Below are 114,669 nucleotides of genomic sequence, written 5' to 3' on the forward strand. Positions count from 1 at the left end.
CCGCCAGAGCGAGGGCATGGCGCCGCATCAGTATATCCTGACGCGGCGCTTGGCGCGGGCGGAAGAGATGCTGCGTCAGGGTGTGCTGCCGATAACCGAGATTGCGCTGATTTGCGGATTCAGCTCCGCCAGCCACTTTAGCCATCGCTTTAAAAGCGAGCGTGGAATGACGCCTTCCGCGCTACGCCGGACGCTACTGCGCTGAGGCGTCGCCGGCGGCCAGCAGGCACAGGTTCAGCGCCACCTGGTACGATTTTACAAACGACGGGATAGGCAGGAACTCGAATCGCGAATGGAAATTGTGCGCGCCGGTAAAGAAATTCGGCGTCAGAAGGCCTTTCGCGGAGAGCGCGGCGCCGTCCGTGCCGCCGCGCATGGGGGTGACTTTCGGCTGGATCGCCAGCTTATCCAGCGCGGCGAACAGCAGATCGATGGCGCGGCGATCGCCGGTAATGGCGTTACTGATGTTGCCGTAGGTATCGCTGAGGGTAAATGTCACTTTGCCGCTGGGATACTGGCGGCCGATTTTCTCCGCGGTATCGGCGATCTGCCGCTTGCGTCGTGCAAACTCCGCCAGATCGAAATCCCGAATGGACGCTTTCAGCCTCGCTTCGTTGGCGTTCGCCGTCAGCTCATTAAACCAGACGTAGCCCTGACGCCCGTCGGTGTGCTCCGGCGTCTGCCGGCGGTCGAAATGGCTGATAAAGTCGTGCGCCATCAGCAGCGGGTTGACCAGCACGCCTTTCGCCGACATCGGGTGTGCGCTCACGCCGGTAAAACGGATTTCGGCGGCGGCGGCATTGAAGTTCTCATACACCACTTCCCCCAGCTCGCAGCAGTCAATGGTGTAGGCGAAATCGACGGCAAAGCGTTTAAGATCCAGCGCCTTCGCGCCGCGCAGGCCGATCTCTTCGTCCGGCACAAACGCCACCGCGATATCGCCGTGCGGCGTCTCATCGGCGAGGTTTTCCAGCAGCGTCATGACCACCGTGACGGCGGCTTTGTTGTCGGCGCCGAGCACGCTGGTGCCGTCGCTGAAAATAATATCCTGGCCGACATACGCCATAATTTCCGGGTGCTCCGCGGTGCGCAGCCAAATGTCCCGCTCGCGGTTCAGGCAGAGATCCTCACCGGTAAAACGCAGGGTCTGCGGGTGAATATGGGGCGACAAACCGACATCGACGGTATCAATATGCGTAATAAAGCCGATACGCGGCGCGCCGGGACGGTTGCCCGGCTTGAGCGCGGTGACGGTGGCGTGCTCATCGATAACGATATTTTTCAGCCCGAGCTTATGCAGCTCTTCCGCCAGCATTTTCGCCATGTCGTGCTGCCCGGGCGTGCTGGGTAAAAGCGAAGAGGCGGCGTCGCTTTGGCTGCTCACGGCGAGATAGCGATAAAAGCGCCGGCTTAGCTGACCGGCCAGGTTGTGGGTCATAGCGCATCCTTTATTCTTCATTTCGCGGGAGTTTTATATCGTAGCCTAATTATGTTATTTGTTAATCACCTATGTCCATTTGATGATGCCGTATGCCGGTCTGTATCTGGCGATGGTGTTGCTTCATCGGGGTCGTGAGTCGATAACAAGAGAGGGTTGGGATGAAAAGTTTGGCGATGCGGTTAACGCTGTCGGCACTGACGTTAGCGGCGGCTTCGGCCGCTTCGGCTAACACACTGGTCTTTTGTTCGGAAGGTTCGCCGGAGAACTTTAATCCGCAGCTGTATACCTCGGGCACCAGCGTAGACGCCAGCGCCGTGCCGGTTTATAACCGGCTGGTCGATTTCAAAGTGGGCACCACGGAGCTAATTCCCAGCCTGGCGGAGCGTTGGGATATCAGCGAAGACGGCACGGTTTATACTTTTCATCTACGTAAAGGGGTGAAGTTTCAAAGTAATAAATATTTCAAACCCACGCGTGATTTCGACGCCGATGACGTTATCTTCTCGTTTATGAGGCAGAAAGATCCTCAGCATCCGTATCACAACGTCTCGAAAGGTACCTACTCCAATTTTGCAAGCCTGGAATTCGGTTCGCTGATTAAAAACATCGAAAAGCTCGATGATCATACGGTGCGTTTTACCCTGGCTCACGCCGAAGCGCCTTTCCTGGCGGATTTAGCCTGGTATTTCGCCTCGATACTGTCTGCGGAATACGCGGACGCGATGCTGAAAGCGGGAACGCCGGAGCGCGTCGATATGACGCCGATCGGCACCGGGCCGTTTGAGCTGGCGCAGTATCAGAAGGATTCGCGCATTCTGTATAAAGCGTTTCCTGAATACTGGCAGGGCAAGGCCAAGCTGGATCGCCTGATTTTTTCCATTACGCCGGACGCTTCCGTGCGCTATGCCAAGCTGGAGAAGAATGAGTGTCAGGCGATGCCGTTCCCCAATCCGGCCGATCTGCCGCGCATGAGGGAAAACCCGGATATCGCCCTGATGCAGAAATCCGGGCTGAATACCGGCTTTCTGGCCTTCAATACCCAGAAGGCGCCGTTGGATAACGTCAAAGTGCGTCAGGCGCTGACGATGGCGATCAATAAATCGGCGATTATCGACGCCGTGTTCCAGGGCACCGGCACGGCGGCGAAAAATCTGCTGCCGCCGGGCGTATGGAGCGCCGACGAGGATCTGAAAGATTACGACTACGATCCGCAAAAGGCCAAAGCCCTGCTGAAGGAGGCCGGTTTGCCCGAAGGCTCGACCATCGATCTGTGGGCGATGCCGGTTCAGCGCCCGTACAACCCGAACGCGCGCCGTATGGCGGAGATGATTCAGGCGGACTGGGCGAAAGTCGGCGTAAGCGCCAAAATCGTCAGCTTCGAGTGGGGGGAATACCTGAAGCGGGTGAAAGACGGCGAACATCAGGCGGCGCTGATGGGCTGGACCACCGCGACCGGCGATCCGGACAACTTCTTCGGGCCGCTGTTTAGCTGCACTTCCGCCAACGGCGGCTCCAACTCGGCGAAATGGTGCTACGCCCCGTTTGATCGGGTGATTACCGAAGCCCGTACTTCCCAGGATCATAATAAACGCATCGAACTGTACAAACAGGCGCAGCGCATCATGCACGAGCAGGCGCCGGCGGTGATGATCGCCCACTCCACGATTTTTGAGCCGGTGCGTAAAGAGGTGACCGGATACGAGATCGATCCCTTCGGCAAACATATCTTCTATCAGGTCGATGTGAAAAAGTAAGGTAAGCCGCCGCGCGCTTACGCTGAAAAGCCGAAAAGGCGGGTCGACCGCGGGGATGGGGAATTCGCCTCATCCCCATCTCTTTTCCGTTGCGTATCCCCTACATTGAACAGTACCATTGCCGACTGCTGGTCACTTAAGCCGATTTTTAGGGGAAACACCGGGGGAGGTTCCCGTAGGGACGCCTCACCCCGGTGGTCGCCCCGTGTATCTCGATGCTTAAACGAGCGGCATTAGTACCATTGCCTGCTTTTTACTGGCCTGTTTTGCTGACCGAGTAGCGTTATGCGTGTTCTGCTTGCCCCGATGGAAGGGGTTCTCGACTCACTGGTGCGGGAGCTTCTGACCGAAGTCAACGATTACGATCTGTGCATCACCGAATTTTTGCGGGTGGTCGATCGGCGCCTGCCGGTTAAATCCTTCTACCGCTTATGCCCGGAATTACGCCATGCCAGCCGAACGCCGTCCGGCACGCCGGTGCGCGTCCAACTGCTGGGGCAATATCCGCAATGGCTGGCCGAAAACGCCTATCGGGCGGTTGAGCTGGGATCCTACGGCGTCGATCTGAACTGCGGCTGTCCGTCTAAGCTGGTCAACGGCAGCGGCGGCGGGGCGACATTGCTCAAAGATCCCGAACTGATTTATCAGGGCGCCAAAGCGATGCGCGAGGCGGTGCCGGCGCATCTGCCGGTGACGGTCAAAGTGCGTCTCGGCTGGGATTCGCCGGCCCGTCAGTTTGAGATCGCCGATGCCGCGCAGCAGGCGGGGGCGACGGAGTTAACGGTACACGGGCGCACCAAGGAGGACGGCTACCGGGCGGAGCGCATTAACTGGCTGGCCATCGGCGAAATTCGCCGCCGTTTGGCTATTCCGGTGATCGCCAACGGCGAGATCTGGGACTGGCAAAGCGCGCAGGCGTGTCTGGCGGCCACCGGCTGCGACGCCATCATGATCGGGCGCGGGGCGCTTAACGTGCCGAACCTGAGCCGGGTGATAAAGTATCATGAGCCGCGTATGCCGTGGGCGGAGGTGGCGGCGCTGCTGCGAAAATACGTCCGGCTGGAAAAACAGGGCGATACCGGTCTGTACCATGTCGCCCGTATCAAACAGTGGCTGGGCTATCTGCGTAAGGAGTATCGCGAGGCCGCGTCGCTGTTTAGCGAGATTCGCGCGCTGAAAACCTCGGCCGATATCGCCCGCGCGATCGGCAACATCCGGGATTAACCGCGCTATCGCCGGTCGTTCCTCTCGGTTTAGATTCCGGCTAATCAGCGCCTTTGCCCGGCGGCGTCTTTGCTTTTCGGATGATTTAGCGGTATAACGCTCCATCGGTCTGGAAGTTTAGACGTCTATAATAGGCAAGGGGTAGGATGGAACATCGCAAAGCCGGCTCGACAGGACAATTCAAGCGGACGATGAAAGCGCGTCATCTGGTTATGCTTTCACTCGGCGGCGTTATCGGCACCGGGCTCTTTTTCAATACCGGTTATATCATTTCCACCACCGGCGCGGCGGGTACGCTATTGGCCTACCTGATTGGCGCGCTGGTGGTGTATCTGGTGATGCTGAGTCTCGGTGAGCTGTCGGTCGCCATGCCGGAAACCGGCGCTTTCCATGTTTATGCCGCGCGCTACCTCGGCCCGGCCACCGGCTATGCCGTCGCCTGGCTCTACTGGCTGACCTGGACGGTGGCGCTGGGATCCAGCCTTACCGCAGCCGGTTTTTGCATGCAATACTGGTTCCCGCAGGTGCCGGTCTGGATCTGGTGTCTGTTGTTCTGCGCGCTGATATTCTTGCTGAATGTCATCTCTTCGCGCTTTTTCGCCGAGGGCGAGTTTTGGTTTTCGCTGATCAAAGTGGTCACCATTCTGGCGTTTATCATTCTGGGCGCGGGCGCGATGTTCGGTTTTATTCCGCTGACGGACGGTTCGCCGGCGCCTTTTTTTAGCAATATCACCGTCTCGGGGTGGTTCCCGCACGGCGGCCTGCCGATATTGATGACCATGGTGGCGGTTAACTTCGCGTTTTCCGGCACGGAGCTGATCGGCATCGCCGCCGGGGAAACGGAAAATCCGCAAAAAGTCATCCCCATGGCGATCCGCACCACGGTGGCGCGGCTGGTGATTTTCTTTATCGGCACCGTGGTGGTGCTGGCGGCGATGCTGCCGATGGAGCAGGCGGGCATTATCAAAAGCCCGTTTGTGATGGTGTTCGAGAAAATCGGTATTCCCTATGCGGCGGACATCTTTAACTTCGTGATTCTTACCGCCATCCTCTCCGCCGCCAATTCCGGGCTCTATGCGTCGGGCCGCATGCTGTGGTCGTTATCGAACGAACGGACGCTGCCGGCCTGTTTTGCGCGCCTGACGCGCCGCGGTATTCCGCTGTTCGCCATTTCCGTCAGCATGCTCGGCGGGCTGCTGGCGCTGTTTTCCAGCGTGGTGGCGCCGGATACGGTGTATGTGGCGCTGTCGGCCATTTCCGGGTTCGCCGTGGTGGCGGTGTGGCTGAGTATCTGCGCGTCTCACTACGCCTTCCGGCGCCGTTATCTGCGCGACGGGCTGCCGCTCGCGGATCTGCAGTACCGCGCGCCCTGGTTCCCGTTCACGCCGCTTCTCGGCTTCGCGCTTTGCCTGTTGGCCTGTATCGGGCTGGCTTTTGATCCGGAACAGAGAATTGCGCTGTGGTGCGGAATACCGTTTGTCGCTTTATGTTACGGCGCTTATTATTTCACTAAACGGGTGCAACAACGTGAATTCTCTAAAGGAGCGGAAGATGGCGCGTAGCAATCCTGTGGCTGAAATGCTGGCGACGGCGTCGACGATTGTGCTGGATGGCGCACTGGCTACGGAGCTGGAAGCGCGGGGGTGCGATCTGACCGATCCGCTCTGGTCGGCGAAGGTGTTGATTGAAAACCCCTCGCTGATTTACCAGGTGCACCTCGACTATTTTAATGCCGGCGCGCAGTGCGCCATTACCGCCAGCTACCAGGCGACCCCGCAGGGGTTTAAAGCCCGCGGGCTCGACGAACGGCAGTCGCTGGCGCTGATTGAAAAAAGCGTGCGGCTGGCGGCCCAGGCGCGCGACGAGTACCGTCGCAGCCACCCGCAGGCCGGAACGCTGCTGATCGCCGGATCGGTGGGGCCGTACGGCGCCTATCTGGCGGACGGTTCGGAATACCGCGGCGATTACGCGCTGCCGCAGGCGGAGATGATGGCTTTCCACCGTCCGCGCATCGCGGCGCTGCTCGACGCCGGCGTGGATATTCTGGCCTGTGAGACGCTGCCGTCGTTCGCTGAAATCAAGGCGCTGGTCGAACTGCTGCAGGAATTTCCGCAGGCGTTCGCCTGGTTCTCCTTTACGCTGCGCGATAGCGGCCATTTGAGCGACGGCACGCCGTTGAAAGCGGTTTTGCGCGTGCTGAACCGCTGTCCGCAGGTCGCCGCCGTCGGCGTCAACTGCATCGCGCTGGAGAGCGTGACCGAGGCGTTAACCCAGCTGTCCGCCGAGACCTCGCTGCCGCTGGTGGCGTATCCGAACTCGGGCGAGCACTACGATGCGCTCAGCAAAACCTGGGACAGCCCGGCCTCCGACGCCTGCTCCCTGGCGGCGCATTTACCGCAATGGCGGGCGGCCGGCGCCAAATTGATCGGCGGCTGCTGCCGGACAACGCCGGCGGACATCGCCGGTATCGCCCGCGGCTGCCGGCCGGCGTGAAGCAAGGGGAAGAGATGACGGATATCGATGCCGACGCGCGCCGGCAGTATGAACAGCTACGGCGGCAAATCGAGCAGGGCGCGCCCGCGACGCTGCTGTCCATCGGCGCACGGCAAACCACCGTGGTCTGCGGAACGGGCGCGGCGCCGCAGGCCGTTCTCCATCTGCCGCTGGGCCGCCAAAAGACGGCGGAAACCTTTTTCAAACACCTTCCCCCCACGCCGGATGAAATGGAACTGGCGATTATGCGCGTTGAAGATGAGGTGATGGCGGTCCGCCGCGATCTTCCGCCGGCCTCAGCGCTGTTTTCTTTCGATCCGGCGCTGGCGGCCATCGCCCGGCTTTCCGGCGGCCAGGAAACGCCCGACGGCTGGCTGCTGCCGCTGGATAATATGGAACAGACCTTTAAACGCCTGGAACGGGTGATGCTGGGCAGCCCCGCCGCCTGGGAAGGCATTCCGCTGGACAGCGATTTTTGCGCCGGTTTGCTGATCCTGCGTGAATTTATGCATCATCACGGTTTTGATGACGCGCGGATATTCGCGACGGCCTGACGAAAGGTGAAGCGCGGCGCTTAATTCGCATGCCGCGAACCGAACCGTTCCTGATACTGTCCTGGCGTGCAGTCGGCGTATTTTCTAAAGATGGCGATAAAATATTTGTAATCCTTAAAACCAACGTCGGAAGCGATAAGGTAGATTTTGCGATCGCCGCGTTTCAGCAGATCCATCGCCCGGCCGATGCGGTAGCGGTTCAGAAAATCATTGAACGTATAGGTGGTTTCGTTTTTGAATTTACGGTTCAGGTAGGCCGCGCTGATGCTAAGCCGCGTCACCAGATCGTTAATGGAGATTTTCGCCGCGTAGTTTTCCTGGATGTACTCAATCGCCTTCGCCACATAATGCGAGGTGTGATGCGGCAGTTTCATTAATGAAGTCTGGATATCTTCATCGCCGGACGACGCGGCATTCAGCATTGCGGCATAGCGCTGTTTGATTTCTATCTGCCGTTTTGCCCGTTCCAACGCGTCGGCGAGCTGTTCCTGATCGAGCGGTTTAAGCAAATATTCCGTGACTCCGAGGCGGATCGCCTGTTTCGCCAGACCGAACTCGTCATAGCCGGACAGGATGATGTAGCTGCAAACGGCGGCGTTCTGCTCGCTGCGTTCGATCATCGAAATGCCATTCATCAACGGCATATTGATATCCACCACCACGATATCCGGTTGCAGCGTGCGGATGTAATGCAGCCCGGACTCGCCGTTTTCCGCTTCGCCCACCACGATACAGCCCGCCGCCAGCCAGTCGAAGGTATAGCGTAGACCTTTACGGATCATTTCCTCGTCTTCAACCAGCAGCACTTTAAACATGCGAGCTCTCCTTTCCGCGGGGAAGGGTGATTCTGACGGTCGTGCTTTCCCCGGCGCGGCTGTCGATGCTAAGGCCGTAACGATCGCCGTAGATTAGCGTCAGGCGGCGGTGCAGGTTGTACAGGCCGATATGCGGGGTCTGATTACTCGCCTCCGACAGCGTGCGTCGCACGGCGCGCAGCCGTGCTTCACTCATGCCGCCGCCATTGTCCGTGACTTCAATCAGCACGTCGGTTCCCACCATATCACCGTTAACGGCGATATAAAGCGTCTCTTTTTGCTGGTAGCCGTATTTAATCGAATTCTCGATAACCGCCTGTAACATCAGCCGCGGCACGCGGGCATTCATCGCCTCTTTACCGACGTTAATCGTGTAGCCCAGGCGATCGCGAAAACGCATATGCTGCAGTTTTAAGTAGTCCTCAACGTAATTCAGATCGTCTTTTAGGATAACCGTGTCGCTTTCCGTGCTGATGCTGTAGCGCAGCAGTCTGGACATCAGCAACACCATTTGCTGCGCCAGATCGCGATCGATGACGATGGCATAACGCAGCGTTTCCAGCACGTTGAAGATAAAGTGCGGGTGGAACTGAGACTGAAGATGCTTCACTTCCGTCATGCTGCGTAGTTTGGACAGCTCCTCGTTGCGCGTCAGCAAGTCGTTGAGCCGGGTGAGCATGGCGTTGTACTGGTCGGCTAGCAGTTCAAACTCGTCGCCGGTATTGAGATGAACATAAGCGCGCATATTGCCGGCCTGCAATTCGCCGACCGCATAAATGAGTTTATCGATAGCCTGGGTGTGGCGCGCCGCAATCGCCCGCGCCAGAAATTGGATCAGCAACAGTAGCAGCAGGCTGGCGACGGTGAAAAATATGATTAGCGACAGATAGGTGGAATTCATCAACTGGACGGCATTCAGCGTATAGATATGCCAGTCCGCCGACGGGACCACGGTTTCGCTGCTGCGATAGCGTCCGTTATTGATGACGATTTCGCCGTTTTCCCGCTCCAGCGTCAGCTTATTGAGCGGCCCCCGCACGATGTTATTGGTGGTTGCGATAATGGTGTTATGCCGATCGGCGACAATCGCGATTTCATTGTTGCGGACGAAAATCTGTTTCTGCATATCCGCTTCGTACAGTTGGTAGAGCAAATAGCCGATGACCTGCCCATTTTCACGGATATCGTGGGCCAGGGTGTATACGGTGTAGCGGTCATGGGAAAAGCGAATATGGTTGGTTTCGGTGAGCGCCGATTGCCGGTTTCTGAACATGCGTTGCGCGATGGCTTTCAGCGCATTGTCCGCCGATTCGGGGCTAAGATTGGCGGAAGAGGCGAGAATATCGCCCTGGGCGTTCAACAGATGCATAACGCTCTTGATCGTCTGGCGGTTGTTGAAATTGTAGAACTGCTCGAATACGCGCGGGCCGTCGCGCCGGGAGCGGGTAAATTCGATCACCTCGGGAAGCGCGCTCATCCGCGCCATCTCCCATTCATAGGCCCGATACGCGTCGTCCAGGGCGGCGCGGATCGAACGGGCTGCCTCCCGCGTTTGCTGGCTTAATGTGACGCGCGCATTCACCACGGTAAAAGCTAAAAAAAGAATAAACAACAGTAAGATAGGAACAAAAGCATACAGCAGGAACATCCGCCGAATCGAATCTTTGAAATTATGCCTGGGGGATATCGCCACCGTTTCGTCTCCTTTATGCCGTGCGTCATTGTACACCATGATCGGGCGGCAATCCGGCCAGCGCGCGGCGCCGGCCGGACGCGCGGCCTACATCGTGATCTCTTTTTTACCCGTCAGCCGGAAAAAGATCAGCAGCGATATGACGGTGGTCGCCGTCAGCAGCGTCGATAGCGCCGCCGCCACGCCGTAATTGCCGCGCACAACTTCAGTGTAGATCGCCACGGTCATGGTTTTCGTCTCGCCGGTATAGAGAATAATCGAGGTGCTTAACTCGGTAATGATGCTGATCCAGCTCAAAATGGCGCCGGCGATCACTCCCGACATCATCATCGGCACCGTAATGCGAAAGAACGTTTTCATCGTGGATGCGCCGAGGCTGATGGCCGCTTCTTCTATGCTGTCATTGACCTGATGCAGTACCGCCGCGCTGGAGCGAATGGTATACGGCAGACGCCGAATCACAAATGCCGCGATCATGATGGCGGCGGTGCCGCTGAGCAACAGCGGGGGCTGATTGAAAGTCGACAGCAGGGCGATACCCAAAATAGAACCCGGCACGATGTAAGGCATCATGGTGAAGGTATCCAGCAGGTTCGCCACCATCCCTTTGCGTTTGACCGTGGCGTAGGCGATCAGGACGGCGATGAGCGTAATCAGGATAATGGCCGCCATCGCCAGTAAAAACGTATTGGCGATCGCGTCGCCCACCCGGGTGAAGGCGAGGCGGTAGCTGTCCAGCGAATAGCCATCGACGAAAATCTTGCCCGAGGTTTTCAAAAACGACGTATAGGCGACATAGAGCTGCGGCATCATCGCCACCGCCGTAAACAAATAGACATAGAGATGCGCGGCGATATTGCCCAATCCGCGCTTATCCGCGGGGACGATGGGGTTGAGCGCGCTCATGCTATACGATTTGCGGTTAGCGATATATTTCTGCAACAGAAACACCGCCATGGTGAACAGCACCACCACGACGCTGATGGCCGCGGCAAAACCGTCATCTCCGCCGACTTCGCTGATAAACTCATTAAAGATCAGAACCGGCACGGTTCGGTAACCTTCGCCGATCAGCATCGGCGTGCCGAAATCGGCAAAAGCGCGCATAAACACCAGCAGCCCGCCCGCCAGCAGGGTCGGCGTTATCAGCGGCATCAGTACGATCCACATTTTGCGCAGGCCCGTGCAATTCATGCTTTCCGCCGCTTCCAGCAGTGAATGGTCGACGTTTTTTAGCGCGCCCGCGACATACATGAATATCAACGGCGATAGTTGCAGGGTGAGCACCAGCAAAATACCGGAAAAACCGTAAATATCCGGCAGTTCGACGCCCAGATGCCGCTGAAAAAAACGGGTGACGACGCCGCTTCTGCCCAGCAACAGGATCCACGCATAGGCGCCGATAAAGGGCGCGGACATGGACGAGATTAAAATCAGAACCTGAATCGCGCCGCGGCCTTTGATGTTAATCGTGGACATGATCCAGGCCAGCGGGCCGGCCGCCAGAATAGACAGCAGCGTGACGCAGACCGTCACCTTCAGGCTGTTCCACACGGCATTCATATAATAGGCTTTGCCGAAGAATTTGCTGAAATAGGCCAGCGAGAATTCACCGCTGTCGCTGGCGAAAAAACTTTTAACCAAAATGGTAAACAGCGGCAGGGCAAGGAAAATAATGTAGCCGAGAAAAATAAGCAAGGTGATGTAAGTCCAGATATCCCGGCGCTGCGTATTCGCACTCATAAGCGTGTTTCCCTGGTGTAATTTATTTCACCGGCGGCATCGTAGATATTCATCGCCGCGGTATTCACTTTCAGACGCACCTTTTCTCCCGGCGCCATATCGCCGTTGCCGCCGGACTGTTGAATAATCTCGACCCGTCGGCCGTTTTCCAGCTCGATATTCAGATGGGTGTTCAAGCCAAGAAAAATAGCGCTCACCACCGTGCCGCTTAATCCGCTTTCGTCAGTTGAGAAGATAAACTCTTCCGGGCGTACGGACAGTTTGACCTCGGCGCGGCAATTCGGCGCTATGTTCAGGCGCGGCGCGGCAATGCGTTCGGCATAATCGCCGATGCGCAGCAGCGCGTCGCCGTTTTCCCCGACGTTCAGCGTCGCCTCGACAATATTGGTGCGTCCGATAAAGGTGGCGACGAACAGGTTCGCGGGGCGCCGATAAATCTCGCGCGGCGAACCTACCTGTTGAATCACGCCGGATTTCATAACCGCGATGCGATCGGACACCGCCATCGCTTCTTCCTGATCGTGGGTGACATAGACCGTAGTGATCCCCACCTCATGCTGAATGGCCTTGATGGCGTTGCGCATATCGACGCGCAGTTGCGCATCCAGATTGGATAAGGGCTCATCCATCAACAGCACGTCCGGGCGAATCACGATGGCGCGCGCCAGCGCCACGCGCTGCTGCTGCCCGCCGGACAGGTTTTTCGGCATGCGCTCTCTGAAGGATTCGATTTGCACGACTTTCAGTATTTCCCGCACACGATGCTCTCTTTCCGCTTTATCCACCTGTCGGTTGCGCAAGCCGAATTCCACATTTTGCGCCACATTCAGATGGGGAAATATCGCGTAATTCTGGAATACCATCCCGATATTACGTTTACCCGGCGCGACTTGATTCATAACGCGCTCATTAAACGCCAGCTGGCCATCTTCGATGCTATTAAATCCGGCAATCATGCGCAGCAACGTGGTCTTGCCGCAGCCCGACGGCCCTAATAAAGTAAAAAACTCGCCTTCTTTAATATTGAGAGATAATTGGGGAATAATCGTCGTATCGCCATATTTTTTTACGATATTACGGAAAGAGATTGCAACGCTCATATAAATACCCGCTTTACAGATTATACGCGTCATATTTCAAGTTGCATGCATCCTGGCCGAATTTCTGCAACCTGAATATATTTATCGTATATTTAAATGTCGGAGAATATTCCCGACTTGCCGGTGCGATTATTTCCAACCGGCGAGTCGGGTTATTTCATTAATAATGTCTGACTACCGGGTAATACTGGTGAATAATTCGGTATATTTTTCGATAATTTCTTTCTTATGTGCGCTGACATAAGAGATATCTTCTTCAATGGTTTTTATTTCCGTCATCGGCGTCATATATTTTCCGGGCCGTACATCGGCGCGCAGCGGTCGATTGGTCGTTTGCGAGCCAAGCGCTTCCTGGGCTTCTTTGGAGATGATGAAATCGATAAATTTCCTGGCGTTCTCCTCATGCCGGGCGCCTTTGACTATTCCCGCCACGCCATCCAGGAAGACTGCGCCCTCGGTCGGGTAAACCACGCGAACCGGCGCGCCGTCCTTCACGTAGCTGACCGCCGGATCCTCATAGGTCAGCGCGACGGTATACTCGCCGTCGGCTACGCTTTTATGCGCTTTGCTGGAGCTGCCGGCGATTTTACCGTCCAGGTTTTTGATCAAGCCGCCCACATAGTTCCAGCCGGCATCGGAGGTATAATCGTTGCCTTTGGCTTTCAGCATGTTGGTCAACTGATGGAAAGCGGAACTGGAATTGGCAGGGTCCGCCATCGCAATTTTGCCTTTGAGTTGCGGGTTGAGCAGATCCTGATAACTGTCGATTTTAATATCGCCCGCCAGATTGGTATTCACCAGCATAACGCTGCCGTCAGAGACATAGGCGGTCATAATGCCGCTGGCGTTGCGATGGCCAGCGAACAGATATTGATCGTTGGGAGAAACATACTTCTCGAATAGATCGGCATTGGCGGTGAACAGTTCGAAAGCGCCGCCGAACATCACATCCGCGTAGGGTTTGCCTTTCTCTGAACGGATGCGTTTCACCAGTTCGCCGCTGCCGGCTGAAACCAGTTCGACCGTAATACCGGTTTGTTTTTCAAATAACGGAACCAGCGCATTAATCATTGATTCGCTGTTAGGGGTATAGACCACCAGTTTATTCGACCCTTTCGTCGCGTTCTTATCGGAATTTTCGTCTCCGCAGCCAACCAGCACACCGACTAATAACGAGACAATGACCGACCATCTTAACCATTTCATCATTTAATTTTCCCCCTGCCTATTTGGATGACAATTCGATTCTATCAGCCGGGCATTCTTTTAATATCCTAAAATCCGATAACATCGTCCAAAATACGCAACCTATTTCATCATTAACCATAATATCGACTTATATTACCGTGGGAGGCCGCCTTTTATACCGTTGGGGCGTATAAGGGAAATGGCATTCAGATGAACTTTTTCGGCTTGATTAAATTATTTTCAATCTGACTGGCGGGTAATATAATAAATTCCTATGAAATTATCCGCCAACGGTGGTGTTTACACCTTCGGAAGAGAGCGTTATTAAATAGCGTCGCTGCCGGTTATGGGGAACCGATATTTATCGTCAGTATTGGGCTTTCCCTTCTGATAGCGTTTCGCCGCTCGCTGATAGCGCTCCTTGCTCCCTCTCGGTTACTATTGCATCGGTATGGCGCGCCGCAGGCTGAAAGGCATTGCCGCACCGCCCAGGCGCGACGGCGCACGGCATCTTATCCCGGCGTGCGGCGATCTGAGCGGGTGGCGAGCGATGTCGCCGGCGAGATTCATCCCGGAGGTGGCTGGTGCGGGCGACTGCTTTTACGCGCTTACATCTTTCGGACAAAGCGTGTTGATATGTTGGGGCGAGCGTCCCATAGTGCTTACAGATAGTCCTGTAAGGAGAAAAAAGCATGATTGAACATTTCATAGGGAAATATGAGGTCGAACTAAAATTTCGTATCCAGGATATCGCAATATTTCGCGATATCCTCTTTGAGCATCATCCTGAAGCCTTTATTTTCGAAAACAAAGAGCATGACGTTTATTACGACGATGTGAACGGCGGCTTGCAAACACAGGGTATCAGTATGGTGTTGCGGCGGATGGAGCCGTCGGGGATTAAGCTGTGGATCGTCAAGGGGCCGGGGGCGGATCGCTGCGAGGCGGTGAATGTCGAGTCGTTCGAGAAGAGCGACAGCATGCTGCATACGCTGGGCTATAAGGCGATTTATGAGGTTGATAAAACGCGCAGCGTCTATTTTCTGGATATTTTCCATATCACGCTGGATTGTATCGAGTCGCTGGGCCACTTTGTTGAAATATCCGTAATGACGAATGATAAAACGCAATTGAATCTTCTGCGCGAGCAATGCATCGAATGTGCGCTGCGTCTCGGATTGGCAATGGATAATATTGAAACGCATTCCTATCGACAATTGCTGGGTTTTTAATCGCCGGGCTTATCCATTAGCTTTAAGATGCGGGCGTGTCGATGGCTTACATTTCCGCATCTTAAATATCTACCGGTATATACCCGTCATACTTCAAGCCGCCCGCGCGTCGTCATTGTTACTCGCCCCATCCGTTGGGGCCGCCGCCAGCGGCGTTCAACTCTGCTCCCGGCAGATTTGTCCGTCGCTCCAATTACTGACTTAAGTAAGCCCATCGGGATTGATGAGAGACATTTCGTCTCTCACCCCAGGCCGGTCACATTCGTTCCCGACGCATTGATCCTTCTCTTGCCGCATGATTCTGCCTGATGTCCTCGCCTCTTCAAGGCCAGCGCAAGCGCTGTGCAAAAAACGCTTTCGGCGTTTTTATCCGGCGACGCAAATTATTTTAGGGGGATAAATATATTTACTTTGTGTTTTTTATGTTTTTTTAATGTTAAATTTAAATCCCGCGCAACGCTTTTTTAGCTTATTTTTATCACCCGTTTATCTTTATATTCCGCCGGCGGTAATCTTGACTAAACGTGCGCCTCCTTATTCCGCAAGAGATGAATAAACGCGGTTAAATATATAATTCAAAAAAAATTCTAAATATATGATCAAGTTAAAATTTTCGCATGAAAATGAGAGTAGGATTTAGGGCGATACGGTTTGTTCGCGATCGCAGAATGATTAATTTTCTGTAAGTATCAGACCGTATCTGACAAAGATTGAATTCTGTAATAGGCACGATCGTTTGGAATTCCGCGGGGTAAGAATTCTTTTTGTCAATGAGTATATCCGTCGTTACATGACATCAGGAAGATTCGCGATATTTTCTGCGGTAAAAAGAGAATGAAACTTATTCCCTTAATGGGATTTCGTATTGGAAATAACAAAATATAGGTTCTATATCATGAAGAAAAAAGTCCTGCTATTGAGCGCGCTGGCGTTAGTTCTCTCCTCAGCAGTTCGCGGTGAAACTACTGATTTAGTCATTATTGGCGCGGGCGGGGCCGGGATGTCGGCCGCCATTGAAGCGCATAATCAGGGCGCCAAAGTGATATTGCTGGAAAAAATGCCTTTTGCCGGCGGCAACACCGCCCGCGCGGAGTCCGGATTGAACGCGGCGGGTACGGATCTGCAAAAAGCCAGAGGCATTAAGGATAGTCCCGAGATGTTCTATGAAGACACCATGAAAGGCGGGAAAAATATTAATAATCCGGAAGTGGTAAGAACGCTGACGGAGCATGCGAAAGACTCCGTCGTCTTCCTGAAAGAGAACGGCGCCGACCTGGCGGATCTGACGCGTACCGGCGGTTCGCGCGTTGACCGTACTCACCGTCCCGCCGGCGGGGTGCCCGCAGGCAGCTTTATCGCCACCGCATTGATCAAAAAAGTGAAAGCGCTGGATATCGATCTCCGCACCAATACTCCGGTGATCGAAATCATCCAAAATGACAAGGGCGCGGTCACGGGCGTTAAGGCCAAAGGAAAAGACGGCAAAGAGTACACCATCGACGCCAAGAAAGTGATGATCGCGTCGGGCGGCTTTGGCGCCAACTTCGACATGATTAAACAATACGATCCGAAGCTGGAAGGCTTTAAAACCACCAACGCGCCGGGCACCCAGGGCGACGGCATCAAGATGGCCACCAAGCTGAACGCCAAACTGGTGGATATGAAATATATCCAGATTCACCCTTCAACCGTTCCCGGCAAAGGCATCCTGATCGGTGAAGCGGTGCGCGGCGACGGCGCGATTATGGTCAATGAAAACGGCAAGCGTTTTGTCAACGAACTGCAAACCCGCGATGTGGTTTCACAAAGCATCCTCAAACAGCCCGGTTCGCACGCCTATCTGATTTTCAATGACGATCTGGTTAAGCAAAACCAGGCAATCCAATCCTACGCTAAACAGAAACTGGTCTCTGAAGGCAATACGCTTGACGATCTGGCCAAAATCATCAAGGTTGACGGCAAACAGCTGACGCAGACGGTCAGCGACTACGGCAGCGCGGTCAAGGCCAAGAAAGACGATGAGTTCAGCCGCGAAAGCAGGAAGCTGGCTCTGGATAGCGGCAAGTATTACGCCATTGAAATCACGCCAAGTATTCACTACACCATGGGCGGGATCGCCATCAACAACAAGGCTCAGGTCGTGGACGTCAATGGCAAGGTGATTCCTAACCTGTTCGCAGCCGGAGGCACCGTCGGCGGCGTGCATGGCGCTAACCGTCTGGGCGGCAACTCGCTGGCTGATATCGTTACCTACGGCCGCATCGGCGCCGATGAAGCGGTGAAAGAGATAAAAGCGGGTCAATAACCGGCGATAACGCTCGATGTAAGGGGGATAATACGGCAATGAGGTTCCGCAGAGAACCGACGCCATGAGGGTTTTGCGTCTCTTTATCTGTAAGACGGTATGAGATAAATGGGCGGGAGGCTTATCTCCTTAGTAGTTCGAGCGGCAGGTTGGCGGCTTTGCCGCAAGGCCCACGGATGGGCCGAGCCGCACAGTCGACGCGCCTGCGGCTGGAAGTATGACGGAAGAGCTACCCGATAGTGATAATAACCGGCAGCGCTTTTTACGCGGTTACAGAACAGTGAGCGTTCTGGATGTATTAATGCGGCGTCCAATATATTCGTCATATTGAAGTATGGCGGCTATAGAGTCATTTATTATGAAAAAACAAATTTTATTATTAAGCGCGTTGGCATTGGCCTTTTCCTCCGCTGTTCGCAGTGAAACCACCGATTTGGTGATTATCGGCGCGGGGGGAGGTGGGATGTCGGCGGCTATTGAAGCGCACAACCAGGGTGCCAAAGTGATATTGCTGGAAAAAATGTCTTTTGCCGGGGGCAATACGGCCCGGGCGGAAGGGGGGCTGAATGCCGCGGGTACGGAGTATCAGAAAGCCAAGGGCATTAAGGATAGCCCGGAGCTTTTCTACCAGGACACCATGAAAGGCGGCAAGCAGAAAAACAATCCTGAACTGGTGAAAACGTTATCCGAACAGGCGAAGAATTCGATCCTGTTTCTGAAGGAAAACGGCGCGGAACTGGCGGAGGTCAGCCGCGCGGGGGGCGCCAGCGTTGACCGTATTCACCGTCCGGTGGGCGGCCAACCGGCCGGCAGCTTTATTGCCGTCGCGCTGCTAAAAAAAATTAAGGCGTTAGATATCGATCTGCGCACCAATACGTCCGCAACGGAAATTCTGCAAAACGATAAAGGCGCGGTAACCGGGGTGAAGGCCAAGGGCAAAGACGGCAAGGAATTCACCATCGACGCCAAGAAGGTGATGATTACCGCCGGCGGTTTCGGCGCCAATTTCGCCATGATCAAGGAGTACGATCCGAGACTGGTGGACTTTAAAACCACCAACGCGCCCGGCGCTCAGGGGGAAGGGATCAAAATGGCGCAGAAGCTGAACGCCAAGCTGGTCGACATGGAATATATTCAAATCCATCCCACCACGGTTCCCGGTCAAGGGATCCTGATTTCCGAAGGCGTGCGCGGGGACGGCGCTATTTTGGTCAATGAACAGGGGAAACGCTTCACCAACGAGCTATTAACCCGCGACGTCGTTTCGCAAAACATTCTGAAACAGCCGGGCAAGCACGCATTCGTGATTTTTAACGATGCCCTGGTTAAACAGAACCACACGGTTGAAACCTACTTTAAACAGAAGCTGGTCGCCGAAGGCAATACGGTCGAGGAGTTGGCTAAAGCGATAAATATTGACGGAAAACAACTGGCGCAGACCGTTAGCGCCTATAGTGGCTACGTCAAAGATAAAAAAGACGCTGAGTTTGGCCGTGAAAGCCTGAAGCTGTCTCTGGATAGCGGCAAGTATTATGCCATTGAAGTAACGCCGGGCATCCATCATACGATGGGCGGCATTGCGATTAACACCAAGGCTCAGGTGCTGGACGTGAACGGCAAGGTGATCCCGAATCTGTTCGCCGCCGGCGAAGTCGCAGGCGGGGTGCATGGCGCCAACCGCTTAGGGGGCAACTCGCTGGCCGATATCGTCACCTATGGCCGCATCGGCGCCGATGAGGCGGTAAAAGAGATAAAAGCGGGCAAATAAATCAGAGGGCTTGATCTCAAAATCCATCCTGGCTCGTTGTTCAGGATGGATGAGTGGCTATATTGGTTCCAGCAACAAATTTACTGCTTGTCGTGATTTTTGATGAGCGTTTCATGTGTAATTAACTTATGGGAAAGTTATGAAAAAATTCATTCCGGCCGTACTGGCCACGTTGGCTCTGTCGTTTTCTTTTGCCGCCGCCGCCGAGTATAAAGATGGCACCTATACGGGCAAAGCGCCGGGCAAAGAAGGGGAAGTGGAAGTTTCCGTCACGGTCGAAGGCGGGAAAATTACTAATGCCGAAGTCGTTAAGCATGAAGACACTGAAGCGCTGATGATGGGCGTTATTGACAACGTGGTGCCGGAGCTGATCGAAACTCAGGATCCTGACCAGGTGGATGCGGTAACGGGAGCCACAATGTCGAGTCATGGGGTGATTAACGCCGTTAAACAGGCGCTTGAACAGGCAAAAAAATAATCGGTTATACCCTAAACAATTCGAGTCGCAGGACAAAAACGCCCAAAGCGTTTCTTGAACAGCGCTTGCGCTGACCCCAACGGGGCGGGCTCTATGGATGGCGCGGACACGCAGGCGGCTTGAAGTATGACGGGAGAGCATCAGCTGCTCGTCGCGCCGGTCTGCGATGGCCTATTAATCGCAGACCGGCTATTCCCCTTTCTCATACCGTAATACTAGCGTCCGGCCATCTCCATCAGCCAGCGGCGGAATGCCGCGACAGGCGGCTGTTCCAGCGCGATCGCCGGATAAACCAGGTAATAAGCCAGCGCGCTCTCCACGCCCTGTGCAAAGAGCGCAACCAATTCCCCTTCCTCTATCGCCGGGAGCGCGAACGCCCGCCTGACCAGCGCGACGCCCAATCCCGCTTTCGCCGCATCGACCGCGCCATTGCTGTCGGTAAATACCGGACCGGCCTGGCTTATTGACGGGTCCGCGCCTGCGGCCTCCAGCCATAATCGCCAGTCATGGCGATGTTCATCATGCAGCAGCGTGCAGCGGCGTAAATCCGCCGGCGTGGCGAACGGTCCCGCCTTTTTTATCAGCCGGGGATGACAAACGGGGATCAGCGCATCGTCAATCAATCGCTCGCTGAGTAAACCGGGGTAATCGCCCAGGCCGTGACGCACGGCCAAATCAATACCGTCGCGCGCGAAGTCCCGGGTGAGGTTGGACGGGCTCAAGCGAACGTCGATGCGCGGGTGGCACCGTTCAAAATCGCTCAGCCGGGGGATCAGCCACTGGACGGCGAACGTCGGCGTACAACTGAGGGTCAACACCGGACTCTGTGCGTGCGTCTTCAGCTTCAGCGTCGCTTCGCGGATGAGTCGGAACGCGTCGCGCAGGCTTGAAAAATAGGCTTCCCCCTGCGGCGTCAGCGCCAGGGCGCGTGTTTTACGGATGAAAAGCGCGACGCCCAACGTCTCTTCAAGCTCGCGGATTTGCAAACTTACGGCGCCGGGCGTCACGTTCAGCTCATCCGCCGCCGCGGTCATGCTCAGGTGGCGGGCGGCGGACTCGAACATCTGGAGCCCGCGCAATGAAGGAAATGCTGCGCTCATGGTTTAGAAAACCTCAATAAAACGGTGAAAAACTCTCGTTTGTCCGCACTTAAACGCCGCGTAATTATAGGCATCGTCAAGCGAAGTTATCACGATACCCAAAATAGTTCGAGCTGCGGAGAGGCGGCGGAGCAGGGAATTGCCAAGCGCTTAAATAACTAACTGACTGGGATAAAAGATAAACCTTCCTGGTCGGATTTGAACGCCGCTTGCGACGCCCCGCAGGCGCGAGGCGCGGATGGGCCGAGTCGCCAAGCCAACGCCGATGTGACTTGAAGGGTGACGGGGATAAACGGTTTAGTTCATCTAATGGTAAAACAAAGAGGGAAGATGATGAATACGGTAAAATCCATGGGAATGGCGCAATGGGGGCAGCTTGTCGCGCTGTCGCTGCTGTGGGGCGGCTCGTTCTTTTTTACCGGCGTGGCGGTCAAGCAGCTTCCGCCGTTCACGCTGGTTAATCTGCGCGTCCTGCTGGCGGCGCTGATACTGCTGCTGATCCTGCGCATCAGCCGTCAATCCTTGCCCGGCGACTGGCGTCTGTGGATGGCGTTATGTGGCATGGGGCTGCTGAACAATGCCGTTCCATTTTCGCTGATTGTCTGGGGGCAGACGCATATCGCCAGCGGCATGGCCGCCATACTGAACGCCACTACGCCGTTTTTTACGCTGCTGGCGGCGCACTGGATGACCGCGGATGAAAAGCTGAACCGCCGCAAGCTGGCGGGCGTACTTATCGGCTTCGCCGGCGTGGTGGTGATGATGGGCGGCGTTAACCACGCGCCGGCGTCGCTGACCGGACAGCTGGCCATCCTACTGGCGGCGCTCTGTTATGCCTTTGCCGGGCTGTACGGACGCCGTTTCGCCCGGATGGGGATGAGTCCGCTGGCGACGGCGACGGGGCAGGTATGCGCATCGGCGGTGATGCTAGCGCCGCTGACGCTATACGTCGATCGTCCCTGGCGCCTTCCTTTTCCCGATATCCCGGTTTGGGGCGCGACGCTGGGGCTGGCGATGCTGTCCACCGCGCTGGCCTACGTCATTTTCTTTCGCCTGCTGGCGCGCGTCGGGGCGCTGAATCTTATGCTGGTGACCTTCCTTATTCCAGTTAGCGCTATCTTGCTCGGCGCGCTCTTTTTGCAGGAGAGGATAACGTCGTCGATGCTGGCGGGGATGGCGGCTATTTTTATCGGGCTGATCGCGGTTGACGGCCGTTTGCTGGCCCGCCTGCGGAAGTAGGGCTATGGCGCGGTTTCTCTTGCGCCTGGCCGGCCGCGGTTTAATGATTTCGGTCGGTAGATGGCGCAGTCCTGATTGTGCGCGCAGGCGGCGGGGAGTAACATCCCAGGCGATGTTTCAACGTAGAGTCTATGAATATTATGGAAAATTATCTGATTACCGTGCGCCATACGCCCTCCTGGGTATGGATTTTATTGGCTTACCTGATTTATGCCGGCATAAAAGCCCTTCAGCCAAGACGGCAATCGCTGCGGCGTCTGCTGGTGCTGCCGATCGTTTTTCTCTGCTGGGGCGCGTCCTCGATATTACATACGCTGGCGCTGCGCGAGATCGCCGTCGCCGGCTTTTTGCTGGCATTGATCGTTGGGCTGTGCCTGGGGTGGATGCTGGGGAAAAACGCGGGCGTTTACCGGGCCGATACCCGGAGCTTCGAGCGTACCGGCTCGTCGGTGCCGCTGGTGTTAATGCTGTTGACCTTCTGCCTGCGCTTCTACTTTACCGCCCGGCTGGCATGGTTTCCCGAGCTGGCCGACGACGCTATTTTCTGCGCGCTGTCTGGCGCCGTTGGCGGCATTACCGGCGGGATATTCAGCGGTATCGCCCTTCGTCTGTTGAGTCTGATGCGCGCTCCCCATACCGCCTCCCGCTAATCGCGACGCCGCGCCTGTTAAACTTTGTCACAAAGCTTTTTCCGTTATGCGAGTGCGCGGCGATAGCCGGTAAATTATAATGCGCCTGCCTATTTATTTCATTTAACAGAATACTGTTTAATTTATTGAATAATGATTAAAAAAAATAAAATCTCTTTACTTGGTATGCTGTTGCTGTCGACCAATATGTTGGCGACTCCGCCGGTTATGGGGAAAACTCCCGTCGTATCAACGGCCGCCGCGCATCAGGAGATCGCCTCCGGCAGTGCGATGGTGGTGGATTTGCGCGACGATCGCACGCTTTATTCCAGCAATCCGGATGTGGTCGTGCCCATTGCCTCCGTGACCAAGCTAATGACGGCGTTGGTTGTGCTGGACGCCAATCTGCCGCTGGACGAGGTTATCTCCGTCGACATCAGTCATACGCAGGAAATGAAAGGGGTTTATTCGCGCGTGCGGCTCAATAGCGAGATCAGCCGCCGCGATATGCTGTTGCTGGCGCTGATGTCATCGGAAAACCGCGCCGCCGCCAGTCTTGCCCACCATTATCCCGGCGGTTATCAGGCATTTATCGCCGCCATGAACGCCAAGGCCCGCGCGCTGGGAATGACGCATACACGCTATGTCGAGCCGACCGGACTCTCTATCAATAACGTGTCGACGGCGCGCGATCTCACGAAGTTGCTCATTGCCAGCAAGCACTACCCTTTGCTCAGCCAACTGAGCACCACGCAGGAGAAAACGGTAACCTTTTCCCATCCGACCTATAGCCTGCCGTTTCGTAACACCAACCATCTGATCGGCAAGTCGGATTGGAATATTCAATTGACCAAAACAGGGTTTACCAATCAGGCCGGCCATTGTCTGGTGATGCGCACCGTGATTAATCAGCGCCCGGTGGCGCTGGTGGTGCTGGACGCCTTTGGCAAATACACGCATTTCGCCGATGCCAACCGCCTGAGAAAATGGCTTGAAACCGGTAAAATCAGCGACGTGCCCGCCGTGGCGTTAAGCTATAAAAAACAGAAGGCGCTGGCTTCGCGTCAGCCGCAATCCCTGGCGAGCGCGCAGACGGAGTAGTCAATGGCTGCCCCGCGGGCTATACGGCTCCGATTGCTCCCCGGCTTTCCGCCATCCGCCGCATAGCCGGGCCGGCATTCGGGGCGCGCGGGGCGGCGGCATAACGGGCGCCGGAGGCGAACAGCGTCCGTTATGGCCTAAGCGCGAACGCGTAAATCCTCAATCACCTCACCGGCTGCAAACACATCCTTTTCGTGCTCGCTATCGATCCAGGGTTCCGCCAGCGCCTGTTCCAGCCAGCTTTGCATGGCCGGCTGCGACAGCATATGCCGGCAGTAGGCGGCCGCCTCCGGCGCGACGGGCAATTGGTAGGTTCGGATACGGAACACCACCGGCGCAAAGAACGCATCCGCCGCGGAAAACGCGCCGCCGGCGAGAAACGGGCCGCCGAAACGGGTTAACCCGTCGCGCCACAGCGCGTTGATGCGCGTTAAATCGTTATTCAAGGACGGGGAGATCTCTTTTATATCGACCTTCACGCCGCAGCTCATCGGACACTGGCTGCGCAGGGCGTTAAAGCCGGAGTGCATCTCCGCCGCGGCGCAGCGCGCCCAGGCGCGCGTTTTGCCGTCGGCGGGCCATACCGCCGGATGCCGTTCTCCGAGGTATTCGGTTATCGCCAACGAGTCCCATACGGTGGTGTCGCCATCAATCAGGCAAGGCACTTTCGCGGAAGGCGAAAACGCCTTAAACGCCGGATTGGCGCCGGAGGAGGTGAAGGTCACCAGTTTTTCCTCAAACGGAATGGCGAGCGTTTTTAGCAAAATCCATGGGCGCAGCGACCAGGATGAGTAGTTTTTATTGGCGATATACAGTTGATACATATCTTATGATCCCTATGTCGACGAGATATGATCATTAGCACGAAAAATACCGTAGATCACCCTTATAGACGGAATTTCCGCGGCCGCCGTTCGGCGTCATCCTGAAGCCTGCGGAGCCCGGGCGGGAAGAATGTCTGTTCTGCGCAATGCGTCGCACTATTTTTGCAGTTTTTATTAAATGAATCGTAAACAAATACACTATTATTACGCGCTGCGTATACCCAAAATAATTCGAGTTGCAGGACAAAAACGCCAAGGCGTTTTTGAACGCCGCTTGCGGCGGCCCCAACGGGGCGAGCTCCATGGAGGGAGCGAGTAACAAAGCCAACGCACCTGCAGCTTGAAGTATGAAGGGGATATTCGAGTATGTTGGCGCTGTAGGTGAATGGTTTTTCACCATGCCGGTTTTCATGGCGCATTGGCTGACTTATTTTTTCAAACCTGTCTTGTGCCTCAGCGATCTCTCCTGATGCCGGGATTGATAGGGTCTGTATAAAAGAATGAAATGGCTTACTTCACTGACTATCGCAATGGGACTTGCCTGTAATCCGCTATTTGCCCAGGAAATCACGTCCGCCCCCGCTTCCGTTACGCTGTCACACCAACAGCGAGATGCGTTTGTCTCTGATTTAATGAGAAAAATGACGCTCAATGAAAAAATCGGCCAGCTCAGGTTAATCAGCGTCGGAGCGGACAATCCGAAAGAGGCCATTCGCGAAATGATCCGCAATGGTCAGGTCGGGGCGATCTTTAATACGGTCACGCGGCCGGATATCCGCGCGATGCAGGATCAGGTTATGCAGCTTAGCCGCCTGAAAATTCCCCTGTTTTTCGCTTACGACGTGGTGCACGGCCAGCGTACGATTTTCCCTATCGCGCTGGGGCTGGCCTCCAGTTGGGATCTGGACGCCATCGCGCTGAGCGGACGCATTTCCGCCTACGAGGCCACGGAAGACGGCTTAAACATGACCTGGGCGCCGATGGTCGATATCACCCGCGATCCCCGCTGGGGACGGGTGTCGGAAGGCTTTGGGGAGGATACCTGGCTAACCAGTAAAATAGCCGGCGTGATGGTCAAGGCGTTTCAGGGCGATGACGCGACGGCGCGCCATTCATTGATGACCAGCGTCAAGCACTACGCGCTGTATGGCGCGGTCGAAGGCGGCCGGGATTACAACACGGTGGATATGAGCCCTCAGCGTATGTTTCAGGACTATTTGCCGCCGTATAAAGCGGCTATTGACGCCGGCAGCGGTGGCGTGATGGTGGCGCTGAACTCCATCAACGGCACGCCGGCCACCGCCGACAGCTGGCTGCTGAAGGATATTCTGCGCGAGCGCTGGAAATTTTCCGGCATCACCATTACCGATCACGGCGCGATTAAAGAGCTGATTAAACACGGCGTGGCGAGCGATCCGCGCGACGCCTCGCGTTTGGCGTTGAAATCCGGCATCGCCATGAGCATGAGCGATGAGTATTTCATGCGCTATTTGCCCGATCTGGTCAAAAGCGGCGCGGTCGGCGAGCAGGATATTGATGAAGCCTGCCGTCAGGTGCTGAACGTTAAATACGAGATGGGGCTGTTTCAGGATCCCTATCGCCATCTGGGGCCGGCGGGCTCCGACCCCGCCGATACCAATGCGGAAAGCCGTTTGCATCGCCTGGAAGCGCGCGACGTGGCGCGCAAAAGCCTGGTGCTGCTGAAAAACCGGCTGCAAACGCTGCCCTTGAAGAAACAGGGGACGATCGCCGTTGTCGGGCCGCTGGCCGACAGCAAACGCGATACCATGGGGAGTTGGTCCGCGGCGGGCGTCGTCGGGCAGACGATTACGGTTTATCAGGGCATTAAAAATGCGGCGGGCGGCAAAGCCAATATTCTGTACGCCAAAGGCGCCAACGTCAGCAACCATCAGGGCATTATCGATTTCCTGAATCTGTATGAGAATGCGGTGCAGGTGGATAAGCGCGCGCCGCAGGTGATGATTGACGAAGCGGTACGGGCGGCGAAACAGGCCGACGTCGTCGTAGCGGTGGTGGGCGAGGCGGCGGGAATGGCGCACGAAGCCTCCAGCCGCGCCAATATCGACCTGCCGCAAAGCCAAAAGGCGCTGATCGCCGCGCTGAAGGCCACCGGCAAACCGCTGGTACTGGTGTTGATGAACGGCCGCCCCCTGGCGCTGGTACGGGAGGATCAACAGGCGGACGCTCTGCTGGAGACCTGGTTCAGCGGAACCGAAGGCGGCAATGCGATCGCCGACGTTCTGTTCGGCGACTATAATCCGTCGGGCAAACTGCCGATGTCTTTCCCGCGCTCCGTTGGGCAGATTCCTATTTATTACAACCATTTGCCGTCAGGACGACCCTATACGCCGGAGAATCCGGGCAAATACACCTCGCACTACTACGATGAGGCGAACGGCCCGCTCTATCCGTTCGGTTATGGCCTGAGCTATACCACCTTCAGCGTATCGGATGTGCGTTTGTCCAGCCGGACGATGAAGCGCAACGGCGCCGTAACGGCCAGTGTAACGGTGAAAAATACCGGCGAACGGGCGGGCGAAACCGTGGTGCAGCTCTATCTGCACGACGTGGTGGCGTCTATCAGCCGTCCGGTGAAGGAGCTGCGCGGCTTCCAGAAAGTGATGCTGCAGCCTGGCGAATCGCGTACCCTCAGCTTCCTTATCGAACAGGATGCGTTGAAGTTCTACAACGCCCGTATGCAGCAGGTGGTGGAGCCCGGCGAGTACCAGGTGTTTATCGGTCTGGATTCGCAGCGTGTCAAAAGCCAAAGCTTCACTTTGTTATAGGCGCCGTTATAGGCGCCGTCTTCGCGCGCGTTGGTTTCCCTCATGGCCGGCCCTGCGGGGCCGTTGCCCGTGACGCGCCGGCGCGCGCCGATGTCCCCATAACCAAAGGAGATGCCGTGACTGACGTGATTCTGGTTGATGAAAACGACAGGCCGACGGGCACTATGGAAAAGCTGGCGGCGCACGAGAAAGGCGTATTGCACCGCGCCGTCACCGTGTATATCTTCAACTCCCGGCGGCAACTGCTGCTGCAGCAGCGCGCCGAGGGGAAATACCACTGCGGGGGGTTATGGAGCAACACCTGCTGCGGCCATCCGCTTCCCGGAGAGGAGACGCCTGAGGCCGCGCGCCGCCGTTTGTATCAGGAGATGGGGCTGCGCTGTCCGCTGACGCCGATGTTTACCCTGACCTACCGCCTGCCGCTGGAAAATGGCTTAATCGAGCATGAAGTGGGGCATGTCTATTTCGGTCTTACCGACGATCAGCCTCAGGCCGATCCTGAAGAGGCCGCCGGGTTTCAATATCTGTCGCTGCAGCAGATCGGCCGGCGGATAGCCGCGGCGCCGCAGGCGTTCACCCCCTGGTTCCGCCTGACGTTTGCGCGCATTCCCGCTTACTGGTCGCAATTTTATGCCCGGCGGCGCAGAGGCGGATAAAGATTAGCCGCCGCGCACGATGATGATGTATCCCACCAGCATGACGCCGCCGATCCCGCCAAGCGCACACAGGGCGAACAGGGCGATCATTCCCGCTTTTCCTAAGTTCATCAGGTATCCTTTTGTTGGTTCTCGCGGATGATATCCGCCAAATAATTCGAGCCGCAGGACAAAAACGTCTGGAACGTTTTTGCACAGCGCTTGCGCTGGCCCGTTAGGGCGAGTCTCAGGGATGAGACGAGTATTCCGTCACCGGTGGCCCGAACAGCGGGCGCGTGCGCTGATAACCAAATGATTTAACAATGGTTATCACGCACGAAACCTTCGCGGTACTGACAGAAATTCTTCCCCGAATTTGTGTGGACGCCTCCGTCCGCAGGGAAGAACGCCAAAGCCGACGCGCGTGCAACTTGCGGCACGACGAGTATAAAGCCTTCAGCGCTGAAACAGGAGGAGTAAACCAAACAATATCAATACGGCGCCGGCGGCGCGTTCGATCGGGTTCAGGTAGCGCTGAAGCCGCCGCTGTATGCGCGGCAGCGCGATCAGCGTCGCCATCAGCAGATCCCAGACGAGAACCATGGAAAACATCCAAACGCCGCTGGCGGCCTGCTGAACGACGGTGACATGCTGACCGAGAATACCGGCCATCAGGCTGATATAAAACAGTATGTTTTTGGGATTCAGCAGGGCGGAACCCAGCCCGAGCAGAATCTGCCGGATAACGCCGGGGCGGGCGTCCGCCTGACGCGCGGGCGTTAGCGTATGGGCGGCGCGGCTGTTCAGCAGCTGATAGCCGATCCACAGCAGATAACAGGCGCCGCTTATTTCAATCAGGGTAAAGAGCCGCGGCGCATGCTGGATGCCGGCCCAGCCGACGATCGCCAGGAGAATATAGACGCCGTTTCCCAGGGCGATGCCCAGGCAAATTCCGGCGCTGCCCCGCAGGCGGTAGCGAACCGCATAGGCGGCGAGCAGGAAAAAATCCGGACCGGGACTCAGTAAGGCGACGAAGTGAGCCAACGCCAGCGCGGGGAAATTATCGGGAAAAAGGGAACTGATATGCATCATGCCGGGCCTCGAAGAGTGATCGAGGCCAGTCTAGTCATTCGATATCGCTATTTATTGTCAAATATTGATCGCGCCTGGCGATATTGTCCCGGCGTCGCCGCCGTATATTGCACGAAGATTTTATGGAAGTGGCTCTGATCGCAAAAACCGCTTTGATAGCCCGCATCGGCCAGCGGCACGCCTGTTTTCAGTAAGGATTTGGCGTATTCCACTCGCGCGTTATTGAGAAACGCCATCGGGGTAATGCCGGTATGGCGCCGAAAATGCCGCACGATGGTTTCTCGCCGCAGGTTTAGCTCTTCGGCCAGCGTTTCCAGCGACGGCGCCGCCTGCAGGTGGGCCAGCAAGCGCTGGCGGACATGGCGCGCGGTTAACTGCGCCAGCGCCTTTGATTCCGGCGGCCGGTCGGCTGGCCGAAGCGGAACGCAGTATTGCAGCAGTATCGGCGTTATCAGGTCGTTCAGCGCTTGCCGGGCGGCGGCGATATCGCCCTGATGCAACAGCGTCATCAGACGCCGATAGGCGGCAAACAGCGCCGGGCTGCGCAGCGTGACGCGGCGACAGCGCAGCGCGGCGACGGGATAGCCGCATAGCGCGGAGAGTTTTTGCAAGCACCAGTCGGTATCCAAGTACAGCATATGGTAGCTGCGGGTCTGTCCGGGAAAGGGATTACAGCTGTGGGGCTGCTGCGGATCGATAAAAACCAGATCGCCCGCCTGCAACCGATGTTTTTCCCCACGGTAGCGGCAGAGCGTTGAGCCCTGCTCGATGGCGCCGATGGAGAACTGCGCATGGCTATGCGTTTTGTAGCCCTGGGCGCTATGCCAGGTCGAGCGGCTTTCAAGGTAGGGAAGCTGCGGGGAAAACCAGTAAGATTGTTTGACCGTATGCACGGATGACATATTCTCTTTTCATCTCTCAGATTGCGGCTGTCGCGGCGGCATGAAACGCCCGGCGGCGGACGAAAAACAGACTTACCCTAACCGGCGGCTGCGCTTTTGTCGAGCGCGGCGTGGCGGCGATAGCGGCTGACGTCGCCGCCGGTCTGTGGGACAATGGCCGTCAGATTGACTGAATACAGAGAATGCATGACGCTGTCCCCCGCAATAAAGCAGCAGATCGGCCGATGGTATAAGGCTCTGCAACAACAGATCCCGGATTTTATTCCTCGCATACCGCAGCGGCAGATGATCGCCGAAGTGGCGAAAACGCTGGCGGGCGATTATCCGCGCCACTTAGCCATAGAAGCGCCTACCGGCGTGGGAAAAACGCTCTCCTATCTGATCCCCGGCATCGCGGTTGGGCGGGCGGAAGAGAAAACGCTGGTTGTCAGCACGGCCAACGTGGCGCTGCAGGATCAGATTTTCAACAAGGATTTACCGCTGCTGCGGGCGTTTATTCCCGAACTGACATTCACCGCCGCGTTTGGCCGCGGGCGTTATGTCTGCCCGCGTAACCTGGCGCTGCTGGCGACGGACGCCGATGCGCAGGGGGATTTGCCCCTGTTTCTGGGCGATGAGCTGGCTCCCTCCAGCCGGGAGGAGCAGAAAAAATGCGCGCAGATCGAAAAGGCTTTACAAAGCCACGCCTGGGACGGCCTGCGCGATCGCTATCAGGAGTCCATTGACGATAGCCTGTGGCGCAAGCTCAGCACCGATAAAGCCAACTGCCTGGGGCATAATTGCCGCTATTTCCGCGAATGCCCGTTCTTCGTCGCCCGGCGGGAAATTGAACATGCCGACGTGGTGGTCACCAATCACGCTCTGGTGATGGCGGCGATGGAAAATGAATCGGTATTGCCCAACCCTAAAGATCTGCTGCTGGTGCTGGACGAAGGCCACCACATTCCCGATGTCGCCCGCGACACCCTGGAAATGTCCGGCGACATTACGCCTGATGCGATAAGTTCGCAGTTGGAACAGGTGGTGCAGCAAATCGGGCTGTGCATGTCCCAGTTCGCGCCGAAATCGCCGCCGCGCCTGGCGCACGGCGAACGCTTAACCCGCCACTGCGAAGAGATGCGGGAGCTGGCGCTGTCGTTCGCGCAGCGCTGCGCATGTTTTTTACCGCCAGACGGCGGTGACGCCGAGTACCGTTTCCCGATGGGGAAAATGCCGGACGACATGCGCGAAAGCTGTGTCCGGCTCTTCAAGCTGACCGACGGTTTGCGCGCGCTGACGGAGTTTATGCTCAACGATCTCGGCGAGAAAACGGGCAAACACGATGTGGCGCGTTTACACCACGCGCTGCTGAAAATGAGCCGGCTTCTGGGGTATCTGGAGGCGTTGAGCAAACTGTGGCGGCTGGCGGCGATGGAGAAATCGTCCAATGCGCCGGTGTCCAAATGGCTGACCCGCGATGTCCGCGAGGGGCAGGCGCGTCTCTTTTTTCACTGCGCCGGCATCCGGGTGTGCGATCAACTGGAAAAGTTATTGTGGAATAATGTGTCGCATGTGGTGGTGACGTCGGCGACGCTGCGCTCGCTGAACAGTTTTTCGCGTTTGCAGGAGCTCTCCGGTCTGACTGAGAGCGCCGGGGATCGCTTCCTGGCGCTGAGTTCGCCGTTTAACCACCGCGAGCAGGGGCGTCTGGTGATCCCGAAAATGCGTTATGAGCCGTTGATGGAAAACGAGGCGCGGCATATTGCCGAGATGGCGCGTTTTTTCCGCGCGGAGCTGCGGCAGGGGAAGCATCGCGGCCTGCTGATGCTGTTCGCCAGCCAGCGGGCGATGCAGCTTTTTCTGACGCAGGTCGCCGATCTGCGGCTGATGCTGCTGGTGCAGGGCGACAAACCGCGCTATCGGCTGGTGGAGCTGCACCGCGAGCGGGTGCGTCAGGGGCAGACCAGCGTACTGATCGGTCTGCAATCCTTTGCCGAAGGGCTGGATTTGAAAGGGGATTTGCTGTCCCAGGTGCATATCCATAAAATCGCCTTCCCGCCGATTGACAGCCCGGTCATCCTGACGGAAAGCGAGTGGTTGAAAAGCCTTAAGCGTCATCCGTTTGTGGTGCAGAGCCTGCCCAGCGCGTCGTTTAATCTCATTCAGCAGGTCGGCCGTCTGATTCGCAGCCACGACTGTTTCGGCGAAATCATTATTTACGATCGCCGCCTGTTGACCAAGGGCTATGGCGCCCGGCTGCTCGCCGCCTTGCCGGTTTTCCCGATTGAAGAACGGGTGATGCCGCAGGGTGAGTAACGCCCTGCCGTTATCGGTGCTTTCGCGCCGTCGCTGCTATCTTGACATTACCGTTTTTACGTTACTGCGCCGCGGGAAAAACATGTTATTTTCGCAGACTGTGCTATCAATGATCCCCGGGACGTTTCACCGGTATCGTCCGGGCATATCGCGGTTAATGAGGGCCAGCATGGATTACAGCAAAATAATTAAAGAAGTCGGACGCGGTAAGAATCATGCCCGCGACCTGGATCAGGAAACCGCTTATCAACTGTATCGCCTGATGCTGAATGGCGACGTGCCGGATCTTGAACTGGGGGGAGTGCTGATAGCCCTGCGCATCAAGGGCGAAGCCGAGCCGGAAATGCGCGGTTTTTATCAGGCGATGGATGAGCGGGTTCTGCGCCTGCGGCCGCCGTCCCAGGGGCCGATGCCGATAGTGATCCCCAGCTATAACGGCGCCAGGAAACAGGCCAATTTGACGCCGCTGTTAGCGCTGCTGCTGGCGAAGCTGGGGTTCCCGGTGGTGGTTCACGGCGTGACGGAGGATCCGACCCGCGTCACCAGCGCTGAAATATTGCGTCATCTCGGGATTGCTCCGGCGCAGAGCGCCGCTCAGGCCCAGGCGCGGCTCGACGCCGTCGAGCCGGTTTTTATTCCCGTATCGCTGCTGTGTCCGGCCATCGACGCGCAGCTGCAGCTGCGCTGGCGCATGGGCGTGCGCAACAGCAGCCATACCCTGGCCAAGATCGCCACGCCGTTTCCCGCGGACGATGCGCTGAGGATCGCCAGCGTCTCCCATCCGGAATACATTGCTCGCGTCGGCGCTTTTTTCAAGGATATCAACGGGCGGGCATTGCTGATGCACGGCACCGAGGGCGAAGTGTATGCCAATCCTCAACGCTGTCCGGAAATCCACTTTATCCATCGGCAGGAGGCGCGGATTTTGCAACTGCGCCAGGATGTCGCGGTTGCCCCCGATAGCCTGCCGATAGCGAAAGACGCCGCAACGACGGCGCGCTGGATAGCGCAGTGTCTGGCGGGGGAAATTGCATTGCCGCATGCGATTCGACAACAGCTGGCGTGCTGCCTGGTCGCGACGGGCGAAGCGCCGACGATGGAGCAGGCCGTGGCGACGCTCGGCAAACGGCTGGGCCGATAGCCGAGCGGAAAAGATTGGCGGCCCGGTCGCCTAATGCCGATCGTTTAAGCATTGAGATACCCGGGGCGACCACCGGGGTGAGGCGTCCTTACGGGAACCTTCCCCGGTGTTTCCCCTAAAAACCGGCTTAAGTGACCGGCATTCGCCGGGCCGCCTGAAACGATGAGAGTAGGGAAGGAAGATGATGCAACAGAGTGTGGACTATTTTAATGCGCTGAACCGCGACTATCTTGCCGTTCACCAGGCCAAAGAAGATCTGTTCTGGCAGCTTTATATGGGAACGGGAGGCGATGATGTCGCCGCGCGGTTTGCGCACGCGGAAAATGCCTATAAGCGTTTTATTTCCCAGCCGCAGCGGCTGGTTGAGCTGCGGCGTCACATCGCCGCGCTGGAAAAGCAGCCGGCCGACGACGGGCGTCAGGCATTGCTGCACGGCCTGCGGGGCTGGTACCGGTTTTTTGACTGCAACGTTATCGAAGATCCTGAAGCGCAGGCGTTGATGGCGGAGATTATCGCCTCGGAAAGCGCGCTGTTTGAGCAGCGTAAAGCCTATGAAATGACGCACCTGGATGCCGAAGGCCGGCGGGTAAGCGCGTCGCTGGGCGAACTGCTCACCAATCAGGCGACCAATGATACGGAGGCCTACCGGCAGAGTTCGCAACAGGCGTTGCGCGATCTGGAGCAGTGGCTGCTGCATAACGGCTTTCCCGAGTTGGTCAGCCTGCGCAATCGCTTCGCCCGCCAGATGGGATATCGCAACTATTTCGACTATAAGGTGAATAAAACCGAGCGGATGACGCCTGAGCAGCTTTTCGCCATTCTTGATCCTTTTGAAGCGCAAACGCGGGAAGCCAACGCGCGCAGTCTGCAACAGCTGGCGGCGGAAAAAGGCGAGCAGGCGCTGGCGCCGTGGAATATTCGTTACGCCAGCGCCGGCGACGTTACGCGCCAGCTCGATCCCTATTTTCCTTTTGCCGCCTCGCTGGAGCGCTGGATCAACAGTTTCAAACGCCTGCATATCGCTTTTAACGGCGCGGCAATGCAGCTCGACCTGCTGGTGCGCAAGGGTAAGTATGAGAATGGCTTTATGCACGGCCCGGTTCCGCCATTTCTCCAGCAGGGCGAGTGGATCCCGGCGCGCATCAATTTCACCAGCCTGGCGAAGCCCGATCAGGTCGGCAGCGGCGCTACGGGCATCAATACGCTGTTCCACGAAGGCGGGCATGCCGCGCACTTTGCCAATATTCGCCAGAATGCCCCCTGTTTTTCCCAGGAGTTTCCCCCGACCTCCATGGCCTATGCGGAAACGCAATCCATGTTCTGCGACAGCCTGCTGTCGGACGCCGATTGGCTGAAGCGTTACGCGAAAAACGCGCAGGGCGAGGCGATCCCCGACGCGCTGATCCAGGCCGCCATCCGCGCGCGCCAGCCGATGCGGGCGTTTAACGAACGGCATATTCTGCTGGTGCCTTACTTTGAATGGCAACTTTATTCATGGGATGAGGAGCGCTGTACGCCGGAGGCGATAACCAAACTGGCGCGTGATATCGAACGGCGTATTCTGGGCATCAGCGGCAGTCCCCGGCCGACGATGGCGATCCCGCATCTATTATCAATGGAATCCGCCTGCTCTTATCAGGGCTACCTGCTGGCGCTAATGGCGGTGGAGCAGACCCGGCATTTCTTTCTACGGCGCGATGGCTATTTGACGGATAATGCGGCGATCGGTCCCGACCTGGCGCGACACTATTGGTCGCCGGGCAATAGCGTCAGCCATGACGATACGTTGCGCAGTCTGACGGGGGAGGGATTTAATCCCGCCTACCTGGCGCAGGCATGCAATCTGACGGTGGATGAAGCCTGGGAGCAGGCCAGGGCGTCGATGGCTCAGGCGCGGCAGCGTCCTCAGCCCGCGGCCGATTTTGATTTGTCCGCGCGGATACGCGTGGTCGATGGCGAGCGCGTGCTGGCCGATAACCAACAGGGCGATGACGCGATGTGCCGGGACTTCGCCGCGTTTATCGAACGCGAATATCCCCGTTAATCGATACGTAAAAGGGGGCTTGCGCCCCCGTTAAAATTATTGCTATGGCTGCCGTTAGCCCGGCCGCAATTATTCGATATTGGATTCGATGAACCACAGGAATTTATCCAGATCGCGCGATGCGGCGGTCAGGATATCGGCGCTGTCTTCATCTTCCACGGTGGTAATGCCTTTACGGGTTTCGTTAGCCACGACGGCGTAACGATCCGCCAGCGCTTTCAAATGATCCTGGACGCTGTGGATATCCACCGGATAGCTTTTTAGCGAGGTGGCTGCATTGACGGTCTGTACCGTGCCCAGCGCCACGCCGCCTAGCTGAACGATACGTTCCGCAATGGTGTCCTGGTGCTCGTTGATCGCGGTACGAAAACCATCCAGCATTTCATGTACGGCGATAAAGTTGGCGCCGCGCATATTCCAGTGCGCTTGTTTCGTGAGCAGCGATAAATCGATGTAATCGGCTACCAGTTGATTTAGCAGCTTAATGGTAGAGGTTTTTACCTCTTCCTCTACATTGTTGCGAGTATAGATAAGCTCGGAAGACGCGGTTTTTACCAATTTAGCGGTACGCATAATAATGTCCTCTTTATTTAATATTTCATCGTCATACTGTTCAACGGGATTAATTATAGCAGCAACGAAGCAAAATACCGGAAAGAATCACCTATCAAATGTATAGGTATAGAGTATGTGTAAAGTAACCTCTTATAATTCTTCGCTTTTCTAATTATTCGCTTTTTATCGGTTTAATTTGACTTTAGAAAAGGTCATCAGCCCCGGGCGCCGGGCGACCGATCGGCTATCATTTTGTCGTCCAAATATAAATACCCGGGCTATTCATCCGCGTCAACACCGTTGTGAATGATAATTATTCTACGTATGAAATAGGCTATCTAAAATAAATCGAATTACGGCAATTGCTCTAAATAATTTGCGTTGCAGGACAAAAACGGCAAAGCGTTTTTGAACAGTGCTTGCTGCGGCCCCAACGATGGGGCGAGTAGCCAAGCCAACGCGCAGGCAACTTGAAGTATGACGGGGATAGGCCGAACGGCGATTATTCTTTCTGACTGGCGGCGGCGGGCATTACGGTGAGCGTCGCGCCGACGGAAGCCGTAATAATAAAAATAAGCGCTATCCATTGAGTAAAAGATAAGCGTTCACTGAGAAACAGCATGCCGGAAACGGCCGCGATGACGGGTTCCATACTCATCAAGGTGCTGAATGTTCTGGCCGGCAGGTGCGTTAAGGCGATCATCTCAAGCGAATAAGGAAGCGCGGTGGAAAGAATGGCGACGGCCATTCCAATGGGTAATATCGTCAGAGAGAATAGCGTCGCGTCGGAATAAATAACGCCGATCGGACAAAATATCACGCCGGCGATAAGGGAGCCGATGGCGACCGTTCCCGCGCCGTGGTTTGCCCCCGCCTTTTTGCCGAACAGAATATATAGCGCCCAGCACGCGCCTGCTCCCAGCGCGCACAGCGCGCCTGCCGCGTCGACATTGCCGATATTATGTCCGAGCGGCAATAATAGCCACAGGCCGAGAATGGCCAGAATAATCCACAAAAAATCGATTATCCTGCGGGATGACAACATGGCCACCGCCAAGGGGCCGACGAACTCCAGCGCAACGGCGATACCGAGCGGGACCGTACGCAGCGCCAGATAGAATAAAAAATTCATGCCCCCCAACGTGATGCCGTAAATCAGCAGCGGCAGCCGATTCCCGCCGAGCGGCATGCGCCACGGTTTGAAGATAATGCCAAGGATCAGCGCCCCGATGCTCAGGCGCAAAGCCGTCACTCCGGGCGCGCCGATCAGCGGAAACAGGGTCTTGGCCAGCGCCGCGCCGCTTTGGATTGACGCCATTGATACGATAATGAGAGAAACGGAAAATAGCGCTGACAAACGTGGAGAAGATAAGGTCATTATTTCGGCCTTAATAATTTGTAAAGAACACCCGAGATCAAAAAAAAACGGTGTCGCCAGATTAACCAATTGTAAATGATTTCCTCCGGCAAAGCTTACGTTTTTTGACTTTTATTTACGCTATACTTAATTGATTTATTTTTGTAAATCAGGCGGTGTAAAAATCGAGCAAAAGATTAAGAATTTTCCGTTTTAACTATTTCATTTTAATTAAACTCTATTCGCCATGTCGTCAAATAAAATTCAATATAATTAATGTGATAGGTTTTTCTGAAAATATTAGTTACATCTAATGCATAATTGAAAAATATTTCTCAGGCGGTAAGACTATCCTTTTTTTGTTATATTTAAAGCGTTAGGTATTTTCTCATTAAGTTGAATTCGAGGCTGTATAATGAAAAAGATCGTGTGTCTTTCAGCAGTGGCTTGCTTATTAGGTATTAGTGCAGGTTCGGTATTCGCCGGCCAAAGCACGGTTTCCGCCGGTTATGCTCAGGGCGACGCTCAGGGCGTGGTCAACAAGGCTAAAGGTTTCAACCTGAAATATCGTTACGAATGGGATAACAGCCCGTTGGGCGCGATTGGCTCTTTCACTTATCTGGAAGATAGCGGCTCAAGCGCCAGCGGCTACTATAACAAAGGCCAATATATGGGGTTCACCGGCGGCCCGGCCTATCGGTTGAATGACTGGGCGAGCATCTATGGCGTAGTTGGCTTCAGCCACGGTAAATATACCTATAACGCTCCCAACGGAACCGACAACAACAGTAATGACGATTACGGCTTTACCTACGGCGCCGGTCTGCAATTTAACCCGATTCAGGACGTCGCGCTGGATGTCGGTTATGAACAAAGCCGTATCCGCAGCGTTGATGTCGGCACCTGGGCCGTGGGCGTAGGCTACCGCTTCTAATCAGATCTGAGGGACTTTCCTCTTCATTCTGATTGTGCTCTGTTGATAAATCCGCCCGCCAAGCCGCGGGCGGATTTTTTTATGCTTGTTTATACCGCCACAGCCAACGTCCGCTGACCATCCGGCGGTAAAAAAGCGCGCCGCGGATAATCCAGTCGAAGAACATGCCCATCCACACGCCGATTACGCCGAGTCCAAGCATGACGCCAAGAATATACCCGGCGATGATACGACATCCCCACATGCCGGCCACGGCGACCCACATGGTATAGCTGGCGTCTTTGGCGCCTTTTAATCCGGCTGGCAGTACCCATGACGCCGCCCAGAAAGGGGTGAATAGGGCGTTGAGCCAGATGAGCTGTTTCGCTACTTCAATGACTTCCGGCTCATCGGTATAAAACGATGACAGAAATTTCGCGCTGGGAATGGAGAGTATGGCCAGCAGACACAGGCCGATATTGGAAAGCCAGAAAATATAGTTCAACTGCCGGGTCGCCTGCATAATCTGCCCTTTGCCCAGGCGCATGCCGACAATAATGGTTGAGGCCGAAGCCAGGGAGTTACCGGGCAGGTTAATCAACGCGACGATAGAAAAGGCGATGAAGTTTCCGGCGATGACCTCGGTTCCCATACCGGCGACAAAACGTTGGGTTATCAGTTTGCCGACATTAAACATGACTGACTCAACGCTGGCGGGGATACCAATACTGAGAACCTCATATAAAATCGTTGAGGTAAAGGGCGCGAAATAGGATCTGAAAGGGATGCGCAGCGCGCCCTTAAAACCGTGCATCAGGGTCAAAATCACGAACAGGGCGCCGATATAACGGGACACGGTAATCCCGATGCCGGCGCCGATAAAGCCTAATCCATCCCAGAGGTAAACGCCGTAAATCAGCAGGCTGCTGATGACAATATTGAGAATATTCATTCCGATGTTAATCACCATCGGCAGCTTGGTATTTCCCGCGCCGCGCAGAGCCCCGCATCCTACCAGGGCGACGGCCAGTGCCGGATAACCCCATACCGTCCATCGCAGGAAGGTTAGCGCCAGGCTTTTGACCTGGGCGTCGGCCTGTCCGGCAATCAGATCTATGATCGCGGAACCGGCGAATTCGACCAGTATCACCAGCAGAAATGAAACCAGAAGCAGTAACGATATGGATTGGCGAGAAGCGGCCCTGGCCTGTTTTCTGTTTCTTTGACCCAGACTAAACGCCACGACGACGGCGGTGCCCAGTGCGACAGCGGTAAAGAAAGCGATAATCAGCATATTGAAGCTGTCGGCCAGACCAACAGCCGCCATCGCCTCTTTACCCAGCCAGCTCACTAGAAAGGTACTGAATACGCCCATCAGAACGACGCACAGGCCTTCGATAAATATGGGAAACGCAAGGGGTGAAATTTCTCGCCAAAATAACACGCGGTTTGAATATCGCTTCTTATACCAATCCGTGTCTTTTAACCTTTTCATTAAACGATCGTGATGTACCAAAGTTTTCCCGCCGATATTTTATGATGGCAAAAACAGGCCGGCGCCATTCCGCAGATGGCGTCATTTATGCTATGGGTAATCTTGCAGAGCGGGTCGCCAAAAGGCGATCCAAACCTAATGCAGCATGGGGCGTGCCGTGACCGGTGTGAGCCCCGGGCCGTATCTGAGCGGATACGGCGGCTTTCTCCGAGCGCGCCATGTAATGTTTTTGAAAAAGTTCGGTATTTGTTCAACAGATTAGCAGCAGCCGGATTGATGCTCCAGCATAGTTTTGCGCGCCAGTGATGAAAATATTCATCCTCACGATAGAGCGCTTTTATCTTTGTGGCGCAAGATAAGTTGGACTTATTTTTCGCTAAGATGATTAATATTGATTCGCTAAATGACCGGCTCTCTTTGGCGCCTCATAAGAGGAGAGGCCGTCGTGATTGGCCGTTTGGGTTTGCGCGCCGGCGAGGATCGCCGATCGCCATGCCGGTGATACGGGACGGTAAACGGCGAATAACAGGCAACAAAAAAACCGCAAACTCAGGGGGCTTGTGGGGTTTCTATTTCCATGTTTCACCGTTGGTGTTACCAACGGGAGCGCCTGCGCCAGTACGTTTCCCACCCCAGCCGGACGATCTTGATTGTTGGTTATGTTTTTTGTTGTTTTTCATGGCGCGTGGTGATTAGTCGGTGGATGTACGTTCGTCAAAATCCAGAAAGGCAGTTGTTCACCATTTTGAGGGTAAACGCCTGTGCGTATGAAAGATGCGTAGAATCTGGAGCAGATTATCTTTCACGCGATAGGGAATGATGTAGGGATAGTGCGTTAACACCAGTTCACGCGTTCCTGGCACCCGGCCCGGCCTTCCCATTGCCGGCTGTTGCGGTAGTAATTCGGTTACCCTTTGAACTTCATCTACAAACTGGCTGGCAGCCAGTGGATCGTCTTGCGCGATATAGTTGTACTCGGCTTCCAAATTGGCCGCGGCTTTACGCAGCCATTTAATTTCCATGTTTTGCCGTACCTAACTTTTTAAACAGATTGTTCATCTCATCTGATGAAACAAAATCGCCCGCATCGGCTTCTTTAATGGCTTGCTCGATCTCTGCAATCTGCCAGGCTTCCCGCGCAAGATAGTCTTCAATAGCTTGTCCAGCCAGAAAAGAGCGGGTACGTCCCGTGGCTTTAGCCAGTGCATCAAGCTGCGCGGTTATTTCATCATTCAATCGAACGGACATGACGCCCATGTTAATACCTCACCACATTGTATATTTTGTATACATTGTAGTTACTCGGGAGCGGGGAGACAAGCGGTTACTCAATGCTACCTGGAATGTCGTTCTTTATGCCGGTGCGGATTAGTTCTATTAAGAGCGAAGTCCTGAAATTGTACTGTGTTAATCTACAGGGAGCAGGTCACCGGGGGCATGTAACCTTTTTAGCGGTATTTGAATATTTCCATAAAAAACCTATCGTGCTAAATAACTTCGCATATTTATGCTCCACTTCTCATCATATGGGGCCAGTGCTGGTGGGATGTCATGTCCTGCAAGTGTAGCGCTATTACGCGAAGCTATTTAGTCGCGGCTTTATTCGGCTTCTACCGGTTTCCGCCGGTACAGCATGGCATCGTATCGACATCGCGGGGATATGGGAAGCCCTACACTGTAATTTTATCCACCACTCCCCAACTACCCGTAGCCCGCGCGCCCCTTCGGATGCCAGCACCTTCCCGGCGGCGGTTTCGACGAACTCGCCCCACCAGCGCATCATTGCCCGGCGTTGTTCTAAGTACGTGCTGCGGTTATAGGCGCGGCGCACTTCGTTGGTGTCAACGTGGGCTAGGGCGGCTTCGATTACGTCCGGCGGGAAGCCTTCTTCGTTGGCGGCAGTGCTGAATATGGCACGTAAGCCGTGGGACACTAGCACGCCTTTGTAACCCATACGGCGCAGTGCGGCGTTAGCGGTCTGGCTGTTCATCGGTTGCTTGGGATCTTTACTGGAAGGAAATAGGTATTCCCTGTGTCCGCTGATTGGTTTCATGGCGTCCAGAATGGCTAACGCCTGCGGGGGCAGGGGAATAACATGCTCACGGCGCATCTTCATGCGGCCTGCGGGGATCGTCCAGGTTTTCTCTGTGAGGTTTATTTCGCTCCAGCGGGTTTCTGCGGCTTCGGCGGGGCGGGTAACAGTCAGTAGCTGCCATTCAATCAATAAACGGGTCTGTAACTCGATGCTGGCGACCGATAGCGTTTTCATCAAGCCAGGTAATGCCTCTGGCCGGATGGTCGGCATATGGGTTTTAACCGGTGTCTGAAACGCTTTGCGGATCTTGGCCGCGGGGTTAGCGGGAATCAGCCCGGAGTTAACCGCGTAATCCATTACTTCGTTAATTCGCTGGCTTACCCGTTTGACGGTTTCCAGTTTGCCGCTGGCCTGTATCGGCTCCAGCGCGGTGATGAATTGCCGGGCGGTAAGCTGGGTGATCGGTAGGCTTCCGATGAACGGGAACACGTATTTTTCCAGCGAACGCCAAATATCTTTAATGGTGTTCTCGGCCAGCGGTTGAGATTTTTCACTTCGTACCAGTCGGCGGAAACTTTGGCGAACGTGTTCTGGTTGGTGGCTTGCTCCTGCTCACGTTGACGTTGCTGGTGGGCCTGCGGGTCTATGCCTTTGCTGATTAGTGCTTTCGCAGCTTCACGCATCTGTCGCGCTTCTGCCAGTGATACGGAAGGGAAGGCGCCGAAGCTGATCAAAGCGCGTTTCTTGTTGTCTGGACGGTAATAATTGAAGCGCCAAATCCTGGATCCATTCGGTTTTATCAGCAGGTAGAGGCCGCCGCCATCTTGCAGGGTGTAATCTTTGGCCGCCGGCTTGGCGGCTTTGATCTCGGTATTGGTAAGCTGCGTGGTTATACGGGCCATTTTAGTTATACGCTTTTGTAGTTATATGGGGCGGTATAACTAAGCGTATAACTAAACTTTCCGTCTGTAAACGGGGTATCCCGATAGATAACAGGCAACAAAAAACCCGCAACCTCAGTGAGAATGCGGGTTTCTGTGGGGTTTCCGGTAGTAAACGATACTTACCGAATATGTATTTGGTCGGCACGAGAGGATTTGAACCTCCGACCCCCGACACCCCATGACGGTGCGCTACCAGGCTGCGCTACGTGCCGATGCTATGGGCGCTTATACTACCTCTTATTGTTATGATTGCAATAGCTAAACTGAACGACTGCTTTAGATTTAGGCAGTTAGTTGGCAATAAAGCGTCTTTCATTTGTTAGAACCTGTAAAAGCAGGGCAAGCTGCGGTTTTTCATCACTTAACCGACGGCCGTTCCGGTCGTAGGCGCGATAGTTCCCGTTGCTTTCCAACAGAATGATATTCTCTGGCGTGGTAATCATTAAGTCCCCGCCGTTTCCATTCGCCAGCCAGTTATGGCGTCGCTGAGCCGAAAACAGATCTTCTCCCTGAGAGTAATCTTCTGGCGTATTCTTAACGTGCAGCAGCCGCTGCATCAATGTGGTCATGACGTCTTTGTTGTCCGTCATTTTAGTAATTATCTGCGCCGGCGTATCCGGCCAGTGGATAATAAGCGGCGCTTGCCACAGCGAACGGCGAAAAACCTGCGCCTGCCCGCTGGTTCGGACGCTTTTGGGGATGGAGGTAATTACCACGACGGTTTTATCCAATACGCTCTTTTCCCGTAGCGTACTGATGATTCGATTAATCTGCCGATCGACATTCTGGATATTCGCGTTGTCGCGCGGTACGGCGTGTTTCTCCGCCGAGGAGCCGTTCAGCTCTATGTAAGAGAACCACGGCGCAGTATTGCCGTCGTTGTCCAGCCATTGCCGCCATTGCGAGGTAATCGCCTCGTCACTTTGCGTCTGCGGCGCGGGGAGTGAGATATCAGACAGCAGAGCCTGCCGATAAAGCGAATTATCAAAACCATTGGTGGAGAACAGCCCGAACTGATAGCCCTGCTGACCCAGCGCGGTTATCAGCGCCGACGGTTTGCGAGCGCTCAGAATGCCATCCATATAGGTTGTTGAGATGCCGTAGAAAAGATTAAACAGTCCGGCATTGGGCTGCGTGCCTGAGTCGTAGTGCGCGTTAAAACGGATGTTTTGATCGGCAAAACCCATCAGGTTAGGCATATTGCTCTGAATACCGTCGAGCGGGGCATCGTTAATGACCACCACCAACAGATTATATCCGCTGCCGCTATCGTGGAATGCAATGTCATTCAGCGGATATTCCACCGTCATCGCTTCAGGATTGCCCTGTTGTTCCAGGCGGCGCTGATACTCTTGCGCATCAAGCAGGCCGTGTTTTTCCAGGAAACGGCGAGCCGTCATCGGGTAAGACAGAGGCAGATTGGCGCGCTGCATGGTAATCGGCCGGTAGAAATTGGCGTCCGCCCAGATATACATCAGATGCGAGGCAACGAACGCCGAAATAAAAACGCCGGCCAGCGGCTTGCCAAATCGACGGCGATTCAGGCTGCGCAGTTTTTGCCAGCACCAGGTGCCGAACAGCATTTCCACCATGAAAATCAGCGGAATGCCGATAAACATAAGCTGCCAATCACGCGCGAGTTCGCTTTGGTCAGGGTTGACCACCAGCTCCCAGACGGTGGTGTTGAGGTGGAGATGAAAACGGGTGAAAACTTCAATATCAACCAGTAGCAGCGTCAGCCCGGCCGTCGCCAGCGCGGCGGAAAGAAAGCGCAGCAGACGCTGCGACATCACGATAAACGTCAGCGGGAAAACGATCAGCAAATAGAGGGCAAACCCGATGAAGCTGAAATGTCCGAGCCAGCTGACCAGCGCATAAATGCGGCCGAATAGCGAAGCAGGCCAGTCGACGACAAACAGGTAACGGCTGCCCAGCCCCAGACTGAGCAAAATGTTAAACAATGCGAACCAGTGTCCCCAGCTAATCATCTGGGAAACTTTTTCACGGTAGCGCTGGCTGTTGGTTACCATAAAGTTGGTCAAAAAATTAGTGAGCTTTATCTGCTTTTTTAATTGAAGCCTGTAATGCTTCGGCAAAAGAATGCGCCAGAATCTGACGTTGAGCAGGCGCGACGCTGGTGTTAATCAGGTTAGTCACCATATTGCCTAGCACCATTAAAGCAAGGTCGGTTGGGGCATGATGCTTTTCCAAAACATTGACCAGATCGGCTAGCAGTAGTTCAACGTGTTCGTCACTGTAACGGGATGATTGTGGCATAAAATGGCGTTTCTCAAGCTGTTAAAGTCAGATATCTTACCGTATAGGCTTTTTCTTTTCCGCACTTTTATTCTATCGAGACGCACGACGCGGACGGGCGATGAAGCGCGGCTTTGGCTTTTGGGTTGCAGCTCCATCTGTTCGGTGTTTGAATACGCTCCTTGCTAAAAGGAGAGTTTATCATGAGCCTGGATATCGACCAGATTGCCCTGCACCAGCTAATTAAGCGTGACGAGCAAACGCTGGAAATGGTATTGCGCGATTCATTGTTGTCAACCAACGCAACGGTGGAAGAGATGATGGCGGAGTTGCATCGCATTTACAGCGCAAAGAGTAAAGCTTACGGTCTGTTTAATGAGCAAAGTGAGCTGGCGGATGCGCTCCGGGCCTGCCGTAAAGGCGATGAGGGCTTTCTTGAGTTCACGCGCGCGGCCACCGGACGACTGCGCGATGAGCTTGCCAAATACCCGTTTGCCGAAGGCGGCATCGTCCTGTTTTGTCAGTATCGCTATCTGGCGGTTGAGTATTTACTGGTTGCGGTGCTCAATAGCTGCAACAGTATGCGGGTTAATGAGCAGCTTGATATCAGCAGCACGCACTATCTGGATATCAATCATGCCGACATCGTCGCGAGAATCGATCTGACCGAGTGGGAAACCAATCCTGAGTCAACCCGCTACCTGACCTTTTTGAAAGGGCGCGTGGGGCGTAAGGTCTCTGATTTTTTCATGGATTTTTTGGCCGCTTCGGAAGGATTGGATACCAAGGCGCAAAACCGCGGCCTGCTGAAAGCCGTTGACGAGTATTGTGATGACGCGCAACTGGACAAAAATGAGCGCCAGAATTACCGTCAGCAGGTCTACAGCTATTGCAACGAACAGCTGCAATCAGGCGAGGAAATTGAGCTGGCGGCATTATCGCAGGAGTTGCCGCCGTTGGGCGAGAAGACATTCCAGCAATTTTCAACGGAACAAGGCTATGAGCTGGAAGAGAGTTTTCCCGCCGATCGCGGTACGCTGCGGCAGTTAACCAAATTTTCCGGCAGCGGCGGCGGCATTAGCCTTAATTTCGACGCGCTGCTGCTGGGCGAGCGTATCTTTTGGGATCCGACGACCGATACGTTGACCATTAAAGGCACGCCGCCGAATCTTCGCGACCAACTGCAGCGCCGTCTAACGGGCGGCAAACAGTAATACGACCGCCGCTGGCGGTCCAAAACGGCGTTCCTGCCGTTTTGTCGGACCCTGGCGAGGTTTTTCAGCCGTCCATCACGAATAAAAGAAAAGGGCCTTAGCGAAAGCTAAGGCCCTTTTCTTTTTATATGGCGGTGAGGGAGGGATTCGAACCCTCGATACGTTTTCACGTATACACACTTTCCAGGCGTGCTCCTTCAGCCTCTCGGACACCTCACCGGGGGTTGCCGCATCAGTGACAACGGGGCGCTACTATAGGCAGTCGCCGCATATCGGTCAAGCAGTATTTAATGGTTTCGGCGCGTCTGGTTAAGCATTGAACGCTAATGAGGTAACACCGCCAGATATAAAAGATATTCCCGTAATCCTTCACGTCGCAGACGCATTATCGCTCCATCCGGCAACCCGCCTTTAGCCGCGCGTTATGCGACGTTGAAACCGGCTCCGTGCGCATAAGGGGACGGCGCTTTAATCTTATGTTAAGCCAACAGACTTTTAATATAACGGCTTAACGCTTCATCTTTGCTGTTGGCGAAAAAGTATTCCTGGAATTTAGGGCCGCTGATTGCGCCTTTTAGCAACGCCTGATCGATACCTTGTAAAATGGTGAGCAAATCTTTGTAGGCGACCGCTTTAACCGCATCGAGAATTTTCTTGTTACGCTGCTCTGGAATCACGCGATCGCGCGGGTAACCCTGGCCGCCTTCACATTCAAACAACTTTTCGAATATATATTGCAGATTTAACTCCGCGCCCCAGCCAAAGCCTTTAGCGAACGGCAGAGAGATGGCATTGCCGTCGTTAATCTGGGCGAACATATAGCCATCGGCGGGGTCGATGGCCAGACCGCAGATGACGCCTGGGAAAGAGTTGCAGGCCAGCATCGCGCCCGCGCCGGTGCCGCAGCCGGTGACGACGTAATCCGCGGCGCCGGAATTGAGCAGAATCGCCGCCAGAATGCCGTTCTGCACATAGGTTAGCGGCGCGCTGTCTTCAGCGGAATACTGACCGTAGTTGAAAACCGTATGACCCATGGGCTCAACCACTTTGGTTAAGGTCGCGGCAATAAGTTCATTTTTAGCCGCCTGGCTATTTTCGTTAATCAGAGCAATTTTCATGGTCGTTCCTTTTTTAACGGATATTTTTAAAACGGCTTTTCAATTTATTAGGTTCAGTATACCGATTTTATAATAAAGCGCAAACCGTCATAGTAAAGAACGCGGCGCAAGGCTTGAAACGTAGTGAAACGCGTCTTTTAGACTTTTCATTGATATACATAACCTGACAAAAAAACGCCTCCCAGGTCTTACTATGGGGAAGTATCAAACGCTATTTCCTTGAGGTGAAAAATGAATAACTGGCTACAACAGATTCAGGGGCTATTGAGCTCTGGCAAACCTGGGCAGGGTAAGCATCAAGGCGGCAGTAACGGTAATTTGGGGGATATGCTGAAACCGGCGGCGCTCGGCGGTCTCGCTGGCGTGCTGTTGTCGAATAAATCCGCTAGAAAAATCGTGGGATCGCTGGGCAAGAATGCATTGATTATCGGCGGGAGCGCGGCTGCCGGCGTTGTGCTGTGGAACCAATATAAAAAACGCGTGCGCGATACGCATCAGGACGATCCGCAGTTTGGCGCGCAATCCTCCTCCGACCAGACCCGCGCGCGGCGTCTGATCCAGGCGCTGGTATTCGCCGCCAAAAGCGATGGTCATATCGATGCGTCGGAGAAGCAGCGGATCGATGAAAATATTCGACAGTTGCAGTTAGGCGATGAGGCCCAACGTTGGGTACAGGACGCCATTGCGCAACCTCTGGACCCGGAGCTGCTGGCCAGGGACGTGAAAAATGAGGAGGAGGCGCTGGAAGTTTACTTCCTGAGCTGTGCGGTAATTGACGTCGATCACTTTATGGAAAAAAGTTATCTGGATGCGTTAGCCACATCGCTGAAGATCCCGCAGGACGTACGTCAGTCGATAGCGAACGAGATGAATAATCAGAAGTAAGCCGCTGTCGGTAAGAAGGGCGTCGTGGTTACCGCGGGCGAAAGCCGTCAGGTTTTCGCCCGCCGATGAATAAAATCAGAAGGTGCTTGTGTCTTTGAATAAGCCGACTTTCAGCTCATTTGCGGTATAGATTAAGTGTCCGTCCACCAACACTTCGCCATCAGCGATACCCATGACCAAACGGCGGTTGATTACGCGTTTGAAGTGGATGCGATAGGTGACTTTTTTGGCGGTGGGCAAAACCTGTCCGGTAAATTTTACTTCACCCACGCCCAGCGCGCGGCCTTTACCTTCGCCGCCTAGCCAGCCCAGATAGAATCCGACCAACTGCCACATGGCATCCAGACCCAGGCAGCCCGGCATGACGGGATCGCCGATAAAATGGCAGCCAAAGAACCATAGGTCGGCGTTGATATCCAGCTCCGCTTCCACATATCCTTTTCCATGACTACCGCCGTCTTCGGTCATTTTCACGACCCGGTCCATCATCAGCATATTGGGCGCGGGCAGCTGTGGTCCCTGCGGGCCGAACAGTTCACCGCGGCTGGAGGCAAGAAGGTCTTCTTTCGTATAGGATTCGCGTTTATCTACCATGTTCTCTGTAAGCCTTGTTTTAGTGAAGCACGCAGGTTAGCGTACAGATGTACGCTGAGCAAGCCCGTTACATCTGGTTAAACCAGTTTGATTAACGGAAAAACCAGGGAAAGCGCCGGCGCTCCTGCGGGATTAATTGTCCGATTCGTTCACGAATCGCCGCCAGCAGATTAGGCTGATGAGCATCGTTGTAAGCCAGATTCGTCAGCAGAGATATCGCCTCCGGGGCAGTCTCCACGGGGAAAATATGGAATTGGCCTTCGCGGACGGCGGCAATCACCTCTTCATTCAGACAGAGGTGGCGAAGGTTGGCCGCTGGCAGCACCACGCCCTGTTGACCCGTCAGCCCCCGACGTTGGCATACCTCAAAGAAACCCTCGATTTTCTCATTTACCCCGCCGATAGGCTGAACATTGCCGAATTGATCGACGGAACCGGTTACCGCAATCTGCTGATTAATGGGCTGTAGGGCGAGGGCGCTAATCAAGGCGCTTAGCTCAGCCAATGACGCGCTGTCCCCATCCACCTCGCCGTAAGATTGTTCAAACACGATTGAGGCGGAGAACGGAAGCTGTTGATCAAGTTCCAACTCTGAAATCAGGAACGCCTGCATAATCATCATGCCTTTGGCATGCAGATTTCCGCCAAGTTCCGCCTTACGCTCAACATCGGTAAATTCGCCGTCGCCGGGATGAACGACGCAGCTGATGCGCGTGGGCTCCCCAAATATAATCGGGTAGCCGGGATACTCCAGCACCGAGAGGCCGTTGACCTGCCCGATGACATAACCATCGGTTTCAATCAATATTTGGCCCAGTTCGATTTCATCCTGCATCCGTTCGCGCAGGTAGCCCTCCCGCCAGCGGCGGGCCGCGGCGGCGTCAATCAATGTCTGCGCGGCGATCTCCTGGCTCTGCGCATATAGCGCGGCGTACTTAATTTGGTGGATCAGCCACAGCGGGCACAGCGGCAGACAGCCTTGATCGCCGCTGTAACGCACCGCCTGCTTGAAAAATTCAGGCCAGGCATCGGTAGCCAGGCGCGGCAGATGATTTTCCTGACACAGCGCATTGATATAGGCGCACCAGCGCTCCATATCTCCGGCATCAATAAGCTGTAGCTGCGTTTCGAATTCACCATATATGGAGCGTTCGCTCAACTCCGGCTCTATATCGTGAATATCCCCTAAACTTTCCCGATCCCCGATGATGATTAAGCGGACATCTAGCGGCATCGGTGGGATATCAATGGGTAAAGGTTTGCGCTCGTCGGGAGATAGCCAGCGATATACCCCCTCCGTAACGATCTGCTTTAGACGTAGCCACATAAGTGGTTGAGCCAATAACGTTCTGGCGGTAAGAATCAGCGTTCCGCCATTGACCTTATGGATTAATCCAGGCGTGAGCGCGACCTCGCCCTGAAAATAACGCACGCATCCAAAGAGCTGCTCCGGTTCAATCCACTCCTGATGAAGGCAGACGCCCTGTGAGGCAAAATTGTCAGCAGACTGCGTTGCCGGTTGGATGCGTACCACGGAACTCTCGACGCGATATTGGCTGCCGAACAGCGCGTTTGTTTTCGGTCTTATGGTGTTTACGGCGCGCTCGATCAGCGCCATGTATTCGCCATCTTCCAACGCTTTCAGCAGCATAAAGCGTGAGGGGGAGCGAGGATGGCAGAAAAGCGTCAGGCTGTCGGATAAACGCGGCTGAATAACAGAAAACTCAGCGGGAGAAAGCTGTGCAGCCTGGGCGAATAGGGTTTGGTAAGGCGTATGGTCGGGCAGTAGGTGCTGCCACGCAAGTCGGTTACTGGTCAAAGTATCAAATGTAGTCGTCTAAAGGAAAAGCGTGATTATACAAGAATAATGCCGGCTGCACATGAGGAGTGTCATATGCTAGAAAAGGGATGACTTTAATCAGCTTGTTTTGTGCAAAAAATAGTCATAAAAATAAGCGGAGAACAGTGAAAATCGGGGAAAAGCTGTTATTCTAAGATCAACGTTACGCGGTCACTGAAGAATTAGTATGAAATATCAACAATTAGAAAATCTTGAGTGCGGATGGAAATGGAAATATCTGGTGAAAAAACACCGTGAGGGCGAGTCCATCACTCGATTCTTAGAGTTGAGTGCGGCAGAAGAAGCGGTTAATGCGCTGCTGCAAATGGAAAACCAGCCGGTGAAGGTTTTGGAATGGATTGACCAATGTATGAATCCCGCATTGGAAAACCGCATGAAGCAAACTATTCGCGCGCGGCGCAAGCGTCATTTTAACGCAGAGCAGCAGCATACCCGGAAGAAATCCATCGACCTGGAATTTCTTGTCTGGCAGCGTTTGGCCGCATTGGCGCAGCGACGTGGAAGCACGCTATCGGACACTATCGTGCAGTTGATTGAAGATGCGGAGCATAAAGAGAAATATGCCAGCCAGATGTCACTGCTCAAACAGGATCTTAAAGCGATTCTGAATAAAGAAAGCGGTAGTTAAGGCGTCGCCGAATCGACGGTGGGATGATTGGTCGATATCAATAAAAAAACCTCGCCGAAGCGAGGTTTTTCTCTATGGTTAAAACTTAAGCCTGAGGCTGAGTTACCACGTCTTTGATGCCTTTAACTTCGATCTCTACGCGACGATCCGGTGCCAGGCAGTTGATCAGTGCAGCGCGCGGCTTCACGTTGTCACAGGTGGAACCGGTAACCGGGTTGGATTTACCCTGGCCGCGAGCAGAAATCTTGTCTGCCGGGATACCTTTGGAGATCAGGTAATCAACAACGGTCTGAGCGCGTTTTTCAGACAGCGCCTGGTTGTATTGTTCGGAACCTAAACGGTCCGTGAAGCCCAGAACAACCACTGAACCGTCTTTCGGATCCAGAGAGCTCAGCTGAGTATACAGCTGATCCAGAGATTGCTGGCCTTCTGCTTTCAGCGTGGATTTGTTGAAGTTGAACAGGACGTCAGACTTCAGGGTGAAACGTTTAGTTTCAACAACCGGAGCCGGGGCCGGAGCCGGAGCAACCGGAGCTACGTAGTCATCCTGACCGAAACGGTAAGACAGACCAACGCTCATCAGCATGTTATCAGGACGGGCGCCGACGGTAGACGCGTCACCGATATTGCTAACCCACTGGTAGTCTACACGGGTAGCCCAGTTTTTGTTGATGGCGTATTCAACGCCAAGAGCCGCCAGAGGGGAAACGCCGGTGTCATCGTTGTCCAGGTTGCGAGTGCCGCCAGCATTGCTGTCCGCACGCCATACCATGCCGCCTAAACGCGTGTAGACGTCCAGGTCAGGCAGCACTGGGTAGCTGAGTTTGGCAGCAAGCTGAACGCCCTGAGCCTTGAAGCTGGCGCCGTCGGTGTTCGACCGTGATGAGCCTGCGTATTTAATGCGGCCCAACCAGTCGTAACCCAGTTCAAAACCCAGATAAGGGTTAGCCTGATAGCCCAGGAACGCGCCTGCGCCTAACTTGCTTTTGATTGGGTTGTTGTTGATGCCTTCATAACCGTTTCCGTAGAAACCGGTGTCATGAAATTGAGATACGCCCAGTTTACCACCGACGTACCAGGTATCATCTTTAGGTGCGGCTTGAGCTACGGTAGCGAAGCCAGCCAGTGCCACTGCAATTGCGATAGCTGTTTTTTTCATTTTACGCCTCATTATCATCCAAATCGGCAATTAACGCGGAAGGTTAATAGACCTTTGGTTAAAATCCTTTAACAGGAGACTTTGCTCTTATTTATTACCCACTACCAACTATATTGGCGTTATAAAAGAGCAACTCCAGCGAGTCAAAGTCTACAACGTGATTAGAAAGTTACAAGTATGATGTGATTCGTATCATAGATAAATTAACGATCCATACATACTTACTAACAAATAGTAGATGCTTTTGACAGATATCACAGGTTTTCTTCCGTGAAAAACGCGTCAGGAAGGCTTGATAAAGCCTGAGCCGCCGGGAAATGTTCTGGTTATCCCGCCAATCGGATGAGATAATTCTGAATTTACTCAATGATACAAAGTTGAGTGAATTTTTAGGCTAGAAAACAGTCTATGGACGCCGATATCCGCATTTTCTGGCCGCATGATAAAACCATAGGTGTTTCCTGACTGAGCCGCCCGGCGTAATCTGACCTTTTCCTCTTCCGTCAACTCTTCCGTTAACCAGCACAGTACCGCGCTATAGTTACCGGACAGTAGCGCTTTTTCCATGGCATCTACCGTGAAAAGGGGGTTGATATGATTTAGCTGAACGCTTTTATCGAGCGGTAGACCGGATTGCTGCAACCAGGGGCGGCTGAGTTTCTGCTGGGGTGACAACCAAAGCAGCCAGCGCGACTGTGCTCCCAGCTGTTGTAACAGCGGAAGCAGCAAATGCGCAACGATGGGCTGGTCCGCGCTGTAAACGATCTCGCTGATAACCCCGCCACAGGAGGCGGAAGAGGCCGTCGCCAATTGGTTACCGGAAAACGCTTTCTGCTGAGCGGTGTAAAAACGTTGTGGCTGAGTGCGCATAGTGAGTTCTCCCCCATAAACATACTGTATGTATTTACAGTATATCTGACGCGGATAAAAATCAACCTGATTTTTTCAAAGCGCTTCGCATATTCGGCATGCAACGCTTAACAAGATCATTTTGTGTTTGAAGACGCTTTTGCCCTGTGATTAATTACTTGTTCCTGTTATGGATATTCCTGCCTGGCAGGAACCGCTTATTTCAATACTAAGGGTCACAGTAATGAAACATTTATGCGAAAAAAGGATTTTGCAGTCTAAGCGTCGCTTTGCGTCTTTAGGGGAGATTACGTCGCGTTCCCAATTTGGTGGTTACAGTATCGCAGCAAATAAAATTATTTTTGCTCTGGTTTCGGGCGGCGAGCTCTACCTGCGAGCCAGTAAGCAAGATGAACGTCACTTTCATAACCGCAATATGTCTCGCCTTATTTACACCAAGCGGGGAATGCCGGTTCCGTTAAATTATTACCTTGTCGACGAGTCGTTATGGGAAGACCATGGGCAGCTGCTGCATTTCGCCAGAATGTCGCTGTCTGGCGCGCGGCAGGATAAGGAGGCCAAGAGCGAGGGGGGGCGCTTAAAGGATTTACCTAACCTTAATCACGATCTGGAGCGTTTGTTATGGAAGGTCGGCATTAAGAATATTGATGAGCTTCAGCAGTATGGCGCAAAAAACAGCTATTTGAAATTGCGGGCCATTAGCGCAAATCTGAGCGTTAATATATTATTGGCGCTGGCCGGCGCGATATGCGGCATGCACCAGGCGGCATTGCCGAATGGTATTCGCAGGGAGTTGCTGGAATGGTATGAAAGCAATGCCGTGTCCTCTTTTAAAAGACACAAGCATTGATTCGGGGGCCGCTTTATTCTCTGACTATTTCCAATAGCTTAATCAATACTGTTTTTTAACTGGGTCAGTTCGGGCAATAGCTCGATAAGCAGGCCTATCTGCTGGAGAACCAAGAGTTCTTTGCTATCCGGTTCCGCTGACAGGGATTGAATGCGGCTGGTGATTGCGTTCAATTCCTGACTTATTTTCACATCCTCTTTCCCATACTGATGCAGCGCCTCTTCAACATAGCGAACCACATCGTCCAGCAATTGCAGGGTTTGCGGCGATGAGATTTTTTCGCGATGAGCGCCTAATGTGGAGATGTAACTCAGCAAGGTATGATTGAGGCACATCAGGCGGAAGGCCGTCTCCATCTTATTGCGAATGCCGTGGGGCTCTGACGACATATTAGACACCACGGACGCTAGCTCCGCATCGCAGTTGTGTGCGTCGCGACGGGCGATACGGTAGGTCAGGCTATTGTCTTTTCCCTGATGGTATTGCGTCATAATCGCATTCAGATAGCGGCAGTTCGCACTCAGCGTTTTCTCGATGACGGCCGGCAGCCCGCGGAAACGCCAGTCCGGCCAGATAAAACTCACCGCCGCCCAGGCGATGGCGCAGCCGAGTAACGTATCGATTACCCGCGGGGCCGCGACTTCAAAGCCTTCTCCCAGCAGGTTGAAGCATAATAGAACCAATAACGTAATGAACATCGTGGCGTGCGCGTACTGTACGTGACGAAAAGCGAAAAACAGCACGCCGCTAATCACAATGAGCGTCAGCTGTCCTTCCGTCGACGGCACGAAATACAAAATGGGCAACCCCAGCAGAATCCCCGTCAATGTACCGATGATGCGCAGGGCCAGACGGCGCCGGGTGGCGTTATAGTTCGGCTGGCAGACAAATAGGCTGGTTAACAATATCCAATATCCATGATGCATGCCCGTCAGTTGGATAATGGCATAACCGCTGCACAGCAATACCGACATGCGAACGGCATGGCGAAACAGCGCGGATTGCGGCGTCAGATGGCGGCTGATTCGCAGACGGATATCGCTCCAGCCGGTGATTTTGTCATCGGCCAGCGTATTTTCCGGATTGTTTTCCTGTTCGATGGTCTGTTCCGACTCAATGGTCGAGAGCTGAGCGTCGATCGCCCGTAGATTGTTCAGTAAATATTGTAACGGTTTGATTTGCGACGCGGTGACGCTATGGCTTTCAGCAACGCGCGTAATGGCCCGTTCAAGGTGGACGAACGCATATTCAATGCGGCTATCATGCTGATATTTTTGATGAAATAAAATGGATTGCGCGAGCTGCTGGCAAGCTCGAGCCTGCATTGAGAGCAGGCGCTGAAAACGAAACAGCACGTCGCTATAGCGGAATTTTTCCCGTAGCTGGGCGTAATTCATATGGGAGGAGCTGGCTCGCTCATGGATATCCTGCGCGACGAAGTAGTAATGCAGCGTTCGGCGCGTGCTTCTCTGACCGCGATCGCCTCGCAGACGGGTCAGTAACGACGATTTCGCCTGATTCAGGGTCGCCACCAACTGACTGTTGACCATCGTGACTTCGATCAATGGCTGGTTCGAGTTCTCTTCAAGATCGGGATCGAAGAGATTGGCTTTGGCATCAAGATAGCGGGCAAGCTGCTGATAACACTGCGCCAGATTGTCCTGCAGCGGGCGGATGGGGAAGATCAGATGCCCGAGCAGAGTGAGCAGGTTGTACCATAGCGCGCCGATCAGCAGCATGGCGGGCTGCTGATACCAGGTATCGTAAAGCGAGACCCCCAACATGGTGTAGACCGCGATTAGCAGCGCGCCGAAGGCGATGGTGGCGTAACGCTGTCCCAGCGCGCCGAGCAGGATAAATCCCCAGGTAGATAGCGCCAGTCCGATGCCGAATAACCAGGGATAGGGGAATAGCAGCTCGATCGAAACGGAGGCGATAAGAAAGCAGAGCAGGGTGATGAACAGGTTACGCAAACGCCCGGTCAGCCGATCGTCAAGGTCGGTTAATGCGGCGGCGACGACGCCGAGCGTAAGCGGAATGGTCGACGTCGGCTGGCCCAGCCACAGGGGAACGGCGGCCGCCCCGGCAAGCGCGATAAAAATGCGAATATTGTACAGCCAACTGCTGTTATAAATATAACGACGGATCCCGGGGGTGAATGCGAACAACGCGATTTCCTCTGACTCGATTAACGATGATAGTTGCGGCGGGCGTTTTCTTCTCTGGCCACACGCGCCGTTTCCACCGATACCACGCGGCGGCCGACCGGCCACAGCGCGATGGCCGCGATTTTAAAATTGGCGATGCCCACGGGAATGCCGATGATGGTGATGCACTGCGCAATGCCGGTAACGATATGCGACAGACAGAGCCACCAGCCAAAGAAGATAAACCAGAATATATTCAGCAGCGCGCCGCCGGCGTTTAAGATGGCGTTTCTTCCATCCGGACGCAGCTCATCAACGTGAATGGCTTCGTTGCCATAAGGAAGCAAGGATAATTTGGTGATTTCCCAACATGACCGAGTCAGCGGCAGAGTGAATATCAGCAGGGCGCTCACCACCGTGGCGAGCAGCCAGGATAGGGTGGTGAAAAATCCCCCCAGCACGAAATTAAGGATATTCAATACGGTGCGCATAATTTCTCCAGTGTTTTCAGTACGACCAAACTCTATGATGATAAACGAATTATTACATTAACTATACCCAAAATAGTGCCAGCCGCGGCAAAGCCGATGCACTTGCGGCTTGAAGTATTAAGGGGATATCGAGATATCCTAACCTGTTTTTAAGGCTAGGGCGTGAATGCCGACAACAGGTAAACTACGATAATGACGATGCGGACCTCACAATATTTATGGCGCGAATATGATGGAGCTTAAATCAACATCTTTAGGTAAGCATTTGGCGCAGCATCCGTATAACCGGGTGAGGCTGCTTAACGCTGGCGTCGAAGTGAGCGGCGATAAGCACGAATATATTATCCCGTTCAATCAACTTTTGAATATTCAGTGCAAAAGGGGGCTGGTGTGGGGCGAACTGGAGTTCGAACTGCCGGCTGGCAAAGTTGTGCGTTTACACGGAACCGAGTGGCAGCAGACCCAGGCGTTTTACCGTTATTTATGCCAGTCCTGGCAATCATGGAGCGAGGAGATGAGCCAGGTGAGCGCGGAGGTGCTGCAAAAGCAGGCGGATGAAATTCATCATCTGGAACAGCAGGACGGCTGGTTCGACCGCAAAGCGCTGGCGCGCCTGGAAGAGAATATCGGCAACACGCTGACGTCGCTGCCGCTGCCGGTGGCCCGGCTTGATGAATTTGAGATCTGCCGGGATAACTACCGGCTTTGCAGTCAGTGGCTCGAGCGCGGCGCTGAGCTGCGGGTGGCGTGCAATCAGGGGTGGATGGCGCGCACTCTGGTGGCGGAGCAGGATTTTTTTCAGTCGGTAGAGACGACGGCGCTGAATGTCGCGCAGTGCAAAGCGGTGATGAATGGCGAAGATGCGGTGCTGGTGCTGGCGGGGGCCGGCAGCGGCAAGACATCGGTGCTGGTGGCCCGCGCCGCCTGGTTAATGCACCGCGGGGAGGCCATCCCGGAACAGATTCTGCTGCTGGCGTTTGGGCGTAAGGCCGCGGAAGAAATGAATGAACGCATCCAGGCCCGGCTGCACACGCCAGACATTCAGGCAAAAACGTTTCATGCGCTGGCATTGCATATTATTGAGCAGTCAAGCCGTAAAACGCCGATGATCAGCCAGTTGGAGAGCGACGGAAAAAAACGGCGTGAATTGCTGATACGAAATTGGCAGCAACAATGCTCGGAGAAAAAAACGCAGGCTAAAGGGTGGCGCCAATGGTTGAGCGATGAACTGGCGTGGTCCCTTCCAGAGGGCGATTTTTGGCAAGATAAGGCGCTGGCCGAGCGTCTGGCGGGGCGGCTGGAGCGCTGGGTCGGCCTGATGCGGATGCACGGCGGCAGCCAGAGCGAAATGATTGAGCAGGCTCCGGAGGAGATTCGCCCGTTATTTCAGCAGCGGATCCGGCTGATGGCGCCGTTGCTGAAAGCCTGGAAAAAAGCCCTGAAAGAGGAGAACGCGGTGGATTTCTCCGGCCTGATTCATCAGGCGGTGAATATATTGGATAAAGGGCGTTTTATCAGTCCGTGGAAGCATATTTTGGTCGATGAATTTCAGGACATTTCGCCCCAGCGCGCGGCGCTGCTGTCTGCGTTGCGCAGGCAAAACAGCAGAACATGTCTATTTGCGGTCGGCGATGACTGGCAGGCCATCTATCGCTTCAGCGGGGCGGAGTTGTCTCTGACGACGGCTTTCGAACAAAACTTCGGGGTGAGCGAACAGTGCGCGTTGGATACCACCTATCGGTTTAATCAGCGTATAGGCGAGGTCGCCAACCAATTTATTCAGCAGAATCCTTATCAATTGAAAAAACCGCTTAATAGCCTGAGTAAAGGGGATAAGAAAGCGGTAACCATCCTTCCTCAGGAGCAATTGGAGCCTTTGCTGGATAAGCTGAGCGGCTTCGTTAAGCCGGATGAGCGGATCCTGATTCTCTCCCGCTACCACCATATGCGCCCTCATGTATTGCAGAAAGCGGGGACGAGATGGCCGAAGCTGCATATCGATTTTATGACGGTTCACGCCAGCAAAGGCCAGCAGGCCGAATATGTGATTATCGTCGGGCTGCATGATGGCAAGGATGGTTTTCCCGCGCCGGCGCGCGAATCCATACTTGAACAGGCGCTGTTACCTGAGCCTGAAGATTTTCCCGATGCGGAAGAGCGGCGTTTGCTGTATGTCGCATTGACCAGAGCCAAGCAGAGAGTGTGGCTATTGCAGGACGCTAAAAATCCGTCTGTCTTTATCGAACAGCTGCGCAAACTGGGCGTGCCGGCGCAGCGCAAACCGTGAAAAAGCCGACGGCATCGCGTCGGCCTGTTCGGATAACTATGCGGCCGGAGGTTACTTTAAGCGATCTTGCAGATAACGCTGATAATCGGGGATCACGATGTCGACGGGCTGTCTGAACAGCGCCGAGTTGACCAGAAAGTCCGCGGTTGAGCGGTTGGTCGCCACCGGAATATTCCACACTGTGGCCAACCGCAGCAGCGCCTTGACGTCCGGGTCATGGGGAACGGCGTTGAGCGGATCCCAGAAGAAAATCATCAAATCTATTTTTCCTTCGGAGATCAATGCGCCGACCTGCTGGTCTCCGCCCATCGGGCCGCTCATCATGCTCTTGACTGGAAGCCCGGTGTTCAGCTGAATCAGATTCCCCGTCGTACCCGTGGCGTAAAGTTTATGTTCGGCGAGCAGCGTTTTATTGGTCCCGACCCAATCCAACAGGGATTGTTTGCAGTGATCGTGCGCGACCAGGGCGATATGTTTATGAGCGGCGACGGTGCGGGTGGTGTACTCCATGGTTACGTCCTTCATCGGTGTGGTGGAGCTATCGGTGTGAGGAAGACAGATTACGGAAACCCGGTTTCACTGCAAAGAGATAAAAAGAAAAAATGAGAGCATCCGCCGGAAATCTGGCGTAACCGCGCGTAAAATAGACGCTTTAGACTCAATGGGTATCTTTTTCCTGTACCCAGCGCAGGAAACGTTGTTGGGTGTCCTTATCCGCCTTTTGGAACCAATACTGCATTATTGAAAACAGCGTGCTGGAGGCGTTTGGCGCGTCGATTGCGTCTGCCGCCGGCCCACTTTCCAACCGATCTCTCTTCGCCGACGTAATGACTCCGGTGAATTGCGCAACGGAGGCGCGATGTTGCGCCGAATTATATTCGGACATCCTTTTCTCTATTCCGTGAGTTAATTCATCATCGGTTACGTTCAAAATATCGACGCGGGCGGGGATGATTTGCTGTCTTTCATCGATCAACTGGTAATTGGCCTGTTGATCAAACTTTTTGCGTTGTTGACCGGTTTCCAGCGCGGGTAATTTAAATGAAACGGACGTCAGGTTCTGGGTATTGAAGGTCGCAATCAAGGCGGGAGAGGTATAAGTCGTCGGCAAACGGTTCGGCGTAGGGATCGTTTTTACCACTTTAAAAAGCAGCTGGTGCTGCCCGTTGTCAAGCTCAAGGCTATCTGCGCCTTTCAAAATCGAACTGGATACTTTTTGCCCATCCACCACGATAAGATCAATATTCTGATCCAGTTTTAGCGTGACGGCGATGGCCGGCGCGCTTATAACCGAGATGAAAAAGCATGCGGTGACAATGCCTGATTTCATTAAAATCCCCAATAAATCCAACGATCGGATTATTGTTAAGCAATTGTCGGAATGTGTCAAAGATTTCAATTTGCAACATGGCGTTATTATTTATGATGTTGGCGATGTGATAATTTCCGGTTTTATGTTTATTCAACGGCTATGCAGGATTTTTTAAATCGACACGCCGATGTCTCTCCGTTGAAGATGTACGATACTGTGTAAGACATATCATAAAAGGTACTCTCAGCATGATGAATGACGGTGATATTGAATCTGTGCTTAAAACGGTAAAAACCATTGCTCTTGTCGGCGCGAGCGATAAAACGACGCGGCCAAGCTACGGCGTAATGGCCTATCTGCTGGACCAGGGCTATGAGGTAATTCCCGTAAGCCCGAAATTGGCGGGGCAAACGCTACAGGGGCGAAAGGTTTACGCCAGCTTGGATAAAATTCCCCAACATGTTGATATGGTTGATGTGTTCCGACAGCCGGAGGCCGCTTATGAGATCGCTCAGGAAGCCATTGATATCGGCGCCAGCGTACTTTGGCTACAGCTTGGGGTTATTAATGAGCAGGCGGCCAGGCTGGCGAGCGATTCGGGATTGCGCGTGGTGATGGATCGCTGCCCTAAAATTGAAATTCCGCGTCTGGGGCTGGAAAAATAGCGTTCTAAGCGCATTTACCGGTGCGATGCACAACCGGTAAATGTCCCTTGGTCAGCATAGCCGCTATCAATGGAGCAACTGCGGCGCACGGCGCTGAATGACTTTAGCCAGCTCCGCTAAGGAGGCGGGCGCGTCCCCCTGGTAAGAGTCCTCTTTTATTAGCTGGGCTTCAGCCAGATAGGTATGAATGGGCTGCCCTTCGTCATTTTCCATGACGACATGATACCAAGGCGCGGTTCGCAGCGTATCATTCGCGTCTAACTCTTCCCATTTGGGCGCTTCTAATGAATATTCCGGGTCGATGTCAATAACGACGCCGGGATATCCCAGAAGTTTATGACGAATCTGCTGCCCGATTCCAAATTTACAGATGATCATATAATCTCCTGATAAATCTATAACACTTTCTAAATGGGGGAGACCTTGAGCTTTTCAAGTAGAGCAAACAGTTTTTAAGCCTATTTTTTGCACAAAATTCTTCGGCTGAATACTATTATATTCGCATGATGCATTTTTCGGCGGATGCCGCCGGATCGATGAAAAGCGGTTCCACATTGATGGCGACAGGAGGGAGAAGCGTGTCAATCGTATCTACGGCTGCTTATGTTTATGGGATGGTGCAGGGCGTCGGCTTTCGTTACGCTACTTTGCGCCAGGCCGCACAGCTTGGTCTGAACGGCTATGTGCGCAACAGTGACGACGGTAGCGTTGAAGTTATCGCCTGTGGCGAGCGTCAGGCGGTTGAGCAATTAGTCGAATGGCTGAAACAAGGCGGCCCGCGTAGCGCCCGGGTTGAAAAAGTCCTTACGGAGCCGCATGGCAAAACGGATTATAAAGATTTCAAAATTCGCTATTAGCGCTATATGCACTTGACCGGCTTGGGCAAGCCGGCGATTTTGGTCGCTTGCTTTGCCGGCCCTTTGGGGAACAAGCGGTATAGATAGCGGCTATTGCCTTTTTCTTCGCCGTATTTTTTGGCCATTGCCTTAACCAGCATGCGAATGGCGGGAGAGGTGTTGAATTCCAAATAGAATGCCCGAACAAAGCGGACGACCTCCCAGTGAGCCTCGGTTAGTGAAATGCCTTCCTGCTCGGCTAATATCAACGCTAAAGCCTCGTTCCAGTCCGCGCTGTCCATTAGGTAGCCCTGCGCATCCGTTGCAATGATTCGGCCTTCAAACTCCAACATACTTCCTCTGGCGTAAGATGAGATTACGGTAGTTTAACAAAAATTTCTTTGCGCCAAAAACAAAAGCCCCACCTGAGTGGGGAACTGACAGTTGACAAACCTATCGTTTTTTATCAAACGGTAATAACGGAATGGAAGAGTAAAGCGTCCGCGCCAGGGACAAAGGCGTAGGGAACGCCTTTGAACGTCGCTTGCGACGGCCCTGAAAGGGGAAATCTCAGGGATGAGATTCCTATTCGCGCGGCTCGAGCTTACAGGGACGTACTTGCAGCGTCTTTACGATCCATCCATTATCGCCGCTCACCGGATTTTGCCAGCAAACTCAGCCTCACTTTAATGGGGCATGGCATCGGGTCGCGGCGGGAGATAATCAATCGTTGCGCATAATGCCCAAAATGCTTAACAGGCTGACGAACAGATTGTATATCGAAACATAGAGGCTGACGGTAGCCCGGATGTAGTTGGTTTCGCCGCCGTGAATGATGTTGCTGGTTTCCCAGAGAATCGCACCGGCGGAGAAGAGAATAAATAGCGCGCTGATGGCCAGATGCAGGGCCGGAATTTGCAGAAACAGGTTGGCGATGATGGCAACTACCAGCACAACAAAGCCCGCCATCATCATCCCGGACAGGAAAGACATATCTTTCCGAGTTGTCAGCACGTAGGCGGAACAGCAGAAGAACACCAACGCGGTACCGCCCAATGCCAGCATAATAATGTCGCCTGAGCCGGCGGATATCAGCGTGCTTAATAACGGGCCCAGCGTGTAACCCATGAATCCCGTCAGCGCAAAGGCGGCCAGAATGCCGGCCGGGCTGTTTGCCAATCGGTAAGTCAGAAACATCAGACCATAAAAACCAACCAGCATTAATATTAAGCCGGGCGCGGGCAGGTTGAAAACCGTGCTGGCGGTCGCCGTGACAGCGGAAAAGCCTAATGTCAGCGATAGCAGAAAATAGGTATTACGCAATACCTTATGGGTGCTAAGCAACGAGCTTTCGCGGGTTGATGAAGCAACAATACGATCCATATTAACGACTCTCTCTTTCAGGGGGCCATATCTAGTGTTAAAGAGTAAATAGTTGCCGAATGTTATTAAAGCCGTTTTACCCTTCTTTACGCTGAAAATTGATATGTTTATGAACTCCCTGGCGATTTTGCGTCCAATTAAGCCGCAAAAGACTATTTTTCAGGCAATTAAACGCAGCGATGCTTTACAAGGTCCGGCTCTCTGTTTATAGTGCGCGTCATTGCGGAGGAGTGGCCGAGTGGTTGAAGGCACCGGTCTTGAAAACCGGCGACGCGAAAGCGTTCTAGAGTTCGAATCTCTACTCCTCCGCCAACAAATTCAACGGGTTAGCTTAGGCTAGCCCGTTTTCTTTTTGGGCTGATAGAAGATTCTTAGAATATTTTTCTTATTGGTGGTCGATCTAGCGTCGGCGATACCTTTGTTTTCCGCTCATAAATTAACACCTGGCTTTCTGTTTTGCGCCCGCTGAAAAGCTGCTTGTCCCTGCTGTTCCCTTCGTAATCGGAAAATGGTAAGTATTCCCGATATCATCAATCCAACTATTGAGGACGGATGGCGCCGGAAGCGTGGAATTATACTCGCATTCCATATTGCTAAACGTTTCCTGCCGATTTTTCCCTTTTATATTTTTATAAAAATTGATTTCATCATTCCGTTTCCCAATGGGATATGTTAAATGTTATCATGTTGTTTTTATAAGCTTTGATGCTCTTATGAAAATCATATTAGTACGACATGGTAAGCCTGATATTAATATATCGGGAAAGTTGTCTTCAAATGAGATGAAGTTATGGATAGAAAATTATGATAAAAGTGAAGTGAGTGAAGATCCTCCTTCATACTTTTTTACGAACAGTTCTGTGCGTAACAGTTTTGTAGCCGCCAGTCCTTTACCAAGGGCGTTAACTTCATTAAATATGATTAGTATTAAACCTGATATGGTTGACCCAATATTTTGTGAGGCTCAGCTACCTTTATCTAACCGTTCATGGTTGAATTTACCACCTATGGCGTATGCTTTTTTACTTCGTGTTCTATGGTTTATAGGGTCTTCGAAAAATGTCGAATCATATTGTTCAGCTAAGATTCGTTCTAAATCGGCTGCGGCAAAGCTGATAAATCTTGCCCAAAAGGAATCGACCATTCTTCTAATGGGGCATGGCATCATGAATCGTATGATTGGCTCTCAGCTTAAAAAGCAAGGTTTTAGAAAGGAGAAAATAATCGGTAAAAGTTACTGGCAGGTAACTGTTTACGAGAAATGATGGCGGGAAAGTTATCGTTTTGATAATGTGCTATTAATTCTATCATCTGTCAATCGTTTGGCTTTTAGCCTGCGGAAGGCAACCGTCGGTAGATCCCAGACGCATTTTCTTTGTCTGGTTTGATGAATTAATTATTAACGTGACAATAATTGATAATAAGTTATACAGGGAAATCTAAGGTTAGCCCAACACCAACTTCTTTAATTTTAACATAGTTGGAAAGATGTATTTTGGCTGCAAGATCGGTGCAATGGCAAGGATAAAGAGTATCCGTTGAAAGGGAATTAAGATATTTACTTGTTTCATGTAATATTTCTTCATCTGCATTTAGGAGATGAAAACCACCGATAACAGAAGTAATATTGTTCTCTCCGGTGACCAATTTTGCATGTTCTATGATATTACAAATTCCCGCATGTGAGCATCCTGTGATGATTACCAGGCCTTGTTTTGTTTTTATAGCTAAAGCAGAGTCATCAAGCACGTAATCGTCGGTTAATTTCCCATCGCTATCATGTATCTGACCGACCGGTTTTTTAGCCTCAAAGCTGTTAGTCCGAGGAATCTGACCTAGGAAAATAACATGCTCAGATAGCTTTAATGGTTCTTTTGTGCAAGTTTTTTCAAAGAAAAAATCATTTTCGTCCTGACGGATATTCATGCCGATAGGCTTATTGTCATAATATTTAGGCGCTAATGCCGCGGGATGAGAGATCAGGCTTATTTTCTTTTCAGGCGGTTTGATGGCTCTATCATAATATTGAATTAAATGATTTAAACCCCAGCTATGATCGTTATGCCCATGAGATATAACGATATCGTCAATATTAGTTAAATCTATTTGAAGCGTTTGCGCGTTTTTTAAAAAAACGTCAGAGTAGCCGACATCAAAAAGGATTTTTTTTCCGTCGCATTCGATAAAGTATGAAACACCCGGTTCTCCAGTTAAGTATTTATCGATAAAGGTATTGTTATCAACCAAAATTGTTAGTTTCACGGTTATCCTCACAGCCGCTAAGCATGGAAAAATATATTAATACCAGTTCATCCTTTCTAAAAAGGAAGATGTCTCCCTACAGGCGAAACGTCCAACACCACCTGCTAATCTGTTAACTATAAACTTCAGATGGTATAAAATCAATAGAACCCTATAAGGTATAATATCACATAAATAATCTGCTTGGCGGAACGTTGTTATTTATATGTCAGAACAAGAGAGCATGTGAGGAAATCATTGGATATTAACATTTGTTTAATCCGCGATATTTTTATGGATCAGGCAATCCTAGCATCGCGCCGGAGGCGCTTTTCTTACTCATTGCGAACACAGTGGATATTTTTCCAGTCAAAGCGTAAGCAGCGTTAAGTCTTTAACATCGGCATCAGGGTTGGCTGATTTTACCGCCGACAAGAAACCGGCAAAATTCCGATTGAAAAAGGAGAAATTATGGACGAATGCGATCTCTTTCTCTAGGCCGTGAACCAGATACCGTACGGCCCATACGCTTCTGTTGTTTATTTTAATTGCTTTAGGTTTAACGCTGATAATATCAGAAAGCGGTATTTTATGGTTTTTTCCTTCTCGGACCTGATAGAAATAAAAATAATCGTAATAATAATCTTCCCGTGAGGCACCGAATAGCCGCAGGAAAAATGAATTCACGGATATTTTTTTCATTGATCCGTCATTGGCATCGCCAGGTTCTTTTTTGTCACGCAGGCGATAAAAAAGCCGCCTTATCAACAAAATGAAAAGTATTGGCGGTAAGATATATAAAAGCAATGAGTAGATTTCCTGCATGAAAGTTTACCTTCGTGCCCTTGGGCGGCGTTAGCGTTTGCAGGGCGTATGCTGAATCGCCGGAACGATGAGAATAATGTTAACTTGCTGAAACTATAGATATTCTATAGTTATTTTTCAAGCTGTGAACCCGCGTTATTTCAAGCGTTGAACGGGATGTCCTTAGGCTAGCGAAGCGCGTTCATAAACCGACTTACGGTCGCCTTTAAATATCGGCGGATTACCGCGCCGGCGGCGTTTTCTTATCCGGTTTCGCCACTGCCGCTTGAACGACATCCGTGAACGTCGAATAAAGGTGAACAGGATCATGGTAGTTAATGATAAGGCAGGTTAACCTTTGTTATAAACGGTTCACAAAGAACGAGGTCGCTATGTATAAAACCATTCTAGTGCCAGTCGATATTGAAGAAGATGAGTTAACCCAAAATGCGCTTGCTCATGTGGTCAAATTGGCAAAAATGTCTGACGTGACGACGGTGCATCTTTTTCATGCGTTGCCTGATGCCTCGGCATTTTTATCAGCGTACTCTTTTGGGATAAAAGAGTTCAAGAATGAAGCGGTGGTCAAAGCCGATGAAAAACTGGACTCCCTGATTAAAACCATCGATCTTCCCGCCTCCCGTCTTTCATTCAGCGTAAGTTTCGGTACCCCTCGCGATGAAGTGCTGCAGCTGGCCGAGGAAATCGAGGCGGATCTGATCGTGGTCGGCTCCCGTCGGCCTGATGTGAAAACCTATCTTCTGGGATCCAATGCCGCGGCAATTGTACGACATGCTAAAACATCGGTATTAGTCGTTCGCTAGGCTGACTATCCGGCTTATTCCATCCCGCGGAATAAGCCGGGAAATGGGTCATCTTAGCTGACTATCCTTACTCCCTCGGCGGTTATAGCCGCTGTTGAGCGTTCTTTTCTTGTCAAGCTTCTCCTGACAATCAATGCAATAGCGCACGCCGGGCAAGGCTTTTCGACGGGCTTCCGGTATGGTCGCGCCGCATTCGTCGCAGTAATGCGCGCTTTCCCCGTTAGCCAACTGACTGCGGGCATGCGCAATAGCATCATTTACAGTCGCATCAATTTGATCCTGAACGGCGCCATCATTTGACCAGCCACTAGCCATCATTACCTCCGGAGAATAGCGAATCTTCCCTTAGTATTGGGGGTAAATCGCACAATTCAAGAATGACCACTCAAGAATAACGGCGGCGCAATGGGTTTAGATGGCATCAGCGGGGGGATTTTCGTGACGATCGGTATATTCGACGCGCGCAATCAACTGCTCTATCTCTTTATCGGAAAATACCTCGATGCCGTGCGTTTTCAGAAGCTCCGCCGTCACGCCGTTTCCCGGCGTTTGCTTGCCATCAAACTTGCCGCTGTATATCACATTACTGCCGCAAGAAGGGCTGCCTTCGGTGAGTAATGCAAAACGGCATCCGTGCTGTTTCGCCATTTGCAAGGTTAGCCAGGCGCCTAAAATATAGCGTTCCGTAACATCGGCGCCGGTGGCCTCCACGACTCTGGCGCCTTGGGCTATCACAGCGTTTCCATTTCGGGATGCGACAATCTCAGCGGAAGGGCGGGGAGTGGGGAAGCCGGCCGCCAGTTCGGGGCAAAAGACCACCAGACGCGATTGCTGTCGCCACTGCGCGAGGTACGCCGCGACCGACTTTTTATCGGAGCCGTTATAACGCACCGGAAAACCGGATAGACAGGCACTAATTAGAATTTTACTCATGGGAAAAGATATTGCGTAAAGGCAACTATCATAGCCGGGTTAATTTCAGGCGCAAGCGTTCTTCGGCACACTCTGCGTCGTTAAAAGATGGAGAACAGTAACACGACGGGGAAGCTTAGCGGCCAGGTAACTCCGATGAGCAAGGATGTCAGAACCCGGATAGTCAGCGAGTTATCTCGGCTCAGCAGAAAAGTGACGAGGAGTGAAATAACGAATCCGATGCAGTAAATAAGTTTAATCGATTCCCACAAGGTCTGGTGTGGCACGTTTGCTTCCTTTTATGCTTAATGCGCCTGCATTCTATGCTGTTAATATTTTATGATCAATTTTTTAACCCATTGATTCCATACAAGGCTTCCTGCGTCGCCCCGCTGCTCAATCCGACCGGCGGATGAGCGGTTAGGACGCCGATTCTGTACTACAGTAAAAGCGTCTGTTGATTTCACCGGCATACTGTTATGAGAATGATGCTTGGGCTGGCTCCCCTGGTTCTGGTTACGCTTTTTTCGCCAATTCATACTATGGCGCAGTTACACAAGATTTCTGACGAGCAGGTCAAAGAACTGATAATTCAAGAATCTATTTCCGCCTATTCAGGAAACTGTCCCTGTCCTTATCATTTCGCGCGTAACGGCAGCCGCTGCGGTAAAAGGAGCGCCTGGAGCCGACGCGGAGGATACGCCCCCATTTGCTATAAAAACGAGGTATCAACGAGAATGGTTGTCGAATGGCGGCAGCATAAAGAGCGTTAGCGGCGCGGGCGACGGTAAAAATAAACGGCCGCTTGGTTGGCTAATTCAATAATTTTTCCTTGCAGAATTAATATAGTAAATGAGCAGGATAAATGGTGTATTATCATTGAGTGACGGATTACAGGAGTCAGGTGATTAATGATCTTATTGTGACGGAAATATTAATTTTTTGTTTCAGTATGGACATTGATCGGGGACTGTCATAGCTTGTTGTTTTATCCCACAAGAAAGGTAATAAAATGAGTGAGATATCTAGCCTGTCGCTAAAGATCCCATCGGATCTGAAAGAAAAAATTAAAGTCGCTGCCCAGGAAAAGGGGGTTTCAATCAGCGCGGAAGTGAGTGAAAGATTATTACAGAGCTTCGAGGATGGTGAAAAAGCATACCTGTCGCCGGTGGAAGCGGTGGATAGTCAAGACACCAAAGAGGAGGAAGAGTCTCAGTTAACGCAGAAAGAAATCAAGAAAATTAGAGCGTTACTTAAAGATAAAACGAAAAACTCTTCAAAGAAAAAATAATATTCCGCGATTTAGCATGTCATGACATAACGTTCATGCCGTTATGCGCTATGTCATGGCATCGCTCTCTTTTATACCTCAAATCACTTGAGTTGCAGGACGAAACGTTACCGTTTTGAACAATGCGAAACGTCGGTTCTTTACCGGCGGACTTATAAATGACCTCCGTAACGCGCATTGCCGCGACAAGCTTGCGACGGCTTAGAGGGCAAGCCCGCGATGGACCGAGCAGCAAAGCCAACGCACCTGTAGTTTGTGTTATGAAGGAGATATAACGAACATCAAGATTTATGATATAAATCAGTAAGGTTTCCCTATCTTTTGCCGATAAATGCTATTCATACCATTTGTGGAGGCAATTATGTTAATGGGAACTCTTAAAGAAACGCTGATTTTTGTACAAGATGACGGTATCGGACATCATCGGTACGAGATCTACAAGAGTGACCATCAGAGCGGGTATTTCGCTGTTATCTATATTCAGAAATCAATCCTATTAAATGATTCGACCGTTGTTATTTGGGATATTGATAATTCATACTGGCGTATGAAGTCACACTATATTCCTAATGCTCGTATGGAATGCGAAAATCACTGGAAAGAAACGTATCGCATATTTTCTAATTGATAAAAATAAAAGAAAAAATAATATTATTTTTCTTTTTGTGTTTAATTAATTTTTTGTGTGTGGCTGAATCTGTTATTTTTCATAAGGCAATGACAATCTTCTAATTTGTTATCTATTTATTCTTGTTAATTAACGACCTTGCTTATCTGTAAAATAAGTGAATTGCGATAAACCGATCGATTAAATAGATATATAAAAATACAAAATATCTTTGAAGAAGATATAAAGATTATTGCTAACGCGCCGATACCTGTTTGGTCATTAGGGATGAGTATGCAAATTGGGTGGTTTCTACAGGATTGATAAGTGATTAACCCTTATCTTTAGTATGTTTTCTTTTTCAGCTAAAATCGGTAGGCATTGCGACACTTCGTATCTACCCTAGATAATTCTAGTTGTAGGAAGGCGGCCCCAACGAGGGCGAATTCCATGGATGGGGCGAGTAACAAAGCCAACGCTCAGGCAACTTGAAGTATGACGGGTATGGCCCGGAATCGGCTCGGCGTCAGTATCAGTGCGGATACCGTCTGGCTTAACGAATGGTCCGCTCCTCTTGCCGCCTTCTCCCTGATAACGATTGTCTGGTGGTATCGTCTCTTGGCGTATTGTTTATCGACGAAGGTTGATAAATCCATGATCCAGGGCTCATATCATTTTTTAATATAGGAAATAAAGTACAACGATAGATATCCGAGGACCATCCTATTTAATAGAGTTGTTTCGATTGAGTGACGGTTATTCCCTCGGATAGAAATCGAATGGATAAACAAAAGGAGATTTCAATGAATTTATCCAACTGGCGTATAGGATATCGATTAGGGGCGGGCTTCTCTTTTCTGGTGTTGATGCTGTTGATTGTCGGTGGCGTAGCGGTAACAAAATTAACCGATTTTAATAAAAAAATGGATGATATCGTCTCTCAGGATTATCCATTAACCGTAAAAAGCAATCAGTTAATCGATGAGTTGAACGCCTTCCTCAATAATCAGCAGGTATTGTTTCTATTAAAAACGCAAGCTGAAATTAATCATCAGCTGGAGCTTGGCAAAGAAAACTCGATAAAGGTTTCTCAATTAATGGATTATCTGCAAAAACATGCGGTGGATGAAAGATCGCTGGCTGTTTTGCGTTCAATTGGCGATATCCGCAGGGATTTCCTTGCTTCGGCCAACAAACTGTCCGGGTTCATTGTCGCCGGAGATGTGGAAAGCGCCACTAAAGAGTATTTCAACGTAACGCGCGTCGAGCAGCAGAAGTATAAGGATAAAGTCGCTGAACTGATTGATTCGCAAGATGAGAAAATGTCGGCATCGGCAAATAATGTCGCGGAAAGCTACCAAGAGACGCTGATCGCCATGGCCATCGTTGTTATCGCCAGCATCATCGCGGGGCTGGTTATCGCTCTGTTGATCACGCGCAGCGTGACGCGTCCGCTGCAAGATGCGCTGGTTGTGGCGGAGAACGTCGCCAAAGGGGACTTGACGTCGGAAATCAAGACTGGCCGCAAAGATGAAACCGGGATGTTGCTGACGGCCTTACAGAACATGAATGCCAGCCTGAGGCAAATTGTTACGCAGGTTAGGGACGGCGCGGAAACCATTTCAAGCGCCGCCTCGCAGATTGCGGCCGGCAACCAGGATCTTTCCGCCAGAACGGAGGAGCAGGCCAGCTCCCTGGAGGAGACGGCATCGTCCATGGAACAGCTGACGTCGACGATAAAGAATACGGCGGATAACACCGTTCAGGCGACCGAGCTTGCCGCGAATACATCGGATACCGTGGAAAAAAGCGGCAAGATGATGGAAAAGGTGACGCAGGAAATGCGCGGAATCAGGGATTCGTCGCAGCGTATGGCCGAAATTATCAGCGTGATCGACGGCATCGCCTTCCAGACCAATATATTGGCGCTGAATGCCGCCGTAGAGGCCGCGCGCGCGGGCGAACAGGGGCGGGGGTTCGCCGTCGTCGCCAGCGAAGTTCGCGCTTTGGCGCAAAGAAGCGCCACGGCGGCCAAAGAGATTAAAGAATTGATCGATGATTCATTTAACAAGGTTCAGGACGGCATGGGGCTGGTGGAGGAAACCGGCGTTACCATGAACTCTCTGGTGATAAATGTGCAGGGCGTTAACAGCATTATCAGCGAAATCGCGCAGGCGAGCCGCGAACAGAGCGATGGCATTAACCAAATCAATCTGGCCGTTGGACAAATCGACACCACGACGCAACAAAACGCGGCGCTGGTTGAAGAGTCGGCCGCCGCGGCGCTCTCTTTACAGGAGCAGGCCCATAATCTCACCCAGACGGTCAGCGTATTTAAACTGGCTGCGGCGCATAGCGGCGGCGCGGTAAGCAGGAAGGCCCCGGCGTTGCCGCCCGCGGAAAGCGCGGAAATTCCGCAGGAGAAGAAAACGGGCGAGCTGGCGGACTGGCGCGCTTTTTAAGGTAGCCCGACAGTTATGATCGCCAAAGAATGCTTCAATGGCGGTTTTTTCTACGATGGCCGTCATGCCTAAAGCGCCTGGGGAATCGCGGTTCGATTCAGGCGCCAGCGGATAAGGTCGATCAGCATAAACAGCAGTAAGCTGGCGCCCATAACGGGTAGGCAGACGGCAAGCAGAACGCTAACGGCGATCGCTAGCATTCTGGGCGCGCGGCGGGTTTTTAATAACGCTGCGGTCAGCGTTTTAACCGGATTGCCGGCGCCCTGATATGCAGGGCGCCGAATCCACCACATGCGATATCCCCAGATAATGGTCGCGCAAAGCCCAAGGCCGAAAATAGCCAGCAGAATCTGGTTGGGCAAGCCGAACAGCACGCCCATATGCGCGTCAACCCCCCAGCGGGTGAGCTTGGCCGCCAATGGGAAGGTATTGAAATCCGTTTTGTCGACGACCTCAAGCGTTGCCGGGTTAACCGCAACGGCATCGACCTGTGTCGGCCAGGCGCGATCGATTTCAGCGACGGTCCAGGCCTGGTTGGGGTAACGGGCCGGCTTGATCTCGATTTTCAGGGCGTCAATGCCCGCGCTTCTGGCGGCGGCCAATACGCGATCGAAAATTTCGGCCGGCGCCGCCGTTCCGTGGGCTGAAACCGTCGGCATATGATGCTCCGCGTGTTCGTCCGCATGCCGATGTTCGTCGCCTCCCATCGGCTCGCCGTTAAGCTGCGTTTTCACCGTAGGGGTTTGCCAGCCCAATAGGTTTCTGGCCACCGAAATATTATTGCCCGCCCACTGCGACCAGGTAAGCCCGGTCGCGGAAAAGAACAGCATCCCCAGCAGCAGGCATAACCCCATGGTGGTATGGCGGCGGCGCAGGCGCCTTTTCCGCGCCGCCGGCGTTCGCTCGATTTTCTGGCCGCGTCGTCCGGCGGACGCGGTAGAACGCCGGGTGGCGCGCCAGATGAGTACTCCTCCCAACGCGGCTACCCACAGCCAGGAGGCGGCAAGCTCGCTGTAAATACGCCCAATATCGCCGAGCAGCAACCCCCGGTGCAGATAATCTATCCAGGTGCGGAAAGGCAGAATGCCGCTGGTGCCGTAAACCGTTTCGGCGCCGCGAATCGCCAGCGATACCGGGTCGACGAAAATGGCCCGGCTTTCCGAGGGCGCCAATTCCGGCATGGCGAACATCACTCTCGTGGTTTCGCCTTGTTTGGGTGCCGGACGAATGGCGCTCAGTCGGGCCGCATCATGATGCGCGAATACGGTTTGCGCGGCGGCGATTTGCGCCGCCAGCCAATGGGGCGCGCCGCGGCTTTCGGTAAAAAGCTGGTGTGCGTAGAGACGGTTTTCAATTTGCGGCGTCAGTACATATAGCGTCCCCGTGAGCGCGGCGACGAAAATGAAGGGGCCGACAAAAATACCGATATAAAAATGAAGACGAATCAATAAGGCGAGCAGCGCGGCGCGCGGTGATACGGTATCTGATATTGCGTTTTGCGGTAAGGGCGTATCCATTTGTAACGCGCCTCGGCGCGAGGTCGGCGACGCATGGTTTTTAAGATGCGGCATAAAACCTTCTGAAGTCGGTTGACGAGAAATGGCCAAGCCGCGGGCGATGGTCGCAACGAGCATCGCCCGCGGATTTTCTTTATAAATACCCGTGGGTCTATCGGCGTTTATTCAGCGGGGCGGCGCGCGCGGCATGGGAGACGCAAATCTCCCGAACGGAATGACGGCGGATAAAGGCGTGATAATGCGGCTACGGGTCGGCCGCCGCCTTGCGGCAACGGCGATGCCGGCTATGCCGGACAGCGCGGGCGCGTGGCAAAACAGAACGCAGTAGCCGCAGGCTTGATGATCCGCCGCCGGGTCCGAACCTGGATGGGAAGGTGCATGCGCGCCGGAGATGTCATGTCCGACGTGATGGCGGCGTTCTGTTGAATTCGCTGGGGCGTCTAACGCCTGGAGCCCGCCATGACGACAATGCGCCAGCGTTTGCGAGATCGCCGGCGCAATGAAAATGGTCAATATAGCGAAGATGCCGCACCAGGCCGGGAAACTTCGCTGCCGCAGCGAGGACAAAAGCATAAGCGTGGCGTTCAGGCCTATCGGATTCCGTGGCCGACACTGTACCCCATTTATTCTGGCGTTGTTACATAAATGTTTGCGTGTCGTTTCAATAAGGACTCTCGGTAAACAGAATATTCCTGAAGCCAGAGCGCGGTGGTATTCGATATAGTGGAATAGACATTGCCGATAGGCATCAGACGTTTTCCGGCATACGCCGGGTGAATGGCGATTTAATGGGCGGCGCGCGGCGAAACCGTCGCGGCGCCGGCGAAATAGGGGAGGGCAGGTTGCATTTGATGTCGTTGCATACAGATTCCACGTCCGGCGCGGCCGAAACGGGGCGCGCGAAAAATGAGCATGCCGCCTGTCTTCTTTTTTTCATCAGGACTATCATCTACCGGCGTTCCGGTTGCTTAAACGCTGACCTATTATGATGAATCATATCGTTATCAAGTTGTCGGAAAGCTAACTTATCCTTTAATATGGATTTTAATTGATTGAAGCACACGAACAGGGGGAGTTGTGCTGGTTAATAAACTTGGGTCTAAACAGCGGGCTGCTGGCCTTTGCTGGCTTTCAGCGGTAGTCGCGTTGTCTTTGAGTGCAGCGCCGGCTTGGGCATTTTCCATCGATGATGTTGCTCAACAGGCAGAGGCGTTGGCGGCGAAAGGTTTTAGCGCGCCGAAAAGCAATCTTCCAGCACAATTTCGTGATATGAAATTTGCTGATTACCAGCAAATTCAATTCAATCAGGAAAAATCGTACTGGAACAGCCTGCAGACGCCCTTCAAGCTGCAGTTTTATCATCAGGGGATGTATTTCGATACGCCCGTGAAAATCAATGAAGTGACCGCCACGACGGTGGATGAGATTAAATATTCCGCGGATTACTTTAATTTCGGCTCCGTTAATCACGATCCCGAAACGGTGAAGAACCTTGGCTTTGCCGGTTTTAAAATCCTTTATCCCATTAATAAAGCGGATAAGAATGATGAAATCGTCAGTATGCTGGGCGCCAGTTATTTTCGCGTGGTAGGCAAAGGGCAGATTTACGGCCTGTCCGCCCGCGGCCTGGCTATTGACACCGCGTTGCCTTCAGGGGAAGAGTTTCCGCGTTTTCGCGAGTTCTGGATTGAGCGCCCTAAACCTGCCGATAAGCATCTGGTTATTTATGCCTTGCTGGATTCGCCGCGCGCGGCCGGGGCGTATCGCTTTATCGTTTATCCGGGAAGCGACAACGTTGTCGATGTTCAGGCTAAAGTATACCTGCGGGATAAGGTCGGCAAACTGGGCGTCGCGCCGTTAACCAGCATGTATCTGTTCGGGCCGAATCAGCCGTCTCCTACGCTGAACTACCGCCCCGCGCTGCATGACTCCAATGGGCTGTCGATTCATGCCGGCAACGGCGAATGGATTTGGCGTCCGCTGAATAATCCACGGCACCTGTCTGTCAGCACCTATGCGATAGAAAATCCGAAAGGGTTCGGTTTGCTGCAGCGCGGCCGCAATTTCTCCGCTTATGAAGATCTTGACGACCGTTATGATCTGCGCCCGAGCGGCTGGGTTGAGCCGAAAGACGACTGGGGTAAAGGTAAGGTCGAGCTTGTCGAGATCCCAACCGCCGACGAAACCAACGATAACATCGTCGCCTTCTGGACCCCGGAAGTTTTGCCTGAGGCCGGCAAGCCTCTGGAGATAAAGTACCGTCTGCACTTCACCAGCGACGAAGATCGGCTGCATTCGCCGGATATCGGCTATGTTCTGCAGACGCGCCGCTCCACCGGCGATGTCAAACAGTCGAATCTGATTCGTCAGCCTGACGGCACCGTTGCTTTCCTGGTTGATTTCGTTGGATCATCGTTAAAAGAGATGGATGAAACAACACCGGTCAGCTCTCAGGTCAGTATCGGCGACAACGGCGAGATCGTTGAAAACAGCGTCCGTTATAATCCGGTAACTCACGGTTGGCGCCTGACGCTGCGTTTACGCGTTAAAGATAACAAACAGCCGACAGAAATGCGGGCTGCGTTGGTCAATGGCGAAACGACCTTGACTGAAACCTGGAGCTATCAGCTACCTGCTAATGAATAAGTCAACTTCTCCTCTCGATTATATCGAGAAATTGCCCTTGCCTGCCGAGCAGGCAAGGGCGTTGCGTGAAAAACTTCCGGAATCAGAGCCTATCGATCAGTCTGCATTGCATCAGGCATTGTCGGATGGCGGCCAGGTCAAGATCCATTCAGCAGAAGACGTCGCGCTGAATTCGGTTCAGTCCCGTTTGGAGATGGCCTGGTCTGATGGCCTGAACAACGATAAGCAATTGGGGAAAGATACCGAAGGGCGGACGGCGTTGCAGGCGATGCCGAAGATCACCCGTTCTTCCATGTTCCCCGACGTTTGGCGCACCAATCCGCTGGTGCGCTGGTGGGAAAGCCTGCTGGGCCGAACGGCGCCGCCCCGTCATCATTATCATGACGCCAGCCCGGAAGAAACCATCGCGGAAAACAGATGGCGTACGGTTGGCACGATACGGCGCTACATTCTGCTGGTGCTGACGCTTTTTCAGACCGCGATCGCCACATGGTACATGAAAACCATCCTGCCTTATCAAGGCTGGGCGCTGGTTGACCCGTTTGAGATGGCGGATCAGCCGTTGATGCAATCGTTCCTGCAACTGCTGCCATACGTATTGCAGAGCGGCATTCTTGTCCTGTTCGCGGTCCTTTTCTGCTGGGTCTCGGCCGGATTCTGGACGGCGCTGATGGGATTCCTGCAGCTATTGATTGGTCGGGATAAGTACAGCATCTCTTCCACATCGGTCGGCGATGAGCCGCTTAATCCGGATCACCGTACTGCGCTGATCATGCCCATCTGTAACGAAGATGTAGAGCGCGTTTTTGCCGGTTTGCGCGCCACCTACGAGTCCGTGGAAGCGACCGGAGCGCTCGATCACTTTGATATTTATGTGCTAAGCGACAGCAACGACCCGGATATCTGCGTCGCAGAGCAAAAAGCCTGGATGGAGCTGTGCCGCGACGTGGGCGGCGAGGGGCGGATTTTTTACCGCCGCCGCCGTCGCCGCGTAAAACGTAAGAGCGGCAATATCGACGACTTCTGCCGCCGCTGGGGCAGCCAATACAGCTATATGGTGATCCTGGATGCGGACAGCGTAATGAGCGGCGGATGTTTGACATCGCTGGTCAGGCTGATGGACGCGAATCCTAACGCGGGCATCATTCAGTCTTCGCCGAAAGCCTCCGGCATGGATACGCTGTATGCGCGCTGTCAGCAGTTCGCCACGCGCGTTTACGGCCCGTTGTTCACCGCCGGTCTGCACTTCTGGCAGTTGGGCGAATCCCATTATTGGGGGCATAACGCGATTATCCGGGTGAAACCCTTTATCGAACACTGCGCTCTGGCGCCGTTGCCCGGCGAAGGGTCGTTTGCCGGGGCGATTCTTTCCCATGACTTCGTCGAAGCGGCGCTGATGCGCCGCGCGGGGTGGGGGGTTTGGATCGCTTATGACCTGCCGGGCAGTTATGAAGAGTTGCCGCCCAACCTGCTGGACGAGTTGAAACGCGATCGCCGCTGGTGTCACGGCAACCTGATGAACTTCCGTCTGTTCCTGGTTAAAGGTATGCACCCGGTTCACCGCGCCGTATTTCTTACCGGCGTGATGTCCTATCTGTCGGCGCCGTTGTGGTTCATGTTTTTGATGCTATCGACGGCTTTGCAGATAGTGCACACCTTGATGGAGCCTCAATACTTCCTGCAGCCCAGACAGCTGTTTCCGGTATGGCCGCAGTGGCGGCCGGAGCTGGCGATCGCTCTGTTCTCCACGACGCTGGTATTGCTGTTCCTGCCAAAACTGCTGAGCGTGATCCTGATTTGCGCCAAGGGCGCGAAGGCGTATGGCGGCGCGTTCCGGCTGGTGATTTCGCTGCTGATGGAGATGGTATTCTCCGTTCTGCTGGCGCCGGTCAGAATGCTATTCCACACGGTGTTTGTCGTCAGCGCCTTTTTGGGGTGGTCGGTGCAGTGGAATTCGCCGCAGCGCGATGATGATGCGACGCCTTGGGGAGAAGCCTTTGTCCGTCATGGCTCTCAATTAGTGCTGGGTCTGGTGTGGGCGATAGGCATGGCGTGGCTCGATCTGCGTTTCCTGTGGTGGCTTGCGCCGATTGTCTTCTCCTTGATCCTGTCGCCGTTTGTCTCCGTCTATTCCAGCCGCGCCTCATTGGGCCTGGGCTGCAAGCGCGCCAAGCTGTTATTGATCCCGGAAGAGTACGATCCGCCGCGGGAGCTGGTGGCGACCGATAGCTACTGGCAGTTGAATCGTCAGCGCAAGCTGGAGCACGGCTTTATGCAAGCAGTGTTCGATCCTTCGGTTAACGCTCTCGCCAGCGCTATGGCGACGGCGCGCCACCGTTTCAGCCAGGCGATAGAGCGCGTTCGCCAACAGAACGTCGATGACGCGCTGAGCCGCAGTCCGGAAGAGGTGAGCAATAATCTGCGTCTGGCGCTGCTAAGCGATCCGGTGACGATATCCCGTCTGCATTATCGGGTCTGGCAGCATCCTGAACAGTATGCGTCGTGGTCCGATTATTACCGGAAACTCCCTTCGCCTTATATTAAGGGATAGCATTCCGTGACGGCGAATGGATAAAAAGCAACGGCATACGCCGTTGCTTTTTTTTACGTTGACGGGTTTCTTCCCTGACCATCGTTAATCTCCCGCAGGGTATCCGCCGGGCTCGTCGTCAAACCGTAAGAGTAGGCAGGAAACCCCTTATCCACACCAGGCCGATGTGAATAAGGTTTTACGAGAGAGGTTAATAGAGCGAGGGCTCGCCCTTGGGACGGGTTTTAAAGCGGCGGTGCAGCCACATATATTGATCGGGCGCCAGGAGAATATTTTGCTCGACGATTTTGTTCATCCAGGCCGCCGTCGCTTCCTCGCTTTCCAGGGGAACCTCTAATTCCGCGGGCTGAATCAGCAGCTCGTATCCTTTTCCCGCCGGCAGGCGACGGGGCACAAAGGGCACGATGGCGGGTTTGGCGGTTTTGGCCAGAATATAGCTTCCCACCGTTGTGGCCGCCTTATCCACCGCAAAAAGGGGGACGAACACGCTGCTGCGGGGGCCATAGTCGTGGTCGGGGGCATACCAGATAATTTCACCCTGCTTCAGCGCCCGGATCATCCCTTTGAGATCTTTGCGATCGAGCATCGATTTGTTCGAGCGCATTCTGCCCCAGGTTTGCAGCCAATCGATCAGTTTATTATCGTTGGGGCGATAGACGCCGATCCCCGCATTTTTGATGCCGAAAATGCGCGCGCCAAGTTCCAGCGTCAGAAAGTGCAGCCCAATCAAGAGGACGCCGCGTTTTTGCTCCCGCAGCGGCCGTATGTTTTCCAGCCCTTTGACGGTAAACCAGCGCTCTATACGCCAGTCGGGCCAAAACCATGCCATGCCGGTTTCGAGTACGCCCATCCCGACGGCTTCAAAGTTTTTTCTGACCAGTTCATCCCGTTTCGCCGTCGGCATATCGGGAAAACAGAGCTCAAGATTGCGAGCGGTAATCTCAACCCGGCGGGGAAGCAGCCGCATTGAGAGATGACCGAGTCCGGTGCCGATGCGGTAAAGTAAAGGATAGGGAAGCAATACAATCAGGTAGAGCAAGCCCACCCCCAGCCAGGTTAACCAATAGCGCGGGTGTAATAATGAACGATTAAAAGTGGGGAGTTGTGTCATGGCCTCAGTATCAGATTCTGGTGCTGTTAGGCACGTGTACCGTTAAAAAAATGAAATAAGATTCCCACCCAACAGGATAGATGATAGCGGCGCTTTCATTAGCAAAAATTTTGCGGGGTGCTATAGCCTGATTTTTATATAAAAAAGAGTGGTGGCGGTAATGATAGCATTTGGCGCCGGCGGTGTGTAACCGTTGATGCCATCGACGGGCGTTCCTTTGACCAACGGGGGAATAATTCCCGTTATATTTATGCAGGCGGTTATTTTATCTTCATCGCCTGACTTCATTCCTGCTATCGGGTATGATGCCGGCGATTTAATCCGCCGCGAAAGTCTGGCGGCGAATCGCCATAATTAACCTCAATGAAGACAGGAAAGTACACCATGCCAGTGTTACATAACCGGGTTTCCAATGAGGAACTGAAAGCGCGCATGCTTGCTGAAACCGAGCCGCGAACCACAGTTTCTTTCTATAAATATTTTACCATTGATGAACCGCAGGCGTTCCGCGATCGTCTGTATTGCCAGTTTGAGCGGCTCCAGGTTTTTGGCCGTATCTATATCGCGGCGGAAGGGATTAACGCGCAAATCAGCGTGCCGAATAGCCGGTTTGAAGCGTTTAAAACGCTATTATTCGGCGCCCATCCGGCGCTCGACCAGGTGCGGCTGAATATTGCGCTGGATGATGATGGCAAATCCTTCTGGGTGCTGCGGATGAAGGTTCGCGACCGTATCGTGGCCGACGGCATCGATGATCCGACGTTCAATGCGGCGAATGTCGGCCAGTACCTGAAAGCTGAACAGGTCAACGCCATGGCCGACGATCCCGATACGCTTTTTGTCGATATGCGCAATCACTATGAGTATGAAGTCGGACACTTTGAGAATGCGCTGGAGATTCCTTCGGATACGTTTCGCGAACAGCTGCCTATGGCGGTGGATATGCTCAGACAGGGGCAGGATAAGAATATCGTCATGTATTGCACCGGCGGGATTCGCTGCGAAAAGGCGAGCGCCTATATGCGCCATCACGGTTTTAAGCACGTCTATCATGTCGAGGGCGGGATCATTGAATACGCGCGTCAGGCGAAGGCCAAGGGGCTGCCGCTAAAATTCATCGGCAAAAATTTTGTGTTTGACGAGCGAATGGGCGAGCGGATTTCGGACGACGTGATCGCGCACTGCCATCAGTGCGGCGCGCCGTGCGACAGTCATACCAACTGCCGTAACGAAGGTTGCCACCTGCTGTTCATTCAGTGCCCCGCCTGCGCGGAAAAATATCAAGGATGCTGTAGCGAAACCTGTCGGGAAGAGCGGCGTCTTCCGCTGGCGGAACAACGAGCCCGGCGCAGCGGCCGCGAAAACGGCATGAAAATTTTTAATAAATCGAGAGGACTGCTGCAATCCACATTGCATATCCCTGCGCCTGCCGCCGAGGATGAAGAGAAATAACCTAAAAAAAGCCCTTTCATCAATGGAAAGGGCTGTGCCGATACATTATTTCTGCCGAACGCCTTCAACGGAAATAATCAGTTGAACTTCCTGAGATGCCGGGCCCAGATCCTGGGTAATGTTAAAGTCTTTCAGCTTAATGGTTCCTTCCGCTTCAAATCCGGCGCGATAATTACCCCAGGGATCGTTGCCCTGACCGATCAGTTTCGCCTCTAACGTCACCGGCTTGGTTACGCCGTTTAAGGTCAGGTTACCTTGAATGTCGTATTCATCGCCGTCTTTTTTCACTTCCGTGGAGGTGAATGTCGCCTGAGGATATTTGGATACGTTCAGAAAATCCGCGCTGCGGATATGCTTGTCGCGCTCCGCATGATTGGTGTCGACACTGTTGGTATTAATGGTGACGTTCACTTTATCGGCGGCTGGGTTGTCCGCATCAAAAGTGAATGTCCCGTCAAAGTCGTTAAAGCCGCCGTAAATCCAGCTATAGCCCAGATGTTTAATGCGAAACTGGATAAACGCATGCTGGCCTTCTTTATCAAACTTGTAATCGGCTGCCAGAGCCGATCCGGCGGAGGCTAGCATAGATACGGCGGTCAGACCCAATAGTGTTTTCTTCAGCATCGGTATTTCTCCATCAATTTATAAAGTTAAGGGATGTTGCGGCCCAACATCCGTTTCAACGTCGTATCACCATCTATAAAGTGGTGCTTTAGTGCGGCTAAACCGTGCAGCGCCGACAGCGCCACCACCACCCAGGCAAGATAAAGATGCACGGTACCGGCGACATCGGCCTGATCCGTCAGGCCGCTTAATGTAGCTGGAATAGAAAACCAGCCAAAAACTGAAATAGGCTGCCCCTCGGCGGTGGAAATCAGATATCCGCTGATTAAGAGCGCGAACAGAACAACGTACAGCGCAATGTGCGCCAGAGTGGCGCTCACGCGGGTCAGGGCGGAATAACTGCTTAACGGCGGCGGCGGCGGGGAAAGAAAACGCCAGATCGCGCGGAAAACCATCACGGCAAAAAGCAACACGCCGATGCTCTTATGGATTTCGGGCGCGCGGTGGTACCACTGGTCATAGTATCCCAACGTCACCATCCAGAGTCCTAACGCAAACATGCCGTATACGGTTAGCGCGGCTATCCAATGAAGAAGAATGCTGATATGACCATAACGCGATGAAGTATTACGCCAAAGCATAGTTACGTCTCCTTATCTCAGGCAACCGGTGCAATTTTGCAAACTTAAACACGTCTAAACATAAAAGCAATATAAAGTCACCATTTTTAACAAATGGGCGAATTTGAACAATTTATTTGAATAGGAATTTATGTTTTATTCAATCTGATGCGAAGCGCGGATAAAAAATAACCCGCCGCGATTGGCTGGTTTGCTTAACGCCGGCCGGCGTTGGGGCGGCCCTAAAGCTCTGCGAGGATACTGCGATCGGCGATCTCACGATACTGCTCGGTGACGCGTGATGAAGATAAAAGGGATACGATCTGGCGGTTGAAATAACAACACCGTCTGCAAGACGGCGTTGTTATTGGGAGGGTAAATCAAAAATCAAGAAATCTGGTATAAAAACAATAAAAGTTATCAATGACTAATGTTTTCTATAATCAAGTGCTTGGCAATCTGTTGATTCGATTTTGGCAATGCCGGCTTCAAGTATGTATATAAGTTTTCTGGCTACATCCGTCGTTAACCATAACGTCCGGTCAACTTGCGCTTCATCTGGAGCCTGATCCGAGGTGGACAGATAGTGTAAACGGATCATCATGGCGTCATAACTGTCAACGGTGCTGATGTCCCAACCTACAAGAGGATGTGTCTGAATAACTTCATTTTTTCTATCCATAAATACCCCTTATTGACTAGTTACTAACATGAGTGACTAACGAGGTTTAAGGCGGCCCCTTATTAAGAAGAGCATTAATAGTATATCGTCGCTTATTTAATTTATGGGAAATATTTTTAAGAAATCTGAAAAAAGTTTTAGCGCGTTAATTAAACAATCCGGAGCGAACAGGCGTTCATCCCGGATTGTTTTTGTGAATGGAAATAGGCTACTCGGTATTTAAACCGGCGTTTTTCTCTAATACGGCGACAAAGCGGGCGAGATGCTTTTTCAGCAAGGGATCCCGATTCTCGTTTTGCGACTCCAGCTTCAGATTGTGGATCATCAGTTGGTTTGCCTTCTCATCAAGGCAGAAAACCAGGGATGAAAAGGCGAGCTCCAGTGCGTCAATCTTGCGCTGCTGCGCGCCGATTAGCTCCAGCAGTTCACCGAATGTCATCGCTTCTTCCGGTTTTTCCACTGTCATAATTGGTACCCTCGGTTATCACAGGATGGCAAGATACTCACCTTACGGCCTATAACTTATCATTGCGCCAAATCTTTCTATAGCCTAAATTCATGCGTCCGTCTACGGGAGCCTGCTTCAGGCCGCCGCAGGCGAGGTTAAAAAGCGCTCCCGGTATTTTTTTACTCGCTCCATCCCTGGCTCGCCCTGCGGGCCGTCACTGTGTGACGTTGAAAAACGCTTCCGGCGTTTTTTTATTGCGGTGTAAACCAGTCGTCCGCGCTTTCCCAGGTCTCTTGCAACAGCTCGGAGATACGCTCTTTATCCTCTTTACTGCCGCCTAATACGCTCAGGTTATTGGCCGCCGCATAGCGAATCTGGATCGGGGTATCAGGGTAGTGTTGGTGAATTCGGTTGCCCAACTCATGGGTTAGCGCTTCAAGCGCGCCGGCGGGGAGAGGGGATGATTTTGCCAGAGTAATTTCGACACGCATAATTGCCTCCATTGGTAACTGTGTATTTATACAGTTACCAATGAAAAAGCACAAGCGCCGATAAAAAATCGCCGAGAGCGATTTTCAACGCCGCTTGCGGAGGCCCGAAGGGGGACGGACAGGATGCCCGTCATAAAAAAATCGGCGCCCGACCCGTTCTCGGCGCGAAATCATGTTTCTGCCGCGGCGATACCAGGCGCTATCCGCTATCGAACGGACCAGTTAAGACGCTGTCCCGCCAGGAAGGGGACCACCGACTCATCGCCCATTGGGATCGCTTCCGGGAACGTCACCGGTTCGCGATGGAGTTCAATCCAGCCTTCATTAACCGGCAAGCCATAAAAACGCGGGCCGTTTAACGAACAGAACGCTTCAAGTTTATCCAGCGCGCCCAGTTCATCAAAAACCGTCGCGTAGGCGCTCAAGGCCGCCTGGGCATTGAACACGCCTGCGCAGCCGCAGCTGGATTCTTTTCTGTGTTTGGCATGGGGCGCGGAATCGGTGCCGAGGAAAAGTCGGTTACAGCCGCTGGCAACCGCCTCGCGCAGCGCCTGCTGGTGAATGTTTCTTTTGAGAATCGGCAGGCAGTACAGATGCGGGCGGACGCCGCCGACCAGCATATGGTTGCGGTTAAACATTAAGTGCTGCGGGGTGATGGTCGCGGCAAGATACTCATTGCCCGATACAATATAGCTCGCCGCCTCTTTGGTGGTGATGTGCTCGAATACCACTTTCAGCTCAGGGAAGCGTTGGCGCAGCGGCTCCATCACCGACTCGATGAAGCGGGCTTCTCGATCAAAAATATCGATTTCAGGATTGGTCACTTCGCCATGCACCAGCAGCGGCATGCCGATTTCCTGCATTTTTTCCAGTACGGGATAGATATTGGCGATGTCCGTTACGCCGTGGCTGGAGTTGGTGGTCGCATTCGCCGGGTATAATTTGGCGGCGGTAAACACGCCTTGTGTAAAGCCGCTGACGATTTCCGCGGCATCTAGCGAGTCGGTCAGATAACAGGTCATCAACGGTTGAAAATCATCCCCTGCGGGGAGCGCGGCCAGAATGCGCCGGCGATAAGCCGTGGCGCCCGCTACGCTGACGATCGGCGGCGTCAGATTCGGCATGACGATCGCCCGACCGAAAAAGCGGCTGGTGTACGGCAGGACGGTTTCAAGCATCCGATCGTCACGTAAATGGAGATGCCAATCGTCAGGACGGCGGATTTTTAGTGTACCTGGCAGTGCGGTCATGAAATGTGCTCCAGCGGTCAGTAGAAAAACATCATCTGTCTGTGAGTCGGGATGATACGGCGGGGAGTAAGAATAAGTGCAAAGCATTTCGAATGCATCCGTTAGTTGATGAATGCCTGAAATTAACTACTATATCTATTACGGCTATTGGCATCTCATGCCTTAACTTTTGATCTTTAACTATAAATAATGGAAGGACTAAAATGGAGATTCGTATCGTTGCCATCTTACGGGCAAAAGCTGAATTTATCGACGAAGTTACCGCCGCGGTGAAAGCGGCGGTGGCGCCGAGTCGTCAGGAAGCAGGGAATTTGCAGTACGATCTGCATGAAGAAATTGATAAGCCCGGCGCTTTTGTTTTCTTTGAGCGTTGGAAGAATCAGGCCGCGCTGACGGAGCACGAGCAGTCGTCGCACTTTCAACGCTTGATTTCCAGCCTGGAAGGTAAGACTGACGAATCGACGATCAAACTGATGAAATTCCTGGGCTGATAAAAACCCACCGGGCGGACGTTAATGCCCATATAAAAACACCCGCCAAACGGCGGGTGTTTTTGCTTACTGTCGCTGAACGCGGATTATTCGCCAACGGCCCCCGGCTTGGCTGCCGGCGCCGTGGCCTGGTTAACGGCCGCGTGGCCTCCGGCCGAACCTTTGCCGTCAAACTGATAGACGGGACGCTGCCAGTCGCTTTGGCGTACCGGCTCCGGTTGATAATCCGGCGCCGGCGCTTTCGTCATCGGCGCGGCGGCGTGGAACTTATAGCGCGGCTGCGCCGTCGCCGTTTCTGTCGGTTGAGCCGGCGCGGCCGGTTTTTCCTCAGGCGCGGCCTCTACCGGCTGAGGCGCGATCGCCTCGGGCTCCTTGGCGCTCTCCTCGGCAACAGCTGCGCTTGCTACAACAGCCTCATCATCGTCTGCTTCGACAGCCTCGTCAGCGTCATCGTCTGTGTTGTCAACGTCAGCGACCGCTTCGACAGCTTCATCAACCGCTCCGACGACTTCATCGCCTGCGTCGATAACTTCATCAACCGCGTCGACGACTTCATCGACCTCATCGCTTTCTCCGTAGGCCCGCTCCTCGACGAGGATTGATGGGATGGCGTCGGCCTCGGTTTTCGTCTCGACAATCTCATCAGCGGCGGAGGCCTCGACCGCGGCCGCCGTCTCGCCGACGACGTCGGTTTTTTCAACCTGCGCGGTTTCCTGCGCCGGTTGCGTTACCGATGTTTCCTGCGGCGCGGCGGCGGCGTTATCCTGGACAACCGCCGTTTCCGGCAGGACGGCCGGCTGGTTCGGCGCGGCGTTATTTTCCGCCTGTTGCTGCTCTTCAAGCTGCTCCAGAGACTGGTATTGGGCGATGGGATAGTTGATCCAAACCTTGCCCGATGCCAGTTCCGGCGCGGCGGCGGCATATTCCACCGGCATCGGCGATTGCGACGGATACCGCTCATCGCGATAACGGCGACGGCGCTGGCCGCTGACGCGCAGATGGCGCGGCGAACGGCGGGAACGACGCGGCATCCCGCCGTTTTCGCTATTCGCGCCCTTGTTCGCATCGGCGGCTTGCGTATTTTCCGTTTCGCTCTGGTCAAGCGGCGTAACGGCTGCGTCATCCAGCGGTTTAACCTGCGTGGAGGCTTCCGCTAGCGCCGGAACCCGCGCGTCGGCGTCATCCTGGCGCGCGTTTTCAGACTGGACGCGCACTTTCTGCGCCAGTTGGCGACGCTGGCGGCGCTGCGCTACCGGAGCCGGTTTCTCCTGCTCGGTCGCGTCGTCGTCGGCTTCGGCCGCTACGATATTTTGCGTTTTCGCTTCCTGCGCGGACTGACGCTTATCGTCCTGCCGGCGACGCTGACGCGGTTCGCGACGCGGCTGTTCGTCGACGGCGGTTTTTTCGCTATCCTCAACCGCGCGAGCTTCCGGCGCGGTTTCGCTGTTCTGGCGTTTATTGCGGCGCTGCTCTTCACGCGTCTCCCGACCGTCGCGTGAATTACGATCGCGGCGATTGTTATTCTGCCGGCGGGTATTGCGGCGTTCCTGACGCTGCCCCTCGCCGGCCTCGGCGGACTCGGTTTTCTTCTCCTCGCTCTGTTCGGCGACGGCTGCGGACGGCTCGGAAGCGAAAATGCCTTTCAGCGCCCCCAGGAAACGGCTGACGAGCCCCGGCTGCGCCGGCTCGGCCGCCGTGACAGGCGCCGTTTTTCCCTCGTCCGGCGCTTTATTCTCCGCCGGCATGCTCGGCATGCTGAAAGCCGTTAAGGCAGGCTGCTCCGGCTGTTTACGTTCGACAACCTGCTCTTCCTGCAACTGCTGCGCCTCGGTTTCCAGCAGTTGCGGCAGCAGGTAGCTGAGCGTCGGTTTTTCCTCGCCTTTGCGCACGCGCACCACGGAGTAGTGCGGCGTCTGCATACCGTCATGGGGAACGATAATGGCGCGAACGCCGCCCTGACGGGTTTCGATGGCGTTGACCGCGTCGCGTTTTTCATTCAGCAGGTAAGACGCAATCTGCACGGGAACGATGGCATGAACTTCTTTGGTGTTCTCTTTCAGCGCCTCTTCTTCGATGAGGCGCAGAATAGACAGCGAAAGCGATTCATTGTCGCGCACGGTACCGGTGCCGCCGCAGCGAGGGCAAACATGGTGGCTTGACTCGCCCAGCGACGGGCTAAGGCGCTGGCGGGACATTTCCAACAGGCCGAAACGGGAAATCCGGCCAATCTGAATGCGCGCGCGATCCTGGCGAACGGAGTCGCGCAGACGGTTTTCAACTTCGCGCTGGTGGCGAACCGGCGTCATGTCGATAAAATCGATAACGATCAGACCGCCCAGGTCGCGCAGCCGCAGTTGGCGGGCGATTTCATCGGCCGCTTCCAGGTTGGTGTTGAACGCGGTTTCTTCGATATCGCCGCCGCGGGTCGCGCGCGCCGAGTTGATATCAATCGCCGTCAGCGCTTCGGTGGTGTCGATAACGATAGAACCGCCGGAGGGCAGGCGCACTTCGCGTTGGAACGCGGATTCAATCTGGGATTCAATCTGATAGTGGCTGAACAGCGGGATCTCACCGCTATAAAGCTTGATTTTGCTGTTGAAATCCGGGCGGCCAAGCGCGGAAATATGCTCTTTCGCCAGATCGAGGATCTTGGGATTATCGATCAGAATTTCACCGATATCCGGGCGTAGATAATCACGGAAGGCGCGCACGATGACGTTGCTTTCCTGGTGGATCAGAAAGGGCGCCGAGCGGCCTTCAGCCGCTTTCTTGATGGCTTCCCAGTGTTTCAGGCGAAAAGCCAAATCCCATTGCAAGGCTTCGGCGGATTTGCCGACCCCCGCGGTACGGACAATCAGCCCCATGCCGTCGGGCAACTGTAAAGAGGCCAGGGCTTCTTTCAGTTCGGTGCGGTCATCGCCCTCGATACGGCGCGAAATGCCGCCGGCGCGGGGGTTGTTCGGCATAAGAACCAAATAACTGCCGGCCAGGCTGATAAACGTTGTCAGCGCTGCGCCTTTATTGCCGCGCTCTTCTTTATCCACCTGAACAATGACCTCCTGGCCTTCGCGCAAAACATCTTTGATGTTGGGGCGGCCGTGGGAGGAGTAGCTGCTGGGGAAATATTCGCGAGCGATTTCTTTGAGAGGGAGAAAACCGTGTCTTTCGGCGCCGTAGTCAACAAAAGCGGCTTCCAGACTGGGTTCGATACGCGTGATTTTACCTTTGTAGATATTCGCTTTCTTCTGCTCATGACCCGGACTTTCGATATCCAGATCATACAGCCGTTGACCATCGACCAAGGCAACACGCAACTCTTCCTGTTGAGTCGCGTTAATCAACATTCTCTTCATCTTTAACTTACTCGTTATTTTTACTTACATTATTGATAGAGCTGCGGACAAAGAACCGCATGACCGGAGTGAACCGATGGCCTCGTGGCTTATCGCAAGGACGTCAACCTCCCGGTTGTCGCCTGCATAGAGACGCATGTTTCGGTAGCCTGTGTTTCCTGATGGAAAACAGCGCATTTACTGGGGGAACAGCTTCTGAAGAATGTCGCCAGATCTGATTCCATTTGCCGGCCAAGCTGCAATCCGCAGCCCGCTAACTGCTTGATATCACATTACGTCTTACGCCATTGCTGCGTTTGTGTGTCATCAGGCAAACTTAATAATTCCGCAATTTCCTTGTCTTAATGGAAATCAGCGCGGAAAACACGAAAAGCATTATTCCATTGCTGACACGGTTATAGCAAGGTTACTTTGCCTGTCATATAAAGATAGTTGTGCTGCCGCTCGCTAAATTGTCGGCGGTTAAGACCGAATTCGGCGAAACCCGTAGCTGTAACAATATCTTCATAGGCCAGACTCACAGTTAAGCACAGAAAAAGAAGTGGCGCTATCCGACCGCTCTATTTAGAATCGCGCATCATGAAAACAGACAACCCCTCAGTACAATTTGTAACCATATCCGCCGATGAGGCGGGACAACGCATTGACAATTTTTTGCATGCCCGTTTAAAAGGCGTGCCTAAAAGCATGGTTTACCGCATCTTGCGCAAAGGCGAGGTAAGGGTAAATAAAAAACGGGTAAAGCCCGAATACAAGCTGCTCGACCAAGATGAAGTCCGCATCCCGCCGGTGCGCCAGGCCGAGCGCGACGCGCCGCCGGTTTCCGCCAGTCTGGGTAAAGTCGCCGCGTTGGCGGAGTGCATCATCTACGAAGACGATTATATTCTGGTGCTCAATAAGCCTTCGGGTACGGCGGTGCACGGCGGCAGCGGCCTGAGTTTCGGCGTGATCGAAGGGCTGCGCGCGCTGCGTCCCGAGGCGCGCTTTCTCGAACTGGTGCACCGCCTCGATCGCGATACGTCCGGCGTGCTGCTGGTGGCCAAGAAGCGTTCCGCATTGCGTTCCCTGCACGAACAGCTGCGACTTAAGGGCATGCAGAAGGATTATCTGGCGCTGGTGCGGGGAAACTGGCCGTCGCATTGCAAATCCGTACAGGCGCCGCTACTGAAAAATATTTTGCAGAGCGGCGAACGTATCGTTCGCGTCAACAGCGAGGGCAAGCCTTCGGAGACGCGCTTTAAAGTGGAAGAGCGTTTCGAGATGGCAACGCTGGTTCGCGCCAGTCCGGTAACGGGCAGAACGCATCAGATCCGCGTCCATACGTTACACGCCGGCCATCCGATCGCCTTCGACGACCGCTACGGCGATCGCGGTTTTGACGGCCAGTTGGCGGAAACCGGATTGAGCCGCCTGTTTTTACACGCGCAGGCGTTACGCTTCGAGCACCCCAATACCGGGGAAACGCTGCGCATCGAAGCGCCCCTGGACGACCAACTGCGCCATTGCCTGAAAGTGTTGCGTAACGCGAAAGGGTAGTCCTCCGCCTTAGCGGGGTACCGGATGCCGGGTATCCCGCGGTTCACTCTCTCGTCAGCGGATTTCTCGTCAGCGGATTGATGTGCTCCGCCCGCAGCATTTGCGCCAGCGCAATCAACGGCAGGCCGACAAGCGTATTGGGATCCCGTCCCGATAATTTATCAAATAGTGTAATCCCCAACCCTTCGCTTTTAAAACTGCCGGCGCAATTCCAGGGCTGCTCTTGGTCAAGGTATCCCTCAATCTCCGCCTGCGTCAGGCAGCGGAAATGGACGTCGAACGGTTCAACAAGGCATTGCAGCCGCTGGCTGGCGCTATTAAACAGCGCCAATCCGCTAAAGAAAGTGACGCGCCGTCCACTCGCCTGCCGCAATTGCCGCACCGCATTCTCCTTATTATGCGGTTTCCCGGCGATGGCGCCGTTTAATACGCACACCTGATCGCCGCCGATAATCAAATGGCGGGGATAGCGCGCCGCCAGGGCGCGCGCTTTGCTTTCAGCCAGCCTGGCCACCAGCGCCGTCGCGTCTTCGCCGGGCAGGGGCGTCTCATCCACCTCGGGAGCGGCGCAGATAAAAGGCAGATTGAGCTTTGCCAGCAGCGACTTACGATAGGGCGACGTGGAAGCGAGAACGATCTGATACATAATTTTTTTATAAACCGTAGCGTAATAATACAAGGCATTTTAAACTGTGTGCCGCTCTGGAAGCGAATATTGGTGAAAGGTGGTGCTTCGCTGCCTTTTTCTTTGACTCTATGTCGTTACGACGTTAATATGCGCGCCCTATGCAAAAGGTAAAATTACCCTTAACCCTTGATGCGGTTCGTACTGCTCAAAAGCGTCTAGATTACGTTGGTATTTATACGCCCGAGCAGGTAACGCGAGTTGCCGAATCAGTGGTGAGTGTGGACAGTGATGTTCAGGCTTCTTTGTCTTTCAATATCGATAACCAGCGCCTGGCGGTGATTAACGGTAACGCGGACGTTTCGGTCACATTAATGTGCCAACGCTGCGGAAAGCCATTTGGGCATCAGGTTCATGCGACATTTTGTTTTAGCCCGGTCATCAATGATGAACAGGCCGAAGCTTTACCGGAGGCGTATGAGCCGATCGAAGTTGATGAGTTTGGCGAAGTCGATCTGCTGGCCATGGTGGAAGATGAAATCATTCTGACTCTGCCAATCGCACCGGTACATGATTCTGAACACTGTGAAGTGTCCGAAGCGGACATGGTGTTCGGCGAACTGCCTGCCGAGGCGGAAAAACCGAACCCGTTTGCCGTATTAGCCAGTTTAAAGCGTAAGTAATTAAGGAGTAAGGTCCATGGCCGTACAACAGAACAAACCCACTCGTTCCAAACGTGGTATGCGTCGCGCTCACGATGCGCTGACCACGTCTTCCGTATCCGTAGATAAAGTTTCCGGCGAAACTCACCTGCGTCACCACATCACTGCGGACGGTTACTACCGCGGTCGCAAGGTTATTGCCAAGTAATTCTTACGAATTATCAGCAAGGCAATACTTTGACACGCCTAACTCTGGCGTTAGATGCGATGGGCGGGGATTTCGGTCCCCGCGTAACAGTGCCTGCTGCATTGCAGGCACTGGCTTCTAATTCAACTCTCAACCTGATATTAGTTGGCGATCCTGCTGCGATTACTCCATTACTAGCCAAAGTCGATTCTGATTTGCTGTCCCGCCTGGAAGTTGTTCCGGCTGAATCGGTTATTGCCAGTGATGCAAGGCCGTCGCAGGCCATCCGCGCCAGTCGCGGAACCTCGATGAGAATTGCGTTGGAGCTGATTAAGGATGGGAGAGCCCAGGCCTGCATCAGCGCGGGCAACACCGGCGCGCTGATGGGGCTGGCGAAGCTCCTGATTAAACCGCTTGACGGCATCGAGCGCCCGGCATTGGTCTCCGTATTACCCCATCAGCAGCATGGGAAAACCGTGGTGCTGGATCTGGGGGCCAACGTCGAATGCGACAGCACCATGCTGGTTCAGTTCGCGGTCATGGGTTCGGTGATGGCAGAAGAAGTTCTTGGGTTGAAAAATCCGCGAGTGGCGCTGCTGAATATCGGCGAGGAAGAGAGCAAAGGCTTGGATAACATTCGCGACGCGGCGGCCAAATTGAGAAATACGCCTTCAATCAACTATATCGGTTATCTTGAAGGTAACGAGCTGTTGACCGGAAAGACGGATGTTATGGTCTGTGACGGGTTTGTGGGTAATGTCACATTGAAGACGATGGAAGGCGTGGTAAGGATGTTCCTCTCGTTGCTGAAGTCTTCATCTTCCGCTGCGGATCGCAGGCAAAAACAGTCATGGTGGCTGCGGTTGCTGGGGCGTTTGTTACAAAAACGGTTGGCCAAACGTTTCGGACATTTGAACCCGGACCAATATAATGGCGCGTGTCTGTTAGGACTGCGGGGATCCGTTATCAAAAGTCATGGCGCTGCGAACCAACGAGCGGTTGCGGTTGCTATCGAACAGGCAATGCAGGCGGTACAACGGCAGCTTCCAGAGCGGATTGCTGCCCGTCTAGAAGCTGTATTACCCAAGAGTGATTAAGCGTACATGTATACAAAAATAATCGGAACGGGCAGTTTTTTGCCTGAAAAAATCAGGACGAACGCTGATTTAGAGAAGATGGTGGATACGTCCGACGAGTGGATCGTCACGCGTACCGGAATTCGCGAGCGGCGTATCGCCGGGCCGGATGAAGATGTCGCCACGATGGGCTGCCATGCCGCGCAAAAAGCGCTGGAAATGGCGGGTATCGATAAATCGCAGGTGGGTTTATTGATTGTCGCGACCACCTCTTCAAGCCATGCTTTTCCCAGCGCGGCCTGCCAGATTCAGCAACTGCTGGAAATTAAAGATACGATCGCATTTGATCTGGCTGCGGCCTGCGCGGGATTTACCTACGCGCTCAGCGTTGCCGATCAGTACATTAAAAACGGCGCGGTGGATTATGCGCTGGTTATCGGATCCGATGCCTTGTCTCGCACGCTGGATCCGCAAGATCGCGGCACGCTGATTCTGTTCGGCGACGGCGCCGGCGCCGTTCTGTTGTCCGCTTCGGAACAGCCGGGAATCCTGTCCACGCATCTGCATGCCGATGGCCGTTACGGCGCGCTGCTGACGCTGCCGCATCAGGATCGCAATAATCTGGAAAAACCCGCCTATTTGACCATGTCCGGCAATGAAGTGTTCCGGGTCGCGGTAACCGAACTGGCGCACATTGTCGAAGAAACCCTGCAGGCGTCCCAGTTGGATAAGAGCGAACTGGATTGGCTGGTGCCTCATCAGGCCAACCTGCGTATTATCAGCGCGACGGCGAAAAAATTGGGCATGGGAATGGATAAAGTGGTCGTGACGCTGGATCGCCATGGCAACACGTCCGCGGCCTCCGTCCCCTCGGCTTTGGATGAAGCCGTGCGCGACGGGCGGATAAAACCTGGACAGCTGGTGCTGCTTGAGGCTTTCGGCGGCGGCTTTACCTGGGGTTCTGCGCTGATTCGTTTTTGATTAAACAGGATTTTCACTATGACGCAATTTGCAATGGTGTTCCCGGGGCAGGGATCACAATCCGTCGGTATGCTGGCTGAGCTGGCGGCGGAATATCCCATCGTCGCCGACACATTCGCCCAGGCTTCCGCCGTATTGGGTTATGACCTGTGGCAGCTTACCCAGCAAGGGCCGGTCGAAGAACTGAATAAAACCTGGCAAACCCAGCCGGCCCTGTTAACGGCGTCGGTCGCTATCTGGCGTGTCTGGCAGCAGCAGGGCGGGAAAACGCCGGCGCTGATGGCCGGTCATAGTCTCGGCGAATACTCCGCGCTGGTTTGCGCCGGCGTTATCGATTTCCAGCAGGCGGTGCGTCTGGTCGAATTGCGCGGCAAATTGATGCAGGAAGCGGTGCCGGAAGGCGCGGGCGCCATGTATGCGATTATTGGTCTCGATAATGACGCCATCGCCAAGGCGTGCGCGGAGTCCGCTCAGGGGCAGATCGTATCGCCGGTGAACTTTAACTCGCCCGGGCAGGTGGTGATCGCCGGGAATAAGGAAGCGGTAGAGCGCGCCGGCGCGGCCTGTAAAGCGGCGGGCGCCAAACGCGCGCTGCCGCTGCCCGTCAGCGTGCCTTCCCACTGCGCATTGATGGCGCCGGCCGCGAAAAGATTGGCGGCCGCGCTTGAGTCGGTTGATTTCAACGAGCCGAAAATCCCCGTGGTCAATAATGTCGATGCCCGGACTGAAACATCGCCGGAAGCTATCCGCAGCGCGCTGGTGCGCCAGCTCCACAGCCCGGTGCGCTGGACCGAATGCGTTGAATTCATTGCCTCTCAAGGGGTTGAGTCACTGTTGGAAGTCGGGCCGGGCAAGGTTCTGACCGGCTTAACCAAACGAATCGTTGCTACCCTGACAGCTGCCGCGGTGAACGATCCTGCTTCTCTGTCGGCGGCGTTGGAAAAATAAAACGGAGAAGACAATGAGCTTTGAAGGAAAAATTGCGCTGGTGACCGGGGCAAGCCGCGGCATAGGCCGGGCGATCGCTGAAAAGTTAGTCGCGCGCGGCGCGAAAGTCATCGGCACCGCCACCAGCGAAAAGGGCGCTGAAGCGATTAGCGCCTGGCTGGGCGAAAACGGTAAAGGTTATGTGCTGAACGTCTCTGATGAGTCTTCGGTGGAAAAAACTTTGGCGGATATTCGCGCCGAGTTCGGTGAAATTGATATTTTGATCAATAACGCCGGCATTACGCGCGATAATCTGCTGATGAGAATGAAAGAAGACGAATGGCAGGATATTCTGGACACCAACCTGACATCGGTATTCCGTCTGTCCAAAGCCGTAATGCGCGCGATGATGAAAAAGCGTTTCGGCCGTATCATTACCATTGGCTCCGTGGTCGGAACCATGGGCAACGCCGGGCAGGCGAACTACGCGGCGGCGAAGGCCGGTCTGATTGGTTTTAGTAAATCTCTGGCGCGCGAAGTGGCCTCGCGCGGGATTACGGTTAACGTAGTCGCGCCGGGTTTTATTGAAACAGATATGACTCAGGCATTGACAGAAGAACAGCGAGCAGGCATTTTGAGCCAGGTTCCAGCCAACCGGCTTGGTGATGCGAAAGAAATCGCCAGTGCTGTTGCATTTTTAGCCTCTGATGAGGCGGGCTACATTACCGGTGAGACATTGCATGTCAATGGCGGCATGTATATGATCTAAAAAGTACCAAAATTATTTGCGTTATTTGCGGAGATAACCGCAAAATAGCACAAAATCGTGGTTCGACCAGCCGGGATTTTGTTGCATCTTTTTCAACATTTTATACACTACGAAAACCATCGCGAAAGCGAGTTTTGATAGGAAATTTAAGAGTATGAGCACTATCGAAGAACGCGTTAAGAAAATCATCGTTGAACAGCTTGGTGTTAAGCAGGAAGAAGTGGTAAACAATGCTTCTTTCGTTGATGACCTCGGCGCTGATTCTCTTGACACCGTTGAGCTGGTAATGGCTCTGGAAGAAGAATTTGATACTGAGATTCCAGACGAAGAAGCCGAAAAGATCACGACTGTTCAGGCAGCCATCGATTTCATTCAGGCTAATCAGCAGTAAGCGAACATATCTAGGCGGTCACTCGACCGCCTAAGTTTTTTAAGTTTTTTTGTCCCGCAGTGTCATATTTTCCCTCCCTGGAGGACAAGCGTGTCTAAGCGTCGAGTAGTTGTTACCGGACTGGGCATGTTATCTCCTATCGGCAATACAGTGGAGTCTACCTGGAGTGCTCTTCTTGCCGGTCAGAGTGGCATCAGCCTGATCGACCATTTCGATACTAGTGCCTATGCAACGCGTTTTGCTGGCTTAGTAAAGGATTTTAATTGTGAAGAATTCATTTCGCGCAAAGAAGCACGCAAAATGGATGCCTTTATTCAGTACGGGATCGCCGCTGGCATTCAAGCCATGCAGGATTCCGGTCTTGAAGTAACGGAAGAAAACGCGACGCGCATCGGCGCGGCGATCGGCTCCGGCATCGGCGGTTTGGGTCTTATCGAAGAGAACCACAGTTCGCTGGTGAAGGGCGGTCCGCGTAAAATCAGCCCGTTCTTCGTGCCTTCAACCATCGTTAATATGGTTGCCGGGCATCTCTCCATTATGTACGGATTGCGCGGCCCGAGTATTTCCATCGCCACGGCCTGCACCTCCGGCGTACATAACATCGGCCATGCCGCGCGGATCATTGCTTACAATGATGCCGACGTCATGATCGCCGGCGGTGCGGAAAAAGCCAGTACGCCGTTGGGCGTCGGCGGTTTCGGCGCCGCGCGCGCGCTATCAACCCGCAACGATAACCCGCAGGCGGCCAGCCGTCCGTGGGATAAGGATCGCGACGGTTTCGTCCTGGGTGACGGCGCCGGCATCATGGTGCTGGAAGAGTACGAACACGCGAAAAAACGCGGCGCCAAAATTTACGCGGAAATCGTCGGTTTTGGTATGAGCAGCGATGCCTATCATATGACGTCGCCGCCGGCCAACGGCGCCGGCGCGGCGTTGGCGATGGAAAATACGCTGCGCGATGCGGGCGTTTCTCCATCCCAGATCGGTTATATCAATGCGCACGGCACCTCCACGTCCGCAGGCGACAAGGCTGAAACTCAGGCCGTCAAATCCGTATTCGGCGCTGACGCCGGTCGGGTAATGGTCAGTTCGACGAAATCGATGACCGGGCACTTATTGGGTGCGGCCGGGGCGATCGAGTCGATCTTCAGCATCCTTGCGCTGCGCGATCGAGCCATTCCTCCGACCATTAATCTGGATAATCCGGATGATGACTGCGATCTGGACTTCGTGCCGCACGAAGCGCGTCAGGTCGACAGCCTTGAGTACACGCTGTGTAACTCTTTCGGTTTCGGCGGAACCAACGGTTCTCTGCTATTCCGTAAGGTTTGATCGGCGTCGTCTGGTGAAAAAACCCGGTTTCCGGGTTTTTTTTTGCCTGCGTAAAATCAGACCGCCTGACTTGTATGAGGCGCTGGTTTACTGGCAAGCTGACGAAACTTTATTAAAAGGAAGGAACGGATGCTCTGGATAAATGGTCAGCCGCGGCGACAGCTGGCGATAGCGGATCGCGCAACCCAGTTCGGCGACGGCTGTTTTACCACCGCCAGGGTGCGCGACGGCGAGATTCTGTGGCTTGACCGGCATCTGGCGCGATTGCGGCAGGCCGCCGAGCGTTTGATGCTGCCTGCCATTGACTGGTCATCATTGTCGCAGGAGATGAACCTGGCGGCGCGCGGCCGTCGCGAAGGCATCGTTAAAGTCATCCTTAGCCGGGGAGAAGGCGGGCGGGGATATAGCGCCCGGGGATGCGATAACCCGACGCGGATCGTGATGCAGGCGGACTACCCGGCCCATTATGCGCAGTGGCGCGAGCAAGGCATCAGCCTGCGCCTCAGTTCGGTGGCGTTAGCCAGGAGCGCTCTGCTGGCCGGCATAAAGCATCTGAACCGCCTGGAGCAGGTGCTAATTCGCCTCGACCTGGAACAGCGCGGCGCCGATGAGGTGCTGGTGCTTGACACCGCCGGGGCGCTAGTGGAATGCTGTGCGGCCAATTTGTTCTGGCGTAAGGGAAATCGCGTGTATACGCCGGATTTATCTTATGCCGGGGTTGATGGCGTCGCCAGACAACATATCATTTCGCTGCTGGCCGGGTCTGACTTCGAACTGCATATCGTCAGCGAGCCGCTAGAGACGCTGGCGGATGCGGATGAAGCGATCGTGTGTAACGCATTAATGCCGATTGTTCCCGTGAACCAGGCGCAGTCCTGGTGTTATCGCTCAAGAAATCTGTATGGTTTTTTGCGCCCTAACTGTTAGCTGTGGTTGATTTATGAAGAGAAGAAATATTGGCATACTGGTCACTGCGCTGCTACTGGCCCTGTTTCTGCTCTGGCAGAAAGTCCAGAACTTCGCCGCTTCGCCACTTGCCATCAAGCAGGAGACCATTTTTACTCTCCCGGCCGGCACCGGTCGCGATGGATTGGAAACGCTATTGCTGGAGCGGAAAATCATCGCCGACGGCGCCTTCTTTCCATGGTTGCTGAGGGCCGAGCCGGAGTTGACGAAATTCAAGGCCGGCACCTACCGTTTCACCGCCGGAATGACGGTTCGAGAAATGCTGGCCCTGCTGTCCAGCGGTAAAGAAGCGCAGTTCTCCATTCGGTTTGTGGAAGGTTCCCGGCTGAAGGAGTGGCTCGAAACGCTGTGCCAGTCGCCCTATATTAAACATACGCTGGCGGATAAGAGCGCGCAGGAGATTGCCGAACGGCTCGGGATGAAGGATAAAGCCAATCCGGAAGGATGGTTCTATCCCGATACCTATCTCTACACGGCCGAGACCACCGATTACGCATTGCTGCAGCGCGCCTACCAGCGCATGAAAAAAACCGTCGACGATGTATGGCAGGGGCGAGAAGAGGGATTACCGTATAAAACGCCGGACGAACTGCTGATCATGGCGTCGATCGTTGAAAAAGAGACGGCAATCGCTGAAGAACGCACTCAGGTCGCGTCCGTTTTTATTAACCGCCTGCGCGTCGGCATGCGTCTGCAAACCGATCCGACGGTTATTTACGGCATGGGCGACGCCTATAGCGGCGTCATTACCCGTAAGGCGCTGGATACGCCGACGCCTTACAATACCTATGTTATCTCCGGTTTACCGCCGACGCCGATCGCGATGCCGGGGAAAGCCTCTCTGGATGCGGCCGCGCACCCGGCTAAAACGTCATATCTCTATTTTGTGGCGGACGGCAAGGGCGGCCATAGTTTCACCACCAACCTTGCAGACCATAATCGCGCTGTAAGGCTATACCGCTCGGCGGTAAAGGATCGGGATGAGCAACAGTAAATTTATCGTGTTGGAAGGTCTGGAAGGCGCGGGAAAAACCAGCGCCAGAGCTGTCGTGGTCGATACATTGCGTGAGTACGGCGTCTTCGACGTGGCATTTACGCGCGAGCCGGGAGGCACGCCGCTGGCCGAAAAACTGCGTGAACTGATCAAACAAGGCATCGCGGATGAGAAAGTGACGGACAAAGCGGAAATATTGATGCTGTATGCGGCTCGCGTCCAGCTGGTTGAAAACGTTATCAAACCGGCGCTGGCGCAGGGGCGTTGGGTGGTCGGCGACCGTCACGATCTCTCATCCCAGGCCTATCAGGGGGGCGGCCGCGGCATCGATCGGCAATTGTTGCAGTCGTTGCGTGATACCGTTTTGGGCGATTTCCGTCCCGACCTGACGTTCTATCTCGATTTACCGCCCGCGCTCGGTTTGCAGCGCGCCCGCCAGCGCGGAGAACTGGATCGCATCGAACAGGAGTCATACGCGTTTTTTGAACGCGCGCGCGCGCGCTATCAGGCGCTGGCGGCACAGGACGCCAGCATTGTGACGATTGACGCTTCGCAGCCGATGGAGAAGGTCGGCGCCGATATCCGGGGCGTCTTGCGGCAATGGCTGCAGGAACAGGGCATGACTTCGCAGGCGCCGATACAGGATCGCCGCTGATGGACTGGTATCCGTGGCTTAACGCTCCCTACCGTCGGCTGATCGGTCAATATCAGTCGGGAAGGGGCCATCACGCTCTTTTGCTGCATGCCTTGCCCGGCATGGGGGAGGATTCGCTGGTTTATGCGCTGAGCCGCTGGCTGATGTGTCGACATCCCGAAGGCATGAAAAGCTGCGGTAAATGCCACGCCTGCCGCTTAATGATGGCGGAGACGCATCCCGACTGGTATGTGCTAAATCCGGAGAAAGGCAAACACACTCTTGGGGTCGACGCGCTGCGCGACGTTCTGGATAAGCTGTATCAGCGTTCCCGTCAGGGCGGCGCCAAAGTCGTCTGGCTGCCGTCGGCCGAGCGGCTTACCGAGGCGGCCGCCAATGCGTTGCTGAAAACGCTGGAAGAGCCGCCGCAGGACACCTATTTTCTGTTTGGCTGTCGGGAGCCCGCGCGCTTGTTGGCGACGCTGCGCAGCCGCTGCCTGTTTCTCTATCTGGAGGCGCCAAGCGAAACGCAGAGCGTGCTATGGCTGAACTCGCGCCATAGCAACGACGCGCGCGCGTTGCGTAGCGCATTAAGGCTGCAGGCGGGGGCGCCGCTGGCTGCGGAAAAACTTTTACAGCCGGAGCGTTGGCAGCAGCGCGCCGCGTTGTGTCAGGCATTTTCCGCGGCGCAGACCTCGCACGACCTGCTCTCCTTACTGCCGCAGCTCAACCATGAGGATGCCGATGAACGCATTCACTGGTTGGCGTCGCTGCTGCTTGATGCGCTGAAATGGCAACAGGGAGCCGGAGAGTATCTGGTTAATCAGGATCAGAGCGAACTGGTCGGTTTTTTGGCCAACCGCACGGGCAACTCTCCGTTACAGTACGAGCTGCGCCAGTGGCTGGACTGCCGGCAGAAGCTGCTGACGGTGACGGGCGTGAATCGTGAGCTACTGTTAACGGAACGCTTGCTTGACGGCGAGCGCAGTCTGTTTACGCAAGCCCCGCGCGCCGTTCATCCATTTTCCGCTTAATTGATTTCGAGTAAATAACATGCTGTTAGTTGATTCTCACTGTCACCTTGACGGACTGGATTACCAGTCAATACATAAAGATGTCTCCGATGTGTTGGAGAAGGCCGGGCGTCGTGACGTCGGTTTTATTCTGGCGGTGGCGACGACGCTGCCGGGATTCCGCGCCATGACCAGGCTGATTGGCGAACGGGATAATGTGGCCTATTCATGCGGCGTTCATCCGTTAAATCAGGACGAACCCTATGATTACGCCGAGCTACGTCAGCTTGCGGCGGCCGATCGGGTGGTGGCGCTGGGGGAAACCGGGCTGGATTATCACTATCAGGAAGAGACGAAAACGCAACAGCAGGCCTCTTTTCGGCAGCATATCCGCATCGGCAACGAACTGGACAAGCCGGTGATTGTCCATACCCGGTCCGCGCGCGCCGATACGCTGGCGATTCTAAAACAGGAGCAGGCGGAGAAATGCGGCGGCGTATTGCACTGCTTTACCGAAGATTTGGCCACGGCTAAAACGCTGCTGGATATAGGGTTCTATATTTCATTTTCCGGCATTATTACCTTTCGCAATGCGCAAGAACTGCGTGACGTCGCGCGCTACGTGCCGTTGGATCGGATGCTGGTTGAAACCGATTCGCCCTGGCTGGCGCCGGTTCCTTTCCGCGGGCAGGAGAATCAGCCGGCCAACGTACGCGATGTGGCGGAGTATTTATCCCTATTGAAAGGGGTGGAACTGGAGACGCTGGCGGAGTTCACGACCAGGAATTTCTCCCGGCTGTTTCATATCGATCCGGTGCGGTTGACCGCCGCGCGCCAGCGGTTAGAATAGCCGAGTTTTTTTGAACCCTGTAATAAATCGCGCTGAACGCACAATCCGGCCGGTTTTTTCTTCGCCGATATCGTGCGTTTTTTCGCGATACATCATGAATACGCTTAAATTATAGGCTGTCTTGACCCGCCCGATTGTTGAAACGTGATAGCAGTCAAACATTGATAGCGCTATTTATTTTACTCTGCGTAAAAATTAAAAGGGGGCTAAAGCACCCCTTACTTGTAAAGGGTATCCTCCCTACCTTTATGTATTTATAAGCATCAGCAGTAAAAGCACCATTACTCAGGAGCACACTCAAATATGTTCAAGAATGCATTCGCAAACCTGCAAAAAGTAGGTAAGTCGCTAATGCTGCCCGTCTCCGTATTGCCTATCGCAGGTATTCTGCTGGGCGTCGGGTCGGCAAACTTTAGCTGGTTGCCAGTCGTCGTTTCCCATGTTATGGCTGAGGCCGGCGGGTCTGTTTTCGCCAACATGCCGTTGATTTTTGCCATCGGCGTGGCGTTGGGCTTCACCAACAACGACGGCGTGTCTGCTCTGGCCGCCGTCGTGGCGTATGGCATCATGGTGAAAACCATGGCCGTGGTCGCGCCGCTGGTTTTGCACTTATCTGCGGAAGAGATTCAGGTCCAGCACCTGGCCGATACGGGCGTTTTAGGCGGCATTATCGCGGGTGCCGTCGCGGCGTATATGTTCAATCGCTTCTACCGCATTAAACTGCCTGAATACCTTGGCTTCTTCGCCGGGAAACGCTTTGTCCCGATCATTTCCGGCCTGGCGGCGATTTTCCTGGGCGTTATCCTGTCATTCGTCTGGCCGCCGATTGGCCGCGGCATTCAGGCGTTCTCCCAGTGGGGCGCCTATCAGAATCCGGTCGTGGCGTTTGGCCTGTACGGCCTGGTTGAGCGCTCGCTGGTGCCGTTCGGTCTTCACCATATCTGGAACGTGCCTTTCCAGATGCAGATCGGCGAATTTACCAATGCGGCGGGTCAGGTATTCCACGGCGATATCCCCCGTTACATGGCGGGCGACCCGACCGCGGGTAAATTGTCCGGCGGTTTCCTGTTCAAAATGTATGGTTTGCCTGCCGCGGCTATCGCCATTTGGCACTCCGCCAAACCGGAAAACCGCGCCAAAGTCGGCGGTATCATGCTCTCCGCCGCGCTGACGGCATTCCTGACCGGCATCACCGAACCTATCGAATTCTCATTCCTGTTCGTTGCGCCGATCCTCTATGTGATCCACGCGATTCTGGCCGGCCTGGCGTTCCCGATTTGTATCCTGCTGGGCATGCGCGACGGCACCAGCTTCTCTCACGGTTTGATTGACTTTATCGTACTGAGCGGCAACGGCAGCAAGCTGTGGCTGTTCCCGATCGTCGGCCTGGGCTATGCGTTCGTTTACTATGTTATTTTCCGCGTGTTAATCGCCAAGCTGAATCTGAAAACCCCGGGGCGTGAAGATACGTCGGCCGAGCAGTCGGTCGCCGGCGGTTCCGAGATGGCCAGCGCGCTGGTTAGCGCATTCGGCGGTAAAGATAACATCACCAATCTGGATGCCTGTATTACCCGTCTGCGCGTCAGCGTCGCCGATGTATCGAAAGTCGATCAGGCTGGTTTGAAACAGTTGGGTGCTGCGGGCGTGGTTGTCGCCGGTTCTGGTGTTCAGGCTATTTTCGGCACCAAGTCCGACAACCTGAAAACCGATATGGATGAATTTATCCGCAATAGCTAATTAGCTAGCCGGGGAGATTCAGCAGGGTGAAAACCTGTTAATGCCGGGCGCTAAGGCGTCCGGCATTTTTTTATGGATATGCGTTATCGCTGCCCTGATTTCCCTGTTTTCCTGGGGGCATTCCCTTCCCGTCGCAGCGTGAAGCCCCGCGTTGCGCCCGCAGCGCCGGCGCTTAAAAAGGGAGCAGGCTAATCTATTAATTTTTTTCATGCCCCGCGGTGACGTTCAGCGCAAAAATCCCCGCTCGCCGCCCCACGGTCCGTCCGTGTATCGCCGACATGCAGTGAAAGCCGGGGGCGCGGCCCATTTATGATGCTATATCAATTTCGCCTTTTATATCAATTTATCTTAAGTTAATGATCAAATTGATCCAAATCAATCTAGACCAGGCCTTCATTTGATTTAAGTGAATTAAAATAACTATAGTTTTTTTAAAAATTTTATTTAAAAAATGGAATTGTTTATGTCTAGCCATCGCTCAATATCTTCGCCCAAGAAATTCATCATCGCCAAGGATCTTCTGCTGGATCCCAGCGCGTATATTAAAGACTTCGGCCATCAGGCCCTGATCATCTGCGACGTTTTTTTTCTGGAGACGGTGAATTCAATCACTAAATCAAATCTGCAAAAAAACGATGTCGGCGGCGTCATAGAGAAGTTCGCGGGCGAATGTACGCAAAAGGAAGTCGAGCGCCTGTGTGATATAAGAGCAAAAAACGGCTGCGACGTCATCGTCGGCATCGGCGGTGGGAAAACATTGGATGCGGCGAAAGCCGTCGCTTACCAACATAAAAAACCTGTCGTCATTGTTCCGACAATCGCTTCCACCGACGCGCCCTGTACCGCGCTGTCCGTGCTGTACAAAGAGAACGGCGAATTTGATAAGTATCTGTTCCTGCCGGAAAACCCGGATACCGTATTAGCCGATCCCAACGTTCTGGTGAAAGCGCCGGCGCGCTTTTTCTCCGCCGGCGTCGGCGATGCGTTAGCGACCTACTTTGAAGCCCGCGCCTGCTACGGCGCCGACGGCCTGAACCTGATTTTAAGAAAACCGTCGATAACCGGTATGGCCATCGCCAAATTGTGTTTTGAACAACTGAAAGCCAACGTCGAACAGGCGATGATTTCCGTGGAAAATAGGGTCAGCTCGCCGGCTTTTGAAGCCTGCCTGGAGGCGACTATTTACAACAGCGGCGTGGGGGCGGAGTCCGGCGGCCTGGCGGCGGCGCATGCGGTGAACAACGGTATGTCGGTGATGCCGGAACTGCACAGAGCGCAGCACGGTGAAAAAGTGGTCTTCGGTCTTTTAACCCAACTGGTGCTGGAAAATGCGCCGCAAGCGGAGCTGGAAGAGGTCATCAAGATTATCAAGATCGCCAAACTGCCGCTGTGCCTGGAAGACTTTGGCTTGACGGAATGGAAAGAAAAAGATTGGCGTATCGTAGCCGAAGTCGCCTGCGCCGAAGGCGACACGATGAATAACATGGTAAAAAAAGTTACGCCGAACGATGTCTATGACGCCATGAGGATGGCAGACGCGCTGGGTAAATATTATCGCGATAAATAAACGGGCAATGCCGATCGTCTAAGCTCGATGGGCCGGCCGATAGTCTAAAAAGGTTCATGAGTTTCATGAACCTTTTTTATCGGGCTGTCCGTGCCGTCATCCTCCGGGCCGCCGCCGCGCAGCGTTGAAAAACGCGCCCGGCGTTTTTTATGGCGAGCCATCCCTGGCCGCCACTCTACGGGCCGCCGCCAAAGCGACGTTAAAAACTTCTCCCGGCATTTTTTTACGGCGTCGCTGGCGAAATATCCATTTGCTACAGAAATCGGCGAAGAGGGTTGAAAGAAACGGAATATGTCACTCATACTGCCTATACAATTTGATCCGCGTCTGTTTTAAAAGGAAATCAATCATGGCTGAAGAGACTATTTTTAGTAAGATTATTCGCCGGGAAATTCCTGCCGATATCGTTTACCAGGATGAACTGGTTACCGCCTTTCGCGATATCGCGCCGCGTACGCCTACGCATATTCTGATCGTACCCAATGTACTGATCCCCACGGTTAACGATACGGCGGCCGAGCATGAAGCCGCGCTGGGACGGATGATTACGGTAGCGGGAAAAATCGCGCGCCAGGAAGGGATTGCCGACGACGGCTATCGCCTGATTATCAACTGCAACCGGCACGGCGGACAAGAGGTATACCATATTCACATGCACCTGCTCGGCGGCCAGGTATTAGGGCCGTTGCTTTCGGATCGCGTCTAACTCGGCAAGCCAATATCCGTCATCCTGTTGAATAGGGCGCGGCGGTGCCTGGCTGCCGCGCCCAGCAAGGGTTGAGAGAGGAAATATGAAAAAGTATCTAGGGGTAATATTGGCCGCGCTGGTGCTGACGGGGTGTCCTAGCCGGCCTCCCGAGCCCACGGAGCCGCCGGCGACGATTGAGCCGGTCGAACCGCCGCCGTCCGTGCCTCAGCCGCCGCCGAGCGAACCGGTTCCGGCGCCGCCTAAAATTCAGACGCTAAATTGGGGGGCCAGTATCGATCCGCTGGTCGCGCAGATGCTGAAGGCCGACGGTGTGACGCAGGGCAGTATCCTGCTGCTGGATAGCGTAAAAAATAACACCAATGGCGCGTTGCAGACGGCGAAAGCCACCAATGCGCTGTACAATGCGCTGTCATCCGGCCACACCTTTACGCTGGTGCCGCGCGAGCAGGTGGCTACGGCGAAACAGACGCTGGGCCTGTCGGTTGACGATAGTCTGGGGTCGCGCAGTAAGGCGATTGGGCTGGCTCGCTATGTCGGCGCGCAGTATGTGCTGTATAGCGATGTCAGTGGCGATGTGAAATCTCCCGAGCTGGATATGCAACTGATGCTGGTGCAGACCGGGGAAATTGTTTGGTCGGGCAGCGGTGCGGTACAACAGTAAGCAGCAGATTGCCGATATTATTGGTAAGCATGTCCCGGCGGCGCAGTCCGCCGGTTTTCATTTTGAACCCGTCAGCGGGCTAAGCAGCGAAAGCTGGCGGGTGCGCGCGCCGGGATTCGACGGGCTGGCCAGGCCGCAGTCGGCGTCCGCACGCCTGTCGGGCGCCGATCGCCAACGAGAATTTCGCCTGCTGCGGCAGATGGCGGCGGTCGGCTTGGCGCCGCGCCCGCTGCTGTGGGAAGACGGTTGGTTAATCGTCGAGTGGGCGGCGGGGCGTGTCGCCACCGGGACGGAGTTCGCCGCGCTGCTGAATAACGGCGAACTGGCCCGCTGTCTCGCCCGTATTCACCAACGGCCGCGCAGCGGTTATCCGCTGGCGCTCAAGCCGCTGTTCGCCCTCTATTGGCAAAGGATGGACCCCCGCCGCCGCTCGCCGGCGCTGCTGCGGCTTCACCACCATTTCCAGCGGGAGGCGCAGCCCAAACCCTTGGCCGTTGCGCCGCTGCACCTGGACGTGCACGCGGAGAATCTGCTGCTGACTGGCGAAAAAATCATGCTGATCGATTGGGAATATGCGGCGGATGGCGATATCGCGTTGGAGATGGCGTTTATTGCGCGCGCCAATCAACTGGATGCCGAGACGCAGCGGCGTTTTTTACAAAGCTATCAACGGCTGCGTCCGGGGTTTTCCTGCGCCGGCCTGCGACGGCAGAGCGAACGCTGGCTGCCGTGGGTCGATTATCTGGTATTGATGTGGTACGAAATTCGCTGGCGGCAAACCCGACAGGATAAATTCTTGCGCGCGCTGGCGCCGTTGCGCCGCCGGTTGGGGATAAATGGATAGGCGCGTTCGTGCCGGTATCAATGACATGAAAAATAGATGAGGTTTTCGTGGGCCCAGTGATGTTAGATGTCGCCAGCTATGAGCTGGACGCTGAAGATAGAGAAGTATTAGCTCATCCGCTGGTCGGCGGTTTGATTCTGTTTACCCGCAATTTTCATGATGCGTCGCAGTTACGCGAACTGGTGCGCCAGATTCGCGCGGCATCGCGCGAGCGTTTGGTGGTGGCGGTCGATCAGGAAGGCGGCCGGGTTCAGCGTTTCCGGGACGGCTTTACCCGGCTGCCGGCCGCGCAGGCGTTCGCCGCATTGAACGCCGAAAGCGAGGCCAGCCGGCTGGCGCAGGAGGCCGGCTGGCTGATGGCGGCGGAAATGATCGCCATGGATATTGATATCAGCTTTGCGCCGGTGCTGGATATCGGTCACGAAAGCGCCGCCATCGGCGAGCGCTCGTTTCACGCGCAGCCGGAAAAAGCGCTGGCGGTGGCGAAAAGTTTTATCAGCGGCATGCATGACGCGGGAATGAAAGCGACGGGTAAACACTTTCCGGGCCATGGCGCGGTCAGCGCCGATTCGCATAAAGAGACGCCGGTTGACCCCCGTTCGCTGGATGAAATTCGCTCGCATGATATGCTGATCTTTAAGACGCTTATTCAGCAGCGACAGTTGGATGCGGTCATGCCGGCGCACGTCATCTATAGCGCCGCGGATCCGCGTCCCGCCAGCGGGTCGCCGTTCTGGTTAAAACAGATATTGCGTCAGGAGCTGGGGTTTGACGGGATCGTTTTTTCCGATGATCTGTCGATGGAGGGCGCGGCGGTGATGGGGAGTTACCCTGAGCGGGCTCAGGCTTCGCTGGACGCCGGATGCGACATGATTCTGGCCTGCAACAACCGGGAAGGCGCGGTCAGCGTCCTGGATAAACTGCCTCCGGTCAACGCGGACCAACTGGCCGGCCTATATCATCGGGGGACGTTCTCCCGCCGGCAGTTGCTGGATTCGCCGCGCTGGAAACAGGCGAATCAATCGCTTACGGCGCTGAGCGAGCGCTGGCAGGCGCATAAAGAGCAGAGAATATAGCGGCATCCGCCGTGCCGCCCGCGGCGCGGCCGAGAGAGTGGCGAGGATTCAGATGATTATCTACTTACATGGTTTTGATTCGACCAGCCCCGGCAACCATGAAAAGGTGCTGCAGTTGGAGTTTATCGATGCTGACGTTCGGCTGTTGAGCTACAGCACGCGGCATCCGCGTCATGATATGCAACATCTGTTGAAACAGGTCGATAAGCTGATTCAGCAGGCCGAGGACGCATCTCCGCTGATATGCGGCGTCGGGCTCGGGGGCTTTTGGGCCGAGCGGATCGGTTTTCTGTGCGGCATTCGGCAGGTGATTTTTAATCCCAACCTTTATCCGCAGGAGAATATGCGCGGTAAGATCGATCGTCCCGAAGAGTATCTGGATATCGCGACGAAATGCGTCGCCGATTTTCGTGAGAAGAACCGCCATCGCTGTCTGGTGGTGCTCTCCCGCGAGGATGAAATGCTGGACAGCCAGCGCAGCGCGCGGGCGTTGGGCGGCTATTATGAGATCGTGTGGGATGATGAACAAACGCATAAATTCAACAGCATCTCGACGCATTTACCGCGTATCAAGACGTTTAAAGCGCCTGATTAAATGGGGCCAACCCGCTATTTTCCGGCCGTCGCCGTGCGCGAGCGCTATGGGTGACAATGTCACTTTTATTGCCCGTCAAATCTGATTAATTCCCTGAAATAAAAGACAAATTTCAGAGGCATTATGCCTGCGCATGAAAATAAATTGATATATATCAATTTTGGTATGACCAAATGACCTGGCATGCTATTCTTGCCGCAGATATTGAGTCTAACTTACGCGAACCCTATGTAATATAAGGATATTATTGTTAACCCTTTATTAACTAGCGGTTCACATTTTTAGGGGGTCATTTTGACATCACCAAGCAAAAAAATCGTTATTGTCGGTGGGGGAGCCGGTGGACTCGAGCTGGCGACCAGTTTGGGTCACAAACTGGGCCGTAAGAAGAAAGCGGAGATCACGCTGGTCGATCGTAACCCCAGCCATTTGTGGAAACCGCTGCTGCATGAAGTGGCGACCGGATCGCTGGACGACGATATGGATGCGTTGAGCTATCTGGCCCACGCCCGCAACCATGGCTTTTTGTTCCAGTTGGGTATGCTGACGGATATCAACCGTGAGGAGCAGACTATTCAACTGGCTGAAGTGCGTGATGAGCAGGGGGAGCTACTGGTCGCGGCCCGCAAGATCGCTTATGACATTCTGGTTGTCGCGCTGGGCAGCACATCCAACGATTTCGGCACGCCGGGAGTGAAAGATCACTGCATTTTCCTGGATAACCCGCAACAGGCGCGGCGCTTCCATAATGAAATGCTGAACCTGTTTCTGAAATTCTCGGCCAATACGGAAGGAAAAGATCGGGTAAATATCGCTATCGTCGGCGGCGGCGCCACCGGGGTCGAACTCTCCGCGGAGCTGTATAACGCGGTGAAACAGCTGCACAGCTACGGTTTTGACGCGCTGGACAACGACACGCTGAACGTGACGCTGGTCGAGGCCGGCGAGCGTATCTTACCCGCGCTGCCCGAACGCATCTCCGCCGCGGCGCATCAGGAATTGACCAATATCGGCGTGCGGGTCCTGACCAAGACCATGGTAACCAGCGCCGAGGCCGGCGGGCTGAATACCAAAGACGGCGAGTTTATCGAGGCCGACCTGATGGTATGGGCCGCCGGGATTAAGGCGCCGGACGCGATGAAGGATATCGCCGGTCTGGAAACCAATCGCATCAACCAACTGGTGGTCGAGCCGACCCTGCAGACGACGCGCGACGCCAATATTTTCGCTATCGGCGATTGCGCCTCTTGTCCGCAGGCGGGCGGCGGCTTTGTTCCTCCGCGCGCGCAGGCCGCGCACCAGATGGCGTCGCGCTGCTACGCCAATATTCTGGCATTGCTGAACGGGCAGTCGCTGAAATCGTACGTCTATAAAGATCACGGCTCCCTGGTGTCGTTATCCAAATTCAGTACGGTCGGCAGCCTGATGGGCAACCTGATGCGCGGTTCGGTGATGGTCGAAGGGCGTATCGCGCGCTTCGTTTACATCTCGCTGTATCGCATGCACCAGATTGCGCTGCACGGTTATATAAAAACCGGCCTGATGATGCTGGTCGGCGGCATTAACCGGGTTATCCGTCCCCGCCTTAAACTGCATTAATACCGAGCGCCGGGACGCCGGCCGCTTTGCGGAAGAGAGCGCCCTAAAGGTCAATCTTTAGGGCGCTTTCTCTTATCCGGTTTTACGCCGTATCGGTCTATAGCGCGCCGCCGGGCGTTATTCAGAACAAAATATCGTTTCATTAGTGATTCTCGTTAAGATAATTCTCAATTTGTATTTTTATGTTATGAAAATAACATATTTGGTTCATAAGTCTTATTGCGGGAACCGTGAACATTGTGCAGACTTCCTTCTGTTTATTGGCGGCGTGGGACGTCGCCTGTTCTGAAGACAAACCTTCAGATAAACCTGCGGATTCATCGCGGTAGACGCGATGCGTAGCAATATATTCGGGAGGTATCCTGTGAACAAATCAATGTTAGCGGGTGTGGGTATTGGCGTAGCCGCGGCCTTAGGGGTTGCGGCGGTGGCGAATATGGATGTTTTTTCATCCAGGCCGCAGTTTGCTCAGGTGCTGACGGCGACGCCGATCAAAGAGACGGTTAAAACGCCTCGCCAGGAGTGCCGTAACGTGACGACCACGCATCGGCGCCCGGTTCAGGACGAGCATAAAATAGCGGGCTCGGTGCTGGGCGCGGTGGCCGGCGGCGTATTGGGGCATCAGTTCGGCGGCGGTCGCGGTCAGGACGTGGCGACGGTGGCGGGCGCCCTGGCCGGCGGCTATGCCGGCAACAAAGTGCAGGGCAGTATGCAGGAGAACGACACTTACACCACGACGCAGCAGCGCTGCCAAACGGTGTATGACAAGTCGCAAAAAGTGTTGGGTTACGACGTCACTTATAAGATCGGCGATCAGCAGGGGAAAATTCGGATGGACCGCGATCCTGGCACGCAGATTCCGCTCGATAAGAACGGTCAGTTAATCCTTAACCAACGGACCTGATGCGTTGCCATCAGCGCGGCTCTTCTCTACGTTGCCCAGAAATGACGATTCTCCTGGGCAACGCCCTTGGCGCCGTCCTGCGCCGTTTTTCCAGCGTAAATCCGGTTATAAAATACGATCGTTCGGCGTTTTAAACAGCGCCTTTATATCGTCGGACATGACGAAGCTCATATTGATGTTTTTGGGCGGGATCGGCTGGGTAAACCAACGCTGATACCATTTTTCCGCCGCGCCGCTCGTCTGCGCCCGGGCGATGGTGTCGTCCATCAGCCGCTTAAATTCGGGGTCGTTTTTACGCAGCATGCAGCCATAGGCTTCATGAGACTGCGGACTGCCCACGATATCCCACAGCTGCGGCTTCTTCGCCTTGGCGCGTTCACCGGCCAGCAGCGGATCGTCCATATAGAAGGCGACCGCGCGTCCGCTCTCCAGCGTGCGGAATGCATCGCTGTGGTCTTTGGCGGAAATGATGCGCATTTTCATTTTATTTTTATCATTCAGCTGGTTAAGCAAAATTTCGTTGGTGGTGCCGGCGGTGGTGACCACCGGTTTTCCCGCCAGATCCTGGAAATCTTTGATGCCGCCGTCTTTTTTGACCAATAGGCGCCCGCCGACGATAAAAATAGAGTTGGAGAAGGCGACCTGCTGCTGGCGTTCGGCGTTATTGGTGGTGGAGCCGCATTCGAAATCAATGGTGCCGTTTTGCAAGAGAGGAATGCGCGTCTGTGAGGTAATCGGGATCATTTTCACCGTCAGGTCGGGCATCGCCAACTGTTTTTTCACCGCGTCGACAATGGCGTTCGAATACTCCTGCGAATAGCCGACCACCTGCTGGTGGTTGTCGTAATAGGAGAAGGGAACGGAGGATTCGCGGTGTCCGACCACGATAGTGCCGGTCTCTTTGATTTTTTTGAGCGTCTCAGCCTGAGGCGCGACGCCGGCTGAACCGGTATCCGCGGCGTTGACCGTATTGCAGGCGAGCCCAGCCAGCAGCAAAGAGACCAGTATCTGAGTTTGTTGACCACCCCGCCTGGCGGATCGAGATACGCGGGGCGACCGCGAGGGGGAGATGTCCCTGCGGGAATCGCTCTCCGGGTTTCCCCTACAAAAACGCGCGCGTTTTTGAACGCCGCTGCGGCGGCCTGAAGGGCTAGCCCCGTCAACGGGGCGAGTAATATTTAACTTTTCCAGCAGGCTGCGTGTCTGTTTTTTCATCAAGATGCTCCGTTTGCATATGCGGACCCTAGCGGCGGCGAGCGACGCTACGGCGAAAATGTTCGTTATTAAGATTAAGCAATATTGATGCCATCCGCGAACCTCGTGACCGGCGGCTTACGAGGGATAAATGACAAGCGTCGCGGTGTGGGCGCGACCGCGATCTTAGCGAAAATGGGGCGCGGCGGGCGGCGGAAGGCGAAAAGGGAGGGCGGTAATATGCACCATACTGGTGCGACGAAGCGCTTTAGCCGCGGATGGCGGGCATATCCGGCGCGATAAACCGCGCCGGAGTGAATGGCTTCAGCGGAATGGCAGGGGGCGTTCCCGACCGGGTAGCGTCGCCCGGCATAAAGGGGCGTCAGTCGCGGAATAACACTTCCGCCCAGCGCGCCAGGCCGGCGGTGACGGAGCCGAAATCATTGCCGCCGGTGATGGGAATGCCCGGCAGCAGCTGCGCTATCGCCTGGCGCAGCAGCGGGGAGCGGGCGCTGCCGCCGGTCAGGTAGATCGCGTCGGGACGGGTTTCGCTGGCCTGCAGCGCCAGCTCGATTTGTTGCTGAATCCGCAGCACCGGCTGCTCTATCGCCGCCTTCAGTTCGCTATTGCTGACGGCGGCCGTCAGGCCGGGTTCGACGAAGTGCAGATCGGCGGCGGCGAGCGTCTCATCGGACAGCGTGATTTTGCACGTCTCCGCCAACTGCACCAGGCGATAGCCTAAGCGCTGGCGCCAGACGGTCAGCAGACGTTTTACCGCATCGGGCTGGCGGGCGTCGCGTATCATTTCATCGATCAGGGTACGGCACGCCGCGCTGTAAAACTCTTTCTGCGCCGGAATGTCGTTAATCGCCACCGCATTCCACCAGGGCTGGCTGGGCAGCGTGATGCCTTTCTCCGTCATGCCGTTCATCCCCAGCGCCGGCATCAACCGTTTGAAGGCCAGAATAATATCCAGATCGTTGCCGCCGACCCGGCAGCCGCTGTGCCCCAGCAGGCTTTGCTGGCGTTCGCGCCGATGGCGCCACTCCGGCCCCATCAGCAGCATCGAGC

General features: G+C 54.1%; 107 protein-coding genes, 3 tRNA genes and 2 pseudogenes (2 of these 112 cut by a window edge). 60 read left to right on the plus strand and 52 right to left on the minus strand.

Annotation, left to right across the window (positions count from 1 at the left end; genetic code table 11):
- On the plus strand, positions 1-205 hold the end of the coding sequence (locus VSX58_RS00270; protein ID WP_327616288.1) for an AraC family transcriptional regulator. The gene continues 671 nt to the left of window position 1, outside the view; the window shows 205 of its 876 coding nt (coding positions 672-876); the start codon falls outside the window, past its left edge; it ends in the stop codon at positions 203-205.
- Here the strand turns inward: VSX58_RS00270 and pepT are convergent.
- On the minus strand, positions 194-1,438 hold the full coding sequence (gene pepT / locus VSX58_RS00275) for a peptidase T (RefSeq protein ID WP_327616289.1): 1,245 nt from the start codon (positions 1,436-1,438) through the stop codon (positions 194-196). The two genes, VSX58_RS00270 and pepT, sit on opposite strands and share 12 nt — an antisense overlap.
- Positions 1,439-1,599: 161 nt before the next feature.
- Between pepT and VSX58_RS00280 the strand changes: the two genes are divergently transcribed.
- From VSX58_RS00280 to VSX58_RS00300, 5 genes are all read left to right on the plus strand, one after another.
- Positions 1,600-3,195 (plus strand): ABC transporter substrate-binding protein, encoded by a 1,596-nt coding sequence (locus VSX58_RS00280; protein ID WP_327616290.1) that lies wholly within the window; start codon positions 1,600-1,602, stop codon positions 3,193-3,195.
- Positions 3,196-3,480: 285 nt separating this feature from the next.
- Positions 3,481-4,419: a tRNA dihydrouridine(16) synthase DusC gene (gene dusC, locus VSX58_RS00285; RefSeq protein ID WP_327616292.1), complete on the plus strand. Its 939-nt coding sequence runs from the start codon at positions 3,481-3,483 to the stop codon at positions 4,417-4,419.
- Between the two features lie 146 nt (positions 4,420-4,565).
- Positions 4,566-5,981, plus strand: a complete 1,416-nt coding sequence (mmuP, locus tag VSX58_RS00290; protein ID WP_327616293.1) for an S-methylmethionine permease — start codon at positions 4,566-4,568, stop codon at positions 5,979-5,981.
- Positions 5,971-6,912, plus strand: a complete 942-nt coding sequence (gene mmuM / locus VSX58_RS00295) for a homocysteine S-methyltransferase (protein ID WP_327616294.1) — start codon at positions 5,971-5,973, stop codon at positions 6,910-6,912. The genes mmuP and mmuM overlap by 11 nt, the downstream gene beginning before the upstream one ends.
- A 14-nt stretch (positions 6,913-6,926) precedes the next feature.
- Positions 6,927-7,466 (plus strand): hypothetical protein, encoded by a 540-nt coding sequence (locus VSX58_RS00300; RefSeq protein WP_327616295.1) that lies wholly within the window; start codon positions 6,927-6,929, stop codon positions 7,464-7,466.
- A gap of 20 nt (positions 7,467-7,486) precedes the next feature.
- On the opposite strand, the gene VSX58_RS00305 is transcribed toward VSX58_RS00300, so the two are convergent.
- From VSX58_RS00305 to VSX58_RS00325, 5 genes are all read right to left on the minus strand, one after another.
- Positions 7,487-8,281 carry a response regulator transcription factor gene (locus tag VSX58_RS00305; RefSeq protein ID WP_327616297.1) on the minus strand — a complete coding sequence of 265 codons (795 nt, stop codon included), beginning with the start codon at positions 8,279-8,281 and terminating at the stop codon, positions 7,487-7,489.
- Complete coding sequence (locus VSX58_RS00310) at positions 8,274-9,974, minus strand: sensor histidine kinase (RefSeq protein WP_327616298.1); 1,701 nt, start codon at positions 9,972-9,974, stop codon at positions 8,274-8,276. The genes VSX58_RS00305 and VSX58_RS00310 overlap by 8 nt, the downstream gene beginning before the upstream one ends.
- Positions 9,975-10,061: 87 nt before the next feature.
- Positions 10,062-11,717 carry an ABC transporter permease gene (locus VSX58_RS00315; RefSeq protein WP_327616299.1) on the minus strand — a complete coding sequence of 552 codons (1,656 nt, stop codon included), beginning with the start codon at positions 11,715-11,717 and terminating at the stop codon, positions 10,062-10,064.
- The gene (locus VSX58_RS00320; RefSeq protein ID WP_327616300.1) at positions 11,714-12,817 is read right to left on the minus strand and encodes an ABC transporter ATP-binding protein; all 1,104 of its coding nucleotides are present in this window, start codon (positions 12,815-12,817) and stop codon (positions 11,714-11,716) included. Before VSX58_RS00320 ends, VSX58_RS00315 begins: the two co-directional genes overlap by 4 nt.
- A 174-nt stretch (positions 12,818-12,991) precedes the next feature.
- Positions 12,992-14,026: an ABC transporter substrate-binding protein gene (locus tag VSX58_RS00325; RefSeq protein WP_327616301.1), complete on the minus strand. Its 1,035-nt coding sequence runs from the start codon at positions 14,024-14,026 to the stop codon at positions 12,992-12,994.
- 671 nt (positions 14,027-14,697) lie between these two features.
- Between VSX58_RS00325 and cyaB the strand changes: the two genes are divergently transcribed.
- The 4 genes from cyaB (at position 14,698) to VSX58_RS00345 (ending at position 19,788) form a co-directional block, all read left to right on the plus strand.
- Entirely contained in the window at positions 14,698-15,237 is a 540-nt protein-coding gene (gene cyaB / locus VSX58_RS00330) for a class IV adenylate cyclase (protein WP_327616302.1), read from the plus strand.
- An 895-nt stretch (positions 15,238-16,132) separates the two neighbouring features.
- A complete protein-coding gene (locus tag VSX58_RS00335; RefSeq protein ID WP_327616303.1) occupies positions 16,133-17,542 on the plus strand; it encodes a flavocytochrome c in 1,410 nt (469 codons plus the stop codon).
- 358 nt (positions 17,543-17,900) lie between these two features.
- The gene (locus VSX58_RS00340; protein WP_327616304.1) at positions 17,901-19,310 is read left to right on the plus strand and encodes a flavocytochrome c; all 1,410 of its coding nucleotides are present in this window, start codon (positions 17,901-17,903) and stop codon (positions 19,308-19,310) included.
- Between the two features lie 139 nt (positions 19,311-19,449).
- Positions 19,450-19,788, plus strand: a complete 339-nt coding sequence (locus VSX58_RS00345) for an FMN-binding protein (RefSeq protein ID WP_327615499.1) — start codon at positions 19,450-19,452, stop codon at positions 19,786-19,788.
- Between the two features lie 215 nt (positions 19,789-20,003).
- Here the strand turns inward: VSX58_RS00345 and gcvA are convergent, their stop codons facing one another.
- Positions 20,004-20,888: a transcriptional regulator GcvA gene (gcvA, locus tag VSX58_RS00350; protein ID WP_327616305.1), complete on the minus strand. Its 885-nt coding sequence runs from the start codon at positions 20,886-20,888 to the stop codon at positions 20,004-20,006.
- A 330-nt stretch (positions 20,889-21,218) separates the two neighbouring features.
- Between gcvA and VSX58_RS00355 the strand changes: the two genes are divergently transcribed.
- The 3 genes from VSX58_RS00355 to pbpG all read left to right on the plus strand — a co-directional run bounded on the left by VSX58_RS00355 (position 21,219) and on the right by pbpG (position 23,857).
- Positions 21,219-22,127, plus strand: coding sequence for a DMT family transporter (locus VSX58_RS00355; RefSeq protein WP_327616306.1), 909 nt, complete (start codon positions 21,219-21,221; stop codon positions 22,125-22,127).
- Positions 22,128-22,258: 131 nt separating this feature from the next.
- Entirely contained in the window at positions 22,259-22,777 is a 519-nt protein-coding gene (locus VSX58_RS00360) for a DUF6622 family protein (protein WP_327616307.1), read from the plus strand.
- 132 nt (positions 22,778-22,909) lie between these two features.
- The gene (pbpG, locus tag VSX58_RS00365) at positions 22,910-23,857 is read left to right on the plus strand and encodes a D-alanyl-D-alanine endopeptidase (RefSeq protein ID WP_327616308.1); all 948 of its coding nucleotides are present in this window, start codon (positions 22,910-22,912) and stop codon (positions 23,855-23,857) included.
- Positions 23,858-23,994: 137 nt separating this feature from the next.
- Here the strand turns inward: pbpG and VSX58_RS00370 are convergent, their stop codons facing one another.
- Positions 23,995-24,681 (minus strand): glutathione S-transferase family protein, encoded by a 687-nt coding sequence (locus VSX58_RS00370; protein ID WP_327616309.1) that lies wholly within the window; start codon positions 24,679-24,681, stop codon positions 23,995-23,997.
- Between the two features lie 500 nt (positions 24,682-25,181).
- Between VSX58_RS00370 and bglX the strand changes: the two genes are divergently transcribed.
- Positions 25,182-27,488: a beta-glucosidase BglX gene (bglX, locus tag VSX58_RS00375; RefSeq protein ID WP_327616310.1), complete on the plus strand. Its 2,307-nt coding sequence runs from the start codon at positions 25,182-25,184 to the stop codon at positions 27,486-27,488.
- Between the two features lie 164 nt (positions 27,489-27,652).
- On the plus strand, positions 27,653-28,144 hold the full coding sequence (idi, locus tag VSX58_RS00380) for an isopentenyl-diphosphate Delta-isomerase (RefSeq protein ID WP_407654843.1): 492 nt from the start codon (positions 27,653-27,655) through the stop codon (positions 28,142-28,144).
- 3 nt (positions 28,145-28,147) lie between these two features.
- Here the strand turns inward: idi and VSX58_RS00385 are convergent, their stop codons facing one another.
- The 3 genes from VSX58_RS00385 to VSX58_RS00395 all read right to left on the minus strand — a co-directional run bounded on the left by VSX58_RS00385 (position 28,148) and on the right by VSX58_RS00395 (position 30,117).
- Positions 28,148-28,255 (minus strand): hypothetical protein, encoded by a 108-nt coding sequence (locus VSX58_RS00385; protein ID WP_327615489.1) that lies wholly within the window; start codon positions 28,253-28,255, stop codon positions 28,148-28,150.
- Positions 28,256-28,579: 324 nt separating this feature from the next.
- Positions 28,580-29,212, minus strand: coding sequence for a LysE family translocator (locus VSX58_RS00390; RefSeq protein WP_407654844.1), 633 nt, complete (start codon positions 29,210-29,212; stop codon positions 28,580-28,582).
- Between the two features lie 50 nt (positions 29,213-29,262).
- Entirely contained in the window at positions 29,263-30,117 is an 855-nt protein-coding gene (locus VSX58_RS00395) for an AraC family transcriptional regulator (protein ID WP_327616313.1), read from the minus strand.
- Between the two features lie 186 nt (positions 30,118-30,303).
- On the opposite strand from VSX58_RS00395, the gene dinG reads away from it, so the two are divergent.
- The 3 genes from dinG to VSX58_RS00410 all read left to right on the plus strand — a co-directional run bounded on the left by dinG (position 30,304) and on the right by VSX58_RS00410 (position 35,597).
- A complete protein-coding gene (dinG, locus tag VSX58_RS00400; RefSeq protein ID WP_327616314.1) occupies positions 30,304-32,412 on the plus strand; it encodes an ATP-dependent DNA helicase DinG in 2,109 nt (702 codons plus the stop codon).
- Between the two features lie 169 nt (positions 32,413-32,581).
- Positions 32,582-33,553, plus strand: a complete 972-nt coding sequence (gene ybiB, locus VSX58_RS00405; RefSeq protein ID WP_327616315.1) for a DNA-binding protein YbiB — start codon at positions 32,582-32,584, stop codon at positions 33,551-33,553.
- Positions 33,554-33,737: 184 nt separating this feature from the next.
- Complete coding sequence (locus tag VSX58_RS00410) at positions 33,738-35,597, plus strand: M3 family metallopeptidase (protein WP_327617028.1); 1,860 nt, start codon at positions 33,738-33,740, stop codon at positions 35,595-35,597.
- A gap of 69 nt (positions 35,598-35,666) precedes the next feature.
- Here VSX58_RS00410 and dps read toward each other — a convergent pair whose 3' ends face one another.
- The gene (dps, locus tag VSX58_RS00415) at positions 35,667-36,170 is read right to left on the minus strand and encodes a DNA starvation/stationary phase protection protein Dps (protein ID WP_327615484.1); all 504 of its coding nucleotides are present in this window, start codon (positions 36,168-36,170) and stop codon (positions 35,667-35,669) included.
- Between the two features lie 484 nt (positions 36,171-36,654).
- A complete protein-coding gene (gene rhtA, locus VSX58_RS00420; protein ID WP_327616316.1) occupies positions 36,655-37,530 on the minus strand; it encodes a threonine/homoserine exporter RhtA in 876 nt (291 codons plus the stop codon).
- A gap of 394 nt (positions 37,531-37,924) precedes the next feature.
- Here rhtA and ompX point away from each other — a divergent pair, with 394 nt between their 5' ends.
- The gene (gene ompX / locus VSX58_RS00425; RefSeq protein ID WP_327615482.1) at positions 37,925-38,443 is read left to right on the plus strand and encodes an outer membrane protein OmpX; all 519 of its coding nucleotides are present in this window, start codon (positions 37,925-37,927) and stop codon (positions 38,441-38,443) included.
- Positions 38,444-38,522: 79 nt separating this feature from the next.
- On the opposite strand, the gene VSX58_RS00430 is transcribed toward ompX, so the two are convergent.
- On the minus strand, positions 38,523-39,917 hold the full coding sequence (locus VSX58_RS00430; RefSeq protein ID WP_327616317.1) for an EmmdR/YeeO family multidrug/toxin efflux MATE transporter: 1,395 nt from the start codon (positions 39,915-39,917) through the stop codon (positions 38,523-38,525).
- Here VSX58_RS00430 and VSX58_RS00435 point away from each other — a divergent pair.
- Complete coding sequence (locus VSX58_RS00435) at positions 39,842-40,078, plus strand: hypothetical protein (protein WP_327617076.1); 237 nt, start codon at positions 39,842-39,844, stop codon at positions 40,076-40,078. The two genes, VSX58_RS00430 and VSX58_RS00435, sit on opposite strands and share 76 nt — an antisense overlap.
- 576 nt (positions 40,079-40,654) lie before the next feature.
- Here the strand turns inward: VSX58_RS00435 and VSX58_RS00440 are convergent.
- From VSX58_RS00440 to VSX58_RS00465, 6 genes and pseudogenes are all read right to left on the minus strand, one after another.
- Positions 40,655-40,939 carry a type II toxin-antitoxin system RelE/ParE family toxin gene (locus tag VSX58_RS00440; RefSeq protein ID WP_327616318.1) on the minus strand — a complete coding sequence of 95 codons (285 nt, stop codon included), beginning with the start codon at positions 40,937-40,939 and terminating at the stop codon, positions 40,655-40,657.
- A complete protein-coding gene (relB, locus tag VSX58_RS00445) occupies positions 40,929-41,174 on the minus strand; it encodes a type II toxin-antitoxin system RelB family antitoxin (RefSeq protein WP_327616319.1) in 246 nt (81 codons plus the stop codon). Before relB ends, VSX58_RS00440 begins: the two co-directional genes overlap by 11 nt.
- Positions 41,175-41,619: 445 nt before the next feature.
- Positions 41,620-42,854 (minus strand): annotated as a pseudogene (locus tag VSX58_RS00450) (integrase domain-containing protein); the annotation flags it as partial.
- 177 nt (positions 42,855-43,031) lie between these two features.
- Positions 43,032-43,108: transfer RNA gene (locus VSX58_RS00455), tRNA-Pro, on the minus strand.
- 78 nt (positions 43,109-43,186) lie between these two features.
- Complete coding sequence (gene yejM, locus VSX58_RS00460) at positions 43,187-44,926, minus strand: LPS biosynthesis-modulating metalloenzyme YejM (protein ID WP_327616320.1); 1,740 nt, start codon at positions 44,924-44,926, stop codon at positions 43,187-43,189.
- Positions 44,927-44,942: 16 nt separating this feature from the next.
- Complete coding sequence (locus VSX58_RS00465; RefSeq protein WP_327616070.1) at positions 44,943-45,173, minus strand: YejL family protein; 231 nt, start codon at positions 45,171-45,173, stop codon at positions 44,943-44,945.
- A gap of 182 nt (positions 45,174-45,355) precedes the next feature.
- On the opposite strand from VSX58_RS00465, the gene yejK reads away from it, so the two are divergent.
- Positions 45,356-46,366 (plus strand): nucleoid-associated protein YejK, encoded by a 1,011-nt coding sequence (gene yejK, locus VSX58_RS00470; RefSeq protein ID WP_327616071.1) that lies wholly within the window; start codon positions 45,356-45,358, stop codon positions 46,364-46,366.
- Positions 46,367-46,495: 129 nt separating this feature from the next.
- Here yejK and VSX58_RS00475 read toward each other — a convergent pair.
- Both VSX58_RS00475 and VSX58_RS00480 read right to left on the minus strand, forming a co-directional pair.
- Positions 46,496-46,585: transfer RNA gene (locus VSX58_RS00475), tRNA-Ser, on the minus strand.
- A gap of 260 nt (positions 46,586-46,845) precedes the next feature.
- A complete protein-coding gene (locus VSX58_RS00480) occupies positions 46,846-47,484 on the minus strand; it encodes an RpiB/LacA/LacB family sugar-phosphate isomerase (protein WP_327616321.1) in 639 nt (212 codons plus the stop codon).
- A 231-nt stretch (positions 47,485-47,715) separates the two neighbouring features.
- Between VSX58_RS00480 and VSX58_RS00485 the strand changes: the two genes are divergently transcribed.
- A complete protein-coding gene (locus VSX58_RS00485; protein ID WP_327616322.1) occupies positions 47,716-48,369 on the plus strand; it encodes a tellurite resistance TerB family protein in 654 nt (217 codons plus the stop codon).
- A gap of 75 nt (positions 48,370-48,444) precedes the next feature.
- Here VSX58_RS00485 and fabA read toward each other — a convergent pair whose 3' ends face one another.
- Both fabA and VSX58_RS00495 read right to left on the minus strand, forming a co-directional pair.
- A complete protein-coding gene (fabA, locus tag VSX58_RS00490) occupies positions 48,445-48,963 on the minus strand; it encodes a bifunctional 3-hydroxydecanoyl-ACP dehydratase/trans-2-decenoyl-ACP isomerase (protein WP_327616323.1) in 519 nt (172 codons plus the stop codon).
- 91 nt (positions 48,964-49,054) lie between these two features.
- Positions 49,055-50,782 carry a Lon protease family protein gene (locus tag VSX58_RS00495; RefSeq protein ID WP_327616324.1) on the minus strand — a complete coding sequence of 576 codons (1,728 nt, stop codon included), beginning with the start codon at positions 50,780-50,782 and terminating at the stop codon, positions 49,055-49,057.
- A gap of 208 nt (positions 50,783-50,990) precedes the next feature.
- Between VSX58_RS00495 and matP the strand changes: the two genes are divergently transcribed.
- The gene (gene matP, locus VSX58_RS00500; protein WP_327616076.1) at positions 50,991-51,452 is read left to right on the plus strand and encodes a macrodomain Ter protein MatP; all 462 of its coding nucleotides are present in this window, start codon (positions 50,991-50,993) and stop codon (positions 51,450-51,452) included.
- Positions 51,453-51,537: 85 nt separating this feature from the next.
- Here the strand turns inward: matP and ompA are convergent, their stop codons facing one another.
- Both ompA and sulA read right to left on the minus strand, forming a co-directional pair.
- Positions 51,538-52,611 (minus strand): porin OmpA, encoded by a 1,074-nt coding sequence (ompA, locus tag VSX58_RS00505; protein ID WP_327616325.1) that lies wholly within the window; start codon positions 52,609-52,611, stop codon positions 51,538-51,540.
- A 363-nt stretch (positions 52,612-52,974) separates the two neighbouring features.
- Positions 52,975-53,481: an SOS-induced cell division inhibitor SulA gene (gene sulA, locus VSX58_RS00510; RefSeq protein ID WP_327616326.1), complete on the minus strand. Its 507-nt coding sequence runs from the start codon at positions 53,479-53,481 to the stop codon at positions 52,975-52,977.
- Positions 53,482-53,704: 223 nt separating this feature from the next.
- Between sulA and VSX58_RS00515 the strand changes: the two genes are divergently transcribed.
- Positions 53,705-54,331 (plus strand): TfoX/Sxy family DNA transformation protein, encoded by a 627-nt coding sequence (locus VSX58_RS00515; RefSeq protein ID WP_327616039.1) that lies wholly within the window; start codon positions 53,705-53,707, stop codon positions 54,329-54,331.
- 38 nt (positions 54,332-54,369) lie between these two features.
- Here the strand turns inward: VSX58_RS00515 and yccS are convergent, their stop codons facing one another.
- The gene (gene yccS, locus VSX58_RS00520; protein ID WP_327616327.1) at positions 54,370-56,499 is read right to left on the minus strand and encodes a YccS family putative transporter; all 2,130 of its coding nucleotides are present in this window, start codon (positions 56,497-56,499) and stop codon (positions 54,370-54,372) included.
- A 20-nt stretch (positions 56,500-56,519) separates the two neighbouring features.
- Entirely contained in the window at positions 56,520-56,969 is a 450-nt protein-coding gene (locus tag VSX58_RS00525; protein ID WP_327616037.1) for a YccF domain-containing protein, read from the minus strand.
- 232 nt (positions 56,970-57,201) lie between these two features.
- Between VSX58_RS00525 and helD the strand changes: the two genes are divergently transcribed.
- A complete protein-coding gene (helD, locus tag VSX58_RS00530; RefSeq protein ID WP_327617029.1) occupies positions 57,202-59,256 on the plus strand; it encodes a DNA helicase IV in 2,055 nt (684 codons plus the stop codon).
- 51 nt (positions 59,257-59,307) lie between these two features.
- Here helD and VSX58_RS00535 read toward each other — a convergent pair whose 3' ends face one another.
- Together VSX58_RS00535 and VSX58_RS00540 are read right to left on the minus strand one after the other, a co-directional pair.
- A complete protein-coding gene (locus VSX58_RS00535; protein ID WP_327616328.1) occupies positions 59,308-59,766 on the minus strand; it encodes a methylglyoxal synthase in 459 nt (152 codons plus the stop codon).
- A 148-nt stretch (positions 59,767-59,914) separates the two neighbouring features.
- Positions 59,915-60,655, minus strand: a complete 741-nt coding sequence (locus tag VSX58_RS00540) for a DUF2057 family protein (RefSeq protein ID WP_327616329.1) — start codon at positions 60,653-60,655, stop codon at positions 59,915-59,917.
- A 164-nt stretch (positions 60,656-60,819) separates the two neighbouring features.
- On the opposite strand from VSX58_RS00540, the gene VSX58_RS00545 reads away from it, so the two are divergent.
- Positions 60,820-61,233 (plus strand): CoA-binding protein, encoded by a 414-nt coding sequence (locus tag VSX58_RS00545; RefSeq protein ID WP_327617030.1) that lies wholly within the window; start codon positions 60,820-60,822, stop codon positions 61,231-61,233.
- Between the two features lie 66 nt (positions 61,234-61,299).
- On the opposite strand, the gene hspQ is transcribed toward VSX58_RS00545, so the two are convergent.
- The gene (gene hspQ / locus VSX58_RS00550) at positions 61,300-61,611 is read right to left on the minus strand and encodes a heat shock protein HspQ (protein ID WP_327616034.1); all 312 of its coding nucleotides are present in this window, start codon (positions 61,609-61,611) and stop codon (positions 61,300-61,302) included.
- Positions 61,612-61,811: 200 nt separating this feature from the next.
- On the opposite strand from hspQ, the gene yccX reads away from it, so the two are divergent.
- On the plus strand, positions 61,812-62,090 hold the full coding sequence (yccX, locus tag VSX58_RS00555; RefSeq protein ID WP_327616330.1) for an acylphosphatase: 279 nt from the start codon (positions 61,812-61,814) through the stop codon (positions 62,088-62,090).
- Between the two features lie 2 nt (positions 62,091-62,092).
- On the opposite strand, the gene tusE is transcribed toward yccX, so the two are convergent.
- Both tusE and yccA read right to left on the minus strand, forming a co-directional pair.
- Positions 62,093-62,422 carry a sulfurtransferase TusE gene (gene tusE / locus VSX58_RS00560; RefSeq protein ID WP_327616331.1) on the minus strand — a complete coding sequence of 110 codons (330 nt, stop codon included), beginning with the start codon at positions 62,420-62,422 and terminating at the stop codon, positions 62,093-62,095.
- 370 nt (positions 62,423-62,792) lie between these two features.
- Positions 62,793-63,452 (minus strand): FtsH protease modulator YccA, encoded by a 660-nt coding sequence (gene yccA, locus VSX58_RS00565; protein ID WP_327616332.1) that lies wholly within the window; start codon positions 63,450-63,452, stop codon positions 62,793-62,795.
- 224 nt (positions 63,453-63,676) lie between these two features.
- Here yccA and VSX58_RS00570 point away from each other — a divergent pair.
- Positions 63,677-63,764 (plus strand) — tRNA-Ser (locus VSX58_RS00570).
- A 59-nt stretch (positions 63,765-63,823) separates the two neighbouring features.
- Here VSX58_RS00570 and VSX58_RS00575 read toward each other — a convergent pair.
- A pseudogene (locus VSX58_RS00575) lies at positions 63,824-63,958 on the minus strand (tyrosine-type recombinase/integrase); the annotation flags it as partial.
- 207 nt (positions 63,959-64,165) lie between these two features.
- On the opposite strand from VSX58_RS00575, the gene VSX58_RS00580 reads away from it, so the two are divergent.
- On the plus strand, positions 64,166-64,717 hold the full coding sequence (locus tag VSX58_RS00580) for a hypothetical protein (protein ID WP_327616333.1): 552 nt from the start codon (positions 64,166-64,168) through the stop codon (positions 64,715-64,717).
- A 160-nt stretch (positions 64,718-64,877) separates the two neighbouring features.
- On the opposite strand, the gene VSX58_RS00585 is transcribed toward VSX58_RS00580, so the two are convergent.
- Both VSX58_RS00585 and VSX58_RS00590 read right to left on the minus strand, forming a co-directional pair.
- Entirely contained in the window at positions 64,878-65,714 is an 837-nt protein-coding gene (locus VSX58_RS00585) for an MBL fold metallo-hydrolase (protein ID WP_327616334.1), read from the minus strand.
- A gap of 348 nt (positions 65,715-66,062) precedes the next feature.
- Entirely contained in the window at positions 66,063-66,518 is a 456-nt protein-coding gene (locus VSX58_RS00590) for a hypothetical protein (RefSeq protein WP_327616335.1), read from the minus strand.
- 371 nt (positions 66,519-66,889) lie between these two features.
- Between VSX58_RS00590 and VSX58_RS00595 the strand changes: the two genes are divergently transcribed.
- Positions 66,890-67,321: a universal stress protein gene (locus VSX58_RS00595; protein ID WP_327614385.1), complete on the plus strand. Its 432-nt coding sequence runs from the start codon at positions 66,890-66,892 to the stop codon at positions 67,319-67,321.
- A 48-nt stretch (positions 67,322-67,369) separates the two neighbouring features.
- On the opposite strand, the gene VSX58_RS00600 is transcribed toward VSX58_RS00595, so the two are convergent.
- The 3 genes from VSX58_RS00600 to VSX58_RS00610 all read right to left on the minus strand — a co-directional run bounded on the left by VSX58_RS00600 (position 67,370) and on the right by VSX58_RS00610 (position 68,520).
- The gene (locus VSX58_RS00600; protein WP_327617031.1) at positions 67,370-67,636 is read right to left on the minus strand and encodes a DksA/TraR family C4-type zinc finger protein; all 267 of its coding nucleotides are present in this window, start codon (positions 67,634-67,636) and stop codon (positions 67,370-67,372) included.
- A 96-nt stretch (positions 67,637-67,732) separates the two neighbouring features.
- Positions 67,733-68,254, minus strand: coding sequence for a DUF523 domain-containing protein (locus tag VSX58_RS00605; RefSeq protein ID WP_327616336.1), 522 nt, complete (start codon positions 68,252-68,254; stop codon positions 67,733-67,735).
- Positions 68,255-68,334: 80 nt separating this feature from the next.
- On the minus strand, positions 68,335-68,520 hold the full coding sequence (locus VSX58_RS00610; protein ID WP_327616337.1) for a GhoT/OrtT family toxin: 186 nt from the start codon (positions 68,518-68,520) through the stop codon (positions 68,335-68,337).
- Between the two features lie 192 nt (positions 68,521-68,712).
- Here VSX58_RS00610 and VSX58_RS00615 point away from each other — a divergent pair, with 192 nt between their 5' ends.
- The 3 genes from VSX58_RS00615 to VSX58_RS00625 all read left to right on the plus strand — a co-directional run bounded on the left by VSX58_RS00615 (position 68,713) and on the right by VSX58_RS00625 (position 72,593).
- Positions 68,713-69,006 (plus strand): hypothetical protein, encoded by a 294-nt coding sequence (locus VSX58_RS00615; RefSeq protein ID WP_407654822.1) that lies wholly within the window; start codon positions 68,713-68,715, stop codon positions 69,004-69,006.
- A 239-nt stretch (positions 69,007-69,245) separates the two neighbouring features.
- Positions 69,246-69,524 (plus strand): hypothetical protein, encoded by a 279-nt coding sequence (locus VSX58_RS00620; RefSeq protein WP_327616338.1) that lies wholly within the window; start codon positions 69,246-69,248, stop codon positions 69,522-69,524.
- A 1,410-nt stretch (positions 69,525-70,934) separates the two neighbouring features.
- Positions 70,935-72,593: a methyl-accepting chemotaxis protein gene (locus tag VSX58_RS00625; protein ID WP_327616340.1), complete on the plus strand. Its 1,659-nt coding sequence runs from the start codon at positions 70,935-70,937 to the stop codon at positions 72,591-72,593.
- 68 nt (positions 72,594-72,661) lie between these two features.
- Here the strand turns inward: VSX58_RS00625 and VSX58_RS00630 are convergent, their stop codons facing one another.
- Together VSX58_RS00630 and VSX58_RS00635 are read right to left on the minus strand one after the other, a co-directional pair.
- A complete protein-coding gene (locus VSX58_RS00630; RefSeq protein WP_407654823.1) occupies positions 72,662-74,164 on the minus strand; it encodes a PepSY-associated TM helix domain-containing protein in 1,503 nt (500 codons plus the stop codon).
- A gap of 111 nt (positions 74,165-74,275) precedes the next feature.
- Positions 74,276-74,683 (minus strand): DUF2946 domain-containing protein, encoded by a 408-nt coding sequence (locus tag VSX58_RS00635; RefSeq protein WP_327616342.1) that lies wholly within the window; start codon positions 74,681-74,683, stop codon positions 74,276-74,278.
- Positions 74,684-75,187: 504 nt separating this feature from the next.
- Between VSX58_RS00635 and VSX58_RS00640 the strand changes: the two genes are divergently transcribed.
- Both VSX58_RS00640 and mdoH read left to right on the plus strand, forming a co-directional pair.
- On the plus strand, positions 75,188-76,756 hold the full coding sequence (locus VSX58_RS00640; protein ID WP_327616343.1) for a glucan biosynthesis protein G: 1,569 nt from the start codon (positions 75,188-75,190) through the stop codon (positions 76,754-76,756).
- A complete protein-coding gene (gene mdoH, locus VSX58_RS00645) occupies positions 76,749-79,307 on the plus strand; it encodes a glucans biosynthesis glucosyltransferase MdoH (RefSeq protein ID WP_327616344.1) in 2,559 nt (852 codons plus the stop codon). Before VSX58_RS00640 ends, mdoH begins: the two co-directional genes overlap by 8 nt.
- A gap of 190 nt (positions 79,308-79,497) precedes the next feature.
- On the opposite strand, the gene VSX58_RS00650 is transcribed toward mdoH, so the two are convergent.
- Positions 79,498-80,418, minus strand: a complete 921-nt coding sequence (locus VSX58_RS00650; protein WP_327616346.1) for a Kdo(2)-lipid IV(A) acyltransferase — start codon at positions 80,416-80,418, stop codon at positions 79,498-79,500.
- Positions 80,419-80,802: 384 nt separating this feature from the next.
- Between VSX58_RS00650 and trhO the strand changes: the two genes are divergently transcribed.
- On the plus strand, positions 80,803-81,870 hold the full coding sequence (gene trhO / locus VSX58_RS00655; protein ID WP_327616347.1) for an oxygen-dependent tRNA uridine(34) hydroxylase TrhO: 1,068 nt from the start codon (positions 80,803-80,805) through the stop codon (positions 81,868-81,870).
- Between the two features lie 45 nt (positions 81,871-81,915).
- Here trhO and VSX58_RS00660 read toward each other — a convergent pair whose 3' ends face one another.
- The 6 genes from VSX58_RS00660 to pyrC all read right to left on the minus strand — a co-directional run bounded on the left by VSX58_RS00660 (position 81,916) and on the right by pyrC (position 85,925).
- On the minus strand, positions 81,916-82,491 hold the full coding sequence (locus tag VSX58_RS00660) for a YceI family protein (protein ID WP_327614474.1): 576 nt from the start codon (positions 82,489-82,491) through the stop codon (positions 81,916-81,918).
- 29 nt (positions 82,492-82,520) lie between these two features.
- Complete coding sequence (locus tag VSX58_RS00665) at positions 82,521-83,075, minus strand: cytochrome b (RefSeq protein WP_327614399.1); 555 nt, start codon at positions 83,073-83,075, stop codon at positions 82,521-82,523.
- Between the two features lie 406 nt (positions 83,076-83,481).
- The gene (gene bssS, locus VSX58_RS00670) at positions 83,482-83,736 is read right to left on the minus strand and encodes a biofilm formation regulator BssS (RefSeq protein WP_327616348.1); all 255 of its coding nucleotides are present in this window, start codon (positions 83,734-83,736) and stop codon (positions 83,482-83,484) included.
- Between the two features lie 208 nt (positions 83,737-83,944).
- On the minus strand, positions 83,945-84,202 hold the full coding sequence (locus VSX58_RS00675; RefSeq protein WP_327614401.1) for a hypothetical protein: 258 nt from the start codon (positions 84,200-84,202) through the stop codon (positions 83,945-83,947).
- 233 nt (positions 84,203-84,435) lie between these two features.
- Positions 84,436-84,675, minus strand: a complete 240-nt coding sequence (gene dinI / locus VSX58_RS00680; RefSeq protein WP_327614402.1) for a DNA damage-inducible protein I — start codon at positions 84,673-84,675, stop codon at positions 84,436-84,438.
- 206 nt (positions 84,676-84,881) lie between these two features.
- The gene (pyrC, locus tag VSX58_RS00685) at positions 84,882-85,925 is read right to left on the minus strand and encodes a dihydroorotase (RefSeq protein WP_327616349.1); all 1,044 of its coding nucleotides are present in this window, start codon (positions 85,923-85,925) and stop codon (positions 84,882-84,884) included.
- A gap of 203 nt (positions 85,926-86,128) precedes the next feature.
- On the opposite strand from pyrC, the gene VSX58_RS00690 reads away from it, so the two are divergent.
- Positions 86,129-86,416 (plus strand): putative quinol monooxygenase, encoded by a 288-nt coding sequence (locus tag VSX58_RS00690; protein ID WP_327614404.1) that lies wholly within the window; start codon positions 86,129-86,131, stop codon positions 86,414-86,416.
- Positions 86,417-86,502: 86 nt separating this feature from the next.
- On the opposite strand, the gene rne is transcribed toward VSX58_RS00690, so the two are convergent.
- Complete coding sequence (rne, locus tag VSX58_RS00695; protein WP_327616350.1) at positions 86,503-89,769, minus strand: ribonuclease E; 3,267 nt, start codon at positions 89,767-89,769, stop codon at positions 86,503-86,505.
- A 579-nt stretch (positions 89,770-90,348) separates the two neighbouring features.
- Between rne and rluC the strand changes: the two genes are divergently transcribed.
- A complete protein-coding gene (gene rluC, locus VSX58_RS00700) occupies positions 90,349-91,305 on the plus strand; it encodes a 23S rRNA pseudouridine(955/2504/2580) synthase RluC (protein ID WP_327614406.1) in 957 nt (318 codons plus the stop codon).
- Between the two features lie 43 nt (positions 91,306-91,348).
- Here rluC and VSX58_RS00705 read toward each other — a convergent pair whose 3' ends face one another.
- A complete protein-coding gene (locus VSX58_RS00705; RefSeq protein ID WP_327616351.1) occupies positions 91,349-91,951 on the minus strand; it encodes a Maf family protein in 603 nt (200 codons plus the stop codon).
- Positions 91,952-92,091: 140 nt separating this feature from the next.
- On the opposite strand from VSX58_RS00705, the gene yceD reads away from it, so the two are divergent.
- The 22 genes from yceD (at position 92,092) to VSX58_RS00815 (ending at position 112,404) form a co-directional block, all read left to right on the plus strand.
- On the plus strand, positions 92,092-92,613 hold the full coding sequence (yceD, locus tag VSX58_RS00710) for a 23S rRNA accumulation protein YceD (RefSeq protein WP_327616352.1): 522 nt from the start codon (positions 92,092-92,094) through the stop codon (positions 92,611-92,613).
- Between the two features lie 16 nt (positions 92,614-92,629).
- Positions 92,630-92,800, plus strand: a complete 171-nt coding sequence (rpmF, locus tag VSX58_RS00715) for a 50S ribosomal protein L32 (RefSeq protein WP_239784843.1) — start codon at positions 92,630-92,632, stop codon at positions 92,798-92,800.
- Positions 92,801-92,829: 29 nt separating this feature from the next.
- On the plus strand, positions 92,830-93,876 hold the full coding sequence (gene plsX, locus VSX58_RS00720; protein ID WP_327616353.1) for a phosphate acyltransferase PlsX: 1,047 nt from the start codon (positions 92,830-92,832) through the stop codon (positions 93,874-93,876).
- Between the two features lie 6 nt (positions 93,877-93,882).
- Complete coding sequence (locus tag VSX58_RS00725) at positions 93,883-94,836, plus strand: beta-ketoacyl-ACP synthase III (RefSeq protein ID WP_327616354.1); 954 nt, start codon at positions 93,883-93,885, stop codon at positions 94,834-94,836.
- 18 nt (positions 94,837-94,854) lie between these two features.
- Positions 94,855-95,784, plus strand: a complete 930-nt coding sequence (gene fabD, locus VSX58_RS00730; RefSeq protein ID WP_327616355.1) for an ACP S-malonyltransferase — start codon at positions 94,855-94,857, stop codon at positions 95,782-95,784.
- 13 nt (positions 95,785-95,797) lie between these two features.
- On the plus strand, positions 95,798-96,532 hold the full coding sequence (fabG, locus tag VSX58_RS00735; RefSeq protein WP_327616356.1) for a 3-oxoacyl-ACP reductase FabG: 735 nt from the start codon (positions 95,798-95,800) through the stop codon (positions 96,530-96,532).
- Between the two features lie 154 nt (positions 96,533-96,686).
- Positions 96,687-96,923: an acyl carrier protein gene (acpP, locus tag VSX58_RS00740; protein ID WP_005970506.1), complete on the plus strand. Its 237-nt coding sequence runs from the start codon at positions 96,687-96,689 to the stop codon at positions 96,921-96,923.
- Positions 96,924-97,013: 90 nt separating this feature from the next.
- Positions 97,014-98,255 (plus strand): beta-ketoacyl-ACP synthase II, encoded by a 1,242-nt coding sequence (gene fabF, locus VSX58_RS00745; RefSeq protein ID WP_327616357.1) that lies wholly within the window; start codon positions 97,014-97,016, stop codon positions 98,253-98,255.
- Positions 98,256-98,384: 129 nt separating this feature from the next.
- Positions 98,385-99,182: an aminodeoxychorismate lyase gene (pabC, locus tag VSX58_RS00750; protein WP_327616358.1), complete on the plus strand. Its 798-nt coding sequence runs from the start codon at positions 98,385-98,387 to the stop codon at positions 99,180-99,182.
- A 13-nt stretch (positions 99,183-99,195) separates the two neighbouring features.
- The gene (gene mltG, locus VSX58_RS00755) at positions 99,196-100,215 is read left to right on the plus strand and encodes an endolytic transglycosylase MltG (protein ID WP_327616360.1); all 1,020 of its coding nucleotides are present in this window, start codon (positions 99,196-99,198) and stop codon (positions 100,213-100,215) included.
- Entirely contained in the window at positions 100,202-100,870 is a 669-nt protein-coding gene (tmk, locus tag VSX58_RS00760; RefSeq protein WP_327616361.1) for a dTMP kinase, read from the plus strand. The genes mltG and tmk overlap by 14 nt, the downstream gene beginning before the upstream one ends.
- Positions 100,870-101,883, plus strand: a complete 1,014-nt coding sequence (gene holB / locus VSX58_RS00765) for a DNA polymerase III subunit delta' (protein ID WP_327617033.1) — start codon at positions 100,870-100,872, stop codon at positions 101,881-101,883. Before tmk ends, holB begins: the two co-directional genes overlap by 1 nt.
- A gap of 19 nt (positions 101,884-101,902) precedes the next feature.
- On the plus strand, positions 101,903-102,712 hold the full coding sequence (locus VSX58_RS00770) for a metal-dependent hydrolase (protein WP_327616362.1): 810 nt from the start codon (positions 101,903-101,905) through the stop codon (positions 102,710-102,712).
- 303 nt (positions 102,713-103,015) lie between these two features.
- Positions 103,016-104,449: a PTS glucose transporter subunit IIBC gene (ptsG, locus tag VSX58_RS00775; RefSeq protein ID WP_327616363.1), complete on the plus strand. Its 1,434-nt coding sequence runs from the start codon at positions 103,016-103,018 to the stop codon at positions 104,447-104,449.
- A gap of 463 nt (positions 104,450-104,912) precedes the next feature.
- Positions 104,913-106,016 carry a glycerol dehydrogenase gene (locus VSX58_RS00780; protein ID WP_327616364.1) on the plus strand — a complete coding sequence of 368 codons (1,104 nt, stop codon included), beginning with the start codon at positions 104,913-104,915 and terminating at the stop codon, positions 106,014-106,016.
- A 349-nt stretch (positions 106,017-106,365) separates the two neighbouring features.
- Positions 106,366-106,722, plus strand: coding sequence for a purine nucleoside phosphoramidase (gene hinT / locus VSX58_RS00785; protein WP_327616365.1), 357 nt, complete (start codon positions 106,366-106,368; stop codon positions 106,720-106,722).
- Positions 106,723-106,807: 85 nt separating this feature from the next.
- Positions 106,808-107,386, plus strand: coding sequence for a penicillin-binding protein activator LpoB (gene lpoB / locus VSX58_RS00790; RefSeq protein WP_327614421.1), 579 nt, complete (start codon positions 106,808-106,810; stop codon positions 107,384-107,386).
- A complete protein-coding gene (gene thiK / locus VSX58_RS00795) occupies positions 107,370-108,230 on the plus strand; it encodes a thiamine kinase (protein WP_327616367.1) in 861 nt (286 codons plus the stop codon). Before lpoB ends, thiK begins: the two co-directional genes overlap by 17 nt.
- Before the next feature lie 47 nt (positions 108,231-108,277).
- Entirely contained in the window at positions 108,278-109,306 is a 1,029-nt protein-coding gene (gene nagZ, locus VSX58_RS00800) for a beta-N-acetylhexosaminidase (RefSeq protein WP_327616368.1), read from the plus strand.
- A 52-nt stretch (positions 109,307-109,358) separates the two neighbouring features.
- Positions 109,359-109,901 (plus strand): alpha/beta hydrolase YcfP, encoded by a 543-nt coding sequence (gene ycfP, locus VSX58_RS00805; RefSeq protein WP_327616370.1) that lies wholly within the window; start codon positions 109,359-109,361, stop codon positions 109,899-109,901.
- Positions 109,902-110,195: 294 nt separating this feature from the next.
- The gene (locus tag VSX58_RS00810; protein WP_327616371.1) at positions 110,196-111,500 is read left to right on the plus strand and encodes an NAD(P)/FAD-dependent oxidoreductase; all 1,305 of its coding nucleotides are present in this window, start codon (positions 110,196-110,198) and stop codon (positions 111,498-111,500) included.
- 364 nt (positions 111,501-111,864) lie between these two features.
- The gene (locus VSX58_RS00815) at positions 111,865-112,404 is read left to right on the plus strand and encodes a glycine zipper 2TM domain-containing protein (protein WP_327616372.1); all 540 of its coding nucleotides are present in this window, start codon (positions 111,865-111,867) and stop codon (positions 112,402-112,404) included.
- Positions 112,405-112,509: 105 nt separating this feature from the next.
- On the opposite strand, the gene VSX58_RS00820 is transcribed toward VSX58_RS00815, so the two are convergent.
- The gene (locus tag VSX58_RS00820; RefSeq protein WP_327617034.1) at positions 112,510-113,412 is read right to left on the minus strand and encodes a glutamate/aspartate ABC transporter substrate-binding protein; all 903 of its coding nucleotides are present in this window, start codon (positions 113,410-113,412) and stop codon (positions 112,510-112,512) included.
- Between the two features lie 568 nt (positions 113,413-113,980).
- A protein-coding gene (gene yegD / locus VSX58_RS00825) for a molecular chaperone (protein ID WP_327616373.1) crosses the window boundary here: on the minus strand, positions 113,981-114,669 show its 3' portion. 664 nt of this gene lie beyond the right edge of the window; only the last 689 of its 1,353 coding nucleotides appear in the window; its start codon lies beyond the right edge, outside the window — the gene reads right to left on this strand; the stop codon is at positions 113,981-113,983.

The organism is Brenneria populi (assembly GCF_036016195.1).
GTDB classification, from domain to species: domain Bacteria; phylum Pseudomonadota; class Gammaproteobacteria; order Enterobacterales; family Enterobacteriaceae; genus Brenneria; species Brenneria populi.

What these genes read in the sequence shown, in the direction of transcription:
- hinT (WP_327616365.1), top strand. Translation starts at nt 106,366, where the DNA reads ATGGCTGAAGAGACTATTTTTAGTAAGATTATTCGCCGGGAAATTCCT.
- VSX58_RS00590 (WP_327616335.1), bottom strand. Translation starts at nt 66,518, where the DNA reads ATGCAGGAAATCTACTCATTGCTTTTATATATCTTACCGCCAATACTT.
- VSX58_RS00390 (WP_407654844.1), bottom strand. Translation starts at nt 29,212, where the DNA reads ATGCATATCAGTTCCCTTTTTCCCGATAATTTCCCCGCGCTGGCGTTG.
- pabC (WP_327616358.1), top strand. Translation starts at nt 98,385, where the DNA reads ATGCTCTGGATAAATGGTCAGCCGCGGCGACAGCTGGCGATAGCGGAT.
- VSX58_RS00385 (WP_327615489.1), bottom strand. Translation starts at nt 28,255, where the DNA reads ATGAACTTAGGAAAAGCGGGAATGATCGCCCTGTTCGCCCTGTGTGCG.
- VSX58_RS00325 (WP_327616301.1), bottom strand. Translation starts at nt 14,026, where the DNA reads ATGATGAAATGGTTAAGATGGTCGGTCATTGTCTCGTTATTAGTCGGT.
- hspQ (WP_327616034.1), bottom strand. Translation starts at nt 61,611, where the DNA reads ATGATCATCTGTAAATTTGGAATCGGGCAGCAGATTCGTCATAAACTT.
- yejM (WP_327616320.1), bottom strand. Translation starts at nt 44,926, where the DNA reads ATGGTAACCAACAGCCAGCGCTACCGTGAAAAAGTTTCCCAGATGATT.
- VSX58_RS00485 (WP_327616322.1), top strand. Translation starts at nt 47,716, where the DNA reads ATGAATAACTGGCTACAACAGATTCAGGGGCTATTGAGCTCTGGCAAA.
- mmuM (WP_327616294.1), top strand. Translation starts at nt 5,971, where the DNA reads ATGGCGCGTAGCAATCCTGTGGCTGAAATGCTGGCGACGGCGTCGACG.
- VSX58_RS00780 (WP_327616364.1), top strand. Translation starts at nt 104,913, where the DNA reads ATGTCTAGCCATCGCTCAATATCTTCGCCCAAGAAATTCATCATCGCC.
- VSX58_RS00320 (WP_327616300.1), bottom strand. Translation starts at nt 12,817, where the DNA reads ATGAGCGTTGCAATCTCTTTCCGTAATATCGTAAAAAAATATGGCGAT.
- VSX58_RS00545 (WP_327617030.1), top strand. Translation starts at nt 60,820, where the DNA reads ATGAATGACGGTGATATTGAATCTGTGCTTAAAACGGTAAAAACCATT.
- holB (WP_327617033.1), top strand. Translation starts at nt 100,870, where the DNA reads ATGGACTGGTATCCGTGGCTTAACGCTCCCTACCGTCGGCTGATCGGT.
- VSX58_RS00665 (WP_327614399.1), bottom strand. Translation starts at nt 83,075, where the DNA reads ATGCTTTGGCGTAATACTTCATCGCGTTATGGTCATATCAGCATTCTT.
- VSX58_RS00480 (WP_327616321.1), bottom strand. Translation starts at nt 47,484, where the DNA reads ATGAAAATTGCTCTGATTAACGAAAATAGCCAGGCGGCTAAAAATGAA.
- ycfP (WP_327616370.1), top strand. Translation starts at nt 109,359, where the DNA reads ATGATTATCTACTTACATGGTTTTGATTCGACCAGCCCCGGCAACCAT.
- ompA (WP_327616325.1), bottom strand. Translation starts at nt 52,611, where the DNA reads ATGAAAAAAACAGCTATCGCAATTGCAGTGGCACTGGCTGGCTTCGCT.
- VSX58_RS00630 (WP_407654823.1), bottom strand. Translation starts at nt 74,164, where the DNA reads ATGCCGCATCTTAAAAACCATGCGTCGCCGACCTCGCGCCGAGGCGCG.
- VSX58_RS00300 (WP_327616295.1), top strand. Translation starts at nt 6,927, where the DNA reads ATGACGGATATCGATGCCGACGCGCGCCGGCAGTATGAACAGCTACGG.
- gcvA (WP_327616305.1), bottom strand. Translation starts at nt 20,888, where the DNA reads ATGAGCGCAGCATTTCCTTCATTGCGCGGGCTCCAGATGTTCGAGTCC.
- VSX58_RS00345 (WP_327615499.1), top strand. Translation starts at nt 19,450, where the DNA reads ATGAAAAAATTCATTCCGGCCGTACTGGCCACGTTGGCTCTGTCGTTT.
- mmuP (WP_327616293.1), top strand. Translation starts at nt 4,566, where the DNA reads ATGGAACATCGCAAAGCCGGCTCGACAGGACAATTCAAGCGGACGATG.
- tusE (WP_327616331.1), bottom strand. Translation starts at nt 62,422, where the DNA reads ATGTTGGAGTTTGAAGGCCGAATCATTGCAACGGATGCGCAGGGCTAC.
- VSX58_RS00725 (WP_327616354.1), top strand. Translation starts at nt 93,883, where the DNA reads ATGTATACAAAAATAATCGGAACGGGCAGTTTTTTGCCTGAAAAAATC.
- VSX58_RS00395 (WP_327616313.1), bottom strand. Translation starts at nt 30,117, where the DNA reads ATGTCATCCGTGCATACGGTCAAACAATCTTACTGGTTTTCCCCGCAG.
- acpP (WP_005970506.1), top strand. Translation starts at nt 96,687, where the DNA reads ATGAGCACTATCGAAGAACGCGTTAAGAAAATCATCGTTGAACAGCTT.
- idi (WP_407654843.1), top strand. Translation starts at nt 27,653, where the DNA reads ATGGAAAAGCTGGCGGCGCACGAGAAAGGCGTATTGCACCGCGCCGTC.
- rluC (WP_327614406.1), top strand. Translation starts at nt 90,349, where the DNA reads ATGAAAACAGACAACCCCTCAGTACAATTTGTAACCATATCCGCCGAT.
- ybiB (WP_327616315.1), top strand. Translation starts at nt 32,582, where the DNA reads ATGGATTACAGCAAAATAATTAAAGAAGTCGGACGCGGTAAGAATCAT.
- VSX58_RS00370 (WP_327616309.1), bottom strand. Translation starts at nt 24,681, where the DNA reads ATGTATCAACTGTATATCGCCAATAAAAACTACTCATCCTGGTCGCTG.
- VSX58_RS00690 (WP_327614404.1), top strand. Translation starts at nt 86,129, where the DNA reads ATGGAGATTCGTATCGTTGCCATCTTACGGGCAAAAGCTGAATTTATC.
- VSX58_RS00605 (WP_327616336.1), bottom strand. Translation starts at nt 68,254, where the DNA reads ATGAGTAAAATTCTAATTAGTGCCTGTCTATCCGGTTTTCCGGTGCGT.
- dinI (WP_327614402.1), bottom strand. Translation starts at nt 84,675, where the DNA reads ATGCGTGTCGAAATTACTCTGGCAAAATCATCCCCTCTCCCCGCCGGC.
- fabA (WP_327616323.1), bottom strand. Translation starts at nt 48,963, where the DNA reads ATGGTAGATAAACGCGAATCCTATACGAAAGAAGACCTTCTTGCCTCC.
- ptsG (WP_327616363.1), top strand. Translation starts at nt 103,016, where the DNA reads ATGTTCAAGAATGCATTCGCAAACCTGCAAAAAGTAGGTAAGTCGCTA.
- bglX (WP_327616310.1), top strand. Translation starts at nt 25,182, where the DNA reads ATGAAATGGCTTACTTCACTGACTATCGCAATGGGACTTGCCTGTAAT.
- pepT (WP_327616289.1), bottom strand. Translation starts at nt 1,438, where the DNA reads ATGACCCACAACCTGGCCGGTCAGCTAAGCCGGCGCTTTTATCGCTAT.
- mdoH (WP_327616344.1), top strand. Translation starts at nt 76,749, where the DNA reads ATGAATAAGTCAACTTCTCCTCTCGATTATATCGAGAAATTGCCCTTG.
- trhO (WP_327616347.1), top strand. Translation starts at nt 80,803, where the DNA reads ATGCCAGTGTTACATAACCGGGTTTCCAATGAGGAACTGAAAGCGCGC.
- VSX58_RS00615 (WP_407654822.1), top strand. Translation starts at nt 68,713, where the DNA reads ATGAGAATGATGCTTGGGCTGGCTCCCCTGGTTCTGGTTACGCTTTTT.
- sulA (WP_327616326.1), bottom strand. Translation starts at nt 53,481, where the DNA reads ATGCGCACTCAGCCACAACGTTTTTACACCGCTCAGCAGAAAGCGTTT.
- dusC (WP_327616292.1), top strand. Translation starts at nt 3,481, where the DNA reads ATGCGTGTTCTGCTTGCCCCGATGGAAGGGGTTCTCGACTCACTGGTG.
- VSX58_RS00465 (WP_327616070.1), bottom strand. Translation starts at nt 45,173, where the DNA reads ATGCCACAATCATCCCGTTACAGTGACGAACACGTTGAACTACTGCTA.
- rne (WP_327616350.1), bottom strand. Translation starts at nt 89,769, where the DNA reads ATGAAGAGAATGTTGATTAACGCGACTCAACAGGAAGAGTTGCGTGTT.
- VSX58_RS00595 (WP_327614385.1), top strand. Translation starts at nt 66,890, where the DNA reads ATGTATAAAACCATTCTAGTGCCAGTCGATATTGAAGAAGATGAGTTA.
- matP (WP_327616076.1), top strand. Translation starts at nt 50,991, where the DNA reads ATGAAATATCAACAATTAGAAAATCTTGAGTGCGGATGGAAATGGAAA.
- bssS (WP_327616348.1), bottom strand. Translation starts at nt 83,736, where the DNA reads ATGGATAGAAAAAATGAAGTTATTCAGACACATCCTCTTGTAGGTTGG.
- VSX58_RS00280 (WP_327616290.1), top strand. Translation starts at nt 1,600, where the DNA reads ATGAAAAGTTTGGCGATGCGGTTAACGCTGTCGGCACTGACGTTAGCG.
- rpmF (WP_239784843.1), top strand. Translation starts at nt 92,630, where the DNA reads ATGGCCGTACAACAGAACAAACCCACTCGTTCCAAACGTGGTATGCGT.
- VSX58_RS00650 (WP_327616346.1), bottom strand. Translation starts at nt 80,418, where the DNA reads ATGACACAACTCCCCACTTTTAATCGTTCATTATTACACCCGCGCTAT.
- pbpG (WP_327616308.1), top strand. Translation starts at nt 22,910, where the DNA reads ATGATTAAAAAAAATAAAATCTCTTTACTTGGTATGCTGTTGCTGTCG.
- VSX58_RS00315 (WP_327616299.1), bottom strand. Translation starts at nt 11,717, where the DNA reads ATGAGTGCGAATACGCAGCGCCGGGATATCTGGACTTACATCACCTTG.
- VSX58_RS00335 (WP_327616303.1), top strand. Translation starts at nt 16,133, where the DNA reads ATGAAGAAAAAAGTCCTGCTATTGAGCGCGCTGGCGTTAGTTCTCTCC.
- fabD (WP_327616355.1), top strand. Translation starts at nt 94,855, where the DNA reads ATGACGCAATTTGCAATGGTGTTCCCGGGGCAGGGATCACAATCCGTC.
- VSX58_RS00635 (WP_327616342.1), bottom strand. Translation starts at nt 74,683, where the DNA reads ATGCTTTTGTCCTCGCTGCGGCAGCGAAGTTTCCCGGCCTGGTGCGGC.
- VSX58_RS00525 (WP_327616037.1), bottom strand. Translation starts at nt 56,969, where the DNA reads ATGCGCACCGTATTGAATATCCTTAATTTCGTGCTGGGGGGATTTTTC.
- VSX58_RS00675 (WP_327614401.1), bottom strand. Translation starts at nt 84,202, where the DNA reads ATGACAGTGGAAAAACCGGAAGAAGCGATGACATTCGGTGAACTGCTG.
- VSX58_RS00360 (WP_327616307.1), top strand. Translation starts at nt 22,259, where the DNA reads ATGAATATTATGGAAAATTATCTGATTACCGTGCGCCATACGCCCTCC.
- relB (WP_327616319.1), bottom strand. Translation starts at nt 41,174, where the DNA reads ATGGGCGTCATGTCCGTTCGATTGAATGATGAAATAACCGCGCAGCTT.
- cyaB (WP_327616302.1), top strand. Translation starts at nt 14,698, where the DNA reads ATGATTGAACATTTCATAGGGAAATATGAGGTCGAACTAAAATTTCGT.
- yccA (WP_327616332.1), bottom strand. Translation starts at nt 63,452, where the DNA reads ATGGATCGTATTGTTGCTTCATCAACCCGCGAAAGCTCGTTGCTTAGC.
- VSX58_RS00625 (WP_327616340.1), top strand. Translation starts at nt 70,935, where the DNA reads ATGAATTTATCCAACTGGCGTATAGGATATCGATTAGGGGCGGGCTTC.
- dinG (WP_327616314.1), top strand. Translation starts at nt 30,304, where the DNA reads ATGACGCTGTCCCCCGCAATAAAGCAGCAGATCGGCCGATGGTATAAG.
- ompX (WP_327615482.1), top strand. Translation starts at nt 37,925, where the DNA reads ATGAAAAAGATCGTGTGTCTTTCAGCAGTGGCTTGCTTATTAGGTATT.
- VSX58_RS00770 (WP_327616362.1), top strand. Translation starts at nt 101,903, where the DNA reads ATGCTGTTAGTTGATTCTCACTGTCACCTTGACGGACTGGATTACCAG.
- VSX58_RS00355 (WP_327616306.1), top strand. Translation starts at nt 21,219, where the DNA reads ATGATGAATACGGTAAAATCCATGGGAATGGCGCAATGGGGGCAGCTT.
- VSX58_RS00600 (WP_327617031.1), bottom strand. Translation starts at nt 67,636, where the DNA reads ATGGCTAGTGGCTGGTCAAATGATGGCGCCGTTCAGGATCAAATTGAT.
- VSX58_RS00580 (WP_327616333.1), top strand. Translation starts at nt 64,166, where the DNA reads ATGAAAATCATATTAGTACGACATGGTAAGCCTGATATTAATATATCG.
- yceD (WP_327616352.1), top strand. Translation starts at nt 92,092, where the DNA reads ATGCAAAAGGTAAAATTACCCTTAACCCTTGATGCGGTTCGTACTGCT.
- VSX58_RS00340 (WP_327616304.1), top strand. Translation starts at nt 17,901, where the DNA reads ATGAAAAAACAAATTTTATTATTAAGCGCGTTGGCATTGGCCTTTTCC.
- rhtA (WP_327616316.1), bottom strand. Translation starts at nt 37,530, where the DNA reads ATGACCTTATCTTCTCCACGTTTGTCAGCGCTATTTTCCGTTTCTCTC.
- VSX58_RS00305 (WP_327616297.1), bottom strand. Translation starts at nt 8,281, where the DNA reads ATGTTTAAAGTGCTGCTGGTTGAAGACGAGGAAATGATCCGTAAAGGT.
- mltG (WP_327616360.1), top strand. Translation starts at nt 99,196, where the DNA reads ATGAAGAGAAGAAATATTGGCATACTGGTCACTGCGCTGCTACTGGCC.
- tmk (WP_327616361.1), top strand. Translation starts at nt 100,202, where the DNA reads ATGAGCAACAGTAAATTTATCGTGTTGGAAGGTCTGGAAGGCGCGGGA.
- VSX58_RS00515 (WP_327616039.1), top strand. Translation starts at nt 53,705, where the DNA reads ATGAAACATTTATGCGAAAAAAGGATTTTGCAGTCTAAGCGTCGCTTT.
- VSX58_RS00410 (WP_327617028.1), top strand. Translation starts at nt 33,738, where the DNA reads ATGCAACAGAGTGTGGACTATTTTAATGCGCTGAACCGCGACTATCTT.
- dps (WP_327615484.1), bottom strand. Translation starts at nt 36,170, where the DNA reads ATGCGTACCGCTAAATTGGTAAAAACCGCGTCTTCCGAGCTTATCTAT.
- VSX58_RS00440 (WP_327616318.1), bottom strand. Translation starts at nt 40,939, where the DNA reads ATGGAAATTAAATGGCTGCGTAAAGCCGCGGCCAATTTGGAAGCCGAG.
- helD (WP_327617029.1), top strand. Translation starts at nt 57,202, where the DNA reads ATGGAGCTTAAATCAACATCTTTAGGTAAGCATTTGGCGCAGCATCCG.
- VSX58_RS00620 (WP_327616338.1), top strand. Translation starts at nt 69,246, where the DNA reads ATGAGTGAGATATCTAGCCTGTCGCTAAAGATCCCATCGGATCTGAAA.
- VSX58_RS00430 (WP_327616317.1), bottom strand. Translation starts at nt 39,917, where the DNA reads ATGAAAAGGTTAAAAGACACGGATTGGTATAAGAAGCGATATTCAAAC.
- VSX58_RS00705 (WP_327616351.1), bottom strand. Translation starts at nt 91,951, where the DNA reads ATGTATCAGATCGTTCTCGCTTCCACGTCGCCCTATCGTAAGTCGCTG.
- yejK (WP_327616071.1), top strand. Translation starts at nt 45,356, where the DNA reads ATGAGCCTGGATATCGACCAGATTGCCCTGCACCAGCTAATTAAGCGT.
- fabG (WP_327616356.1), top strand. Translation starts at nt 95,798, where the DNA reads ATGAGCTTTGAAGGAAAAATTGCGCTGGTGACCGGGGCAAGCCGCGGC.
- lpoB (WP_327614421.1), top strand. Translation starts at nt 106,808, where the DNA reads ATGAAAAAGTATCTAGGGGTAATATTGGCCGCGCTGGTGCTGACGGGG.
- VSX58_RS00535 (WP_327616328.1), bottom strand. Translation starts at nt 59,766, where the DNA reads ATGGAGTACACCACCCGCACCGTCGCCGCTCATAAACATATCGCCCTG.
- pyrC (WP_327616349.1), bottom strand. Translation starts at nt 85,925, where the DNA reads ATGACCGCACTGCCAGGTACACTAAAAATCCGCCGTCCTGACGATTGG.